The 115343-nt window shown below is 62.6% G+C and carries 99 protein-coding genes, 2 tRNA genes and 1 pseudogene (1 of these 102 cut by a window edge); 38 read left to right on the plus strand and 64 right to left on the minus strand.

The features are described from left to right. The first annotated feature begins 7 nt into the window (after positions 1-7). Genes fmt through E6X30_RS00875 form a run of 4 tightly spaced genes read left to right on the plus strand, consistent with a single transcriptional unit; the run spans position 8 to position 3667 of the window. Positions 8-955, plus strand: a complete 948-nt coding sequence (fmt, locus tag E6X30_RS00860) for a methionyl-tRNA formyltransferase (protein ID WP_316335540.1) — start codon at positions 8-10, stop codon at positions 953-955. Beyond that, positions 952-2499, plus strand: a complete 1548-nt coding sequence (locus E6X30_RS00865) for a transcription antitermination factor NusB (RefSeq protein ID WP_316335541.1) — start codon at positions 952-954, stop codon at positions 2497-2499. Before fmt ends, E6X30_RS00865 begins: the two co-directional genes overlap by 4 nt. A gap of 27 nt (positions 2500-2526) precedes the next feature. Next, on the plus strand, positions 2527-3204 hold the full coding sequence (rpe, locus tag E6X30_RS00870) for a ribulose-phosphate 3-epimerase (protein WP_316335542.1): 678 nt from the start codon (positions 2527-2529) through the stop codon (positions 3202-3204). A 13-nt stretch (positions 3205-3217) separates the two neighbouring features. Then, positions 3218-3667, plus strand: a complete 450-nt coding sequence (locus E6X30_RS00875; protein WP_316335543.1) for a PH domain-containing protein — start codon at positions 3218-3220, stop codon at positions 3665-3667. On the opposite strand, the gene E6X30_RS00880 is transcribed toward E6X30_RS00875, so the two are convergent. After that, positions 3657-4763 (minus strand): DUF3866 family protein, encoded by a 1107-nt coding sequence (locus E6X30_RS00880; protein WP_316335544.1) that lies wholly within the window; start codon positions 4761-4763, stop codon positions 3657-3659. The genes E6X30_RS00875 and E6X30_RS00880 overlap by 11 nt on opposite strands. 39 nt (positions 4764-4802) lie before the next feature. Here E6X30_RS00880 and E6X30_RS00885 point away from each other — a divergent pair, with 39 nt between their 5' ends. From E6X30_RS00885 to E6X30_RS00920, 8 genes are all read left to right on the plus strand, one after another. After that, the gene (locus E6X30_RS00885; RefSeq protein WP_316335545.1) at positions 4803-6764 is read left to right on the plus strand and encodes a WYL domain-containing protein; all 1962 of its coding nucleotides are present in this window, start codon (positions 4803-4805) and stop codon (positions 6762-6764) included. A 108-nt stretch (positions 6765-6872) separates the two neighbouring features. Then, entirely contained in the window at positions 6873-7265 is a 393-nt protein-coding gene (tatA, locus tag E6X30_RS00890) for a Sec-independent protein translocase subunit TatA (protein WP_316335546.1), read from the plus strand. A 73-nt stretch (positions 7266-7338) separates the two neighbouring features. Next, complete coding sequence (tatC, locus tag E6X30_RS00895; protein WP_316335547.1) at positions 7339-8226, plus strand: twin-arginine translocase subunit TatC; 888 nt, start codon at positions 7339-7341, stop codon at positions 8224-8226. Then, entirely contained in the window at positions 8223-9158 is a 936-nt protein-coding gene (locus E6X30_RS00900) for a diacylglycerol kinase family protein (protein WP_316335548.1), read from the plus strand. The genes tatC and E6X30_RS00900 overlap by 4 nt, the downstream gene beginning before the upstream one ends. After that, positions 9155-11992 carry a DEAD/DEAH box helicase gene (locus E6X30_RS00905; protein WP_316335549.1) on the plus strand — a complete coding sequence of 946 codons (2838 nt, stop codon included), beginning with the start codon at positions 9155-9157 and terminating at the stop codon, positions 11990-11992. The genes E6X30_RS00900 and E6X30_RS00905 overlap by 4 nt, the downstream gene beginning before the upstream one ends. Before the next feature lie 139 nt (positions 11993-12131). Further along, complete coding sequence (gene lnt / locus E6X30_RS00910) at positions 12132-13739, plus strand: apolipoprotein N-acyltransferase (protein ID WP_316335550.1); 1608 nt, start codon at positions 12132-12134, stop codon at positions 13737-13739. Continuing rightward, positions 13736-14479: a polyprenol monophosphomannose synthase gene (locus tag E6X30_RS00915; protein ID WP_070436054.1), complete on the plus strand. Its 744-nt coding sequence runs from the start codon at positions 13736-13738 to the stop codon at positions 14477-14479. Before lnt ends, E6X30_RS00915 begins: the two co-directional genes overlap by 4 nt. Further along, complete coding sequence (locus E6X30_RS00920; RefSeq protein ID WP_083286243.1) at positions 14476-15090, plus strand: FxsA family protein; 615 nt, start codon at positions 14476-14478, stop codon at positions 15088-15090. The genes E6X30_RS00915 and E6X30_RS00920 overlap by 4 nt, the downstream gene beginning before the upstream one ends. 38 nt (positions 15091-15128) lie before the next feature. On the opposite strand, the gene E6X30_RS00925 is transcribed toward E6X30_RS00920, so the two are convergent. The 5 genes from E6X30_RS00925 to E6X30_RS00945 form a co-directional block, all read right to left on the minus strand. After that, positions 15129-15482 (minus strand): RNA polymerase-binding protein RbpA, encoded by a 354-nt coding sequence (locus E6X30_RS00925; RefSeq protein ID WP_016664563.1) that lies wholly within the window; start codon positions 15480-15482, stop codon positions 15129-15131. Positions 15483-15574: 92 nt separating this feature from the next. Beyond that, a complete protein-coding gene (locus E6X30_RS00930) occupies positions 15575-16384 on the minus strand; it encodes a glycerophosphodiester phosphodiesterase family protein (RefSeq protein ID WP_040386541.1) in 810 nt (269 codons plus the stop codon). Beyond that, on the minus strand, positions 16381-17307 hold the full coding sequence (locus E6X30_RS00935; protein WP_316335551.1) for an SURF1 family protein: 927 nt from the start codon (positions 17305-17307) through the stop codon (positions 16381-16383). Before E6X30_RS00935 ends, E6X30_RS00930 begins: the two co-directional genes overlap by 4 nt. Further along, positions 17304-17699, minus strand: a complete 396-nt coding sequence (locus E6X30_RS00940) for a DUF3099 domain-containing protein (RefSeq protein ID WP_259852988.1) — start codon at positions 17697-17699, stop codon at positions 17304-17306. Before E6X30_RS00940 ends, E6X30_RS00935 begins: the two co-directional genes overlap by 4 nt. Next, entirely contained in the window at positions 17689-18210 is a 522-nt protein-coding gene (locus E6X30_RS00945) for a hypothetical protein (protein WP_259893290.1), read from the minus strand. The genes E6X30_RS00940 and E6X30_RS00945 overlap by 11 nt, the downstream gene beginning before the upstream one ends. A gap of 133 nt (positions 18211-18343) precedes the next feature. Here E6X30_RS00945 and fabG point away from each other — a divergent pair, with 133 nt between their 5' ends. Beyond that, the gene (gene fabG / locus E6X30_RS00950) at positions 18344-19054 is read left to right on the plus strand and encodes a 3-oxoacyl-ACP reductase FabG (RefSeq protein WP_232049698.1); all 711 of its coding nucleotides are present in this window, start codon (positions 18344-18346) and stop codon (positions 19052-19054) included. 103 nt (positions 19055-19157) lie between these two features. Further along, positions 19158-19646, plus strand: a complete 489-nt coding sequence (locus E6X30_RS00955; protein WP_061211945.1) for a histidine phosphatase family protein — start codon at positions 19158-19160, stop codon at positions 19644-19646. A 57-nt stretch (positions 19647-19703) separates the two neighbouring features. Here the strand turns inward: E6X30_RS00955 and glgC are convergent, their stop codons facing one another. Then, on the minus strand, positions 19704-20954 hold the full coding sequence (gene glgC, locus E6X30_RS00960; protein ID WP_259893289.1) for a glucose-1-phosphate adenylyltransferase: 1251 nt from the start codon (positions 20952-20954) through the stop codon (positions 19704-19706). Positions 20955-21165: 211 nt separating this feature from the next. Between glgC and glgA the strand changes: the two genes are divergently transcribed. After that, on the plus strand, positions 21166-22359 hold the full coding sequence (gene glgA / locus E6X30_RS00965; RefSeq protein ID WP_316335552.1) for a glycogen synthase: 1194 nt from the start codon (positions 21166-21168) through the stop codon (positions 22357-22359). Here the strand turns inward: glgA and E6X30_RS00970 are convergent. Together E6X30_RS00970 and E6X30_RS00975 are read right to left on the minus strand one after the other, a co-directional pair. Next, complete coding sequence (locus E6X30_RS00970) at positions 22329-23117, minus strand: hypothetical protein (RefSeq protein WP_259893287.1); 789 nt, start codon at positions 23115-23117, stop codon at positions 22329-22331. The two genes, glgA and E6X30_RS00970, sit on opposite strands and share 31 nt — an antisense overlap. After that, positions 23114-24646: an RNB domain-containing ribonuclease gene (locus tag E6X30_RS00975; RefSeq protein ID WP_259893286.1), complete on the minus strand. Its 1533-nt coding sequence runs from the start codon at positions 24644-24646 to the stop codon at positions 23114-23116. The genes E6X30_RS00970 and E6X30_RS00975 overlap by 4 nt, the downstream gene beginning before the upstream one ends. Positions 24647-24711: 65 nt before the next feature. Between E6X30_RS00975 and E6X30_RS00980 the strand changes: the two genes are divergently transcribed. The 5 genes from E6X30_RS00980 to E6X30_RS01000 all read left to right on the plus strand — a co-directional run bounded on the left by E6X30_RS00980 (position 24712) and on the right by E6X30_RS01000 (position 32733). Continuing rightward, on the plus strand, positions 24712-25506 hold the full coding sequence (locus tag E6X30_RS00980) for an ABC transporter ATP-binding protein (RefSeq protein WP_259893285.1): 795 nt from the start codon (positions 24712-24714) through the stop codon (positions 25504-25506). Continuing rightward, a complete protein-coding gene (locus E6X30_RS00985) occupies positions 25503-26324 on the plus strand; it encodes a TrmH family RNA methyltransferase (RefSeq protein WP_396334958.1) in 822 nt (273 codons plus the stop codon). Before E6X30_RS00980 ends, E6X30_RS00985 begins: the two co-directional genes overlap by 4 nt. A 150-nt stretch (positions 26325-26474) precedes the next feature. Then, positions 26475-27269, plus strand: coding sequence for a hypothetical protein (locus E6X30_RS00990; RefSeq protein ID WP_259913623.1), 795 nt, complete (start codon positions 26475-26477; stop codon positions 27267-27269). Further along, on the plus strand, positions 27269-29077 hold the full coding sequence (locus E6X30_RS00995) for a DNA polymerase Y family protein (protein WP_259893282.1): 1809 nt from the start codon (positions 27269-27271) through the stop codon (positions 29075-29077). The genes E6X30_RS00990 and E6X30_RS00995 overlap by 1 nt, the downstream gene beginning before the upstream one ends. Before the next feature lie 119 nt (positions 29078-29196). Continuing rightward, positions 29197-32733: an error-prone DNA polymerase gene (locus E6X30_RS01000; RefSeq protein ID WP_316335553.1), complete on the plus strand. Its 3537-nt coding sequence runs from the start codon at positions 29197-29199 to the stop codon at positions 32731-32733. Here E6X30_RS01000 and E6X30_RS01005 read toward each other — a convergent pair. Then, on the minus strand, positions 32730-35321 hold the full coding sequence (locus tag E6X30_RS01005; RefSeq protein WP_259874008.1) for a YhgE/Pip domain-containing protein: 2592 nt from the start codon (positions 35319-35321) through the stop codon (positions 32730-32732). The two genes, E6X30_RS01000 and E6X30_RS01005, sit on opposite strands and share 4 nt — an antisense overlap. After that, on the minus strand, positions 35318-38068 hold the full coding sequence (locus E6X30_RS01010) for an MMPL family transporter (protein WP_316335554.1): 2751 nt from the start codon (positions 38066-38068) through the stop codon (positions 35318-35320). The genes E6X30_RS01005 and E6X30_RS01010 overlap by 4 nt, the downstream gene beginning before the upstream one ends. A gap of 163 nt (positions 38069-38231) precedes the next feature. Between E6X30_RS01010 and E6X30_RS01015 the strand changes: the two genes are divergently transcribed. After that, positions 38232-38840 (plus strand): TetR/AcrR family transcriptional regulator, encoded by a 609-nt coding sequence (locus E6X30_RS01015; protein ID WP_316335555.1) that lies wholly within the window; start codon positions 38232-38234, stop codon positions 38838-38840. Between the two features lie 4 nt (positions 38841-38844). Further along, positions 38845-39570: a queuosine precursor transporter gene (locus E6X30_RS01020; protein ID WP_316335556.1), complete on the plus strand. Its 726-nt coding sequence runs from the start codon at positions 38845-38847 to the stop codon at positions 39568-39570. Between the two features lie 184 nt (positions 39571-39754). Here E6X30_RS01020 and E6X30_RS01025 read toward each other — a convergent pair whose 3' ends face one another. Beyond that, entirely contained in the window at positions 39755-40636 is an 882-nt protein-coding gene (locus tag E6X30_RS01025) for a rhodanese-related sulfurtransferase (protein WP_070436061.1), read from the minus strand. 85 nt (positions 40637-40721) lie between these two features. Between E6X30_RS01025 and E6X30_RS01030 the strand changes: the two genes are divergently transcribed. Together E6X30_RS01030 and E6X30_RS01035 are read left to right on the plus strand one after the other, a co-directional pair. Further along, on the plus strand, positions 40722-41678 hold the full coding sequence (locus E6X30_RS01030) for a PAC2 family protein (protein ID WP_034373208.1): 957 nt from the start codon (positions 40722-40724) through the stop codon (positions 41676-41678). 5 nt (positions 41679-41683) lie between these two features. Continuing rightward, a complete protein-coding gene (locus E6X30_RS01035; RefSeq protein WP_016664586.1) occupies positions 41684-42493 on the plus strand; it encodes a ParA family protein in 810 nt (269 codons plus the stop codon). A gap of 163 nt (positions 42494-42656) precedes the next feature. On the opposite strand, the gene E6X30_RS01040 is transcribed toward E6X30_RS01035, so the two are convergent. After that, positions 42657-43238 carry a MerR family transcriptional regulator gene (locus E6X30_RS01040; RefSeq protein WP_016664587.1) on the minus strand — a complete coding sequence of 194 codons (582 nt, stop codon included), beginning with the start codon at positions 43236-43238 and terminating at the stop codon, positions 42657-42659. Positions 43239-43363: 125 nt separating this feature from the next. Beyond that, positions 43364-43795 (minus strand): FHA domain-containing protein, encoded by a 432-nt coding sequence (locus tag E6X30_RS01045; RefSeq protein WP_061211961.1) that lies wholly within the window; start codon positions 43793-43795, stop codon positions 43364-43366. Positions 43796-44019: 224 nt separating this feature from the next. Here E6X30_RS01045 and E6X30_RS01050 point away from each other — a divergent pair. Beyond that, a tRNA-Pro gene (locus E6X30_RS01050) sits at positions 44020-44093 on the plus strand. A gap of 110 nt (positions 44094-44203) precedes the next feature. Then, positions 44204-46597 carry a hypothetical protein gene (locus E6X30_RS01055; protein ID WP_316335557.1) on the plus strand — a complete coding sequence of 798 codons (2394 nt, stop codon included), beginning with the start codon at positions 44204-44206 and terminating at the stop codon, positions 46595-46597. 6 nt (positions 46598-46603) lie between these two features. Here E6X30_RS01055 and E6X30_RS01060 read toward each other — a convergent pair whose 3' ends face one another. The 10 genes and pseudogenes from E6X30_RS01060 to E6X30_RS01105 all read right to left on the minus strand — a co-directional run bounded on the left by E6X30_RS01060 (position 46604) and on the right by E6X30_RS01105 (position 58290). Then, positions 46604-47089 carry an NUDIX domain-containing protein gene (locus E6X30_RS01060; RefSeq protein ID WP_016664590.1) on the minus strand — a complete coding sequence of 162 codons (486 nt, stop codon included), beginning with the start codon at positions 47087-47089 and terminating at the stop codon, positions 46604-46606. An 11-nt stretch (positions 47090-47100) separates the two neighbouring features. Further along, on the minus strand, positions 47101-49287 hold the full coding sequence (der, locus tag E6X30_RS01065) for a bifunctional cytidylate kinase/GTPase Der (protein ID WP_316335558.1): 2187 nt from the start codon (positions 49285-49287) through the stop codon (positions 47101-47103). A gap of 71 nt (positions 49288-49358) precedes the next feature. Then, positions 49359-50492, minus strand: a complete 1134-nt coding sequence (locus tag E6X30_RS01070) for a prephenate dehydrogenase (protein WP_316335559.1) — start codon at positions 50490-50492, stop codon at positions 49359-49361. After that, a complete protein-coding gene (locus tag E6X30_RS01075; protein WP_316335560.1) occupies positions 50489-51367 on the minus strand; it encodes a pseudouridine synthase in 879 nt (292 codons plus the stop codon). Before E6X30_RS01075 ends, E6X30_RS01070 begins: the two co-directional genes overlap by 4 nt. Further along, the gene (locus E6X30_RS01080) at positions 51364-52233 is read right to left on the minus strand and encodes a ParA family protein (protein WP_016664594.1); all 870 of its coding nucleotides are present in this window, start codon (positions 52231-52233) and stop codon (positions 51364-51366) included. The genes E6X30_RS01075 and E6X30_RS01080 overlap by 4 nt, the downstream gene beginning before the upstream one ends. A 115-nt stretch (positions 52234-52348) precedes the next feature. Then, a complete protein-coding gene (xerD, locus tag E6X30_RS01085; protein WP_316335561.1) occupies positions 52349-53296 on the minus strand; it encodes a site-specific tyrosine recombinase XerD in 948 nt (315 codons plus the stop codon). 9 nt (positions 53297-53305) lie between these two features. Next, positions 53306-54265 (minus strand): heme o synthase, encoded by a 960-nt coding sequence (locus tag E6X30_RS01090; protein ID WP_070436066.1) that lies wholly within the window; start codon positions 54263-54265, stop codon positions 53306-53308. Positions 54266-54414: 149 nt separating this feature from the next. Continuing rightward, positions 54415-55400: pseudogene (locus E6X30_RS01095) on the minus strand (IS481 family transposase). Further along, positions 55397-56641 carry an MFS transporter gene (locus E6X30_RS01100; protein WP_016664599.1) on the minus strand — a complete coding sequence of 415 codons (1245 nt, stop codon included), beginning with the start codon at positions 56639-56641 and terminating at the stop codon, positions 55397-55399. The pseudogene E6X30_RS01095 and the gene E6X30_RS01100 overlap by 4 nt, the downstream one beginning before the upstream one ends. Then, complete coding sequence (locus E6X30_RS01105) at positions 56638-58290, minus strand: ABC-F family ATP-binding cassette domain-containing protein (protein WP_016664600.1); 1653 nt, start codon at positions 58288-58290, stop codon at positions 56638-56640. Before E6X30_RS01105 ends, E6X30_RS01100 begins: the two co-directional genes overlap by 4 nt. Positions 58291-58722: 432 nt before the next feature. Here E6X30_RS01105 and tkt point away from each other — a divergent pair, with 432 nt between their 5' ends. The 5 genes from tkt (at position 58723) to aroD (ending at position 66132) form a co-directional block, all read left to right on the plus strand. Then, the gene (tkt, locus tag E6X30_RS01110) at positions 58723-60822 is read left to right on the plus strand and encodes a transketolase (protein ID WP_316335562.1); all 2100 of its coding nucleotides are present in this window, start codon (positions 58723-58725) and stop codon (positions 60820-60822) included. A 54-nt stretch (positions 60823-60876) separates the two neighbouring features. Continuing rightward, positions 60877-61980, plus strand: coding sequence for a transaldolase (tal, locus tag E6X30_RS01115; RefSeq protein WP_316335563.1), 1104 nt, complete (start codon positions 60877-60879; stop codon positions 61978-61980). 87 nt (positions 61981-62067) lie between these two features. Continuing rightward, entirely contained in the window at positions 62068-63606 is a 1539-nt protein-coding gene (zwf, locus tag E6X30_RS01120) for a glucose-6-phosphate dehydrogenase (protein ID WP_316335564.1), read from the plus strand. Beyond that, on the plus strand, positions 63603-65300 hold the full coding sequence (gene pgl / locus E6X30_RS01125) for a 6-phosphogluconolactonase (RefSeq protein WP_016664604.1): 1698 nt from the start codon (positions 63603-63605) through the stop codon (positions 65298-65300). The genes zwf and pgl overlap by 4 nt, the downstream gene beginning before the upstream one ends. Before the next feature lie 55 nt (positions 65301-65355). Next, positions 65356-66132, plus strand: coding sequence for a type I 3-dehydroquinate dehydratase (aroD, locus tag E6X30_RS01130; RefSeq protein ID WP_016664605.1), 777 nt, complete (start codon positions 65356-65358; stop codon positions 66130-66132). Between the two features lie 159 nt (positions 66133-66291). Here the strand turns inward: aroD and secG are convergent, their stop codons facing one another. From secG to uvrA, 9 genes are all read right to left on the minus strand, one after another. Beyond that, complete coding sequence (gene secG / locus E6X30_RS01135; protein ID WP_016664606.1) at positions 66292-66534, minus strand: preprotein translocase subunit SecG; 243 nt, start codon at positions 66532-66534, stop codon at positions 66292-66294. A 108-nt stretch (positions 66535-66642) separates the two neighbouring features. Then, positions 66643-67425, minus strand: coding sequence for a triose-phosphate isomerase (tpiA, locus tag E6X30_RS01140; RefSeq protein ID WP_016664607.1), 783 nt, complete (start codon positions 67423-67425; stop codon positions 66643-66645). A gap of 2 nt (positions 67426-67427) precedes the next feature. Continuing rightward, on the minus strand, positions 67428-68624 hold the full coding sequence (locus E6X30_RS01145) for a phosphoglycerate kinase (RefSeq protein WP_016664608.1): 1197 nt from the start codon (positions 68622-68624) through the stop codon (positions 67428-67430). Between the two features lie 147 nt (positions 68625-68771). Next, the gene (gene gap, locus E6X30_RS01150; RefSeq protein WP_061211973.1) at positions 68772-69776 is read right to left on the minus strand and encodes a type I glyceraldehyde-3-phosphate dehydrogenase; all 1005 of its coding nucleotides are present in this window, start codon (positions 69774-69776) and stop codon (positions 68772-68774) included. Positions 69777-69940: 164 nt separating this feature from the next. Next, a complete protein-coding gene (gene whiA / locus E6X30_RS01155) occupies positions 69941-70924 on the minus strand; it encodes a DNA-binding protein WhiA (RefSeq protein WP_316335565.1) in 984 nt (327 codons plus the stop codon). A 1-nt stretch (position 70925) separates the two neighbouring features. Continuing rightward, positions 70926-71906 carry a uridine diphosphate-N-acetylglucosamine-binding protein YvcK gene (gene yvcK / locus E6X30_RS01160; RefSeq protein ID WP_316335704.1) on the minus strand — a complete coding sequence of 327 codons (981 nt, stop codon included), beginning with the start codon at positions 71904-71906 and terminating at the stop codon, positions 70926-70928. A 42-nt stretch (positions 71907-71948) separates the two neighbouring features. Further along, positions 71949-72851 carry an RNase adapter RapZ gene (gene rapZ / locus E6X30_RS01165; RefSeq protein WP_070458847.1) on the minus strand — a complete coding sequence of 301 codons (903 nt, stop codon included), beginning with the start codon at positions 72849-72851 and terminating at the stop codon, positions 71949-71951. A 13-nt stretch (positions 72852-72864) separates the two neighbouring features. Next, on the minus strand, positions 72865-74781 hold the full coding sequence (uvrC, locus tag E6X30_RS01170; RefSeq protein WP_016664613.1) for an excinuclease ABC subunit UvrC: 1917 nt from the start codon (positions 74779-74781) through the stop codon (positions 72865-72867). Continuing rightward, entirely contained in the window at positions 74781-77615 is a 2835-nt protein-coding gene (uvrA, locus tag E6X30_RS01175) for an excinuclease ABC subunit UvrA (RefSeq protein WP_316335566.1), read from the minus strand. The genes uvrC and uvrA overlap by 1 nt, the downstream gene beginning before the upstream one ends. Before the next feature lie 50 nt (positions 77616-77665). Between uvrA and E6X30_RS01180 the strand changes: the two genes are divergently transcribed. Continuing rightward, entirely contained in the window at positions 77666-78358 is a 693-nt protein-coding gene (locus E6X30_RS01180) for an MBL fold metallo-hydrolase (protein WP_016664615.1), read from the plus strand. 9 nt (positions 78359-78367) lie between these two features. Here E6X30_RS01180 and E6X30_RS01185 read toward each other — a convergent pair whose 3' ends face one another. The 3 genes from E6X30_RS01185 to coaE all read right to left on the minus strand — a co-directional run bounded on the left by E6X30_RS01185 (position 78368) and on the right by coaE (position 81729). Continuing rightward, positions 78368-78841 (minus strand): YbhB/YbcL family Raf kinase inhibitor-like protein, encoded by a 474-nt coding sequence (locus tag E6X30_RS01185; protein WP_016664616.1) that lies wholly within the window; start codon positions 78839-78841, stop codon positions 78368-78370. Positions 78842-78932: 91 nt separating this feature from the next. Beyond that, positions 78933-81032, minus strand: a complete 2100-nt coding sequence (gene uvrB / locus E6X30_RS01190) for an excinuclease ABC subunit UvrB (RefSeq protein WP_016664617.1) — start codon at positions 81030-81032, stop codon at positions 78933-78935. 22 nt (positions 81033-81054) lie between these two features. Beyond that, positions 81055-81729, minus strand: a complete 675-nt coding sequence (gene coaE, locus E6X30_RS01195; protein ID WP_016664618.1) for a dephospho-CoA kinase — start codon at positions 81727-81729, stop codon at positions 81055-81057. A gap of 79 nt (positions 81730-81808) precedes the next feature. On the opposite strand from coaE, the gene E6X30_RS01200 reads away from it, so the two are divergent. Next, positions 81809-82615, plus strand: a complete 807-nt coding sequence (locus tag E6X30_RS01200) for a trimeric intracellular cation channel family protein (protein WP_016664619.1) — start codon at positions 81809-81811, stop codon at positions 82613-82615. A 16-nt stretch (positions 82616-82631) separates the two neighbouring features. Here the strand turns inward: E6X30_RS01200 and aroB are convergent, their stop codons facing one another. The 4 genes from aroB to rpsA form a co-directional block, all read right to left on the minus strand. Next, positions 82632-83729 (minus strand): 3-dehydroquinate synthase, encoded by a 1098-nt coding sequence (gene aroB, locus E6X30_RS01205; protein ID WP_016664620.1) that lies wholly within the window; start codon positions 83727-83729, stop codon positions 82632-82634. A 13-nt stretch (positions 83730-83742) separates the two neighbouring features. Next, positions 83743-84336, minus strand: coding sequence for a shikimate kinase (locus E6X30_RS01210; RefSeq protein WP_051120655.1), 594 nt, complete (start codon positions 84334-84336; stop codon positions 83743-83745). Then, positions 84333-85568 (minus strand): chorismate synthase, encoded by a 1236-nt coding sequence (gene aroC / locus E6X30_RS01215; protein ID WP_316335567.1) that lies wholly within the window; start codon positions 85566-85568, stop codon positions 84333-84335. Before aroC ends, E6X30_RS01210 begins: the two co-directional genes overlap by 4 nt. A gap of 129 nt (positions 85569-85697) precedes the next feature. Further along, positions 85698-87161, minus strand: a complete 1464-nt coding sequence (rpsA, locus tag E6X30_RS01220; protein ID WP_016664623.1) for a 30S ribosomal protein S1 — start codon at positions 87159-87161, stop codon at positions 85698-85700. Positions 87162-87586: 425 nt separating this feature from the next. Here rpsA and E6X30_RS01225 point away from each other — a divergent pair, with 425 nt between their 5' ends. After that, a complete protein-coding gene (locus E6X30_RS01225; protein WP_316335568.1) occupies positions 87587-88780 on the plus strand; it encodes a thioester-forming surface-anchored protein in 1194 nt (397 codons plus the stop codon). A gap of 588 nt (positions 88781-89368) precedes the next feature. Here the strand turns inward: E6X30_RS01225 and E6X30_RS01230 are convergent. Both E6X30_RS01230 and polA read right to left on the minus strand, forming a co-directional pair. Next, a complete protein-coding gene (locus E6X30_RS01230) occupies positions 89369-89923 on the minus strand; it encodes a DUF6318 family protein (RefSeq protein ID WP_096882894.1) in 555 nt (184 codons plus the stop codon). A 379-nt stretch (positions 89924-90302) separates the two neighbouring features. Further along, the gene (polA, locus tag E6X30_RS01235) at positions 90303-92987 is read right to left on the minus strand and encodes a DNA polymerase I (RefSeq protein WP_316335569.1); all 2685 of its coding nucleotides are present in this window, start codon (positions 92985-92987) and stop codon (positions 90303-90305) included. A 25-nt stretch (positions 92988-93012) separates the two neighbouring features. On the opposite strand from polA, the gene E6X30_RS01240 reads away from it, so the two are divergent. Further along, entirely contained in the window at positions 93013-93477 is a 465-nt protein-coding gene (locus E6X30_RS01240) for a PaaI family thioesterase (RefSeq protein ID WP_316335570.1), read from the plus strand. On the opposite strand, the gene E6X30_RS01245 is transcribed toward E6X30_RS01240, so the two are convergent. Continuing rightward, complete coding sequence (locus E6X30_RS01245; protein WP_316335571.1) at positions 93474-94112, minus strand: response regulator; 639 nt, start codon at positions 94110-94112, stop codon at positions 93474-93476. The two genes, E6X30_RS01240 and E6X30_RS01245, sit on opposite strands and share 4 nt — an antisense overlap. Positions 94113-94318: 206 nt before the next feature. On the opposite strand from E6X30_RS01245, the gene E6X30_RS01250 reads away from it, so the two are divergent. Beyond that, positions 94319-94400 (plus strand) — tRNA-Leu (locus E6X30_RS01250). A gap of 59 nt (positions 94401-94459) precedes the next feature. Here E6X30_RS01250 and pyk read toward each other — a convergent pair. The 17 genes from pyk to abc-f form a co-directional block, all read right to left on the minus strand. Then, positions 94460-95938, minus strand: coding sequence for a pyruvate kinase (gene pyk, locus E6X30_RS01255; RefSeq protein WP_016664627.1), 1479 nt, complete (start codon positions 95936-95938; stop codon positions 94460-94462). A gap of 141 nt (positions 95939-96079) precedes the next feature. Then, positions 96080-97015 carry a prolipoprotein diacylglyceryl transferase gene (lgt, locus tag E6X30_RS01260; protein ID WP_016664628.1) on the minus strand — a complete coding sequence of 312 codons (936 nt, stop codon included), beginning with the start codon at positions 97013-97015 and terminating at the stop codon, positions 96080-96082. After that, positions 97012-97818, minus strand: coding sequence for a tryptophan synthase subunit alpha (gene trpA, locus E6X30_RS01265; RefSeq protein WP_316335572.1), 807 nt, complete (start codon positions 97816-97818; stop codon positions 97012-97014). Before trpA ends, lgt begins: the two co-directional genes overlap by 4 nt. A 1-nt stretch (position 97819) precedes the next feature. Continuing rightward, entirely contained in the window at positions 97820-99091 is a 1272-nt protein-coding gene (trpB, locus tag E6X30_RS01270; RefSeq protein ID WP_316335573.1) for a tryptophan synthase subunit beta, read from the minus strand. Positions 99092-99122: 31 nt separating this feature from the next. Further along, a complete protein-coding gene (trpC, locus tag E6X30_RS01275; RefSeq protein WP_316335574.1) occupies positions 99123-99926 on the minus strand; it encodes an indole-3-glycerol phosphate synthase TrpC in 804 nt (267 codons plus the stop codon). 93 nt (positions 99927-100019) lie between these two features. Continuing rightward, positions 100020-100247, minus strand: coding sequence for an HGxxPAAW family protein (locus E6X30_RS01280; RefSeq protein ID WP_016664632.1), 228 nt, complete (start codon positions 100245-100247; stop codon positions 100020-100022). 102 nt (positions 100248-100349) lie between these two features. Then, positions 100350-100970 (minus strand): Trp biosynthesis-associated membrane protein, encoded by a 621-nt coding sequence (locus E6X30_RS01285; protein ID WP_316335575.1) that lies wholly within the window; start codon positions 100968-100970, stop codon positions 100350-100352. Further along, positions 100970-102556, minus strand: a complete 1587-nt coding sequence (locus E6X30_RS01290) for an anthranilate synthase component I (RefSeq protein ID WP_396334959.1) — start codon at positions 102554-102556, stop codon at positions 100970-100972. Before E6X30_RS01290 ends, E6X30_RS01285 begins: the two co-directional genes overlap by 1 nt. A 32-nt stretch (positions 102557-102588) precedes the next feature. Further along, a complete protein-coding gene (metK, locus tag E6X30_RS01295) occupies positions 102589-103794 on the minus strand; it encodes a methionine adenosyltransferase (protein ID WP_316335577.1) in 1206 nt (401 codons plus the stop codon). Between the two features lie 52 nt (positions 103795-103846). Continuing rightward, the gene (coaBC, locus tag E6X30_RS01300) at positions 103847-105109 is read right to left on the minus strand and encodes a bifunctional phosphopantothenoylcysteine decarboxylase/phosphopantothenate--cysteine ligase CoaBC (RefSeq protein ID WP_316335578.1); all 1263 of its coding nucleotides are present in this window, start codon (positions 105107-105109) and stop codon (positions 103847-103849) included. A gap of 15 nt (positions 105110-105124) precedes the next feature. Beyond that, the gene (gene rpoZ, locus E6X30_RS01305; RefSeq protein WP_016664637.1) at positions 105125-105466 is read right to left on the minus strand and encodes a DNA-directed RNA polymerase subunit omega; all 342 of its coding nucleotides are present in this window, start codon (positions 105464-105466) and stop codon (positions 105125-105127) included. Between the two features lie 114 nt (positions 105467-105580). Further along, entirely contained in the window at positions 105581-106168 is a 588-nt protein-coding gene (gene gmk / locus E6X30_RS01310; protein ID WP_141740659.1) for a guanylate kinase, read from the minus strand. Further along, a complete protein-coding gene (gene mihF, locus E6X30_RS01315; RefSeq protein WP_016664639.1) occupies positions 106165-106491 on the minus strand; it encodes an integration host factor, actinobacterial type in 327 nt (108 codons plus the stop codon). Before mihF ends, gmk begins: the two co-directional genes overlap by 4 nt. A gap of 253 nt (positions 106492-106744) precedes the next feature. Next, on the minus strand, positions 106745-107314 hold the full coding sequence (pyrR, locus tag E6X30_RS01320; protein ID WP_316335579.1) for a bifunctional pyr operon transcriptional regulator/uracil phosphoribosyltransferase PyrR: 570 nt from the start codon (positions 107312-107314) through the stop codon (positions 106745-106747). Between the two features lie 14 nt (positions 107315-107328). Then, a complete protein-coding gene (gene nusB, locus E6X30_RS01325; protein ID WP_034373294.1) occupies positions 107329-107832 on the minus strand; it encodes a transcription antitermination factor NusB in 504 nt (167 codons plus the stop codon). Position 107833: 1 nt separating this feature from the next. Further along, on the minus strand, positions 107834-108391 hold the full coding sequence (efp, locus tag E6X30_RS01330) for an elongation factor P (protein WP_016664642.1): 558 nt from the start codon (positions 108389-108391) through the stop codon (positions 107834-107836). A 121-nt stretch (positions 108392-108512) separates the two neighbouring features. Continuing rightward, positions 108513-110117: a ribosomal protection-like ABC-F family protein gene (gene abc-f / locus E6X30_RS01335; protein ID WP_016664643.1), complete on the minus strand. Its 1605-nt coding sequence runs from the start codon at positions 110115-110117 to the stop codon at positions 108513-108515. Between the two features lie 237 nt (positions 110118-110354). On the opposite strand from abc-f, the gene ald reads away from it, so the two are divergent. Then, a complete protein-coding gene (gene ald, locus E6X30_RS01340; RefSeq protein WP_316335580.1) occupies positions 110355-111482 on the plus strand; it encodes an alanine dehydrogenase in 1128 nt (375 codons plus the stop codon). A 136-nt stretch (positions 111483-111618) separates the two neighbouring features. Then, positions 111619-112884 (plus strand): dicarboxylate/amino acid:cation symporter, encoded by a 1266-nt coding sequence (locus tag E6X30_RS01345; protein WP_016664645.1) that lies wholly within the window; start codon positions 111619-111621, stop codon positions 112882-112884. Positions 112885-112963: 79 nt separating this feature from the next. Here the strand turns inward: E6X30_RS01345 and E6X30_RS01350 are convergent, their stop codons facing one another. The 4 genes in view from E6X30_RS01350 to sufD are tightly spaced (at most 32 nt apart) and all read right to left on the minus strand, a layout consistent with a single transcriptional unit that may run on beyond the window. Next, complete coding sequence (locus tag E6X30_RS01350) at positions 112964-113284, minus strand: metal-sulfur cluster assembly factor (protein WP_016664646.1); 321 nt, start codon at positions 113282-113284, stop codon at positions 112964-112966. 32 nt (positions 113285-113316) lie between these two features. After that, positions 113317-114069, minus strand: coding sequence for a Fe-S cluster assembly ATPase SufC (gene sufC, locus E6X30_RS01355; RefSeq protein ID WP_016664647.1), 753 nt, complete (start codon positions 114067-114069; stop codon positions 113317-113319). A gap of 15 nt (positions 114070-114084) precedes the next feature. Further along, the gene (locus E6X30_RS01360; protein WP_016664648.1) at positions 114085-114420 is read right to left on the minus strand and encodes a non-heme iron oxygenase ferredoxin subunit; all 336 of its coding nucleotides are present in this window, start codon (positions 114418-114420) and stop codon (positions 114085-114087) included. Continuing rightward, on the minus strand, positions 114421-115343 hold the 3' portion of the coding sequence (gene sufD, locus E6X30_RS01365) for a Fe-S cluster assembly protein SufD (protein WP_096882883.1). It continues 271 nt past the right edge of the window; only the last 923 of its 1194 coding nucleotides appear in the window; its start codon lies off the right edge, out of view — the gene reads right to left on this strand; it ends in the stop codon at positions 114421-114423.

Here is a 115343-nt window from a genome sequence, read left to right on the forward strand (position 1 = left end):
GGGCATCATGCGAATTCTTTTTGCCGGAACGCCCGACGTTGCCGCTACCTGCCTCTCCGCCCTCGCCGATTCCTCCCACGAAGTCGTCGGCGTACTCACGCAGCCCGATGCCCGCGGCAAGCGGGGGAAGAGCCTCGTGCCCTCTCCCGTTGCGGTCCTCGCGCAAGAGCTGGGAATCCCATCGTTCAAACCCGCTGACGCGCGAAGTGCCGAAACACGCGAGTGGATCCGCGAGAGCGGTGCCGAGGTAGCGGCCGTCGTCGCTTACGGTCAGATTCTCGAGCGCCCCGTGCTCGAGTCCCTTCCCGGCGGATTTTTTAACCTTCACTTTTCGCTGCTTCCCGCGCTTCGCGGCGCGGCACCGGTACAGCGCGCGATTGAGCAGGGCCTTCAGGAAACCGGCCTTAGCGTGTTCAAACTTGACGAAGGCCTCGACACGGGCGCGTTGGCGCGCCAGGAGCCGCACTCGATTGCCCCGCTTGCGACTGCGGGAGAGCTCCTCGAAGACATGGCCGAGCATGGCGCCCGGGTTCTTGTCGAGGTCATGGATGAACTCGGCCGCGGTACTGTGACTCTCACCGCGCAAGAAGAGGAGGGAGCGAGCTACGCGCGCAAACTTCGAGCCGACGAAGCACGGATTAACCCGGCGCGCCCCGCGCGGGAGGTTGCCGCTCACATTCGCGCGTTTGCCCCCAATCCTGGTGCATTCACGAGCGTGAGAGGTTCGAGGCTCAAGGTTCTCGGCGTAGGAAACACAGAGGCGCCCGAGGGCATGAGCCTCGCCCCCGGCGAATTCGGTGTCACGAAGAAGCACGTGTTCCTCGGCACCGCCACCGAGCCTCTCGAGCTGACGCTCGTGGGGCCGGCGGGCAAGAAGCACATGGCCGCTGCTGATTGGGCGCGCGGCGTACGACTGGAAACGGGCGAGCGCATGGAAGAGGAGAGCGCGGCATGAGCGAGGAGCGACAGAAGCGTCGCGGAGGACATACCCAGCGTCACCGGAACGACGCGGGTCACGAGCGGAGCGGTTCGCGCGGCAGGGGCGGCCCTCGACGCGGTTACTCGCGCAAGCGCCCGAGCGAACGCCGCCGCGAAACGACCCCCTCAAGGCTCGCCGCATACGAGGCAACGCGACGTGTGAGCGAGGAGGATGCCTACGCGAACATCGTGTTCCCCACCGTTCTTCGTCGCCATCGTGTGGAGGGACGCGATGCCGCTTTTGCCACGGAGCTCTTCTACGGGTCGCTTAGGGCACAGGGTCGGCTCGACGCAGTTCTTGCGGAATGCGTGGATCGCCCGCTTTCGAAAATCGAGCCTGCCGTTCTTGACGTTCTTCGCCTCGGCGCGTACCAGATGCTTGATATGGGGGTCGCGGCGCACGCTGCTGCCTCTGAAACTGTGGGCCTCGCACGCGAGGTGACCGGGGCAGGGTCTGCCAGCCTGGTCAATGCCGTGCTTCGCCGCGTGGGCGAAAAAACACTCGAGGAATGGCTTGCCATTGTCGTTCCGGCCCGCGAGGACGACGAGGACCGTTTCCTTGCGATCACCTATTCGCATCCGGAATGGATCGTGCGCGCGCTGCGGGAGGCCCTCAAAGCTCACGGGCGGGATCCACGCGAGATCGACGCCCTGCTGGCCGCCCACAATGACGCGCCTTCGGTCAGCCTCGTCATGCGGCCCGGTCTAACCGACGAAAACGAGCTTGCCCAAGCCGGTGCACAGCCCGGCCGCTGGTCGTTGTTTTCGATGGCGTGGCCAGGCGGCGATCCGGGGACGATTCCCGCGGTTAATGAGGGACGTGCCGCTGTTCAAGACGAGGGCTCGCAGCTTGTCGCACTCGCGCTTGCCCTCGGCGCGGATAGCCTCGTCGTGGAGCCCGACCATCACTGGCTTGATCTCTGCTCGGGGCCCGGGGGTAAAACCGCGCTTCTCGCCGGTGCGAGCATCACCCACGACGCCGAGGTGCTGGCGGTCGAGCTACAGGAACACCGCACGCGCCTCGTCGAGCGTTCGGTCCACACGCTCGTAGAAGCGGGTGCGGAGGTCGAGACGCTCACCGCCGACGGCCGCTCGATCGGCGAACGTTTCCCCGAACAGTTTTCGCGCGTCCTCGCCGATGTCCCGTGTTCGGGCCTCGGAGCGCTACGGCGCAGGCCAGAATCGCGGTGGCGTAAGCAGCCCGGTGACCTCGGTTCTCTTGGGCGTTTGCAACGCGAGCTTCTCGCCAGCGCGGTCGCGGCCACCCAGGTAGGTGGCGTGATTGCCTACGTCACGTGCTCGCCGCACGCTAATGAGACGCTCCTCGTGGCAAAGGCGGCGCAGCGCCGGCACGGGGATCTCGAAGTTCTCGACGCTCGTGAAGCGCTGCGTGCCGGGCTTCGTAGCGATGCGGGTGACATCGACCTCGGCGACGGCCCCTTTGTGCAGTTGTGGCCGCACGTGCACGGCACAGACGCCATGTTCCTCGCGATGTTTCGCAAAACCGATCCAGAACCCTAACCTTCCACCACGATAGGAGAGCCTCCCGTGTACTCGACGTCGTCAACGAGCATCCACCCGTCCATTCTCAACAGCGACTTCATGCACATCGGTTCTGAACTCGACAAGATTTCCAATGCCGAGGCCGCCCACATCGACGTCATGGACAACCATTTCGTGCCCAATATGACGTTCGGCGTCAGCATGGTTGAGCAGATCGCGAAGCGCTCACCGATCCCGCTTGATGCCCACCTCATGATCGATTCGCCTGACCGCGATGCCGTGGCGTACGCCGAGGCTGGAGCGCAGTCGGTGACGTTCCACCTTGAGGCCTCGAGTGCTCCCGTGCGACTCGCGAGGGAGCTTCGAGCGAAGGGTGTTAAGGCCGGCGTTGCGCTGCGCCCAGCGACACCGGTCGAGCCTCTCGTGGACATTCTTGGAGAGTTCGACATGCTCCTCGTGATGACGGTCGAGCCCGGCTTCGGTGGGCAGTCGTTTATCGACTCGATGCTCCCCAAGGTTCGACGAGCGCGTCGCGCCATCAGTGAGCAGAACCTCGAAGTGTCGATTCAGGTTGACGGCGGCATCTCACGCGCGACGATCGAGGGAGCCGCTGAGGCCGGGGCGAATGTGTTTGTCGCTGGAAGCGCGGTCTATAAAGCAGCCGATGCGGCGGCTGAGGTCGACGCCTTGCGTGAACTCGCGCGCACGCATCGTCACGACTAACCGCCCCCCCCCCATGACTGCCGCTTCGCACATCCCAGAACTACCGCTCACGTATCGCCCCCGTGCAGTACGCAGGTGGGGGTACATCGTCGCCGCGGTGTTCGCCTTTGCGTGCCTCGTGATGGCCGTGTCGCTTCCGCTTCTCACCCACAGGGTTCTCGATTCGCTGGGTTTCGTGCTGCTCGCGCTGGCAGTGGGCTGGTTTTGCCACCGGCACGCTAGCGTCCACGTGCGAGCCGACGCCGCCTGCGTGACGGTGCGCAATGCTTTTTCGACGCGCCGCTTCGAATGGGCCGAACTGATCGGGGTGAGCTTCCCCGAAGGAGACCCGTGGGCACACCTGGATGTGGCCGATGGCGACACGTGTGCCGTCATGGCCTTTCAACGGGCCGATGGCGAAAGAGGCGTCGACATGGCGCGCGAGTTCAATGCGCTCATCGACACGCACTCGCTTAGGCCGTAGGCGCCTCGGCGGCAAGTCGTCCTGCAAGGGCGCTGTACAGGAAACTCGCCCGATCCTCCTCGAGCCCGCGGCCCATGGTCGACACGCGTACCGGCAGCGCCCGTATCGCCTTTTCGAGGCCCTCACCTGACGTTGCGGTGACTCGATGGGCAGGCACCCCGTGGGCAGACCGCACCGAGTTAATGTGTGCGTAGCTTTCGGCTATCTCGAGATCGATATCGCTGCGCTCGGATGGAGATAGGCTCGGTAGCTCGACTCCCGCAAAAAGCATGCGCTCGAGCACGGTCCTCGAGTGGTGGGAGAGGCCCACGTGGCGCGAGCGCGGGTCAGCCTCGGATACGCGTGGCGCACAAATGGCTCGCGCCCCCATCGCAGCTGCGGCGTGGAGGGCATCCGCGACGGCGATTGAACCAAAGCCCCAGCGTGTACCGGTCCCGAGGTTTCCAGGCCCTTGCGCAACGATGACGGCGTCGGCCTCGAAGTGTGCGCGTGCCGCGGCAAGAGCCGAGGGCACGGACACCGCTTCGGCGTCGCCCCCGAACGACTGCCCGGCGCTGATGGTGGCTGAAAGAATTCCCTCCTCGCGAAGGCGGGCATTAGCACGCGAGTATGCCACGGGTAGCGCAGCCCAATCCGTGTGGACATACACGAGCCGCGCCCCGGGCCGCACCGCGTGAAAGCCCGCGGCGATGGGGCCGACGGCTGAATGCAAACCGGCGACGATGACGCTCATCCCGTCGAGGCTCTCCACGGCGTCAATCGCCTCGTGGGCCGGGGAAGCAGGGTCGTCGATGGCATCGACCATCATCTGCTGCGGGGTATAGCGGGCCTTCATCATGTGGCCTTCGGGAAGCTCTCCGCGCTCGCACGCATCAAGATTGGCGATGATGAAAGCGTCGCCTCCCGTTCCGAGGCTCTTTCGAAGGGCATTGGTGTTGAGCAGGAGGCGATCGCCCACGGCCGGCGCCGCGACCATGCCGAGATAGGCGAGGGCGCTCACGCGGGTACCGTCGGAATCGAGCGCGGCCCACACGCGGCAGACACCCGGCCATGCATCTCGGTGCTCGAGCACCGTTCCCGTTTCCTGCGCGATCATGGTCCCAAGCTTACCGAGCCGGGACGCTAGGGTTGAGATGTGCCACCTACGCAGAATGTCGAGCGACTCCTGAGCCTCGCACTGACTCTCACGTCGAGCACACGCGGCCTCACGCGGGAGGAAGTGACGGAGCTTGTGCCGGGGTACGAGCGCATGAATCCCGCGAGTGTCCGCCGTCAATTCACCCGCGATCTCGCTCGACTAGCCAAGCTCGGAATCGATGTCGATTCCACCCCCGACCTCGTCAATCCCTCCACGCTCAGGTATACGGCCTCCGTGCGCGATGCTACGTCGTCGACCGGCACGTTTGAGGCACACGAGCGCCTCATGCTCGGGGCTGCGGCAGCGATGTGGAGCACTCAGTCCGCGGGAAGCCTCGGAGCCCGCATTCGCGCAAAGCTCGCCTCGTTGGGGGTTCCGCCAGTCTCGGGCATTGCGCGGGGAGCGCTCGGCTCCTCGCCCGCAAGCACCCCTCTCCTCGAGGCCCTTGAGTCCGGCAAATCCGTCACCTTTGCCTATCGCTCCTCTGCGGCGGCGGCCGCCCATAAACGCCGCGTGGAGCCGTGGGCTTTTGATGTGGCTCGCGGGCGCGAATATCTCTACGGCTACGACCTCGACCGGGAGGCTCCTCGAATCTTTCGCGTCAGCCGCATCGAATCGATCCCTGTTGAAGGGCCGGCCGCGAGGCACGCGCGTGAGCCGCATCCGCCGATTCGATCGCTCCTTTCGAACGATGGGACGCTCGCCGGCCAGTCGAACGAGAGCGCCGAACAATTGCGCGTGCGCATCGCTCCCTATAAAGCGCTCGGCTTGCGCTCTCAACTCGGCATGGACGCTAGGAGTCCGGTTGCCGAGGTCCCACCGAGCAAGGCCGACGGAATCCTCAGCGCAGCATGGGCCGAGCCTCTATGGGTGGCACTGGAAGGAGACCACTCTCTCGCTACGACGTGGGCGCTGACGAGAGCAAGAATCGCCGCCCTCCATACCGGGCCCGCCTCACTGACGTGGGAGCGCGCATCCACGTTCGACACCGTCAAACAAAAGCGCGCACGTGACGTGGGAACGGGCGATGGCGAACTGACACGCCTGAGTGCCGAGATCGCCTACCTCCATTCGTTCGGAGACGTTGCCGTAGCCGACATGGCCCGCGATTTTGGGCTCACGGTAGACGAGCTCAATGCCGACCTCGACATCATCTACAACGCGGGGGATTACTCGCGGGGGTACGACGAACTGGTCGAAGTCACGCGCGCTGACGGATACGTCTCCATCGCCGGAGCCGACCCGCTCGCGCGTCCCATGACCTTCACCGCTAGCGAAATCAGCGCACTCCTCATCGGCCTCGAGGCCGTCGCCGACTCGCGCAGCGGATTTTCGGTATCCGGAATCGAGGCCCTTAGGGCCAAGCTTGCCGCGATGGTGCCCGAGGGAGCCGTTCAAGGCGGGCAATCGTCGGAGGCCTCTCGTGACCACGAGAATCCCACCCTCACGCGCATCCTCGATGCGCACGCCACGAAACGCCCCGTGCGCATCATGTATTCGCCTGCTGCTCGGCACGGCATCAGCATTCGTGACATCGAGCCACGCGAGGTCACTTCAAAGTACGGCGCTCTGTATGTACGCGCGTATTGCCGGCTCGCGGGGGCCGAAAGGGAGTTTCGCTCCGACCGCATCGTTGACTCGTGGGAATGCACCGATCCCGCCGCTCCCGCAACCGGTGATTTCACGACACCGCTTGATGTCGCGCTCGAAAACTGGCCGACTGTCACTCTCGCCATCGGCCCCAAAGCGAGATGGATTCTCGATGTCTTCAACGCGAGCGAGCTTCGCGCCGAGCCCAATTCCACGAGAGTGATCGCGCGCATCACGCCTTCGTCGAGCCATGCACTCCTTGCCGCGATCTTCGAAACCGACGGCGAAGCAGAAGTTCTTGACCCGGATCACATTCGATCCGCAATCAGGGGCGTGGCTGAGACCAAGGTCGCGCGTCTAGGGGAGTAGGCTGGAGCGGCCGAGACGATCCGGATTGACCGGTGGTGTCTATGCGAAAATTATCAGCGTGCCGGGTTCTCGGCACTTACATCACACGCTATGGATGGTGATTTGACGATGCCTAGCAACTTTTTAAAACCTTGGACCATCGCGATCCTCTTGCTGCTGGTTGTTCTGCTCTTCGGCGCGAACAAGCTCCCGGGCCTCGCACGCAATCTTGGTGAGTCCATGCGCATTTTCAAGAACGAAGTTTCCGAAATGCGCAAAGAGGATGACGACGACCACGCCGAGGCGTCCATCAATGTCAAGCGCGATCGCGAAGGTGCGCGTCGCGACGACCGTTCCTACGACGCCCGCGATGATCGCGACCGCGACTACCGACGTGACGACCGCGACTACCGCCCCGACGACCGCGACGACTTCCGACGCGAAGAACCCGTGCGCGAGGCTCGCGATCGCGAGGACTTCCTCGGCGACGGCCGCTCTGACGACCTCTACCGCCGCGACTGAAACGAAACGCATCTAGCGTGCCCGGTCCTCCACTGGCGAGGGCCGGGCAGAAACTGAGGGTAGGACGACACACGTGGCAAAGAAGAAGAAACGCCCCCGCGATCCAGAAGGGCGCATGAGTCTTGGCGAGCATCTCGCCGAACTTCGTGACCGCATCTTCATCGTCGCGGTATTCGTGGTCCTCTTCTCGATTGCCGGTTGGTTCCTTTACTACCCGCTATATGAGGCACTCGCCGTACCTTTCCGTGAGCTCAAGGGGCTCGGATACAACGTTGCGATCAATATCGGTGGTGTCGCCGGCACGTTCGAAACGCACTTGAGGCTCGCCGCCTACATTGGCGTGGCGCTGAGCATCCCGGTAATCGTGTACGAGGCGTGGGCGTTCATCTCACTCGGCCTCAAGAAAAATGAAAAGCGCTGGGCACTGTCGTTCTTGTTCTCCTCGGGGCCGCTCTTTCTCGCCGGCGCCATTTTCGGGTACTTCGCGATCACAAGAGCGATCCCGATCCTCATGACTTTTGGTCCTAACAAGGAAGTTCTTCAGCTCGTCGAGTTTCGCGACTACATCGAGCTTGTCGTCAAGACCTGCATGGTTTTCGGCGTCGCCTTCATCTACCCGGTATTCCTCGTCGCGCTCAACATCGTGGGGATTCTTCCGTGGCGCACAATCCTTAAGGCCTGGCGCTGGGCTATCCTCCTCAGCTTCATTTTCACCGCCGCGATGGTTCCGACGCCGGAGCCGATTACACTTCTCCTTGTGACCTCGCCCTTCCTCATTCTCTTCTTTGGCGCCGTGCTCGTCTCCTACATCCTTGAGACGCGGCGCGAGAAGCGCCTCAAGAAGCAGGCAGCCTTTACGGAATCCGGCGAATACGTGCCGTCCCAGATTGCGCTTCCCAAATCGCTCGATGAGGCCTACGCCGATTCCCACAAGGACACCGGCGGTTCGTCAGAATCATGAGCCGCCTCCGAGTAGGTGTTATTGCGAACCCCTACGCAGCCAAGCGCCGCTCAGGGAATATCGGCCACGACGTCTGCGCTCTGCTCGGCGCCGCGGGTTTGTCGGTGATCGACCTTTCTGCTCCCGATGCCCTCACGGCGAAGCGGCGTGCCGAAGCCGTCATCGACACCCTCGACGCTCTCGTGGTCGTCGGGGGTGACGGCACCGTGGCTCTCGGGGCCTCTCTCGTGTGCGGCACGAGTATTCGCCTCGGCATCGTGCCGGCAGGCTCTGGGAATGACTTTGCACGCGCGATCGGGCTTCCCCTTGATGATGCCGACGCCGCCGTGCGCGTGATCGTCTCCGCGCTCGCACGGGGCGAGCAACGTATTGACGCGATCGAGGCACACTTTGAAGGCGGCCCGGAGGGCAGCAGCGTCATCGCCCTCGGCAATCTCAACATGGGCTTCGACGCGATTGTTAATGCGCGCGCGAATCGTTCCCGCTACGGCTATTCGGGTGCCGTCGCTCGAGAGCTCCTTTCGTACAGGCCGCGCCGATACTGGGTCGAACTCGACGGCGGCGAACGCCAGCACATCGACGCTTCACTCGTGACGCTCAGCAATGCTGGCTACTTCGGTGGCGGGATGAAGTACTGTCCCGTCTCAAAGGTCGACGACGGAGTGCTCGAGTTCGTCACTGTTTCGGGCCTTAGCAGGGCTGGACTCGTACGCTTTTTCCCTCGCGTGTTCTCGGGAACGCACGTATCCCTGCCTCACTACACGGTCACTGCTTGCGCTTCGCTCACGATCGGCTCGGACGATCCTATTGAGGTGTGCAGCGATGGGGAAACACGCGCATTTCTCCCGCTTCGCGCTCGAGTTTTGCCCGGGGCGGTGAGCATCCTCGCCCCGCAGCTTCACGACGACCAGTTTCAGGAGGCAGCAGCATGAATGACGCTCCAGGTACCGGCCTTCGCGGGCACTTTACCGCGCGATTTGCGTTTGATCTCGATCCGTTCCAGTTGAGCGCCATGGACGCGCTGGACCGAGGAAGCTCGGTTCTCGTTGCCGCTCCCACGGGCGCCGGCAAAACCATCGTCGGCGAGTATGCCGTTCACCGGGCCATGGCACACGGCGTCAAGGTCTTCTACACGACTCCGATCAAGGCCCTGAGCAATCAGAAGTACCAAGAACTCGTGGAGTGGCTTGGGCACGAATCGGTCGGGCTTGTGACGGGCGACGTGAACGTCAATTCGGAAGCCCAGGTCGTCGTGATGACGACCGAGATCCTTCGCAACATGATGTACGCCGATTCTCCGACTCTTCATTCGCTCGGCTATGTCGTGATGGATGAGGTCCACTATCTCGCGGATCGAATGCGAGGGCCCGTGTGGGAAGAGATCATTATTCACTTGCCGCGAAGCGTGCAGCTCGTTGCCCTGAGCGCGACCGTTTCGAACGTTGAAGAGTTCGGGGCGTGGATAGAGGAAGTGCGGGGGAGTACGGAAGTGATCGTTTCCGAGCGCCGCCCGATCCCGCTGTGGCAGCACGTGCTCAGCGACCACGAGCTCATCGACGTGTTTCTCGACGAAGACGGGCGGGCAACACCCTCGCACGGGCCGTTTGCCCATCGGCGCTATCGCGAGGTTAATCCCATGCTCGCCGAAATCGGCAAGGGGACATGGGACGACGTGCCAGACGGTCACCGCTACGGCGGTAAACGCCACGGGAGGGGTCGGAAGAGCGGCAGGTCGGGCCGACGGGGCTATCGGGATCGGCGCAACGATCAGCGTGGTCCGCATCGTTCGCATCGCCACGAGCAGAGGATGCGGCCACGGGCGATGAGCCGAGCCGACGTCGTCTATCTCCTCGAGGAGCGCGGCATGCTCCCCGCGATCTTCTTTATTTTTTCTCGGAGCGGCTGCGATCAGGCGGTGGCACAACTCATGCGAGCGAACGTGCGGCTCACGGATGACGCGGAGCGCTCGCAGATCAAAGAGGCCTTTCGCGCCGCGCTCGGGGATTTGCGTGCTGACGATTACGACGCGCTCGGGATTGGCAGGATTGAGCGGGCGGCGATGAACGGACTCGCGGCCCACCACGCGGGTCAGCTTCCCGCTGTCAAGGCCGTGATCGAGGATCTTTTTGCTCGTGGACTCATCAAGGTTGTTTGCGCAACGGAAACCCTCGCCCTGGGCATCAACATGCCGGCGCGCACCGTCGTCCTGGACAAGCTGACGAAGTTTAACGGGACTGAGCACGCGAAGATCACACCGGGGGAGTACACGCAGCTCACGGGACGCGCGGGGCGCCGCGGCATCGACGTCGAAGGGCACGCTGTCGTCGTTGTTGGCTCCTCGATCGCGGCACAAGACGTCGCCGGCCTCGCCTCGACTCGAACGTACAAACTGCACTCTGCCTTTAGGCCCACGTACAACATGGCCGTGAACCTCCTTGACCGGTTTAGTCTTGACGAAGCGTACGAGACCCTTGAAAGCAGCTTCGCGCAGTTTCATACGGACCGAAGCGTCGTGGCGCAGGCGCGCAAGGCGCGCGAGAAGCAAGAGGTGGCCGAGCAATACCGCGAGGCGATGCACTGCTCGAAGGGCGATATCGCGCAGTACGCGGACATCCTCGAAAAGATCTCGGCTCGCGAAAAAGAGCTGAGCCGAACGCGTGCCGATAAACAGCGCGAGCGTACTCGCTCAATCGTCGGGAAGCTCCGTCGGGGTGAGGTCATTGCCATCCCAGGGGGACGCCGCTCAGGTTTCGCGGTTGTCATTGACCATGACAAGACGGTTCGCGGGCCACGCGTGTGGGTCATCACGCGTGAGGGCCAGCTTCGAGATCTCTACACCGTAGATTTCACCGCGAGTCCCATGGTGCTCACGACCATGCGGGTGCCCTCGCTCGATCGGGTCCGCAGTGCGAGGGTGCGAAAGGACACGGCATCCGCTCTGCGGGAAAAGCTCCGAGGTGAGGACTCTCCGCGCGCGGCGGTAAGGGCCCGCTCGAGTGAGAAGAGTGCGAACCCGAACCATGATTCTCTCCTCGTGCAGCTTCGCGAGGACCTGCGAGAGCATCCGTGCCATCGCTGCGACGATCGCGAACAGCACATGCGGTGGATCTCGAGGTACCGGAAAGCCGCTCGCGAGGCAGCGCGGGCGGAGCGAACAATTGCGCAGCGCACGTCGCAGCTCGTGCGGCAGTTCGATCGGGTGCGCGCGGTTCTTGAGGCACTCGGGTACGTGGGAGAGTCCGACGCCAGCCGGCACGTCACCGTCACGGCAAAGGGCGAGTTGCTCAAGCGCATCTATTCGGAGCGTGACCTCATCGTGTGCGAGGCCCTCGACCAGGGAGTGCTCGAGGGGCTCTCGCCCGCAGCACTTGCGGCTGTCGCGAGCGCGCTCAGTTACGAACCGCGCCGCGAAGAGGGGGGAAGCGAAGACCACGACGACCGTTCCGTCTCCCGCGCTCTGTACGCGCTGTCCGTTCTGGCCGACGACATTAACGTGCAGGAAAGGCGAGCGGGACTCGATCAAACTCCCGCCCCCCATCCCGGTCTGTGCTCGGCGGTGTACCGCTGGGCAAAGGGGGAGGGGTTCGCGCAGTCGATCGGAAACGCGGCCGTCGCCCCTGGCGATTTCGTTCGTCACGTGCGTCAGGTCATCGATCTTCTCGATCATCTTGCTCATGTCCCCGGGCAGTCCCACGCGGGCGTCGCGGCGACAGCGCGGAAGGCTCGCCTTCAGCTTTTGCGCGGGATCGTGGCCCAGGATATGTAAAAGTGCTGTTTGGAGAAACAGTGTGGGTCGAGTGATCGGTGAAGGCGAGGAATGTCGGTTCAACAAACGCGTGTGGCGGTGATTTCCGCGTCCACTCCACGCCGCCGACTCTGCGCTTTGCCGGTGCAAGGAGACCGTTGTGAAGGATAAACCCTCGACGGCCGACGACATTCGTGAGGTCCTCGTCCCTCATTTCGAGGGAGAGAAATTTACACCGCCGATTATCGCGCTCCTCAGTGCCATCGCCGGCGGGGTCCTGTTCCACTTCTCTTTTGACCCCTACGGGCTCTGGGGTCTGCTGCCCGCTGCTCTTGGCGGGCTTATTTTTGCATCGTTCACGCGCCGCTGGATCACGGCTGTGGTTGCGGGCCTCGCCTTCGGCGTGAGCGCATTCATCCCGCTTTTTTCCTGGGCCAATATTTATGCGGGACTCGGGCCGTGGCTAGCCCTCGCCGCCTTTGAGGCTCTCTACATCGCCGTATTTAGTTTTCTCACTCGGCTCATACTCGTCCGCCGCGGCATTCGCTTCTCGAGCAGCGTGGGGATCGCGTGCCTGTGGGCGATCATGGAATTCGTGCGTGCAAGTGTTCCGTGGGGCGGCCTCTCGTGGGGAATGAGCGCGTTTGCCTTCTCGAACTCCCCTCTCTTGAACTTCGGCCCGTGGCTCGGTATTACCGGGCTTGGCGCTGTTTCGGGGTTGCTGGGCGCACTCGTGTTTAGCGCCCTGTGTGCGCTGACTTTTCGGCGGGCGAAGGGGCGAAACGGGATGCACGCCGTGTGGCCCGCATCCGTGGCGATCATTATTGTTCTGTGCGCCCTTGTGACGCCTCGACCAGCCAATTCAGTTGACTCGGGCCATCACTCGATTCATATCGCCGGTATTCAAGGCAATATCGAGCGCCCCAAGGCCGGCTCGTACTACATTCCCGACACTATGTTCGACAATCACGTCGAACGCACCCGCGAGTTCCTCGCCACGAATGAGAGTGCACGCCTCATCGTCTGGCCAGAGGATTCAACCGGATGGGACGTGACCGCTCATCCGGAACGCATGGCGACGCTCAAGGACCTCGCGCGCGAATCGGGAGCGCCAATTCTCGTGGGCACTCAGCGGCCCAACGGTGAGAAAGCGCGCTTCAACACGTCAGTTTTGGTCGACGACAACGGTCTCACGGGCCAGGAATACACGAAACGCCACCCGGTGCCTTTTGGCGAATACATCCCTCAACGAGAGTTCTTCGCAAAGATTACCGACAAGGTTTCGCTCGTCGAGCGCGATATGACACCGGGGGATAAGCCCGGAATAATCGACCTCTCGGGAGCGAAAATTGGCGTGCTCATTTGCTTTGAGATTGCCTACGAGCAAAGTGTCGCCGATACCGTGAACGCGGGGGCTGAACTGCTCGTCGTCCAATCCAACAATGCGCTCTTCCTCGATTCTCACGAGTCCGTTCAGCAGCTCGCACAAGCGAAGGTCTTCGCCGTCATTTCGGGACGGAGTGTCGTGCATATTTCCACCGTGGGAGATTCCGCGATCTTTACTCCCGAAGGTCGCAAGCTTGCGGGCCTTGGCCACTGGACCGCAGGCACCATGACGGCAGACGTTCCCGTTCGCACGGGGCTCACCCCCGCCATGCAGCATGGTGTCGCGATTCGCGGAATCATCGCGGCATGTGCAGGCGTTGTCCTACTAGGGAGCATTATTGCTCCGCCGCGTACCATCAAGGAAAGGCGTTCCCGTCCGTGACAACGCTCGTCATCATTCCCACCTACAACGAGATCGACGCGCTCCCGCCCACGCTCGAGCGCCTCAGGTCTGCAGTTCCCGAGGCGCACGTACTCGTTGTTGACGATGGATCGCCGGATGGGACTGGCCAGTGGGCCGATCGCCTCGCCGAACGCGATGAGCAGGTCCACGTCCTGCACCGTACCCAAAAGGGCGGCCTCGGGCCCGCATACCTCGCGGGTTTCGCATGGGGTCTCGAGCACGGCTATGACGTGCTGTGCGAGATGGATGCCGATTCCTCCCATAGGCCCGAGCAACTCGGAACGCTCCTCACGGCGCTCGAACGTGGCGCCGACCTCGCGATCGGCTCGCGTTGGGTCCCTGGGGGAGCGGTCCACAATTGGCCCCTCAATCGCGAGCTTCTCTCGCGTGGCGCAAACACCTACGTAAATCTCGCTCTTGGGCTAGGCGTGAAAGATGCGACGGCAGGCTTTCGAGCCTTTCGCGCACCCATCCTCACACGCGTTCTCGCGGGCGAGGACATCGCAAGCCAGGGCTACTGCTTCCAGGTCGATATGACTCGCAGGGTCCGTGCCGCGGGCTTTGTGATCCGGGAAGTTCCGATTGACTTCGACGAACGCGAATACGGTGAATCCAAAATGAGTTCCGCAATCATCAAAGAGGCCATGCTTCGAGTGACGCAGTGGGGTATCCACCACCGTCTCTCACAAGCCCGTTCGCTCGTGAAAAAGGGTGCATGATGAACGACGCTCGCCTCTCTCGTTCCCTTCCGGCATGGCTGCTGCCCGTCGGCGCAATCCTGCTCGGCATCGTCGAGATCGCGATCCTCATCTGGATCGGTTCTGCGACTCACTGGTGGGTACCTCTGCTCCTTATTGCCCTCGGGTGGGTCGTCGGCTTCGCTCTCATACTGTCCGCTGGACAGCAGTCGATCACGCGAATCATCTCTCTGTGGCGCGCCGCCACCGGCCGCGGCGAACGTAAGAAGCACCTGTCTCGCCCAGCCTTCACGCTGATCTCCGCCATGCTGTTCTTTTTCCCCGGTGTCCTCACCGACATCGCGGGACTCATCCTCTTGTTCACGCCCGTGCAGCAAAAGACGCTCGATACCGTAGGACTTGGCTCCGGAAAGTCTTCGCGACGAGTTCTTTTCACCTCGCATCGGGGATCGGTCATTGAAAGCGAGATTGTGATCGATACGACCGGGCAAGCGTCGGACCCCCAAGGCTCCCGCCCGGACACCACCGCACACCCGAGCGGCCAGCTCCCGCCTGCCCCCGAGAATGATCGCTCAAGCAGTGAGGGCGGAAACGGAAAAACGCCGCCCCCTTACGAGGGCGACGTTCTCTAGGATCTACGGTGGCGGGGGACAGGCCGCCGCCACGGCCACTACAGGAAGTGGCGGTTCGAGTGTAGCTTACCGGCGCGAAGAAGCTCCAGGCGCTTGTCGAGAAGCTCCTGCAACTCTTCTTCTGAGCGGCGCTCGAGGAGCATGTCCCAGTGGGTGCGCTGAGGCTTACCAGGCTTGCCTTCGGGCTTTTCGTGATCGCGAAGAACGGCGGTCTCACCGCAGCGGCACTCCCACACGAGCGGTACATCGGCCTCTACCGAAAACGGGAGGATGATGATGTGCTTGTTGGGGCAGTCATACTTTGCTTCCTGGCGCGGAGCGGCGAGAACGCCGTCATCCGTTTCCATCGAAAGCGAACCGAGTCGGGTGCCTCGCAGTGAGCGAGAGTTCATCGAGCGACCTTCTTCCCTACATTGTCCGTTGTGGGCGCCTTTGGCGAATCTTCGCCAGCATTCACGACCTATGAACGCCTCGGCCGGTGGTGTTATTCCCTTCCGGGCCCCGTGCGGTGATTGGCACGAGCCTCGCGAACCTTCACGAGCCGATCAACACGGTTACTTACGATACCATCCACGCCCATGTCGAGGAGGGCGTGCATGGCCGGCTCGTCATCGATTGTCCACGCGTGTACCTCACACCCAGCCCGGTGTGCGGCGGCCACGAAACGGGGCGTAAGGATCGGGAGCCCCCTATAGCGAATGGGGACCTGGAGGGCCGCATAACGTGCGAGCACCCTTGTGCTCAGCCGCTCGGCCCCCAACCACGAGGCTGCAAGGAACGCCGCGACCGTCGTGCGAGAAGCGCTAGCCATGACCTGATGCCCGCAGGCGCTGCTCGCTCGTGACACGACTTCATGTGCGACCGCGGGATCAAAGCTTGTCAGGCACACCCGCCGACCGGCGCCCGTTCGCGCGATGGCTGCGACGGTGGGCTCTATGGCAGAGGCCGCCTTCACATCGATGTTGAAGGGGAGGTCGGGGAACGACGCGAGTGCATCATCGAGGCGTGCGATCGTGCCACGATCGTGCACACGGACCGTGCTCAGACGCGACCACGGGGTTTCGGCTATCGCGCGTGGGTCGCCGCCCGCGACTCGCGCAAGCGTAGGGTCGTGGAAGGTCAGCGCCACGTTGTCACTGCTCGCGCGTACGTCGGTTTCCATGACGTCCGCCCCGTGCGCGCAGGCGGCTGCAAAGGCCTCAAGTGTATTTTCTCCACCTTCAGGCGCGAAACCGCGGTGGGCTATCGCGCGGGGAAGCGGTCCCGAAAAGTATCGACGCACTGGCGAGCTCACGACCCGTACCCTTCGTCGAGCAGCGAATCTTCCTCGTCCTCATCTGTGCCGCGCGAGCGGTGTCGGGTGTGACGAGTGGCGCCGTACCGCCGCACAGAACCGCGAGCAGGCGCCGCGGCGACATCGTTGGCGACGGTGGTGGCTAAGGCGGCGTCGGACTCCTCCTCGCCCTCGTAGTCGCGAAGCGTACGACGTGCCGCCACCACAAAACCGAGCACGAAAAACGCCGAAAAAATCCACCACTGAAACGCGTAGGACAAATGCGGGCCAAGCGAGGTCGAGGGTTTTTCCAGGGCGGAAAGCCCTTCCGGAGCTACCCCGTTCTCGCTTACGACTTCGCCGTAGGCGCCCTCGAGGACATTCTCGAGCTGCGGTACTTGAGAGAGGACGTCAGTCGCATTCACCGAGTGGAGCTGCCCCGGGACTTCTGGTCTGTCGGAGAGCCGGGGTTCGCGCGGCCTCAAGCGCGCGACGAGCTCGACCTCGCCGGAGGAAACTTTCGGTCGGGACGCAGGAACCGAGTCCGTCTGCCCCGTCGTGACCCAGCCGCGTACGGCCAGAAAAGTACTGCCGTCGTTCGTCTCGAACGGGACGAGCTGCCAAAACCCCACGCTCGAACCCTCAACACGGTTTCTCACGTACAGCACACATTCGGGGCGCGAGCAATAGTGGCCGCGGGCGCGCACGACGGTGTAGTCATCGGCTGCGGCTAATTTCGACCGAGCCGAGGAGGGCGCGTCAGCGAGCGCAATCGGCTCGGCATCGTAGTGTTGCTCGATCACCGCCGCCCGGGCCCGCTTTTCCTCAAAACGATTCAATTGCCAGATGCCAAGCCGCACGCACGTAAGCGTCGCGAGCGCGACAAAAAGGAATGCGAGCGCCCACCGCCACGTCACAATTGGGCGAAGACCGACGCGCCTCACAGGTGCTCACCGCCCCATGTCTCGCGGACCGTGCCGTCCTCGTCAACCGTGATGAACGGCTGAGAAGGCTCTGCCGTAAGAACAAAGGGAACGGGCTGTTCATCGAGGCGCTGCTCCCGGTTCGGCGGTGTGGGAACCGCCTGGTCGTTGGCAACGAGGACCGCGAAAAGGGGCAGGACAACCGCTCCGATCAGCGCGACAAGCTTCCATACGCCGGGCACAACGATCAGCAGGGCGAGGCACACCATGCGTATCGCCATGGCGAGGATGTACGTCCGTGAACGGCGCGACACATCGGCAGAGCGCGCAATGGGAATCGCCGCGGGTGGCGCCGAAAAAGACGTATGAACGCTCGCGGGAGGGACGGTGTTCTCGAGGGGATCAGAGGGCATGAACGCCTGACAGCGAAGACGAGTGCAGCAACGACGCCGCGGCGCTTTCACCCTTCGGCAGCTCGTTCATCGCAAAGGAGAACAGTTCCGAGAATCCATAGACCGCGGCAGCCACGAGGAGCACGCCCACCACGCACAGGCACACGTTCACGATGAGCCGCCTGCGGCGAGCGTGCGGATCGTACGGGCCAAACGCACGCGGCTTCTCCGGGGGAAAACCATTGATGAGCGAAGAGCTGGCTTCGCTTGCACTCACGTGCCCAGGAAGTTCAACGGTCGCGGGGTACTGCCGGATACGCTCAGCCACGATCGCACTTGCGTGGACGTTTTCGCTGCGCACAACGGGAGCGGGAACAGCGGGGGAAGGTCCGACGGTGGAAGGGTCATAGTCAAGACGCCATCCCGCGGGGACTTCCGGCCACTGAGGGTTCGGTTGCCACGACTCCGGAAGCGCCCCGGTACCCTCGGGAGGCTCGGGCCATGACGGAGGCGGATTAAAGCGTGACGTCACCGGTGCTCTCCTCCCGCGTGCCAATCGTGTCTTATGACGTGCCGTCCTACCATCGTAGGCTATGCGCCGCCGCGCAATCTTTAGCGATAGGCTTGGCCCGAACCTCATTCTTCCATAGCGTGAAAGGGCAACTGTGACCTCTCGAAGCGTGTTGATTACCGGCGGCAACCGTGGCATTGGCTACGCGCTCGCCGAACACTTCCTTTCCCTCGGCGACAAGGTGGCCGTCACCTCGCGGTCGGGGGAGGGCGGCCCCGAGGGTGCGCTCACCGTTAAAGCGGACGTCACCGACCCGTCATCGCTCGATGCGGCCTTTGCTGAGGTCGAAGAAGCACACGGGAGCGTCGAGGTCCTCATTGCCAACGCGGGTATCACTGACGACCAGCTCATGCTGCGCATGAGCGACGACTCCTTCGACAATGTCGTCAATACAAACCTGAACGGTACGTTCCGCACCGTAAAGCGGGCCATCAGGGCCATGATGCGCAAGAAGAAAGGACGCATCATTCTCCTGTCGTCAGTGGTGAGCCTCCTCGGCTCGCCCGGTCAGGTGAACTACGCCTCGTCGAAGGCTGGCCTCATCGGTATGGCACGCTCGCTCACGCGCGAACTTGGCTCGCGCGGCATCACGACCAACGTCATTGCCCCCGGCTACATCGAGACGGAAATGACGCGCGGGCTCGACGAGGCTCGCAAGGAGCAGTACCTCTCGCAGATTCCCGTCGGTCGCTTCGCAGCACCCTCTGAGGTCGCAAAAGTTGCGGCGTTCCTCGCGAGCGACGATGCGTCATACATTTCGGGCGCCGTCATTCCTGTCGACGGCGGCCTCGGCATGGGACACTAAAGACTGCGCACTTCCACAACGAGAATTAACGTCGAGCGCGCCTTGGGCGCAGAACGGGTGAAATCGCGTGAGTGATGAACCTCCTAGTCGCATCCTTCTTTTGATGCGGCATGGAAAAGCAGAATCGGATGCCGCTAGCGATATGGAACGCGTGCTCACTGATCGAGGGCATTCGCAGGCCAGGCTCATCGGTGACTACCTTTGCGCGCAGGGGGTACGGCCGAGCTGTGTGCTCGTCTCCTCTGCGGCGCGTACGCAAGAAACGTGGAGCGATGTCCACGCGTCACTCGGGAGCCCTGAATGCAGCGTGAGTGTGCTCGACGAGCTGTACCACGGAGGTGTTCGGGATGTGCTCTCACTCATCCGGGACGTCGATGATTCTTGCCGGGTTCTCCTCGTCGTTGGGCACGAGCCCACCATGAGCCAACTCGCTGCTTACCTTGGCAATGACGATGACTCTGATCCCGCCTCCCTCGCCCAGGTGCGCATCGGTGTGCCGACCGGCTCCATGAGCGTCCTTACCTCGAGTGCCGATTCGTGGAAAGACGTCGCAGAAGAGGAGCTCAATCTGCTCACCCTCGTGCGGGGCTAGCGCGGCTCACGCAAAAAGGGAGGGGCCCCGACGGGCACCCTCCCTTTTTCTTTCAGGTCAGTGCTGCGGCTCGATGATTGTGCCCTTGCCAATCACCGTGATTCCCGAATCCGTGACGGTCCATCCGCGAGCGAGGTCTTCCTCGCGGTTGAGGCCGATTTGGGTTCGCGGTGGGATCACGATGTCTTTGTCGATGATCGCGCGGTGGATTTGCGAGTGACGGCCAACCGTCACATTGTCCATAATCACTGAATCGGAAATAGAGGACCACGAGTGGAGTTGGGCCCCCGGGCCAATGACGGAGTTGGAGATTTGCGCGCCGGACACCACGACGCCCGCTGAGACGATCGAATCGACCGCACTTCCGACACGACCCGGGCCGGCGTGGACGAATTTCGCGGGTGCGAGGGCCGATCGCGATTCCGTAAACACCGGCCATGCGGTGTTGTACAGATTGAAGATCGGGTGGATCGAGATGAGATCCATGTGTGCTTCGTAGAAGGCATCGAGCGTTCCGACGTCTCGCCAGTAATCGCGGTCGCGGTCCGTCGAACCAGGCACGTCGTTACGAATGAAGTCGTAGACTCCCGCGTCGTTGAGGTTCACGAAGTGGGGGACGATGTCGCCACCCATGTCGTGGTTCGACTCGCCGTTTTCTGCGTCCCTCGTGACGGCTTCAACGAGGGCGTCGGCAGTAAACACATAGTTCCCCATCGAGGCAAGCACCGAGTTCGGATCATCCGGCAGGCCCTGGGTCTCCTTGGGCTTTTCAACGAACTGCGCAATGCGAGTGGGATCTTCGGGATCGACTTCGATCACGCCGAACTGATCGGACTGCTCGATGGGCTGCCTGATCGCTGCCACCGTGCACGAGCGACCCGATTCGATGTGGGCCTCAACCATCTGCGAGAAATCCATCCGGTAGACGTGGTCTGCACCAACCACCACGATGTAGTCGGGCTTGGAGTCACCAATGATGTTGAGGTTCTGATAGATCGCATCGGCGCTCCCGAGATACCAGTGCTTACCCATGCGCTGCTGAGCAGGCACGGGGGCGACGTAATTGCCGAGCAGTGAACTCATGCGCCATGTCTTTGCGATGTGCGTGTCAAGCGAATGCGACTTGTATTGAGTAAGGACGACAACCTGGAGATAGCCGGAGTTCACGATGTTGGAAAGCGCAAAATCGATCAGCCTGTAGGAGCCTCCAAACGGCACGGCGGGCTTTGCGCGATCGAGTGTGAGCGGCATGAGGCGCTTGCCTTCACCGCCGGCGAGAACAATTGCGAGGACCTTCGTTGCGACCATGCTTCAATCGTACTGCACAGTTAGGTGCATCACGTCCTCGTTTACCGCGTGCTCACCTCGGTGCCGCTCAGCTTTCGTTTCGCGGGAACGTACCGGTCATGCGAGCTTTCGTACGTGTGACTATCATGACAATGCGGAGGGCGAACAGCCAGCAGGTGCAGCGCCCAGCCCGTTTCGCCCTTGACGTCTCACCTAGGTAGGCAGTTCCGTAATGCGCGTTGACATCCTGACGAAGGAATACCCACCCGCGATCTATGGAGGCGCTGGCGTTCACGTCGATGAGCTCAGCAAGGTTCTTCGAAGCCGCATCGACGTACGCGTACGTTGTTTCGGCGAAGAACGCAGCGAAGCCGGCGTCCAGGCCTATTCCGTCCCCGAAACCCTCGCCAGCGCTAACTCCGCCCTCCAGACCTTCGGTGTCGACCTCGCCATGGCGCAAGACTGCGCTGGTGCGGACCTCGTACACTCCCATACCTGGTACGCAAACTTTGCCGGGTTCACCGCACAGCAACTCCACGCGATTCCCCACGTGCTTTCTGCTCACTCCCTCGAGCCACTGCGCCCCTGGAAAGCCGAGCAGCTGCAAGGCGGGTACAGACTTAGCTCTTTTGCGGAAAAAACCGCTTACGAGAACGCCGACGGCATCATCGCCGTCTCGGGGGGAATGCGCGAGGACATCCTCCGCTCATACCCGAAAGTAGATCCCGCGCGCGTCCACGTCGTGCATAACGGCATCGATGTCACCGCGTGGAAGCCGAATCCCTCGACCGATGTTCACGAGCGATACGGCATCGACCCTCATGCCCCCACCGTCATCTTCGTTGGACGAATCACGCGCCAAAAGGGGCTGCCGTTCCTGCTGCGCGCCCTCGCCACCCTCGATCACGGCGTCCAGGTCATTCTGTGTGCTGGCGCTCCAGATACTCCGGAAATCGCCGCCGAAGTCGAGCAGCTCGTCGCCACGCTCAAATCTGAACGAGAGGGCGTTTTCCTTATTTCGGAGATGCTCCCGCGTCACGAACTCACGCAGCTACTCTCGCACGCCACCACATTCGTGTGCCCGTCGGTGTACGAGCCGCTCGGCATCGTTAATCTCGAAGCAATGGCCTGCGGTATCCCCGTCGTTGGCACCGCCACCGGCGGTATCCCCGAAGTGATTGTCGATGGCGAAACTGGCATTCTCGTACCGATCGACCAGGTGAATGACGGCACCGGCGCGCCCGTGAATCCGAATAAGTTCGTCGGGGACCTTTCCGATGCCCTCAACGAGATCCTCTCGAACCCGCAGCGCGCCCGCACGTGGGGCGCTGCCGCACAAAAGCGCGCACGCGATCACTTCTCGTGGGAATCCATCGCCGATCGCACCGTTGAGGTTTACAACGCCGTTCTTGGCGCAGATGCGTAGCTGAGCGTGAGGGCAAGCACCTCGCGTCCCTCCCGTGCGAGAAACCGCAACTCCTCGAGAGATTTCTGCGCACCCGCATCTGACGAGGTCGTTGCCTGCGCGATCGCGGCCTCTGCAAGCGATACCAATCGCCCGGCGAGCCTCGCGGCGTGCACATGCGTATCGGGCATGCCCCGTGGAGGTTCGACCAGAACAAACCCCTGAGGGAGCGCCTCCGGCCTCACGGGCTCCTCGGGAATGAGGTCGTATTCGACAAGCCGCTCATGGGTCTGTGAAAGGGCTCTATAGAGGCGCTCACGCGCGCTGGCTGCATCCGATGCCGCAACGGGAATCGGTGTCGGCGCCACGTCGAGCCTTGCGATGTCGAGAGTGCGTGCCTCAGCATGCCGGGCAGGGGCGACGGTCAGCAGATGCTGTGCGATAGCACCGTCTCCAACCGTGAGAGCTTGCCCGCCCGCGAGCGCCGCCATCACACCTCGCGGGCCGCCGGCGATTCCGGCGATCCTTCCGGGCTCGGGCAAGACGACCGTGAGCGTGGGCATGGCGAGGGCACGCACGTCGAGAATCCACGCGAGCGTGTCGAAGTGCGCGCCACCGAAAGGACCAAAGCCCGAATCAAGGAGATCAGCGGCCTCCTCGATCGGCACGTCCCGGCGCAGTGCGGCTCCCGCAAACAACGACAGCGCACCGAGGTAGGGCGCCGGAATGAGGTTCTGCAGAGACGTAGGCGCTTTCGATGTCGAGGCGATGATTCTCATGCGGGCGTCGGACCCTGCGCACCGTCCGTGCCACGCGCGCGACCTGCGCTCACGACCGAGAACTCCGCCCAGTTCCGAGACTCTTCCACCCGTTCAAGGCGCGCTTTCACGCGCGTGCCTATCGGAAGGTTCTCCCCGTCAATCCACCGCGCCACCGGGGGATTGCTGAACTGAACTTCGATTCGATCGGGGCGAGCATTCGAAGGGTTCGATCCGCCATCGGTCGCGGGCCTGAAGTCGAGCACCGTGCCCTCGAATTCACTTCCCACAAGCGTCGAAAGAACACCGATTTCGGCGATTTCGCGCGCCTTCTTCTCCACTGCCGAGTGGCGTTGCTGGGCGCTGTGCATGAGCGAGGGGAGCTCCGGCAACGCCGCACGAATGCGATCATCGAGCGGTGCTCCCGTCTTGAGGCTGTGGCAGATATGGAGCACGAAACGGTCGACGAGGCGGCGCAGGGGCGCGGTGGTGTGCGCATACGGGGCCGCTATCGCCGATTGTTCGAGAACCTCCGGAAGTGTGCCGTCGAACGCCTCGTATCCCGCCCCTCGAAAGAGTGATGTCGCCTGGTCAAGGAGGGCAAGGTGGCGCCCCTTGCGCCAGTCGAGAGTGCGAAGGAATTCACCATAGGGGAGATCCTGTGGCCACGGCTCTTTCAGGGCCGCAGCTTGCGCGCGGAAGCGCTCGATCGCCTCGGGAGCTGCCGGAGGCATCGTGCGAAGAATGCCGAGCTTGCCCTCGATCATGATCTGTGCGGCGGCCATCCCCGTCATGAGGGAGATTTGCGCGTTGTGCTCTTCGATTGGCTCGGGCAGGCGCCACTGGAGGTGCACGGAATCGTCATCGGTCACGACTTCCTGTTCAGGCGAGTTGAGCGAAGCTCCTCCACGTTCAATTTCGAGCGCCGCCCGTTTCTCTCCCACCTCGACGAGCAGCTGCATCACACTGCCCGCTTCTCCGCGTTCGAGTGCGCGCTGAACCGCGGCGTAGGCGAGCTTTTCACGATTGCGCACGATGGCGCGCGTAAGGTTCACGTGCGTGACGCTCGCGCGCTCGTCGAGGGAGAAATCCCACACGAAGGCCGGAGTGTCTTTGCCCGGTAGGAGTGAGGCTTCGTCTTCGCAGAGCACGACGGGGTGCAGCGGGATGCGCCGATCAGGTAGGTAGAGCGTGAGGCCACGCTCACGAGTCTCGGCATCGAGAGGCCCGTGAGGCTCGACGAAGAGGGGGACATCGGCAATCGCGTAGCGCACTCGGTAGCCCGTGCCGTCGCGCTCAATGTGGAGGGCCTGATCGAGATCCGTTGAGCTTTCGGGATCAAGGGTCACGAACTCGATTGCGGTGAGGTCCTCGTGCTGTGCCGCATGCTCTCTCCAGGTGCGAGCTGCACTCTCGGCCTCGGCGAGGGCGGCCTCGGGGTACGTGGTATCGATGCCAGACTTTTCGAGTGCCTCATCGATTCGTGCCGCGACTGTGGTGAGCGGCGCTTTCTTGCGGTCGCCGGGCATTGAGAGGCGTTGAACGGGCACAGTTCACTCCTTGGAATAACGGTCCGCTTTAGTGTAGTGAGCATCGCCTGCCGTAGGCTGGAGGCATGGTTGCTGTGTGCTCATTGAGCGATGTTGTAGTGCGCCGTGGCGCAAAGACTCTTCTGGATCACGTTGACTTCCGTGCCTGTGAAGGCGAGCGGTGGGTCGTGCTTGGCCCGAATGGTGCGGGCAAGTCCACCCTCATTCGCCTGCTCGCGTCGCGACTGCACCCCACAAGCGGGAGCGTGCAGATTCTCGAGGAAAAGCTCGGGCGGGTCGATGTGTTCGAGCTTCGCCCCCTGATTGGCCTCTCCAGCCAGGAGCTCGCCGAGACGATTCCCGCACAGGAGACGTGCCTCAATGTTGTCATGACGGCCGGCTACGCAGTCGTGGGCCGCTGGCGCGAAACGTACGAGAGTGAGGATGAGCAGCGTGCCCGCATGCTTCTTGGCGCGTTTGGGGTAGCTCCGCTCGCTGAGCGCACGTTTGGCTCTCTCTCCACCGGGGAGAAGAAGCGCGTGCTTTCCGCCCGTGCGCTCATGACCGATCCCGAGCTGCTTCTCCTCGACGAGCCCGCTTCGGGCCTCGATGTGGGAGGCCGAGAAGAACTCGTGCGCTCACTTGGGGCTCTCGCAAAGGATCCCGCGACCCCCGTCACGATCATGGTGACGCACCATCTTGAAGAGATCCCCACGGGGTTCACCCATGCACTTTTGCTGCGCGAGGGACGGGTTGTCGCCTCGGGGCCAATCGCCGAGACCCTTACTTCGCAGAACCTGACCCGCACCTTCGGCCTCCCACTCGCTCTTGAAGAGCGCGATGGTCGTTATTTCGCGACGGCAGTTCCGCTTACGCAATGAGCCTCGTCTCGATGAGCGCGCACGCGGATCATCCGCTGCTCGCCGATTACGTGTCGATGACCGACGTCAAGCTGCGCTCGTGCCTCGAGGTTGAGCGCGGCTTGTTCATGGCTGAAAGCTACAACGTGATCGAACGGGCCCTCGAGGCAGGCGCCACGCCACGATCGTTCATGATGAGCGAGAAGTGGCTCGAAAAATTCTCGCCCCTTTTTTCGCGCTTCCCCGATACTCCCGTTTTTGTGGGCAGCGAAGCTGAGCTCGAGGAAACGACGGGCTTTCACGTGCATCGCGGCGCTCTCGCTTCGATGCAGCGACCGAAGGAGCGCTCCGTCGAATCTGTCATTGAGGGGGCGCGCACCGTGGCCGTGCTCGAGAACATCGTGGATCACACGAACGTCGGCGCGATGTTCCGAAGTGCGGCCGCCCTCGGCGTGGATGCGGTTCTCGTCTCGCCTTCTGCAGCGGACCCGCTGTACAGGCGCGCGATTCGAGTCTCGATGGGCACGGTCTTTCAGGTGCCGTGGGCGCGCTTTGAGTCATGGCCTCGCGGAGGAGTGGACCTCCTGCGTGCGCGCGGTTTCGATACGCTCGCACTTGCACTCACGGAGAATTCTCGCCCGCTGCACGAGGTTGATCTCTCGGCTTCACGCAAGGTGGCCTTCGTTCTTGGCACCGAGGGGCATGGGCTCACCGAGCAGACTCTTCGCGCCGTAGATGAGAGCGTGATTATCCCCATGAGCGGTGGCGTCGATTCACTCAATGTCGCCGCGGCGAGCGCAGTCGTGTTCTGGCAGCGCGAGGTATCTATGCGCGCGTGAGGTGCGTGCGAGTTTAAATGTCTCACCCCTCCCCACAATGGGAACGTGCGTTCGATACTGGCGCAAAGGCTCCCGGATCACTCTTGATCCTGCACCCTTTTCACCCTAGTATTCGAACACGTGTTCTATTTCGCGTGAGTGGGGAGGGCAATGTCCGCACATGCTTCTGTAGCGCCGCGCATCGCGGCGGATCCGCAACGCCTCGCGCTCGCACAGTCAGTCCTCGGGAAGGCAGAGGCGAAAACTCAGCGCGAGCGCGGCCCAGTGCATGGGGAGGAACTCGAGCGCAGCGGGCACTCGTTCCCCGTTCCCCGGGCTCTCGAGGAACTCATTTCGCGAGGTGAGGTGCGGGCGGGTAGCAGCATCGAGGTGACGGGGCCGTGCGGAACGTCGCTCGCTCTTGCACTCGCGGCGGCCGCCATGGGGGAGGAGTCCTGGTGTGCCCTCGTGGGTATGCCCCACGTGGGGATCGCCGCGTGCGCCGATATCGGCGTAGATCCGCGGCGCACCGCTCTTATCCCCGATCCAGGGGCGCAACTTTCTTCCGTGCTCTCCGCGCTCATCGATGGCATCGAGGTGATTGTTCTCGGTGCTGATCTCGCTCTCACACCCGCGCAGTGGCGCACGGCAAAAAATCGCGCGCGCACACAGGGATCCCTACTCATTCGTCTGGGGGAAGCACGCTGCGACCTCGCCGTGCAGTCCTCCTCGCCTCACTGGGTGGGGCTTGCGCGCGGCTCGGGCAGGCTCAGGTTTCGCAGCGCTCGTGTCGCGGCATGTGGCAGGGGGGTTGCGGGGTCCAGTTCAGCAATGGAGATTCGTATTCCGACGCCTGCCGGGGCGCTCGCGAGCGCGCCGCGCACGGCGGTGCCCACCCCGCGCAGGGGCAAAGCACCCGCTCGGGCGCGCGCGACGCTCACACTCGTGCAATCGGGGAATCGATGATGGCACAGTCCACGCGCACCGCATGCGTGTACATCGATAATTGGCCTGTCCTTGCCGCGATTGAGAGGTACGAGCGCGCCGGTGAGAAAGTTCCGAACGAGATCGCGATTATGGAACATCACCGTGTTGCCGCTGCCAGCCCCTCGGCCATGCACGCCGGTGTCGCACTTGGCATGAAGAAGCGTTCTGCCGAGGCCTTATGCCCGCACATCGCGATTGTGGAACGCGATCTCGATGCCGAGTGGCGCGTTTTTGAAAGCGTGTGCTCCGCCGTAGATACTGTTGCCTCGGGGATCGAACCTCTTGGGCCGGGAACGCTCTTGCTTCATGCGCGAGGTCCATCTCGACACGCCGGGGGAGAACACGCTCTCGTCCGTGCTCTCCTCGATGCCGTCGCCGACCATACGGGCTGGGAGAGCTCCGTGGGAATCGCCGACGGCCCACTCGCCGCCATTCTTGCGGCTCGCTCCGGGCGCATCATACTTCCGGGAGAATCGGCGCGTTTCCTCGCCCCCTTCCCCATAGAAGCGCTCGAGCACGCCCCCGTGGGGGCGGGGAAACGCTTTTGCACACCCGGGGTTTTCGAGGGGCCCGCGCACGTAGCCGAGTTCATCAGCGTGCTTCGCCGCCTCGGCATCACCTCTCTCGGCGCGCTGAGCGAGCTTCCGCACTCCTCGGTGAATGAGCGTTTTGGGCCGCTCGGTGCGCTCCTGCACACCCTCGCGTGCGGAGGCGAACCAGGCGAAGGGGAGCGCGTGCGGCCCGCTCAGCCAATCCTCGTCGAGCGTCACCTCGATCCGCCGCTCGAGCGCGTCGATCAAGCTGCGTTTATCGCGCGCCCCCTTGCCGAGGAGCTCGCCGAAAAGCTGCGAAAACACGGCCTTATGTGCACGCGGCTTCGCATTATCGCGCGCGGTGAGAACGGGAGCGAAATTGAGCGCACGTGGCGCCATGAGGGAGCCTTGAGCATCGATGACGTCGTGGATCGCGTGCGTTGGCAGTGTGACGGGTGGATACTCGCTGCCGAACGGGGGGCCTCACGCCCGGGCGATCCTCGCGAGGGCCAAACAGCAGCCGCGCCCATCGTTCACGTGCAACTCATTCCCGTGCACACCGAAAGTGCGGGGGAGTACGCGCAGCGGCTGTGGGGGCACGCAAGCACGGCCGAAAAGCGCGCCGCGCGGGCCCTCACGCGTGTGCAATCACTAGCGGGGGAGGAGTCCGTTCTTGTCCCTGCCGAAAAGGCGGGCCGTTTTTTGAGCGAGGCGATCACGGTGCGGCCCTTTCGCGCGGTACGCGTGCGCGAGCACCGCGAGGGGCCGTGGGTGGGTTCTTTTTCGCGCCCCTTGCCTGCCACGGTTTTTACTGAGCGGATCACCGCGCGCCTCCTATGCGAGGGGCAAGCGGTCTACGTGAGTGCACGGGGACTGCTCACCGGCACGCCTGCGCACCTCGTTCTCACGCATGCGGAAAATGGCGTGAGCGCCGAGGGCGCGGCACACGCGAACGTCTGCGCGCACGATGCGGCAGGATCCAGGAGCGCAGCCGTAGCCGCGAAAGGCGACGTTGGACGTAGCCGGAAAGGGGAGGAGCCTGCGCCGCTTCCCGCCGCGCTTCGCCACCTCGGCTACGAGAGGCTGCTCCCCATCGCGCACTACGGCCCTCCCATCCTCCTTGATCAGCGGTGGTGGTCCGAAGGCGCGGGAAGCCGTAGGAGCGCGCGGCTTCAGATCGTGCTCGAGGGAGGGGAGGCACTTGCCCTACTCTCACGCGAGCGCGCGTGGGAGGTGGAGGCACTCTATGACTAGGGCTGTTTTGATGACTGCGGGTGTCGTGACGGGCGACTGTTTTGCGTGGGTCCTATGTGACGCACGTGAACGTGGTGGATTGTGCGTCTTGCCGGGTGAACATGAGTGCAGGGACAGGCATGAGTAAGTGGTTTCTTGGCCCGCCATCGTGGCGCGACCTCGAGGCGGTGTTGAGCGATCGGCCGGTTCCCGTGCGTCCCACGGTGACGGTTGTGAACGCGGGCACTCCACACGAAAGGGAACACCCGCGAGGGCAAAGCTCACGCCTGCATGCCCCAGCCCTCAATGCCGAGCTCGACATCCCCTTTGCCGAGCTTCACGCGCATTCGCACTTCAGCTTTCTCGACGGAGCCTCGAGCCCGGAGGACATGGTTGCCGAAGCTTCACGGCTCGGTCTGCGCGGCCTCGCACTCATCGACCACGATGGATTTTACGGAGCCATCCGCTTCATGAAGGCGGCGTCGGAAGCCGGCCTGCCCACGATCTACGGCGCTGAACTGACGCTTCCCACAGGGTTTACAGCCGGACTCCCGGGGCCGTCCGCATGCCCCTCTCCGCTTCGTGCGGCTGCGGCAAGCGCGCCACGCACGGGCAGCGCTGATCCCGAGGGCGAACACCTCGTGCTTCTCGCGCGTGGGGTGGCGGGGTACCGAAGGCTTTCGTCCCTCATAGCGCGTGCGCACCTTGCCGGCCCCGGCAAGGGCACGCCGCTCTACAGTGCTGCAGGCGTGGTCGAGGCGCTCACAAGCGGCGACATCGTCGTTCTCACGGGGTGCCGAAAATCCCCATTTACGCAAGAGCTCCTTGCTCTCCTCCCGCAAGGCGACCTAGAGCAATCGGCGTATGCAGCCGCGCGCGGAATCGAGGCCGCACTTCGCGCAACCGGCACGCTTGAAGCCGCGGGTACTCCCGCCCGCGATGGCGGAGCCCCGCGTGTGATCGTGGAACTTCCCCTCACAGGCGATTCCCTCGAATCCGAACTTCACGACGCGCTCGTGCAAGGTGCACGCATCGTGCGAGAAGAACACGGTTTAAGCGAAGCCGAGTTGCCCGTCGCTCTCACCTCCAACGCGCACTACGCACGCCCGGAACACAAGCACCTCGCGGATGTCCACGCCGCACTTCGCGCACGGCGCAGCCTCGCTGACGCGGACCCTTTCCTCCCATCGCGTCTGGCCCATCTCAGAAGCGGAGCGGAGCTTGCACAACTCGTGCCGCGCTACCCGCGCGCGATCACGACCGCCGCGCATCTCTCCTCGAGCCTCGCGTTCGATCTCTCCCTCGTCGCTCCACACCTTCCTCCTGCGCCCACCCCCGAGGGCCACAGCGAGGAAAGCTGGCTTCGGGCCCTCACCGAACGTCTCGGCGAGGCGCGCTACGGGCCGAGGGCGAACCCGCGCCTCGAGGGAGCGTGGGAACAGATCGATCATGAGCTTCGCATCATCACTGAGCTCGGCTTTCCCGGCTATTTTCTTATCGTCTACGACATCGTCGAGTTTTGCCGCGCACACGAGATTCTGTGCCAGGGGAGAGGCTCGGCCGCGAATTCCGCCGTGTGCTACTGCCTCGGTATCACGTCGGTTGATCCGGTCTTTCACGGACTACTGTTCGAGCGTTTTCTCGCTCCCGAGCGCGATGGCCCACCGGATATCGACGTCGATATCGCCGCGGACCGGCGCGAGGAGGTCATCCAATACGTCTTCACACGCTACGGGCGCGAGAACGCCGCGCAGGTCGCGAACGTCATCTCGTATAAGGCGAGGCTCGCGGTCCGCGATGCGGCACGAGCACTCGGCTATAGCGTGGGGCAGCAGGATGCGTACGCAAAGATGATCGAACGATCCTTTTCGTCTTTACGCGAGGCGAATATCCCCGAGGACGTGAAGACCCTTGCCGCCCAGCTTCGGGATGCTCCGCGACACCTCGGGATCCACTCGGGCGGGATGGTGCTGTGCGATCGGCCCGTCATTGATGTCGTGCCGATCGAACACGCGCGCATGCAAGGCCGAACGGTCGTGCAGTGGGACAAAGACGATTGCGCGGATGCGGGACTCGTGAAATTCGATCTCCTTGGCCTCGGTATGCTCACGGCCATTGACCACGCTTTCTCGATCATCGAACAAGTCCACCAAGAGTCGTTGACCCTCGCGAGCATCCCGCAAGAGGACCCGGCGCTGTACGACATGCTGTGCAGGGGCGATGCCGTGGGGGTGTTCCAAGTGGAGTCGCGCGCACAAATCGCGACTCTGCCTCGCCTCAAGCCGCGTGAGTTTTATGACCTCGTCGTCGAGGTCGCCCTCATTCGCCCTGGGCCCATCCAGGGTGGAAGCGTGCACCCGTACTTGCGCAGGCGTTCCGGCGCCGAGGACGTCACCTATCTTCACCCTCTTCTCGAGAAATCCCTCGGCCGCACTCTCGGGGTGCCGCTCTTCCAGGAGCAGCTCATGCAGATGATGGTCGACCTCGCGGACTTTACGCCTTCGCAAGCCGACCAGCTACGCCGCGCGATGGGGTCGAAGCGTTCAACTCAAAAGATGGCGGCGATGCGCGAGGCAATGTTTGACGGAATGGCGAAAAACGGCCTTACCGCCGAGCAATGCGAGCTTGTTTACCGCAAAATTCTCGCATTCGCGAGCTATGGCTTTCCCGAGTCGCATGCGTACTCTTTCGCCTACCTCGTGTATGCGAGCGCTTTCCTCAAGTGCCACTTTCCTGCAGCCTTCACGGCCGCGCTCCTGCGGAGTCAGCCGATGGGGTTTTATTCACCTCAGTCACTCGTCTCGGACGCCCGCCGACACGGGGTTGAGGTGAGGGGAGTGGACATCGCCTACAGCGACGCCTGGGCAAATCTCGAGGTCGATGCCGAGCACTCGGCCCCAACTTTCGCCGAGCGCGCAGAGGCGTGCGAGGGCGGGCATCCACCGCAGGTCTGTGGCAGCGAGGCCGCGCGCGGGCCGGTGATTCGCCTTGGACTCGAGTCGGTGCGCGGGATCTCGCGCGCATTCGCCAAGGAGATATGCGAGGAGCGTGCGCGCGCTCCCTTTCGGTCAATTGCCGATCTTGCGCATCGCACGGGCGTGAACACGCATCAGCTCGAGGCGCTTGCGACGGCGGGGGCGCTTGACTCACTCGCCCCCTCAAGGCGCGCAGCTTTGTGGAGTGCGGGTGCGGCGGGAAGCGTGAAACCCGGGACGATCCCGGGCCTCGCCCTCGCGCACAACGCTCCCACGCTTCCCGGAATGAGCGATGCCGAACTCATGGCAGCAGACACATGGGCCACGGGAGTCTCTCCCACGCGCCACCCGTTCACGCTTGCTCGCGAGGAACTCCTCGAAAGCAGCGTGCTTCGCATCGAGGACGCCAAGAAAGTCGAGCACGGCACGCGGGTATGGACGGCAGGACTCATCACGCATCGCCAGCGTCCCGCGACCGCTACGGGCATCACGTTCCTTGGCCTCGAGGATGAAACCGGGATTCTCAACGTCGTGTGCTCACACGGCTTCTGGAGGGCCAACAGGGCGCTCCTTCGCACGGCGCCCGCGGTCCGTTTGCGCGGCCTCGTGGAGCGCAATGAGGATGGCGTCGTAAGCTTCCTCGCCGATGCCGTCGAACCGCAGTCGCTCAACGCGACCACGACCTCGAGGAACTTTTGCTAGCCCGCGGCGCGTGCAACCCCTATGCTCGGCGACTGACGGGGAGCCGAAGAAGGCTTCACTCGGCGAGCCCCACGCGAAAACACGAGCGTCACTGCGAAGCTTACGGCGGCAAAGAGGGCGAGTTCCGCGAGTGTCGTTCCGGTCGAGACGATCGCACCACCGAGGGCAGCACTCACGAGGCCCTGGGAGGCAACGGTGAGCGGCATGAACGCGGTGAGAGATTGCAAGAGCGAGGGGGCGCTCTCGAGGGGAAGGATCCCCACGAGGGAAACGACCTGGAGCACGAGGACGATGATTGACACAACTCGGCCTACTCGCGCGCCAAACACGGTCAGGAGCATCTGATGCACGATCGCGAAGCACAGAGCCGCGGCAATCGTGATCGCAGCAACCGACGCGAGCGAGGCTACGGGGACACCAAAGACCACGAGCAGGCCGATCACCAAAAGCGCTTGGAGAGCGGCAAGGACGAGGGGCCACAGAAGCGAGAGTAGCGCCACCCGCCACATGGGAAGAGCCGAATTGAGGAACCGCTCGCGAAGCGCCGGCCACACAAGGAAGATCCCGAATGCTCCGAGCCACAGGCCGAGGGCCGCGACAAACGGGAACGTGGCCACCGCGCCGCCATCGGCTTCGTTTTCACGCGAGGTCGAAAGCGTCACAGCCTTCGTGCTCACCTCTGCGAGATGCGTACGTTCACTCTCGGAGTAGCTCGGCACCTGATCGGCACCGTCACGAAGTCCAGTCCAGAGTTCGCGGCTGCCGTCCGCGAGGCGGCGAGTGCCGTCGGAAAGCTGAGTTGTTCCCTCGGCAAGACCATGCGCACCTTCTGAAAGGGGGGCGGTGCCCGTGGCGAGCTTCGAGGTACCGTTCGCGAGCTCGTCGGCGCCGTCGGCAAGCTGTCCCGTGCCCGAGGAAAGCTCACTCGTGCCCTCTGCGAGCCCCTTGGCTCCCTCATCGACCTGGGCGGCGCCAGTCGAAAGCTTTGCGGCACCGTCAGCAAGTTGCGCTGCCCCGCCGCGAGAGGCATCTACGCCATCGGCGACCTGCGTCGCTCCAGGGGCGAGCTGCGCCGCGCCATCTCCGAGCTTCGCGATCCCACCGTTCAGCTGATTGATGCCGTCTACGAGCTGAGGTGCAGCGTCAGCGGAGGCCATCGCACCGTCGGCGAGCTTTTGCGCGCTTGGTGTAAGGCCCGGGTTTTCGCGTGATCCGTCGCCCTCGAAAACGGTGTCGACGGCCTTTGGAACAACGTGATCGGACAGTGCCGACCGCACTCCGTTCACGCCTTCCTCACTCATCTGAGTGAGCCCGCTACACATGTCCTCCAGTCCCGCGACACGCGGGTCCCCGCTCAAGCGTGGGTCGACGCTAAAGGCCTGTTCGAGTTCCGTACAGCTCGCGGCGAGTGTGTTCATCGATTCCGCGAAGCCCGGTTGACCGTCGCGCCCCGTGTCGAATGCTTGATCGATACCGTGCTGAAGACCCTGCGTGAGTCCCTCTTGGGCTTGGGGGAGTCCTGAAGCGTACTGATCGAGGCCTTCCGCCAGCTGTTGCGCGCCCTCGGCGAGTCCGGGATTTTCCGCGCTGCCGTCACCGTTGACCGCCGACGCGAGCTTTTCGGCGCCCTGGCGAAGCCCGGGCTGCGCGTCAGTGCCGTTGAGTCCCTCGGAAAGCTGGGCAACACCTCCAGAAACCTTATGCGCACCGTCCGACAGCGCACCTAGACCGTTCGAAAGGTCATCCGCACCACCGGAAAGATCATCTGTTCCAGAAGCGAGTGCGCCTGTACCACCCGTGAGCTTGTGTGCTCCATCAGAGAGTTTCTTCGTTCCCTGATCAAGCCCGCGTACGCCATCGGCGAGCTCCCCGGCTCCGTCGTCGAGCGCGACCACGCCGCCGTTCAGCTCATCGACTCCTGTGGCGAGCTTACCTGCGCCGTCGTCGAGCCCTTTCGCACCGTCCGCGAGTTCGTGGGCGCCATCGGACAGTTCCCCCGCGCCGTCGGCGGACTTGGTGAAGCCGTCCTTGAGACTGTTAAAGCCCACGTACACACCATCGAGGTATTGCTTCGCCATCGTGCCGTTAAACTCGCTCGCGATGACCTGTGTAATGGCCTGTCCTACCATCGAGTCGAGCATGCCCGAGGAGTCATTCGTATTGACGATCACGGTAGCCTGGCGAGCATCGGCCTTCCCCATGGTTGCCACATCGTCGCTGAAGTCCTTGGGGATCACCACGACCGCGGAATAGGTGCCGTTCTCAAGCCCGGACTCAGCGTCTTTCTGGGTGGTGAGCTGCCAATCAAAGCCCGCGGAGTCGAGGTTCGCCAAGCTGCCGTCGGAATCTTCGCTCTCCATGGTGCCCGGCTGCGTGAGTGCCCCGGCGAGAAGCCTTCCGAAGGGGACGGTCTGCGTTTTGCCGTCCACCTCCATCTCCGTTCCTTCATCGAGGTTCACCACGGCAGCGGGGACGTTCTCGAAGCCTTCCGCGCGGTCTTTGAGCGCCCATATCCCCACGCTCGCGACGAGGAGCGGCAAAAGCACAACGATGAGGAGGGGCTTTGGGAAGCGAGCGAGAGTTTTCATGCGTATGCCTCCGCATCTGTATTCAATGGCAGGGGGTCGGTGTGGTCGGTGACGAGGGCTGTCAGGGGCAGGACCCGTACACGCGCGGGATCCCGCAGGCGTTCGGTGAAGCTCTCGGTGAGAGCGTCTTGACCAATCACGATTGTCGCCCCGTGCGCAGCGAGCAATTCGAGCCGTTGCGGCGTCGCGTCATCGGCCTCAAGAAGGTCGGAAAGGGATTCGATGACGATAATCCGCGAGTCTCGTTCTCGCACGAGTGCGTGGGCACTTGCGCCTCCGCGGCCTTCGGGGTAGAGCTCAACGTGTGATTGGGCCGCTCCCGTTTCGCCGGGAACCTGACGGTCATATACGAAGAGTGTGCCTGCTGAGGGCTCGAGGCGCGCCGAGAATAGCGCAAGCACACTTGCGCGCGCGTCCACATCTTCGCTTGCGATGAGAGTGATCGATCCCGGGGAGATTGCACCCGAGAGAGGGCCGAGCAGTCCGCGGCCGCTCATGCGCGGAATTTCAACGTCGCGAAGCCGAAGAGCACTGGTGCCCCTCGCTGCCGTCCATTCACGGTGCTCGAGGGCAACCCCGAGTCCCTCACCTTCGACGTCAAGGTGGGGGAGAAGGCGGTCGAGCACAGCGGGGAAGTGCCAAGCGCGATCGCCGAGAAGCGCGAGAACGGCCGGTACGAGTGTCATGCGCACAACGAAAGCGTCCACGAAGACACCGACAGCAAGGGAGAGGGCGATCGGTTGAATCATGTACATAGACCCGGGAATGAAACCCGCGAAGATGAAGATCATGATTGCCGCGGCCGCGATCACCACGGGCGCCGATGCCGTGAACCCTCTCATGATGGCCTGACGGGCATCACGGGTGTGCATGTACTCCTCACGCATGCGGGTCACGAGGAAAACTTCGTAGTCCATCGCGAGGCCGAAGAGCACGCCGAGCGTCATGATCGGCAAAAACGCAATCACGGGGCCCGTGGCTTTCGCCTGAAGGAGGTCCGCACCCCATCCATAGGTGAACACCATAGAGGTCACGCCGAAGGCAGCACCTGCGGAAAGAAGGAATCCGGCCGCAGCCTTGAGGGGCACCCAGATACTTCGGAATACCATCGCGAGCAGCACGAGGGAGAGCCCCACAACGAAGATCGTGAAGGGCAAGAGCGCCTTGTCGAGGCGGTCGGCAATGTCGATAGCAACGGCGGTGGAGCCCGTGACCTTAATGTCGGAGATGCCGAGGTCCTTTTCCCACTGAGGTGCATCGGCACGGAGCTCATCAACGACGCCCTTCGTGCGCTCCGACGTGGGGCCCTCCGTCGGTCGAAGCACCACGACGCCCATGTCGGCACCCATATTGGGCGTGGCAATCTGCACGCTATCAACGCCGTCGATCGCGAGAACATCACGTTTAAGCTCATCCATGACACCGAGTGGGTCCTCGGTGTTGATGATGTCTGCCGTGAGCATGATCGTCGCGTTATGCCCCGCGCCAAATTTCTCGGTCACAATGTCGTAAGCTTCGCGGCCGTAGGAGCCCGGGTCTTCCGTGCCCTGGTCGGGGAGCGCGAGCTCGAGATCTTTGAAGGGAACGGCTACCGCACCGAGTCCCACGGTCACCACGAGAATCGTCACGAGAGGGAAGCGAATGGCGGCACGCACCCAACGCTCGAGTAGGGGCGTGCGGCGAGGGCGTGCGGAGGGGTCCGACGCTTGCGTGGCTGTGCGTTGACGCTGACGTTTGGGGCGAATCCGCTCACCGAAGAGCCCAAGGATGGCGGGCAGCAGTGTGAGCGCGGCGAGCACGTTGCAGACAACCGCGACGGCGGAGACAACGCCCATGACGGTGATGAACGGGATGCCTGTGATGAAAAGGCCCACGAGGGCGATGACGACGGTGAGGCCTGCGAAGATCACGGCGCTTCCGCTTGTAGCGGTCGCGCGTGCGATGGATTCATACGGGTCGAGGCCGCTTCGCAGTTGATCGAGGTGACGCGACACGATGAACAGCGAGTAGTCGATTCCCACGGCGAGACCGAGCATGAGTGCAAGCGTCGGGGTCGCCGAGGAAATGGTAAAGATGCTCGTACCCATGAACATCACGATCATCGAAACGATGATGCCCGTGATGGCGGTGACGATCGGGATGAATGCGGAGCGAACTGCACGGAACACGATGCTGAGCACGATGAGGGCCGCAATAACGCCGAGAACCTCCATGATGCGCATCCCCATTTCGGGGGTCATCGTGACCTGGCCTCCGATGTAGGCATGGAGACCGTTGTCCGCCTCGGTCGTGGAATCGACGATGTCGGTGAGAGAGTCCAGGGTCTCTTTGGGAACAGCATCAAGGTCAGGATCGAGCTGGATGTTCGCGATGATGGCCGTGCCGTCCTCGCTCGTTTCGCCCGGCGTGTCTTTATCGAAGGGGTTCGTCGCCGTTTCGACCCCCTGGACTTGACCGGCCTCTCCCATCGCCTTCGCGATCTCTTTTTCATGCGCGTCGATGGGGGAGCCGTCTTCGCTCACAAAGATGATTTGGCCACCTGTACCACCGAGCTGCGGGAAACGCGTCGCGAGAGAGTCGAGCCCCTCCTGCGCTTCGGTGCCCGGAATACTGAAGGCGTCGTCGAGACCCTTTCCGACCGTGACTGCGCCCGCCGCCGCGAGAACAATAATGGCCAACCAGGCACCGATGACCTTCCACGGCGAACGCGAGGCCCACAGGCCGAGGCGATAGAGAGTCGATGACACGCGGGCTCCTCCACATGGTCAAGGTCCGTCAATACATTTTCGTATCGAGATTGATACTAGAATGTCTCAGCCGGCCACCCAGAGACCCCGCGGCGCCCCTATTGTGAACCTCACAACGCCCAATGACACCCCTCAGCTGCGCTCAAAAACCCATACGCGCCGCATGCTGATTGAAGCCTCGATTGATGTTTTCACCCAAAAAGGCGCCCAGGGCGCGACCGTTGACGACCTCACGCGAGCGGCAGGCTTCACGCGCGGAGCGTTCTACTCGAACTTCACGTCCAAAGAGGAGGTCTTTTGGGAGGCCTTCGCCGTCGTCACGAGTCGTTCACTGCAGGCAACTTCCTCCGTGCCACGGAACACCGACAGGCAAGTACAGGGGCTCTTTGAAACTCTTGAAGCGCTTCGCCCGCTCGGCCTCGCCTGGTACCTCATGCACACCGAGGCGGTCGCCCTTGCGCTCCATGACGAAAGTGCGAGGCCCCGGCTCGCGCGCGAGCGTGGCCGGCTTATCACGGGAATCGCCGATACTTTTCGTGAGCTCGAAAAAACGGAACCCATCGCGCTTTCGGCACAGCCCGAGGCAATTGCTGAAACACTCCTTGGCGTATATCTCAATCGCATGGTTGCAGAGTTAGCCACGGGGGAGAGGCTCGAGAAAGAAACCTCCACCATTATTGAGGCCATCCTCGAAACGTTTGTGCACGGGCATGATGGCCACGGCCACCGCACGCCGTGGAACCCGTTTTCCGTGAAAAAATCTCTGGAGTGAGGCAATGAACGAACACCTTCCACAAGCGGGAGATCGCTCTGCACGCGGCAAGGCCGTGTATGCGAAACGAGGGAACTCCCACTATGACGTCCTGAGCGCGCTCATGGCAGTCGTCGTCGTCATTTCCGGTATTGGCGCCGCCAAGGGCGTCACGATCGGATTCGTGATTACCGACGCGGCGTTCTTCCTTTTCCCTCTTGCCTATATCCTCGGCGACATCATCACCGAGCTGTATGGACCGCGTGTAGCGCGCCGCGCGATCCTAACGTCGTTCACCCTCAACGTTTTCGCGGTCGTGTGTTACGCCGTCATCATTTGGCTCCCGGGCTTCGATGACGACTATGGAGTTGCGAAACAGGGAGCGCTCGAGCTCGCGATTGGGCCTGTATGGCAGATCGTTCTTGCTTCTCTGTGCGGCTTTCTTGCCGGGCAGAGCCTGAACTCGTTCATTGTGAGCCGAATGAAGCGGCGCACGGGCGAGCCCGGCATCGTCGCTCGACTACTCATGTCAAGCGGTACGGGCGAGCTCGTCGACACGATCATTTTCTGCACGATTGCCGCGCCGGTGCTCGGAATTACGACATTCGGCCAGTGGCTGAACTACACGGCCTTCGGATTCCTGCACAAGGTCATCGTGCAGTACGCGGCTATTCCCGTCACGGCTTACGTGATCGCGCGGCTCAAGAAAGCGGAACCTAGCTACCAAGAAGCACTCACGCGAATTGCATAGAAGTTGTGGGGGTTTGGCATCGGCGCAGTTCCGCCCCACCACACGCATTACGCCGATAATGTACGTTATGTAAAGTCGGTGCGGAAAGCGCCTCACGGGTCTAGGTCCGACGGCTGCTCATCAATCGTCGGACCCCTACCCCGCACAACGACACCAGCCCTCACCGCGCCGGTGACGCACAAAGCTATTGTTCACACTGACCACACGCGGGAGCGAGACCTTTGCTCGTGCACGCCTCACAGCGCAAGAACTGCTGGCGGCACGCCGGATTCACGCAATTGACATACACCGGCGTTTTTTCTCCGCACGCAACGCATGACCCAAGCGACTCGGCACCGCCGCCGAACTCCATGTGCATGCGCCCATCGAAGACATACAGGGAACCGTCCCACAGGCCATCATTGCCGTATTTTTCCCCGTAGCGGACGATCCCGCCGTCGAGTTGGTACACCTCGCTGAAGCCGCGATTCTTCATGAGTACCGTGAGCACCTCGCAGCGGATTCCGCCCGTGCAGTACGTGACCACGGGGCGATTCTTAAGGTCGTCGTACATGCCGGATTCGAGCTCGCCGACGAAATCGCGCGTCGTTTCCGTCTGGGGAACAACGGCGCCGCGGAAACGGCCAATTTCCGCCTCCATGCGGTTACGACCATCGAAAAAGACGACGTCCGACCCTCGGGCGTCGACGAGGGCGTGCAGGGCCTCGGGACTCAGGTGCTCTCCCCCGCCAATGACGCCCTCAGCTCCCACCTTGACTTCCTCGGGAACGGTGAACGTCACGAGTTCTTCCCTGACCTTCACGGAGAGCTTTGGAAAGTCGCGGCCTGTCCCGTCGGACCATTTGATGTCGGCGGCTCGGAACGGCGCGTAACCTCGCGTACGCTTGACGTACTGCTTCACCGCGCCGATCTCACCGCCCACCGTCGCGTTAATGCCGTCTTTCGAGACGATCACGCGGCCCTTGAGGCCCAGCGAATCGGCGAGTGCAAACTGCCACAGCTTCACTGCCTCCGGGTCGGCAAGCGGAGTAAAAACATAAAAGAGAACGATTTTGTGAACAGCCACGTCACAAGTCTAATCGGCAGCGGAATAACTCTTCGCCAGCCGGGCGTTCTAGGGTGTATAAACCGTGCACATTAGGAGGTTTTCCGTGCTCGATCCCACCACGCTCTTCAGCTATGAACGCGATGTCGACTCACGTTCCCTTCACGCGAGCACGCTCGTCGTGACTCTCGGCTCTTTTGTCGACTCCGGGCGTGTCCAGGAGAAACTCGACGAGTTCATCACGGACAACTATCCCAATCGCATCGTGGGGACGTTCGACTCCGATCAAGTCATCGACTACACGGCGGTGCGGCCGCCCATTTCGCTCGAGCAGGATCACCTCACGGGGTACTCCTCCCCCGCGCTCACTCTTCGCGAGGTCTCGCCCGAGGGCGAGGCGCCGTTCCTGCTTCTCAGCGGCCCCGAGCCTAATTTCCAGTGGGAGCGCGTGGCGCACGCGGTCAGGATCATCGTTGAACAGCTCGGCGTGACGCGCACGCTCGTCGCCACGAGTTTTCCCGGCGCTACACCGCACACGCGCCCCGTCGCGGTAAGCAGGTACGCGGGCGATCCCAAGGACCTGGTTCTCGCAAGCCCGTTCCCGGGCACCATCGAGATGCGGGCGTCCTTCCCGGCTTTGCTCATTGTACGCATGGCTGAGGCTGGCCACCCCATCATCGGCCTCGCCGCTCACGTGCCGTCCTATGCGCACGAGATCGAGTACTACCCGGCTCTCCCTGCGCTATTTACGGCGCTCGATATTGAAGGCGGCCCAGCTTTTACGCCAAACAAGAAGCTCGAGGAAAAGATTGCCGAGGTGCGCGAAGCCCTCGACCAGAGTGCGGCTGAGAACGAGCAGCTTGCCTCACTCATCAAGGGATTCGAGGACAACTACTCGCGTATGGACGGCATGGTGCAGCACCTCACTCCCGGTGCCGACACTCCCCTCCCCGGCGCCGAAAACCTCACGACCGAAGTCGAGGACTTCCTCAAAGAAATCCTCGATGAGCCGGAAAACACGGACGAGGAAGGCGAAGACCCCGGCCCGGATTCGATAGGCTAAATAGCGTGTTTGTCGTCAGCGTATATTCACTCAAAGGCGGCGTCGGAAAGACCTCCGTCACTCTCGGTCTCGCGTCCGCGGCCCTCAACCAGGGCGTGAACGCACTTGTCCTCGATCTCGACCCTCAGGGCGATACCACTCTCGGCCTACTCGGGCACCCGGGAGGTGAGCCCGACATCGCCGAGGTGATTGCGTCAGGGCGAACCGAGACTGTCGACCGTGCCATCGTGCAATCTCCGTGGGTAGCTGGCGAAAACGGCGAGGCTTCTGCCTCGAGCCACCTCGACATCATCCCGGGCAGTCATCGCTCGTCGAGGCTCGACTCCCCCGCCCTCGCGCAACGGAGCGTAAGACGCCTTCGGGAGGCGCTGAACAAGCGTTCCTACCACTACGACATCGTCCTGGTGGATTGCCCGCCCTCGCTCAACGGCCTGACGCAAATGGCTCTCGCAGCCTCGGATCGCTCCATCGTCGTCTCCGAACCCGGGTTCTTCGCCGTTTCCGCTGCCGACCGAGCACTCAAGCTCGCCGATGAACTCCATGACAACGGCATCGCTCCCCGTTTGCAACCGCTCGGGATCCTCGTGAACCGCTATCGCCCCCGCAGCGTGGAACACCAGTTTCGCCTCAACGAGCTGCGCGAACTCTTCGGGGATCGCGTGCTCGACCCCGTTCTCGAAGAACGCGTGGGGCTTCAGCAGGCACAGGGCGGGGCCATCCCCCTCCACGCGTACGAAGGTTCAAGCGCGAAGCAGCTCACCGAGGATTTCGATCGCCTCCTCGCGACGATCATGGACTCGCGTCAGAACTCCTAGGGCTTCCGGTGCGAGGGGCCGCGGCCTTTCGCGGGGCCCGTTCCCCTCGTTGCCTCAATGTCAAACGCCCCTCTACGCATGTCGATAAATCCCGACGTGACATGCATAAAGGGGCGCCAGTAGGCGTGACGGCTCGGCTCAACGTCGAGGCGTCGATGTTCTTTTAGCTGGCTTTACGCGCGCGGCGTGCGGCGAGTTCGTCGCGAAGAGCCTCAGCGGCGTCGTGCTGCGGGTCGACGCTCGGAAGAATCGCAAGATCGGTTTCAACCTCGCGCGCCACTCGACCAACAGCGATACCGAACACACCCTGGCCGCCCTGGACAAGGTCGAAGACATCTTCGGCACTCGTACATTCGTAGACAGAGGCACCGTCGCTCATGAGAGTGATCTGTGCGAGATCGTCGGCGCCGCGCGCACGCATGGCATCGACGGCGACACGAATCTGCTGGAGCGAAACACCCGTGTCGAGGAGTCGCTTGACGACCTTGAGCACCAGGATGTCGCGGAAGCCGTAGAGGCGCTGCGAGCCCGAGCCCGTGGCTGAACGGACGCTCGGCTCAACGAGTCCTGTGCGCGCCCAGTAATCAAGCTGCCGGTACGTAATGCCCGCAGCTTTGCACGCCGCCGGGCCACGGTAGCCGAGTTCGCCGGGAGTATCGACGAGATCGTCGAAAAGGACTCCCTGGGCTTCGGTTGCCGGGACTGTGCTCTGCGCACCAAAGGTGCTGCTATCGCGCTTGCTCACGTGTGCCTCCAGTAGGACTTTCGTGTCGGGGAAGGGAGAAAGTCTCGAGGACAGAATACCCATCCCTGCAAGCTTGCGGGATTAAACGCGCCGAAGTGTGGCGAGAATTTTTTCTCGCCGCGGGTTCACGAGAGCGTGAAGAACGTGAAACGGTACTTGCCGATCTGGATCTCGTCGCCGTTACTCAGGTGGGCTTCCTCGGTCAGCTCGCGGTTCACATAGGTGCCGTTGAGAGACCCCATGTCGAGAATCAGGAAGCCCCCTTCGGTGCGCACGAACGTCGCATGCTTACGGGACACAGTGACGTCATCGAGGAAGATTTCCGATTCCGGGTTGCGGCCGGCCACGGTGCTTTCCGAGTCGAGCAGGAAGCGCGCCCCCATATTCGGGCCCTTGCGCACGATCAGGAGGGCCGTGCCTGCGGGCAGCGCCTCAACAGCCTGGCGATCCTGGGCAGAGAGACCGTGCTCGGCGTCTTCGGTGAACTCCACCTTGCCGTCGATGGGAGAAATTTTGGTGGTCTGCTCGGGGGTGGAGTCAAACACGTGTTCATTCATGTTGCAGACCTTCTTTCTTCACACGCCCCATCCCGCGAACCGGCATGAGAGTCCAAAACTTCCGATCCCATTTTGCCACCGCGTTTTGCGCATATGTTCGTTTTTTGGCCCAACACTGCGAACCTTTTAGCTGTTCTTGACCAAGCGGCAAGCGTGGCACGCCTCACCCTTGTGAATTCGCGATTCGGCAAACACCTCGGCTATAGTGGACAAGTCGAAAACCGCGGGCTGTGGCGCAGTTTGGTAGCGCACACGACTGGGGGTCGTGGGGTCGCAGGTTCAAATCCTGTCAGCCCGACGCGGATCAATGGGCGAGGCACTTCGGGTGCCTCGCCCATTTCTTTGTATTTCGCCCGATGTCTCTGACTTATAGTCGAGAGCAAAATGAGGCTTATGGAGGTTGGTGCAATGCCCACATTTTTCGGTCATGTGACTCACGAAGGGGACATCAAGGCGTGGCCAGAGGTCATCGAAAGCGGAAGGTGTGCACTCGAGGGGTACGTATTGCCGTCAGGGGCACGCTGCGCTCTCACGGGCTCCGAAGGGTCCGACGCTACGTCGCGTCTCATCGAGGCGGAGGGTGTAGGCAGCCTCGCCACGCTCAACGGCGAGTTTGCTCTGGCTTTCATGGACGCTGACTCCTCGCTCGTCCTCGCGCGAGACGTTTTCGGATCGCGGCCTCTTTATTACGCGCGCACGTCAACGGGAATCGCGTTTGCCTCCACGATCGCCGACCTCCTTCGTCACACGGATATCCCGCGCGAGCCCAACACCGACGTGCTGCGCCGCTACCTTCTCGGCGATACTCAGCGCGGTAGTGAAACATTCTTCTCTGGCATCGCTCGCGTATTGCCGGGAGAGTCGGTGAAATTCGCACGCGAGGGGCTCGTGCGCACTCCTCTCCTGGATGCGCATCAAGACGTTTTCGCTGCTCCCTCGAACCCGCGCCGCGCCGACCACTCATGCATTGAAGAGTTCCGGACGCGGCTTACAGATGCGGTCACGCGACGCGCCACCGGCGAGGGGGCGGCCCTCGTGAATGAGCTCGATCCGGTTGCTTCACAAGCCCTCGAGCATGCCGTTCGCTCAACGGATTCGCCGCTTGAGGTCCTGCGCTGTGTACCTAGCGCGGGTGGCCCATCCAGCGATGCCCGCGAGCACCAGGGCGTCGTGACGGGCACGCCACAAAGCTTGAAGAAGGATCTCCCGCTTGTGCTTCGCACGTATGAAGAACCTCCGGTCTCGCTCGAGTCCTACTTTGCGTGGCTTCATCTTCGCGCGTGCATTCAGGGTGAACAGCAGCTCGCTCTCGATACCTATGGCGCCTCGGCGCTCCACAGGGCTTCCGACACTGGATCCTCACTTCTGACCCGCGTTGTGGGTGCGGTGCGAGGGAGCGCACGTTATCGATGCGAATCCCTCCTTGGCCCCTCGCTGCGAAGCGGCGAAAGGGAACGGGCGATTGGCTTCGAACCCTCTCCCGAATACGAGGGCCCTCTCGCACCCCTGGCGACCTCCGGGTCTCATGAAGCGGAGCAGCGCGCAAAAGCCGCGCACGCGCTTGGCGGTCACGTCATGGTGCGCTCCCCGTTCACCGATCTCGAAGTTCTCCGTTTCTATGCGTCGCTTGAGGAGACCGCCTTCGGGGGCGCAGGGACACGCTCCCTCATCGAGGCGGCCTACGACCAGGCACACGAAAAAGCCCCGTCGCTTTCCATGCAGGAGCGAGAAACAGCCTGGTTTAAGCGCATTAAAGGCACGTACTTTTCTTTGTTCTCGTCGCAGACCTTTGGCACCCGCGGATGGTTTGACCAAGCCGAGGTTCTTAAGGCTTTCGATGCGCACATCAATGGCCGTTCGAGCGTCAGCGCCGCCCAGTTGTGGCGCTTCGCGTGTGCGGAACTGTGGGCGCGCGTTTTCTTCGACGCGGATGACCTCGAGGCTCTCGACGCGCATGAGGATTCCGACGTGCTGGCCGACGATAACGGTCAGTCGCTGCCGCCCGATCCGCACACCCCGCTCACCGCTAACGCGGGCAAACAGCTCGATCTCGAGCTGAACGACGGGACGCTAGCACGCCGCTACCCGATTCAGACGGCGAAGTTCTCCAAGGATTCGCGCATGGATGAGGAAATTGCGGGCTACGTCAAGCAGTTCTTCAAGGACCTTGACGAGCGGGGCACGAACGAGGATCGTCACGCAACCGAGAACCGCCGCTGGAATTTCACGGTGTCGGAGAAAATCATTGCGATCATGCAGGGCCGTTCGTGGTTCGTATGGGAAATCAAGCCGTCTTTCGCCGCCAAGCAACTGTCACGGTTCGTGACACGCACCCCCGCGGGGATCGGCCTCGGTGACCCGGTCACGATGCAGCTCGCGATCAATGAGGCTGGGCTTGCCCGCATCACGTATGCCGCGGCCCTCGGTGCCCTCGGGAAGCTGCGAGGCAAACGCGGCGTGTTTTATGAGCACGCGGGAGCCGATGTCCGGGCGATCGACGGTCCAACTGAATACTCGGTGTACCCGTCGAACGTCTCGGCAAAACTTCCGCCAAAGGATCCGGATCTCGTTGCAGCTCACCTCGTGGATGTTATTCGCGAGGTCGTCCCTGCGCGTTTCGTCGAGACTTTCGACGGCGTCGTCGTGATGGATGCGAACGATATCGGGCGCAACGTTCTGGGCCTTGCGGCTTCACGCGAGCGGGAGCACTACGAGGCGCAGTTCGCGGATAACCCACTTGGGCAGGGGTCGCAGCAGACCCCCATGGCCGTCGTGTTCGAGCGCCCCGTGCACGAATGCTGAAGGCTTTTACCGTTTGAAATACGCCGCGCGGTCACCGCTGAAGAGCTGGTCGATCGCGCGGCGCAGGCCTGCCCGAAAGCGACGGTTGAGCTCGGGCATGTCGTCGATCGGAAACCACGCGGCTTGGAGATTCTCACCATCGGCCGGGTGCGGTTCTCCCCTGACGTGGGTGGCCACAAAGGCGAGATCGAGGTAGCTTGCGAGGTCGCCGTTGGCATGCGTGACGGGCCCGACGGCCCCCACATTCGAGAGAAACTCGATCGTGCACGCGCATCCCGTTTCTTCCAGGACTTCGCGTACCCCTGCACGGGCGGGCTCCTCCCCCGGGTCGATAATGCCCGTAACAGGCGTCCACTGGTGGGTGTCGGCGCGCTGAACGAGGAGGCAATGAGTTCTGTCGTCGTCGAAGACGAAGACCGTCACACCCGAGAGCCACAGGTGGTCGTGACCGATCTTCTCGCGGAGCTTAAGAACGAAGTCGGGCGTGGGCATCGCGTCCCTCCTTACCTGTTCTTTCTCTTTTCGCGAACGCGAACGCTGATCTCCACGGGGGAACCGTCGAACGAGAAGTCCTCGCGCAGACGACGCTCGATAAAGCGGCGGTAGCCGTGTTCGAGGAAGCCTGAAGCGAAAATCACGAAGCGGGGCGGACGCGTACGGGCCTGCGTCGCAAAGAGGATGCGCGGTTGCTTGCCGCCTCGCAACGGGTGCGGGTGCGCCGCAACTAGCGTTCCGAGGAAGGCATTCAGGCGCGAGGTCGGGATGCGCGTGTCCCACGATTCGAGTGCGAGATCGAGCGCGGGGACGAGCTTGTCCGTGTGTCGCCCGGTGAGAGCGGAGATGTTCACGCGGGGAGCCCATCGAACGTGGGAGAGGTCCTTCTCGATTTCCCATTCGAGCTGGGCGCGCCGCTCTTCATCGATCAAGTCCCACTTATTGAACGCGAGCACGAGTGCGCGGCCGGATTCAAGGACCATGTCGATGATCTTGAGGTCCTGGGTCGAAATCGGTTCTGATGCTTCCAGGAGAACGACGGCGACTTCGGCGCGATCGAGCGCGGCCTGGGTCCGGATCGATGCGAAGAAGTCAGCCCCTTCACTTTGGCGAACGCGGCGACGGATGCCTGCCGTGTCGACGAAGGTCCACTCGCGTCCGTCGAGTTCGATGACTTCGTCGACCGGGTCGCGTGTGGTGCCAGCGGTAGGGTCGACGACGACGCGGTTCTCGCGCGCAAGCTTGTTCAGTAGGGAACTCTTGCCGACGTTGGGGCGACCGATGAGAGCCACGCGGCGCGGGCCAGTTGGCTTGGCACGCGTTTGCCCTTCTTCCGGAAGGATGTCGAGGATACGGTCGAGCACATCTCCTGAGCCGCGTCCGTGAAGAGCCGAAACGGGGTGCGGTTCGCCGAGCCCCAGATTCCAGAGGGCTGCGGCCTCGAGTTCACCTCGCTGGTCGTCGACCTTGTTAGCGACGAGGAGCACGGGCTTCTTGGAGCGTCGGAGAACACGCACGAGTTGCTCGTCGGTGTGAGTGATGCCCACGTTCGCGTCAACGACGAACATCACGGCATCGGCGAGGCCAATGGCGAGTTCAGCCTGTTCGGCGACCCGGTAGGCAATGCCGTCAACCTTGTCTTCCCAACCACCCGTGTCGACGAGCATAAAGTCACGGCCAGCCCAGTTCGCTTCGTAGAACACGCGGTCTCGGGTCACCCCGGGGGTATCCTCGACGACCGCTTCGCGGTGCCCGAGGATGCGATTGACGAGGGTAGATTTTCCGACGTTTGGCCGGCCGACCACGGCGAGGACCGGGAGCATTCGTTCATCGTCGGCGCTCGCAACGGGGGCGTACTCCTCCGTCAGGAGGCTGCGATCCTCCTCGTCGAGGCCGTAGTCTTCGAGGCCGGCGCGCAGCGATGCCGTGCGAGCCTCGTCGTCGAGATTGCTGTCGTCGAAAGCCTCGGGGATTTCCCCCGAAAGAGATTCGTCGTTCTCGGGCTCATCATCGATGAGTTCGATTCCGGGAACGAGCTCGAGCACGGTGTTGATGACCTCGTCGATGTCGAGGTCGGTCGTGTCAATAAGGTGCACGCCTTCGGCTGCTTCCGTAAATTCGGAAACCGTCGAATCATCAGCATCGCGGCGAAGAACCTGGTCGCGCATACGCTCGCGCACGTCTTCGGTTTCCTCAAGACCGAGCTGGCCCGCCCTGCGCCTTAGTCGAGCTTCCGGGCTGGCCGTCAGCAGCACGCGTACGTCGGCATCGGGGGCGACGACCGTTGTGATGTCGCGGCCTTCAGCGACACAAAACCCGAGTTCGTTTGCGGTGGTAAACAGAACGGCGCGCTGGCGTTCCTGGAGGATGGCCCGGACGTCCGTGTTGGTTGCCACTCGACTCACGCACGTCGAGATTTCCTCTGAGCGGATCTGGTCCGAAATTTCCGTACCGCCAACGATAATCGCCGGATCATCGGGATTGGTGTGCACCACGAGGTCGAACTCAGCGACGTGGGCCGTCACGGCTTCGCGATCGTCGAGGTCGACACCGCTGTTGAGGCACGACCACGCTGCCGCGCGATACATGGCCCCCGTATCGAGATAGCCACCCTGAAGTGCTCGCGCTGCCTCTTTCGACACCGTCGACTTCCCCGAGCCTGCGGGGCCATCGATCGCGATGGTGACGCCGTTCATGTCTATCCTCCCCTGTCGCTGGTCAAATTCCAAGTTTAGTCGTGGAACGCGTCCACGCGTGCGCCAGCCGATCACTCTGTGCCCGCGCGTGCCCAACCTCTCTTTTCAAGCATCGCGGTGAGGCGAGGTTCGTCGGCGCGCGTGACACTCACGTGCGCGAGCCCCATTCTTTGCCCAAGAGAGTGCTCGAGGCGCAGATCTTCGAGGTTGATGTTCTCCTCCCCCATGTGGGTGAGGAGGCGCGCAAGCTCCCCGGGCTCGTCAGGTACGAGCACCGTGACCCGGCAAAAGCTCTCCGCTCCCCCACCGTGCTTGCCCGGAATCCGGGCAACGCCGTCGTTGCCGGCAGCGATCGCCCGGGCAATGCGGGCGCGCGAGCCCGGTTGCGGGTCCATGTCGTCTAGCGTCTCGAAGGCCCGTGTAAGCCCATCGAGATCCTCGCCTAGAGCCTTGAGGATTGGCGCGATGCGCCCCGCGTTGGCTGAGAGGATCTCGACCCACAGCCTCGGATCGCTCGCGGCGATGCGCGTCGTATCTCGCAGGCCCTGCCCCGACAGCCCTAGAGCCGCTTCACTCGCCACGGTCAGTCGACTTGCGAGCACGCTCGAGACGATCTGCGGAACGTGCGAAACATAGGCGACGGCCTCATCGTGCACATCGGGTTCGATCTCCACGACCGTCGCTCCGAGTTCAACGCCGAGCAGCCGTGCGAGGGCGAAACTTCGAGGGCTGGTCGCAGGCGTCGGAACCACCACGAAGGCCCTGCCCCTGAACAGGTCTCCCCTCGCGGCGACCACCCCTGCCACTTCCCGGCCGGCCATCGGGTGCGTGCCGACGTAGCGAGAGGCGTCAAGCCCTCTCGCCGCCGCACCGTCGAGCATCCCCTGCGCAATGGGCTGTTTCACGCTCGCAACATCGAGCACGCATGCCCCGGGGAACTCCTCGAGAGCGTCGAGTGCCACCGATGCGCACACATCGGGTGGTGTCGCGACAATGACCATTTGCGGCTCGTCGCCCTCGCGGACCTCGCGCCCCACCCCGAGTTCGCACGCGAGCCTGGTCGTTCCCGGGGACGAATCGCGAACGAGAACGTCGAGACCGGCGTGGCCGAGAGCCATGCCGATCGATCCGCCAATCAATCCCGCACCTATGACGAGAACGGGGCCCTCGAGCGCTACAGCTTCGCGACTGGCGCCAATGCTCACAGGCCGACCTCCGCCATCAGGGTGCCGAGTTCTTTTCGGGTCAGTTCACGCGTAGCACCCGGCTCAAGATCGGCGAGAACGACAGGCCCGATTCGCGTGCGCACGAGACTCGTAAGTTCATACCCGAGCGCAGCAAACATGCGGCGAACGATCCTGTTTCGCCCCTCGTGAAGGGTGACTTCGACTATCGCCTCTCGCCCATCATGGGCAACGAGGCTTGCGCGGTCGGCCCGCGCCGGCCCATCGTCGAGTTCGAGGCCGGCACGCAGCTTCGCCAGAATCGACCGGGGGAAGGATCCCGGGCAGTCAAAACGGCACACGTAGGTTTTTGACACCTCAAAGCTCGGATGCGTGAGGCGGTGCGTCAGCTCCCCGTCGTTGCTCAAGAGGAGAAGCCCCTCAGTTTCATAGTCGAGCCTGCCGACGTGGTACAGGCGCACCGGGTAGCGCGCCGCAAACTCCTCGAGAGTGCGGCGCCCCTGCGGATCCTCCATCGCGCTCATCACCTTGCGCGGCTTATTGAGGGCAACCGTCAGTTTCGCCTCGTCGAGCTGCACGCGACGCCCGTCGACGTGAATGACGGCAGTGCCCGGATCGACGCGGACTCCCTGCTCCTGCACGACCTCACCCCCAACAGAGACACGCCCCTGCGCGATAAGCGCTTCGCACGCACGGCGCGAGCCAAAACCCGCATTCGCGAGCACTTTCTGAAGACGTACACCGTCATGGGGAACAGGTTCCGACGGCGCCTGCGAGGAGTCATCCCGACGTGCTCGCGGCGCGCCTGCGGAGTCGCGAAGCCGCACCTTTTTCGGCGCGGTGAAGTCGCTCTTGCGCCGTTTCGGCCTGCGCCCCGGCCGATTCGGGCCCGTCAAGCCGCTGCCCCGCGCGCGAGGAGTTCGCGCGCAAGCTGGCGGTAGGCGTCGGCACCCTTGTTGTTCGAGGCAAACGTCGTAATCGGTTCGGCCGCAACCGAAGCGTCCGGGAATTTCACGGTGCGGTTGATTGCCGTATGGAACACCTTGTCGGGGAAGGCCTCAACGACTCGGGCCACAACCTCGCGCGCATGCAGCGTGCGCGGATCGAACATCGTGATGAGGATGCCATCCATTTCGAGGCGCGGGTTGATGCGGTCCTGGACCTTTTCAATCGTTTCAACGAGAAGGGCAACACCGCGAAGCGCAAAGTACTCGGCTCCAAGCGGGATGATGACGCCATCACTCGCCGCAAGCGCGTTGACGGTCAGAAGACCGAGCGACGGTTGGCAGTCGATGAGAATGATGTCGTAGTCACCGACGACGGGGCGAAGCACGCGGGCAAGAGCCATTTCGCGCGCGACCTCGTTGACAAGCTGGACTTCTGCCGCCGACAGATCGATGTTGGCCGGAAGAATCTCCATGTTTTCCGTCGTCGTCGGCTGGATCGCCTCGCGAATGTCGTGATCGCGCTCCAGAAGCAAGTTGTAAACGGTGAGGTCGAGTTCGTAGCTGTTAATGCCCGTTCCGGCGCTCAGCGCGCCCTGGGGATCGAGGTCTACGAGAAGAACCTTGCGGCCAAGCTCAGCGAGTGCGGCACCGAGATTAATGACCGAGGTCGTCTTCCCCACGCCCCCCTTCTGGTTCACCATCGAAATGATTCGCGCGGGTCCGTGAGAGTCGAGTGCCTTCGGCTCGGGAAAGTCCGGAAGCGGGCGCCCCGTGGGGCCGTAATTGAGGTTCAAATCAAGCTCGCTCTTTGTCACGTGTACCTGTCCCTACGTCGTTGGTGTTCGCGGGCTTTCGCGTGCACTCACTGCACGCGGCCCATGAAAATAAGTCTAACCGGCAGCCCTGGATACGAATTCCACCCGCGCCCCACTACAGCGCTCGCGGGTGAGAGCTCGCGTGTATTTCTCGAAGCGCCTGTTGACCCAGGTGTGTGTAGAGCTGGGTCGTCGTGATTGAGGCGTGCCCTAGCAGCTCCTGCACCGTGCGGACGTCGGCCCCACCTTCCAGAAGATGCGTCGCATAGCTGTGACGAAGCGTATGAGGACTCACGTGTGCCGTGATGTTCGCATCCTCGGCTGCGGTCTTGACGATCGCAAAGGCGGCTTGCCTCGTCAGGCGCGTGCCCCTGTTGCCCAGAAAGATCGCAGGGCTTCCGCTTCCTTTCGCGAGAAACGTTGGACGAGCCCGAGTGAGGTATGCCTCGAGTGCCTCGAGGGCGTAGCGCCCGAGCGGGATAAGACGCTCTTTATTGCCTTTTCCGCGCACGCGAATGATCTGATCGGCTAGCGCAGTGTCATCAACGTCGAGCGCGAGCGCCTCGCTGATGCGGCAGCCAGTGCCATAGAGCACCTCGACGAGGGCCCGGTTGCGAAGGGCGCGCTCGGCGGCAAGTCCCCCGGTGAAAGGCCCCGACGCCGCATCGATAAGCGCGGTTACCTCCTCAACGCTCAAGGCATCGGGAAGGCGCAAAGGACGGGAGGCTTCGCGTACCCGCGCCGCCGGATCGCCCGTTCGCGTTTCGTTCTCTTCATCAAGGAAGCGGTGGAAGGCACGGATCGAAGCGAGCGCTCGCGCCGCGGACGAAGGCGCAAGGGGAGCAGTTCCCGCGCTCCCCTCCCGCAGAGCACCGATATACCCCGCAATCGTGGGCGTTTGAACATCGCGCACATCGATCGCGCTCTCGTCGAGATACGAAAGGTACCGCGTGAGATCACGGCGGTACGCAGCGACGGTATTGGGGCTCAATCCTCGTTCGATGCGAAGGTGCGTGAGGAAGTATTCGGCAAGGCGTGTAGCGCTGTCGACGCGCTGGGGCATGAGGTCTCTCTAGAGCACCACGAAGGGGTCGATGGCAAGCGCGACGAACACGAGCGTGAGGTACGTGATCGACGCGTGGAACACCCCCATCGGATTGAGCTTTGAACCGGTCATACCGCGCCGCACGCGAACCGCGTATCGCACAACCAGGAACAAGAACCAGCCGCCGAACACGATCGAGCTCACCGTGTACACGATGCCGGTGGGTGCGAGGGGGATAATCGCAAATGAGCACAGCAGCATCATGACCGTGTGGAACACCATGTGCTTCGCGACGGTCGTACGCGAGCTCACGACGGGGAGCATAGGAACCTCGGCGCGCGCGTAGTCCTGCGTAAAACGCTCGGCAAGCGGCCAGTAGTGCGGCGGCGTCCAAAAAAAGATCACGAGGAAAAGAAAGAACGCGCTCCATGAGACGCCACCCGTGACGGCTGACCAGCCGATCAATACCGGCATGCAGCCCGCAATCCCGCCCCACACGATGTTCTGACTCGTGCGGCGCTTGAGAATCATCGTGTAAAACACGACGTACAGCAGGATCGCGCCGAGCGCGAGGAGTGCCGAAGGCGCGTTGACAAACGCCCACAGGTACACCACCGAGAGCGCGCACAGGGCGAGCCCGAATGCGAGAGCCGCCTGCGGCGAAACCTCACCCGTGACGAGCGGGCGGTTCTTCGTGCGCTTCATCTTCGCATCGATGTCGCGGTCCAGATACATGTTGAGGACGTTCGCGCCACCGGCCGCGAGGTAGCCACCCACCATCGTGTTGAGGATCAGCAGCCACGACGGGAAACCACCGGCCGCGAGAAACATCGTGGGGATAGTGGTGATGAGCAAGAGCTCAATAATGCGCGGCTTTGTGAGAGCAACGTACGCGAGAAGGGTGCGGCGAAGCGAGCGGTCACTTCCGCCTCCATGCTGCGCCGTCGCCTCATGGGAAAGGGTGGTCGTGCCGGGGCTCTGATTCACTCGCGTTCCTCGATTGCGTGGAGATTGCGTGGACGACAAGGCTAGGGTGGGCCTTGTGATAGGGATTGGCCACAGCCAAGGGCCTAACGTCCCTCCACAATAGTCGCCCGGGAGGCCGGGAGCCAGGATCTCTCGGGTAAGTCACGCCACTAGATGTACTGCTCGGGGACGTTGATCAATCGTGAGAACGGCGGCTGGTTGTCGCAGGCCGTGTGCGGGCGGTGCTGGTTGTACTGGTGCAGCCAATCCGGCAGGGCGTCGCGTCGTTCTTGCTCGCTGGTGTAGCAGCGGGCGTAGGCCCACCCGTCGGCCATGGTCCGGTGGAAGCGCTCTACCTTGCCGCTGGTCTGCGGCCGGTACGGACGCGTCCGCATCGGGGGGATCGAGAGGGCCTCGCAGGTGTCCCGCCACAGGTGCGAGCGATAGGCGCCACCGTTGTCGGACAGCACCCGCTCTACGGAGACGCCGCGATCGGCAAACCACGCCACAGCCCGATGCAGGCCCCCGACCGCGGTGACGGCGGTCTCGTCGTCGTGGACCTCGGTGTACGCGACGCGGGAGTGGTCGTCAATGACGGTGTGCACGAACGCGTACCCGAGCCTGGGGTTGTGCCACTTGCTCTTCGGCTTACCCGGTGTCGCCGTTCGGTTGTGGTCGCCTTGGCGGCGGCCGACGTAGCGCCAGCCGCCACCGTCGGGGATGTTCCCGAGCTTCTTCACGTCCACGTGGACCAGGGAGCCGGGGTGGGGTGTTCGTACCGGCCGATCGGTTCGCCACTCTCGCGGTCCACGTAGGAGAGCCGGTTCAGTCGGGCACCGGCCAAGATGCGGTGGACGGTTGAGGGCGCGATGCCGAGTCGGGCGGCGAGCTGCACGGGGCCCTCACGCAGCCGTATCCGCAGGCTGACGCACCGCTTCGTCGTCGCCTTGTCCGTCTTGTTCGGTGAGGTCTTCGGCCGGGACGAGCGATCCTGCATCGACTCGCCGGCGCGATAGCGGTCGACCCACCTCTTCACGGTCGGCCAGGAGACCTTGAAGCGAGCGGCGACTTCGCTGATGGGCCTACCGTCGTCGACGACGAGCTGAGCCACCTTGAGCCGGTGGCGAGGTGTCAGGGTGGCGTTGGCGTGCATCACTCCTCACCTGCTGCGACGGGCGTCGTCCGCGGCGTTCGGAGTTGCCCAAGGACTGCAAGGAGGATCGTCGTGGCGAGCGGCACGAGTCCGGCGGCGATGAACAAGCTGGCAGCGGCGATGTGTCGGCTGAGGAGTCCGGTGAGTGCGATGGACAGTGGCATGAAGGCGATGGAGATGAAGAAGTCGAGGCTGGCGACTCGGCCGAGCATCTCCAGCGGTACGTGTTCCTGCAGGACCGTGCCCCAAATGACCATCCCGACTCCGATCGACGCACCGTAGACCGCCAGTCCGGCGCTGATGATCCACGGATTGTTGGTGAATGCGGAGATGGCCAGTGGAAGGCAGCCGAGTGCCCATGCGCCGACCATTACGGGCAGGAAGTGTGAGGGTGTGGGCCATGAGCCGGCGACGAGGGAACCCACCAGGCCGCCGACGCCCAGAGCTCCGAGGACGACTCCGTACACAGCCGGACCGTTGTCATGGGTCGAACGTACAAGCGCGGGCAGGAGAACTTCCAGCGGGCCGGTCACGGCCAGGCCCATGGCGGCCGCCAACAGCACGCTGGAGCGAACCCAGCGCGTGCGGGCGACGTAGCCGAACCCGTCGAGCAGGTCCCGCAGCGCAGAGGTGGCCGGAGCTTCGGCGTCGGTCTCGGCTGAGCAAGGGGCAGGAAGCCGCAGGGCGGCGATCAGGGCGAGTCCGACCGCGCCGGCGATGAGGTACCCGCCCGCGGCGGGCACGCTCGCGCCGATGACGGCACCGACGACACCGGGGGCGAGGGTCTGTCCTACCAGCGGCCGGGTGGTCCCTTCGAGCCCATTGACGGCCATCAGGTCGTCGCTTCCCACGAGGACGGGCACGAGCGCGGTGTAGGCCGGGAAGAAGAAGGCGGTCGAGACGCCGATGATGAACGCGGACACTGCCAGCATCCAGAAAGTGGCCGCGTCGAAGATGGCGGCGGTGGAGGTCGTCGTCGAGGTGGCGAGGTTGACAGTGAGGACGCCGACGATGACGGACTTCTTGGCGACGCGGTCCGCAAGTACCCCGGCGGGCAAGGAACCTGCGAGCAGGCCGATGCCGCTCCACGCCACGACACCCGACAAGGTGGCCGCCGTGGCGCCCAGGTCGAGGGTCTGCATGGCTAAGTAGAGGGCCCAGGCACCCTGGGCGAAGACGGTGAGCACCATCGCTGCAAACAGCGGTCGGTAGCCGGGGACGGACAAGGGGCGAAGGGGGTTCATGGCAGGTCCTTTGGGGCAAGGCTGAGGTGGGGCCAGTCGGTGAGGTCGTCGAGCATCTGCCGGTCGTGCGTGGCGACGATCGTGGCGCAGGAGGTCCGCAGGAGCTCGGTGGTGATGTCGTCGACGAGGCTCGATGACAGATGGTTGGTGGGCTCGTCCAGGAGCAACAGGTCCGGGTCCACCGCCAGGCACATGGCCAGATGGAGGCGGCGTTGTTGCCCTTGCGACAGGTGCCCCACGGGTGTGCGGGTTGCCGCGGGCTCAAGCAGCCCGAGTGAGCCGAGGGAGGGTGCCTGTGATCGGCGGCCCTGCGTGGCCAGGTACGTCTCGTAGACCACGTGTGCGGGGAGGGCGTCGTCCCAGTCAGGGACCTCTTGAGACAACAGGGCGACGCGCACCCTCGGGTTCACCCGCAGCTGGCCTGTACTCGGGGCCAGTCGCCGACCGAGAAGCCCCAACAGTGTGGACTTCCCAGCACCGTTCGGCCCGGTGACCACCAACCGGTCTCCACCGCTGATGTCCACCGAGACCGGGGTGGTCAACTGGTCAGTCACGGTGAGCATGGAGGCGTTGACGATGTTCTGACCGGTCCGCGCTGACGATATGGGCCATGCCAACCGCAGCGGTGGCTCTGGCACGTCGATCTGATGACGCTCTAGGTCCACGATGCGGCGGTTGAAAGCCTGGACCACCCCGGCAGCGCGCGTAGCCCGTTGGTGCTTGCCCGTTCCCTTGTCGGGTCGCCAACCGCCTTGCGACAGGCGGGAGCGTGCGTCGTCGGCGGCGCGGGTCAGTTCCTGATGCCGGGCGACCTGGGCGGCATAGTCTTGCTCCCAGGCGGCCCGTTCTCGTTGCCGCCCTTCGATCCAGCCCTCGTAACCGCCCGCGTAGGTGCGCGGAAGGCCATCGCGGGTCGGGTCGAGGTCCAGGAAGCTGGTCGCCACGTCGCGCAGCAGGGCGCGGTCGTGGCTGACTAAGGCCAGGCCACCGGGGTGGTGCCGCAGGCGCTCAGTCAGGAACGACAGCCCTGCCGCGTCCAGGTGGTTGGTGGGCTCGTCCAGCAGCAACAGGTCAGGGGTCGATCCGAGGGCGACCGCCAGCCGTACCCGGTACCGCTGACCGACCGACAAGGTCGACAGGACCCGATCGCGGTCGCTACAGGCGTCCAGGCCCGCCAGGGCGATGTCAACACGGCGGTCTGCATCCCAGGCGTCCAGCCGCGTGGCCGCCTCGAGTGCGGCGGAATAGGCGTCGGCCGCGTCATCGCCCGCGGCCAGCGCCGCGGTAGCCACGTCGAGGGCCTGCAGAGCGGCCCTGGATGGGGCGGTAGCCTCGGCAATGAGGTCACCGACCGTGCGATCGCCCTCGGTGGCCATGTCCTGTTTGACCAGGACGAGGGAACCCACCCGGGTCACCACTCCCGAGTCGGGTTTCAAGATCCCCGCCAGTATGTGGAGCAAGGTGGTCTTGCCCCGGCCGTTGTCGCCGACGATCGCCAGTCGCGACCCGGTGGAGACGGTGACGTCAGTCCCACTCAGCAGCGGCCTGTCGCCGAGTGTCAGGTGGAGTGATTCAGCGCGGATGTGTGCAGCGGATCCTTGGGATGTCCCGATCCAAGCACATGACTGTAAAGGTTCTGTGGTTGGCATTGTGTACTCTCAGCTCGTCATGGAGCCGGGCACCACGAAGCGGCCGCCCGGCAGATGGCCAGGACGGCAGACGAGAGGTCATAAGGGGTCCCGCCGCCGTCAGCGGACGGAACGCAGCTTCATCGAGGCGATGCCTGAGTACATGCGGCCGAGGATACAGAGACCGGGCGATGCCACGCAAGTCAACTAACGTCCCCGGTCAGTGCAACTAGACGTCCAGGTCCGACGCTTGCCGAGCAGCCGTCGGACCCACACGGCACAGCTGCGTGCCGGCGCCGCCGCTGAGCCCTTGTTTCCTGCATTTCCTGAGACAGCAGTCACCTATCCTCCAATTTCGCGCGATACTATCGACACGATTTTGGCCCCTCGCGCCGATCCGGTCCCGCCCTCGGCGCTTGAGATGGATCAACCGATGGAAGGGAAAGAACTTTCGTGAGTAGCAATTTCGTAGCCCCCGAGGGCTGGAGCGATCTCGACAAGCGTGCCATCGACAACGCGCGGATCCTCGCCGCGGAAGCCGTACAGAAGGTCGGCAATGGGCACCCGGGCACGGCTGTGAGCCTCTCCCCTGCTGCCTACCTCCTGTACCAGGACATCATGAACCACGATCCCAAGGATCCGGACTGGTTCGGCCGAGATCGCTTCATCCTCTCGTGCGGTCACACGAGCCTCACGCAGTACCTCCAGCTCTTCCTCGGCGGCTTCGGCCTCGAGGTTGAAGACCTTCAGGCGCTGCGCACCGAGGGCTCGAAGACCCCGGGCCATCCCGAAAACTTCCACACGGCCGGTGTCGAAATGACGACGGGTCCGCTCGGCCAGGGAATTGCATCGTCCGTAGGCTTTGCCATGGCGCAGCGCCGCGTTCGGGGCCTCCTCGATCCCACCGCCCCCGCCGGCGAGAGCCCGTTCGACACCTTCACCTACGTGATTGCATCCGACGGCGACCTCGAAGAGGGCGTGAGCCACGAAGCCTCCTCCCTCGCCGGCACGCAGCAGCTCGGCAACCTCATCGTCATTTGGGACGACAACGAGATCTCCATCGAAGGCGATACCAACATCGCCTTTACCGAGGACACCGCCGCCCGCTACCAGGCCCTCGGCTGGGATGTGCGCACCGTGGACTGGACCAACGGCGGCACCGAGTACGTCGAAAACCTCAAGGAGCTGAAGGACGCAATCGTCGCCGGCCAGCAGGTCACTGACAAGCCGACCTTCATTCGCCTCCGCACCGTGATCGCATGGCCGACCCCCGGCAAGTCCGGCGACCACGCTGCTCACGGATCCGCACTTGGCGATCAGCCCATCGCCGGGCTCAAGGACATCCTCGGTTTCGATACCGAAAAGACCTTCGAGATCGACGAAGAAGCTCTCGCACACGCCCGCGCCCTCATCGAGCGCGGCGCCCAGAAGCATCGCGAATGGGATGCCAAGGTGGAAGAGTGGCGCGCCGAGAATCCCGATGCCGCGGCGCTGTACGACCGCCTGATCGCCCGCGATCTTCCCGCGAATCTCGACGAGGCGCTGCCGGTCTTTGAGGCTGACGAGAAGGGCCTCGCGACCCGCGCTGCCTCCGGCAAAGTCCTCTCTGCCCTCGCTCCCGTTCTTCCCGAACTGTGGGGTGGATCGGCTGACCTCGCGGGCTCCAACAACACGACTATGGCGGGTGAACCGTCATTCATTCCTGAGGCCAACCAAACCAAGGACTTTTCGGGCAGCCCGTACGGCCGCACCCTCCACTTCGGTATTCGCGAGCACGCGATGGGCGCCATCCTGAGCGGAATCTCGCTCTACGGCCTTACACGCCCGTATGGCGGCACGTTCTTCCAGTTTGCCGACTACATGCGCGGCTCGGTGCGCCTCGCCTCGCTGTGCAAGACTCCCTCGATCTACGTGTGGACACACGACTCAATCGGCCTCGGCGAAGACGGCCCCACCCACCAGCCTGTCGAGCACCTCGCCGCCTACCGCGCAATCCCGAACCTCTCGATCGTGCGACCGGCTGATGCGAACGAGACTGCTCAAGCGTGGAAAGCGGTCCTCAAGCGCGACGAGGGTCCCGCTGGTCTTATCCTCACGCGCCAGGGTGTTCCCACCTTTGACCGCGAGGAGTATGCGAGCGCGGAGAACCTCGACAGGGGCGCCTACGTCATGAAGGACGCTTCCAACGGTGAGCCCGAGGTCATCCTGATCGCGACGGGTTCCGAGGTCCAGCACGCTGCAGGCGCGCAGAAGCTACTTGAAGCCGAAGGCATCCCCACGCGCCTCGTGTCGATGCCCTGCGTCGAGTGGTTCGACGAGCAGAGCGAGGAGTACCGCGAATCGGTTCTTCCCAGCGCCGTCAAAGCGCGCGTGAGCGTCGAGGCCGGGATCGCGATGCCCTGGTATCGCTTCCTCGGTGATGCAGGACGCGCAGTCTCGCTCGAGCACTACGGTGAGTCGGCATCGGGCTCGCTCCTGTTCGAGAAGTACGGTTTCACGGCCGAAAACGTTGCGGCAAAGGCGAAAGAATCCCTCGCTGCAGCTCGTAAGTAACCGCCAATCAATCGGAAACTCAGCTCAACCGAACACCTCCCGAAAGGTTTTGCCATGACCGAACTGACGCAAAAGCTCAGCGACCTTGGCGTCTCGCTCTGGCTCGACGATCTCTCCCGTGCACTCATCGACACCGGAGACCTCGAAAAGCTCATGAGCGAACGCAACATCGTCGGTGTCACCACGAATCCCGCGATCTTCAAGGCGGCCATCGCGGGCAAGTCGGTTTACGACCGTGCAATCGCCGACGCGGCTTCGAGCGGCCTCGATGCCGATGCAATAATCACGGAGCTCACGACGCGCGATGTGCGCGATGCATGCGACGTATTCGCGCCGACCTACAAAGCCTCGAACGGCTTCGACGGTCGAGTGTCGATCGAGGTCGATCCGCGCCTCGCGCACGAGGAGGATGCGACCGTCGAGCAGGCGAAGTCCCTTAGCGCACTCGTGGACCGCGAGAACGTGATGATTAAGATCCCCGCGACCGACGAGGGCCTCCCGGCGATCACCCGTGCGATCGCTGAGGGCATTAGCGTGAATGTCACGCTCATCTTCTCGCTCGAGCGCTACCGCCAGGTGATCGATGCCTACCTCAGCGGACTCGAGAAGGCAGCAGTAAACGGCGTGGATCTCTCACGCATCCACTCGGTGGCCTCCTTCTTCGTGTCCCGCGTGGACAGCGAAATCGATAAGCGCCTCGAAACCATCGGCGGCGATGCCCTCAACCTTCGCGGCAAGGCCGGCCTTGCCAACGCGCAGGCTGCGTTTGCCGAATACCTCGAGTATGTCGGCTCCGATCGTTTCGCCGCCCTCAAGGAAAAGGGCGCAAATCCGCAGCGCGCCCTGTGGGCATCAACCGGCGTGAAGAACGAGGCCTATCCCGACACGATGTACGTGGACCGCCTCGTGGGCAATCCGGTCGTCAATACGGTTCCAGGTAAAACCCTCGAAGCCGTTGCCGACCATGCCCGTATCGAGGGCCCCCTTACCGAGAGCGACCTCTCCGCCGCACGCGAGACCCTCGAAACCATCAGCGCCGCCGGAATCGACCTCGACGATGTCTTCGCCGTGCTCGAGCGCGAAGGCGTCGAAAAGTTCGAGGCCGCTTGGGAGGACCTCCTCTCGGCGGTTCGTGACGCCGCCTCGGCCGCACAGTAATACCCCTTTACGCGCCGTGCCCGCGCCCCGTCCTTTGGGTGCGCGGGCACGGCCGCGACAGAAGTCAATACCTACCAAAGGACCATAGTGAGGCAGAACGAAGCTGCACCAGGCAACCCTCTGCGCGATTCGCGCGACCGTCGCCTCCCCCTCATCGCTGGACCGTGCTCGGTCGTCATGTTCGGAGTCACGGGCGACCTCGCCCGCAAAAAGCTCCTTCCTGCAATCTATGACTTGCACAATCGCGGTCTACTCCCCCCGGCGTTCGGCCTCGTGGGCTTCGGTCGACGCGACTGGAGCCACGACGACTTCGCCGATTACATGCGCGAAAGCGTAGAGAAGTACGCACGCACCCCCTTCAACGAGCACGCGTTCGAACAACTCAGAGGCGGCCTTCGATTCGTCACGGGTGCCTTTGATGACACTGAAGCCTTCGAAGAACTCACGCGAGTGGTAAGCGAGCTCGACGACTCGAGGGGAACGGGCGGCAACCATGCCTTCTACCTCTCCATCCCGCCCAGCGCCTTCCCTCAGGTCGCGGAACAACTTGCACAATCGGGCCTCAACACTCCCTCCGAACATTCGTGGCGGCGCGTCGTCATCGAGAAACCCTTCGGGCACGACCTCGAAAGCGCACGAAAGCTCAACGACATCGTCGAAAAAGTCTTTAAGCCCGAAGAAATCTTCCGAATCGACCATTACCTCGGCAAGGAAACGGTGCAGAATCTGCTCGCGTTCCGGTTCGCGAACCAGATGTTCGAGCCCGTGTGGAACTCGCGCTATGTCGACCACGTGCAGATCACGATGGCTGAAGACATCGGGATTGGCACCCGCGCCGGGTACTACGACGGTATTGGAACCGCGCGCGACGTCATCCAGAACCACTTGCTCCAGCTTCTTGCCCTGACGGCCATGGAAGAACCCATCACGTTCGATGCTGCCGAGCTTCGCAATGAAAAAGAAAAGGTCCTCGCCGCAGTCGAACTGCCAGAGGATCTCGCCGAAGGCACCGCCCGTGGTCAGTACGTCGGCGGCTGGCAAGGCGGTGAACAGGTCAACGGCTACCTCGAAGAGAACGGTATCTCGCCCGACTCGACTACCGAGACTTTCGCGGCGATCAAGCTCAAGGTCAATACTCGCCGCTGGGCAGGCGTGCCGTTCTACCTCCGCGCGGGCAAGCGCCTCGGGCGGCGCGTCACGGAGATCGCGATCGTCTACAAGCAGGTGCCGTTCCTTCCCTTCCGCGATACCGACACCGTAGACCTCGGCCAAAACGCGGTCGTCATCCGCGTCCAGCCGGATGAAGGTGTGACAATGCGTTTCGGCTCGAAGGTTCCCGGTACCCAAATGGAGGTGCGCGATGTCAACATGGACTTCGCGTACGGATCGACATTCACGGAGGAATCCCCCGAGGCCTATGAACGCCTCATTCTTGACGTTCTGCGTGGCGCTCCTCCTCTCTTCCCCCGGCAAAAGGAGGTGGAGCTCTCCTGGAAGATCCTCGACCCCATCCTCGAGTTCTGGGATGAGCATATGCCGCCCGCCCCGTACCGTTCAGGCACGTGGGGACCGCAGACTGCACACGACATGATGGCCCGCGACGGCCGCACTTGGAGGCGTCCATGATTTCGACACTTGAGAACACGACAGCTTCGCAGATCGGCGCTAAGCTTCGCGATTTGCGCGAAGAGGACGGACTCATTTCCCTCAACCGCGTCGCGACGCTCGTCATCGTGACGCACACCGGCTCGCTCGACGAGCCGATCCAGGCCGCGGTGCGGGCAAGCCAAGAGCACCCAGCACGGATCATTGTGATCGTGACCGAGCACGACTCGGATCGCGATGCCCTCGATGCGGAAATCAGGGTGGGTACGGACGCCGGCGCCGGCGAGGTCATCATTTTGCGCGCGCACGGACGCGTGAATGCTGGCCTCGACACGCTCATCACGCCGCTTCTACTTCCCGATGCCCCCATCGTCACGTGGTGGCCTTACACTCCGCCGGCCTCACCATCGCAGGATCCGCTCGGTGCAATCGCGCAGCGCCGCATCACCGACGTCTACCAGTGCGAAAGCCCGAAGTCGTCCCTTCTGCGTCTCGCCCGCGGCTACAAGTCGGGTGATTCCGATCTGTCGTGGTCGCGCATCACCAACTGGCGCGGTCTCGTCGCAACCGCGTACGACTACCCGCCCGCCGACAAGCCGAAAGCCATCACTATCGAAGGGCTCGAAGACAACCCATCGTCGCTGCTCATGCAGGCCTGGCTCCAGCGCTCGCTCGGCGAAGATGTTCCGGTCGAATTCAAGGTCGTCAAAGCCGATCACGGCCTGAGCGCCGTGACCCTTCACCGCGACGACGGCGACATCCGCCTTATGCGCTCGAGTGAGGAGGGCATCACGATGAGCCTTCCCGGCAACAATGACGACCAGTTCGTGACGATGCCGAAGCGCACCATGTACGACCTCTTGAGCGAAGAGCTTCGCCGTCTCGACCCCGATGACGTGTACGGCGATGTCCTCGCCGCGGCATTCCCGCTGACCGGTGACCCGAACAGTTTCGCGGTGGGCAAGCCCGAGTCAACCGACGTTGTTTCGGACGACATGGATGCCGTCGTGAAGGCCGTGGCGAAGGACGCCGTGGCTCGGATCGCCGCCGCTATTGAGGAGCGCGGTATCGCCCACCTCGTTCTCACGGGCGGGCGTGCAGGAACGGCGACGGCGGAGCGCATCGCTATCTCGCTTGAGTTCGCTGAGGTCGACACGTCGAAGCTGCACGTCTGGTGGGGTGACGAGCGCTTCGTCGCAACCAAGTCCTCGGACCGCAACGATCGCCCCGTGATCTCGGCGTTGACGACCGGCGCGGGCATCCCCGTGTACAACGTGCACACGATCCCCGGTTCCGACGCCGGTATGAGCCTTGATGAGGCCGCCGCCTGGTACGGGCAGCAACTCACGATCCAGGGAAGCGACTCAGCGTTCACGACACAGGGCGAGGCCTACTTCGATGTGCTTTTGCTCGGGGTTGGCCCCGACGGCCACGTCGCCTCGCTTTTCCCGGAACACCGGGATGCTCGGGCGACATCGGCCTACGCGGTTCCCGTACGCAATTCCCCGAAGCCACCGTCGGAGCGCATTTCGCTTTCATGGCCTGTGCTCAATAGCGCGCGTCACGTGTCCTTCCTTGTCGCGGGCTTCGATAAGGCGCAGGCGGTAAAGACGGCGCACGGGAAGGTCGATGCTGCGGCCTGCCCGGCCTCGGCGGTGCGGGGTACGGAATCGACGACGTGGTTCCTGGACAAGGAAGCAGCGCACTTCCTGTAAGCCACGAGTGCGAGCCACAGCTGTGGATCGCGGTGAAGAAAGGCGAACGAAAGCCATGACGACGGGCGTGATGATCGGCGAAGTCAGCCTCGGTGAAGGCCACAGGACAGCGATCATCGCGCCCGTGCTCGGTTCAAGCGTGAGCGAACTGAGCGATCAAGCGGTACAGGCGCGAGAGGCGCCCGTGGACATCCTCGAGGTGCGTCTCGATCACCTCCTGGGCGAGGCCGACGTTCCCTTCGCCCAGGCCGAGGCCGCCATTATGGACGCGCTCCGCGCTGTTCGCGCATCCGCTCCCTCGCATCCGCTGCTCGCGACGATCCGCACGGCGAGCGAGGGCGGCACGTGGAGCGTTACGGACGACGTTTACGCCGAGCTGCTTTCGGCAATCGCAAAATCCGGTCTCGCCGAGGCACTCGACGTCGAGATCGCGCGGCATCCCGCTGCCATCAGCTCCGTTCTCGAAGCTACCGAGGCCTCTGGCATTCCCGTTGTCCTCTCGCGTCACTACTTCGAGGCCACTCCCCCGCGCGAGGCGATGCTCGCGATGCTCGAATACATGACGACCCTCGCACCCCCGCAGCGGGCCATCGCGAAACTCGCGGTCATGCCGCAATGTCCCGAGGACGTCCTCGCCCTTCTCAGCGCGAGCCTCGACGCGAAAAAGCGCCTTGAGCGCCCGCTCATCACGATCGCGATGGGGCATCTAGGCAGGGTAAGCCGGCTCGCAGGCGAAGTATTCGGATCCGACGCAAGCTTTGCCACCGTCGGCCCCCAATCCGCCCCGGGGCAGCTCAGCGCCAGCACCCTCGCGATCGTGCTTGATCGGTAGTTTCTCTTTCCCGTGGCCCACGCCGGTCAGCCGATTGAAGGGGCGAAGAGGAGAGTGAAAGCTGGCTCGAGGGAAAGAAAAACACCCGAGTGCCTTCGACATACACCCGGGTGCGTAAAGAATCAGTGTGGGAGAAACGGCGCGAGGCGCGCCAGGTCCCTACATGAATCGCTCAACCACGGCGATACCAATCGCCGAGCCAAGCCACACCACGCCCACGACGGTCGTAATGATGTTGAGGTTGCGTTCCGCAACGCCCGAAGAGCCCGCACCGGTCGAAATGCCGCCGCCGAACATGTCGGAGAGGCCACCGCCACGCCCCTTGTGCATGAGGATAAACATCATGAGCAAGAGGCTCGTGATCGCAAGAATCACGAAGAGAGCGATCTTGAGAATTTCCATGTCCGGGAGGTTCCTTCGGTTGACATAGGGGAAACGAGGTTAACAATACGCTACACGGCCCAGCCTAAGGCCGAGCCGCGTAGCGAGGTTATCACTTCGTGAGGGAAATCAATCAGCGACGTTGTAGGTGGCGATCTTCGCGAACTCATCGGCCTTGAGCGATGCACCACCAACGAGTGCACCGTCAACGTCAGCCTGCTGCATGAGGTCAACAATCGAGGAGGACTTCACGGAGCCGCCGTAGAGCACGCGCACCGAATCGGCAACCTCGTCGCCGAACTTCGTACGGAGCAGATCGCGGATCTCGCGGCACACTTCCTGCGCGTCTTCGCTCGTCGCGACTTCGCCGGTGCCGATCGCCCACACGGGCTCGTAGGCAATGACGATCTTCTTGACGTCCTCGGCCGAGAGGCCTTCGATGCCACCTTCGACCTGAGCGAGGGTGTATTCGACGTGCTTACCGGCCTTGCGCTCCTCGAGCGGCTCGCCTACGCAGAGAATCGGCGAAAGATCGTTCGCGAGTGCAGCCTTGACCTTGGCATTGGTCACCTGCTCGGTCTCGCCGTGGTACTGCCGGCGCTCCGAGTGGCCAACAGCTGCGTAGGTTGCACCGAGAGCCTTGAGCATCGCGCCCGAGACTTCGCCCGTGTACGCGCCAGATTCGTGCTCGGAAATGTCCTGACCGCCGTACACAATCCCGGAACCCGAACCATCGAGAACAGTCTGAACAGTGCGGATGTCAACAAACGGAGGAAGAACAGCAACCTCGACGGCATCGGTCTTGTGGCCGGCTTCCTTGAGGTTCTCGACGAGGTCCTCAAGGAGCGCCTGAGCCTCGATGTAGGTGAGGTTCATCTTCCAGTTGCCTGCAATAAGCGGGGTACGAGTCATGATCACTTCTCCTCAAGAATGGCGATACCCGGCAGCTCCTTGCCCTCGATAAGTTCGAGGCTCGCACCGCCACCGGTGGAAATGTGCGAGTAGCGCGCTTCGTCGAAGCCGAGATTGCGGATCGCGGACGCGGAATCGCCGCCACCCACGACCGTGTAGCCCGAGCATTCGGCGAGGGCTTCGGCGATAGCTTTGGTGCCGTCTGCGTAGAGTTCAAACTCGAATACGCCCATCGGGCCGTTCCAGAAGACCGTGCCGGCATCGCCGAGCTTCGAGGCGAACAGCTCGCGGGTCTTCGGACCGATGTCGAGACCTTCCTTGTTCGCAGGGATGTCGCTCGAGGGAACGACGTCGGCGGGGCCGTCCGGCCCGAAGTTTTCGGACACGACGTTGTCGACCGGAAGGACGATCTCGACGCCCGATTCCTCGGCGCGCTTGAGGTAGCCCTTCACCGTCTCCACCTGGTCTTCTTCAAGGAGCGACTTGCCTACCTCGTGGCCAAGGGCCTTCTGGAAGGTGTAGCTCATGCCGCCGCCGATGAGGAGGCGGTCGGCCTTGCCGAGGAGATTGTCAATCACGCCGAGCTTGTCGGAAACCTTCGAGCCGCCGAGAATCACGACGAACGGGCGTGCCGGCTCATCGGTCACCTTGCGAAGCGACGCGACCTCCTTTTCGACGAGCGAACCCGCCGCAGCCGGCAGGAGCTTAGCCACGTCGTACACGGACGCCTGCTTGCGGTGGACAACACCGAAACCGTCAGACACGAACGCATCGGCGAGCGAAGCGAGTTCCTTCGCGAAGGCTTCGCGCTCTGCCTGATCCTTGCTCGTTTCGCCGGCGTTGAAGCGGACGTTTTCGAGAACGGCCACATCGCCGTCACCGAGGCTTTCGACCGTCTGCTTGGCGCTCTCGCCAACGGTATCCGTCGCAAACGCGACCGGCGCCTCGAGGAGCTCGCTCAGTCGATCCACGGCGGGCTTGAGGGAGAACTTGGGATCCGGCGCGCCCTTGGGACGGCCGAGGTGAGCGGTCACAATGACACGCGCACCCTTCTCGCGAAGAGCATTGATGGTCGGCAGCGAAGCACGAATACGGCCATCATCCGTGATGGTCGTGCCGTCGAGTGGAACGTTGAGATCGGCGCGTACGAGAACGCGCTTGCCGGCGAGATCGCCGAGTGAATCGATGGTCTTAAGCATGGGTCACATCCTCATAAAAAGGGCGGGGTGGCGATTGCGCACCCCGGTGGAGCCTTTCAGCCCCAGGTGGACGAAGGGCCCGCGCCCACAGCGGTGCCGTGACGCGGACCCTTCGTTGAGGTACTCAAGAGTGAGCGGAGGGGAGAATCAGAGCTTCTCGCCCATAAGGACGGTCAGGTCAACGAGGCGGTTCGAGTAACCCCACTCGTTGTCGTACCACGACACGACCTTGACCTGGTTGCCGATGACCTTGGTGCAGCCGGCATCGAAGATCGAGCTGTGCGGATCGGTCTCGATGTCCTTCGAGACGATCGGATCCTCGGTGTAGGCGAGAACGCCCTTGAGCGGGCCCTCTGCGGCCTTCTTCACGGCAGCGTTGATCTCCTCGACGGAAACCTCGCGCTCAGCCTCGAAGGTGAGGTCGACGACCGAGCCGGTCGGCGTGGGAACGCGGAGCGCGTAACCGTCGAACTTGCCCTTGAGCTCGGGGAGCACGAGAGCAACCGCAGCAGCGGCGCCGGTCTTCGTGGGGATGATGTTGAGGGCCGCGGCGCGAGCACGGCGCAGGTCCTTGTGGGGCGCATCGAGGATGCGCTGGTCACCCGTGTACGCGTGCACCGTCGTCATGAGGCCCTTGACGATGCCGAATTCGTCGTTGAGAACCTTTGCAAGCGGGGCGAGGCAGTTGGTCGTGCACGAGGCGTTCGAGACCACGTGATGGTTCTCAGCGTCGTAGTCGCCCTCGTTCACGCCAACGACGAAGGTTGCGTCAACGTTCTTGCCGGGAGCCGAGATGATGACCTTCTTGACGGTATCGCCGAGGTGGGCCTTGGCCTTCTCAGCATCGGTGAAGAGGCCGGTCGACTCAACGACGACCTCAGCGCCAACCGACGCCCAATCGATAGCAGCCGGGTCCTTTTCCGAGAACACCTTGATCGACTTGCCGTCGATGGTGATCGAATCCTCGGTGGACTCAACCTCGCCGTCGAAGCGGCCGAGGATCGAGTCGTACTTCACGAGGTGCGAGAGGGTCTTGGTGTCGGTGAGGTCGTTGACAGCAACGATCTCGATGTCGGCGCCCTGCTCGAATGCAGCGCGCGCGAAGTTACGGCCGATACGACCGAATCCGTTAATACCAACCTTTACGGTCACAGTTCCTCCTTGGTGCACGGCGGCGTTTCCGCCGTGTGGGACTGGGCTTCGCGCACCTCCTTGTACGCATGGATCCCGCGTGTGCGGGGTGGCTCGATTCTATCAACATTGTGATGCGAGGCTCATAGGAACCTGGGGAGCCACAAGCGGCTCAGCGCGCTTTTTTATTCCGCATCTAACATTTCGGGACCAAGGTTTGCCTCGGTTCCAGGAATGCCGCGTTCCTCGGCAGTTTTATCAGCGAGGGCGAGTAGCCGACGGATCCTCCCTGCCACGGCGTCCTTGGTCATGGGCGGATCGGCGAGTTGGCCGAGTTCCTCGAGACTTGCCTGACGGTGTTCGAGGCGGAGAAGACCTGCGGCACGCAAGTGATCGGGAATGTCGTCGCCGAGAATTTCAATCGCTCTTTCGACGCGGGCGCCTGCGGCAACGGCGGCACGCGCCGACCGGCGCAGATTTGCATCGTCAAAATTGGCGAGGCGGTTTGCGGTCGCCCGTACTTCCCGCTTTGAGCGCTTGTCGTTCCAGAGCGCCGCAGTTTTTTCGGCCCCCATGAGTGCAAGCATGTGACCGATTGCTTCACCGTCGCGAATCACCACGCGGTCTGTCCCGCGTACTTCTTTCGATTTCGCTTGGATGCCGAGCCTCCGGGCCGATCCCACCATCGCAAGTGCGACTTCGGAGCCGGGGCAGGTGAGTTCAAGCGCGGCACTTCGCCCTGGTTCGGTGAGACTTCCGTGAGCGAGGAAAGCTCCTCGCCATGCAGCAGCCTGATCCTCTGTGCTCCCGCCAACGACGAGCGGCGGCAGGCCTCGTACGGGCCTCGACCGCGCATCGAGAAGGCCGGTTTGTTTCGCGAAGATCGCGCCATCGGAAATCACGCGCACGATGTAGCGCGTCGAGCGCCGGATCCCCGACGCAGCGAGGACGGTGACTTCGCTCGGGTGCCCGTAGAGATCGGCAACGAAGGTCTTGAGTCGGCGGGCACTCGCCGACTGGTCGAGTTCGGCCTCAATCGACACCCGGCCCCCCACGAGGTGGAGGCCTCCCGCGAAGCGCAAAAGGGTCGCCACCTCGGCTTTACGTGCGCTTACGCGAGTCACGTCGAGGTGGGAAAGCTCCTCCTTGACATCGGCAGTCAGGGCCATTTCAGTCCTTCCATGGGTGGGTGAAAACGCCATTAAACACGTCGCGATACGCGGTCGCGAGTCGAAGCGGATCGTGAGTGGGGGTTCCGTCACCCGTGGATACCGTGCGCATGAGAACGTCGATTCCACGGGCGTGGGCGGCGGCAACGAGGGCCTTTCCGCCGTCGCGTTCGACGGAAGGATCGGCTACAAGCGCATTGAATCTGAGCTCAGGGGCCGCGTCGCACACGATGGCGAGCAGATCAGTGCTCGTGAGGCCGACGGTTTCCGAGCGCCCCGCGGCGAGGTTCATCGTCAGCACTTTGCGTGCGTTCGTGTGCGTAATGGCGTCACGAAGTTCAGCGATCTTCACGTGCGGGAGGACGGAGGTGTACCAGCTACCGGGACCGATCACGAGCCATTCGGCCTCGTCGATCGAGTCGAGCACCTCGCGTGCGATCTGAGGTTCGGGCGGAATGATGCGCAGGTCCTCGACGTGGCCGGTGGTGGCGGCGACATCCGCCTGGCCGCGGATCGTGCGAAGTTCTTCGCCCGGGAAAGATACGAGCGCCTCGATATCGAGGGGCTCGAGCGCCATCGGAAGAACACGACCGGAAGTACCAAGAAGCTCCCCGACGTAGTCGAGTGCGGCGATGGGATCGTCGAGTAGCTGCCAGAGGGCGACGATGAGAAGGTTTCCGAGCGAGTGGCCATTGATCTCACCATCCGAGGTGAAGCGATGCTGCACGACATCGCGCCACGTCACTCCCCACTCCGAGTCCTCGCACAGGGCCGACAGCGCCATGCGGAGGTCGCCGGGTGGAAGGATCGGGAGCTCGGCACGCAGCCGGCCCGATGAACCGCCGTTGTCCGCGACGGTCACCACTGCGGTGAGATCACGGGTGAGGTGGCGCAGCGCGTTAAGACTCGCTGATAGGCCGTGACCGCCACCAAAGGCCACCACTTTGGGCCCCCGCGTGCGCGAACGCAGGGGCGTGGGCATGAGCGAGGACGTACGCCTCGGGACGTTGGCATTCACGGCGCTTTACTCTCTGCCGAGATCGCGGTGGCGCACGCGCACCGGGTAGCCAAGCTTTCGAAGCTCATCGCCGATGGTCTCCGCGACCGCAACGGAGCGGTGCTTACCTCCCGTACAACCGATGGCGACGGCAGCGAATTGCTTGTTCTCCTCGCGGTAGCCGCGCAGTACGGGAATCAACATCTCGACGTAACGACTGATGAATTCCTTCGCGTTCGCTTGCTCCAAAACGTAGTCGGCAACCTCGCTATCGATGCCGCGCTTGTCGCGAAGCTCCGGCACCCAGTACGGGTTCGGAAGAAATCGCACGTCGGCAACGTAGTCCGATTCGATGGGAATGCCGTATTTAAAGCCGAAGCTCATGACGTTGACAGTCACGGTGTGGTCGTCCCCTTTGCCGAACTCCTTGCGCATGCGCATCGAGAGCTGGTGGACGTTCAGCGGCGAGGTGTCGATGACGATATCGGCCATCCGTCGCAGCGGAGCAAGCTGCTCTCGTTCGCGGCGGATCCCTTCGAGCACGCCCTCCTCGCCCTGGAGAGGGTGGGGGCGTCGAACCGAGTCGAACCGGCGCACGAGCGTGTTCTGATCGGCGCTGAGGAACACGAGGCGCGTGCGCACTTCCTGTTTCCGGAGGTCCTGGATAACTTCGGGAAGGTCATTGAAGAAGGGGCCGGAACGCGGGTCGGTAACGACGGCGAAGCGATTGGCGCGGCCGACGGCCTGAGACTGAAGGTCGAACAGGGTGCGGATAAGTTGCGGCGCGATGTTGTACACGACGTACCAGCCCATGTCTTCGAGAGCATGGGCGGCAGTCTCCCTGCCTGCACCCGCAAGCCCCGTGATGATCACGATTTCCGGGGCGATACCGCTCTGGTCCGACGGCTGCTCTGTCTCACCGTTGCCCAGCTCTTGCTTGTTCTCACTCAAGAATCTCTCCCGTCGTCATGTTCACCGCGGGGGCCCGCTCTTCGGATTGTAGTGCGGCGTGGATATTCGCCGCGAGTGCAGGGCCAATTCCAGGGACGCCTTCGAGGTCCTCGACGCGCGCCTTGCGAATCGCGTCGACGGTCGTGAAACGGTCGAGGAGCGCACGTCGCCGACTGGGCCCCAGGCCGGGGATCTCATCGAGCACGCTTTCGTGCATCGAGCGGCCTCGTTTGGAGCGGTGAAACGTGATGGCAAAGCGGTGTGCTTCGTCGCGCAGGCGCTGGATGAGAAAGAGCGCTTCGGATGTGCGCGGAAGAATGAGCGGGTAGTCCTCATCGGGCAGCCACACTTCCTCGAGACGCTTAGCGATGCCGATCAGGGCAACATCGGTGATACCCAGTTCATCCATGACGCGTTTGGCGGCATTAACCTGAGGTAAGCCGCCGTCAACGATGATGAGGTTCGGCGGGTACGCGAATCGAGTCGCGGACGGATCAACCACGTCACCGTTTGCCCGGGCTTCCTTCTGCTCGAGGTGGTGGCGAAGCCGTCGACGCAGCACGTCCTGCATGCTCGCCGTGTCATCACGCGCTGCGTCCCCGGAGATCGAGAAACGGCGGTACTCGCTCTTGCGTGGGAGACCGTCTTCGAACACGACCATCGAGCCGACGACGTTTGTGCCCTGCGAATGCGAGATGTCGAAGCATTCGATGCGCAGCGGCGCGTCTTCCATATCGAGCGCTTCGCCGAGATCCTCGAGCGCTTTGGAACGGGAGGTGAGGTCGCCTGTCCGGCGCAGTTTCCCGAGTCGCATGGCTTCTTTCGCATTTGCGCTTACCGTCTCAAGAAGCGCTTTCTTTTCACCCCGCTGGGGCACCCGTATATCGATGCTTTGACGGTTAAGGAGCGCTCGAATCTCATCAGGACGGGACGGCATGTGTGTCACGAGAATCTCGTGCGGGGCGCGTGTATCGGTCCCCTCGTAGAGCTGCGTGAGCGCCCGTTCCATGAGCTCAGCCGGGCTTGAATCATCCAAGAGCTCGGCAACCCACCCTCGTTGACCCCGGATACGCCCGCCTCTCACGTGAAAGACCTGCACGCTTGCCTCGAGCTCGTCGAGTTCGAGGGCGACGAGATCGGCGTCGGTCGCATCTGCAAGCACCACCGAGTTTTTTTCCATGACCTTTTCGAGCGCGGCAAGGTCGTCGCGATATCGGGCTGCGGCCTCGTAGTCCAGCGCGGCGGCAGCTTCCTTCATTTTGGTGCGCCGTTCGCGAACAAAAGCCCCGGTATTGCCGTCCATAAACGCCACGAGGTTTTCGGCGAGTGCTCGGTGCTCCTCGATGCTTACGTTGCCTACGCACGGCGCGGCGCATTTGCCAATGAAGCCGAGTAGGCACGGCCTGCCCGAGCGTTCCGCACGGTTGTACACGCCCTGGGTGCACGTTCGCACGGGAAAGACTCGCAATAGCAGGTCGAGAGTTTCGCGAATGGCCCACACGTGAGCGTACGGACCAAAGGAACGATCCGTTTTGTGGCGCTCTTTGCGCGTGATCATCGCGCGCGGCACCTGATTACCCATCGTCACGACGAGGAACGGGTACGACTTGTCATCGCGGAACTTCACGTTGAAGCGCGGATCAAATTCCTTGATCCAGGTGTATTCGAGCGTGAGTGCCTCGACATCGCTCGTGACGACCGTCCACTGCACCTGGCTTGCGGTGGTCACCATTTTCTGGGTGCGCGGGTGGAGGTTCGCGAGATCCTGAAAATAGTTGCCGAGCCTTTGGCGAAGATTCTTCGCCTTGCCCACGTAGATGACCCTCGAATCGGGGTCGAGGAACCGGTAGACGCCAGGATCCGTCGGAATAGACCCCGGCGCCGGCCGGTACGTCGCCGGATCCGCCATTACAGGAGCTCCCGCAGGAACTGCCCCGTGAACGACTCGTCGACCTTCGCGACGTCTTCGGGCGTGCCGGTCGCGATCACGCGGCCGCCTCCGCTGCCGCCCTCCGGACCGAGGTCGATGAGGTAGTCGGCGCTCTTAATCACGTCCAGATTGTGTTCGATCACGACGACCGAGTTGCCCTTGTCCACGAGTCCCTGAAGCACCGAAAGGAGTTTTTTAATGTCCTCGAAGTGCAAGCCGGTCGTCGGCTCGTCCAGCACGTAAATCGTCCGGCCCTTCGAGCGCTTGTGCAGTTCGGCAGCGAGCTTCACGCGCTGTGCTTCGCCGCCCGAGAGCGTCGTCGCGGACTGCCCGAGCCGCACATACCCGAGACCAACCTCGACAAGCGTCGACAACTGACGGTGGATGGCGGGAACCGCCTCGAAAAACTCGACGGCCTCCGAGATCGGCATGTCGAGCACCTCGGCCACGTTCTTGCCTTTGAAACGCACCTGGAGTGTTTCTGAGTTGTAGCGTGCGCCATGGCACACCTCGCACTTCACGTACACGTCCGGAAGGAAGTTCATCTCGATCTTGATCGTTCCGTCACCGGCGCAGTTCTCGCATCGCCCGCCCTTGACGTTGAACGAGAAGCGTCCGGCCTTGTAACCGCGCACCTTCGCCTCGCTCGTTTGAGCAAAGAGGGTACGAATGCGATCCCAAACCCCCGTATACGTGGCCGGATTCGAGCGCGGCGTACGGCCGATCGGGGACTGGTCGACGTGGACGACCTTATCGAGGTGCTCGAGGCCTTCGACACGCGTATGTCGGCCGGGGACGACGCGAGCGCGGTTGAGGTTCTTCGCGAGCACACGGTAGAGAATGTCGTTGACGAGAGTCGACTTGCCGGATCCGGACACTCCCGTCACGGCGGTGAATAGGCCCAGCGGCACCGTCACATTCACACCCTGAAGGTTGTTTTCGCGCGCATTCACGACCTTCAGCACACGACCGGGGTCCACCTTCCGGCGCTCTTTCGGCACATCGATCGTGCGCTCACCACTCAGGTACTGCCCGGTGATAGAGCGGGACTCCTCGAGGAGCCCCTCGTACGCGCCCGAATACACAACCTCGCCGCCGTACTCGCCGGCGTTGGGGCCGATATCGACGATCCAGTCAGCCGTGCGGAGCGTGTCCTCATCGTGCTCGACAACGATGAGGGTATTGCCGAGGTCGCGAAGCCGAACGAGGGTGTGGATGAGCCTCTGGTTATCGCGCTGGTGGAGCCCGATCGATGGCTCATCGAGCACGTACAAAACTCCCACGAGGCCCGAGCCGATCTGAGTAGCGAGGCGGATGCGCTGTGCCTCTCCCCCGGACAGGGTTCCGGCGGCACGCGAGAGGTTGAGGTAGTTCAGTCCCACGTCGACGAGGAAGCCGAGCCGTGCGTGGATTTCGCGGAGAATCTCGTCGGCAATCACGAGGTCACGCGAGGAGAACTCGACGCCCTCGAGGAAGGCCTTCGCCTCGCCAATCGGAAGATCCGAGAACTCGGCGATCGACTTTCCACCGATGGTGATGGACAGGACTTCGGGGCGAAGCCTGCGACCCTGGCACGCGGGGCACGGCGCGTGACGCATGAACTGCTCGTAGCGTTCGCGGGCCCAATCGGATTCGGTGTCCTCGTGACGGCGCTTGAGGTAGTACATGACTCCCTCAAAGCCTGTCGAATAGCGGCGCTCGCGCCCGAACCGGTTGCGGTAGCGCACGTGCACTTTGAAATTGTGTCCGTTGAGAAGAGCGTCCTTGGCGTCGTCCGGGAGATCCTTCCACGGCGTGTCCATCGAGAACCCAAGCTCGCTCGCAAGGGCACTCATCACCTGCTGGTGGTGGTCGGCGCTGCCGAGGGTCCACGGCGCAATCGCCCCTTCCGCGAGCGTCGCCGATTCATCAGGGATCACGAGGTCCGGGTCGATTTCAAGTCGCGTGCCGATACCCGCACATTCGGGACACGCGCCGTAGGGGGCGTTAAAGGAGAACGACCGCGGCTCGATTTCTTCGAGCTCGAGAGGATGCTCGTTGGGGCACGCGCGCTTCTCAGAAAATCGGCGCGTGCGCTCGGGCGAGCCCTCAGGTTCATCCACGAAGTCAGCGATGACAACGCCGCCCGCAAGCCGGGTCGCGGTTTCCACCGAGTCCGTTAGTCGCGTGCGCGAACCGCTCTTCACCGCAAGACGATCAACGATGACCTCGATCGTGTGCTTCTTCGTTTTCGCGAGCGAGATGTCCTCCGACAGACGCATCACCTCGCCGTCAATGCGTGCACGGGAGAAGCCCTGTGATTGAAGGGAGCTCAAAAGGTCGGTGTGTTCGCCTTTGCGGCCCTTAATGACGGGCGCAAGAAGCTGGAAACGCGTACCTTCGGGATAGGCAAGAAGAGCATCGACCATTTGCTCTGCGCTCTGAGAAGAAATCTCAGCCCCGCACGTCGGGCAGTGCTGCACGCCCGTGCGCGCATAGAGCAAACGCAGGTAGTCATGAATTTCCGTGATCGTGCCAACGGTCGAGCGCGGGTTGCGGTTCGTCGACTTCTGGTCGATCGACACTGCGGGCGAAAGCCCCTCGATAAACTCGACTTTCGGCTTGTCCATCTGGCCGAGGAACTGCCTCGCGTAGCTTGAGAGGGACTCGACGTATCGGCGCTGCCCTTCGGCAAAAATCGTATCGAAGGCAAGAGAGGACTTTCCCGAGCCGGAAAGCCCAGAAAACACCACGAGCGCATTGCGGGGGATCTCGAGGTCGACGTTCTTGAGGTTGTGTTCGCGCGCACCGCGCACAATCAATGCATCAGTCACCTGGACAATTCTAGGAGCCGCTTCTGAAAAGCGAAGGTGCTCGCCGTAGCATGGTGAGCATGAGCACCCTCAAAAATCAGTACACGGGCAGCGTCACGAGCGGCGGGGAAAGCGACGTGCGAACTCTCGGCTCGCTCGTCATTCGCAAAGCCTCCGTCGGCCCCCTCGATAACAATGCGTACCTTCTCACGTGCAGGGTCTCGGGCGCCCAGCTCCTGATCGACGCCGCGGCCGATGCCCCGCGTCTCATGCGCCTCATCAGGGAGGGCTCCCCCACTTCCCGCCTCGACTCGATCCTCACGACTCACTCGCACCACGATCACGTTGGCGCACTCGCGCAGGTGCGCGCTGCGACCCAGGCAAAAACTTTCGCGGGTGCCAAGGACGCCCCGGAGATCCCGACGCCGACGGATGTTCCGCTGAAGAACGGCGACACCATCAGAGTCGGCGTGAACGATCTCGAGATCGTCGCACTTCGCGGCCACACTCCCGGATCGGTGGCCGCGATCTACTGGGGGCAGGCCGACGGCACCCACGTGTTTACCGGCGACTCCCTTTTTCCGGGCGGCGTGGGCGCCACACGCGGTGATTCTGAGCGCTTCACCTCGCTGCTCAACGATGTCGAAGAGCGCCTCTTCGATGTTTTGCCGGACGAGACGTGGGTTTATCCGGGGCACGGCGAGGACACCACGATTGGTGCCGAGCGCCCGCATCTTGCCGAGTGGCGCGAGCGCGGCTGGTGAGTCGCCCCCCTAGTTGGCGCTGCCGGTGAGTTTGAACCTACCGGTGAGGCTCGCCGAGTCGAGTTGGTTCGCAAAGATCGCGAAACGAACCTGGGCCTGCGTAACTTCTTCGGAAATCTCGAGTTTCTCGACTGAGAGTGCGTGCACGGTATGGATGTAGCGGTGTACGCGCCCTTCGGGTGGGCACGGTCCGCCGTAACCTGAAAAGCCGTAGTCGTTCGCCCATTCACGGGCCGCCTCGGGCAGGCTCTCCCCCTCGGCAAGACCTGCCATGCTTGCGGGGACATCGAAGGCGATCCAGTGCCAGAAGCCCGAGCCCGTGGGAGCATCCGGGTCGAAAACGGTGAGAGCGAACGACCGCGTCCCCTCGGGGGCGTCAGTCCACGAGAGGTCGGGGTGGAGATTGTCGCCACCCGCGGCGTGCTCGGCAAAACGCACGGGAATTGTCTCGCCCTCGCCAAAAGCTTGAGTGGTAATACGCATGGGTCTCCTTGCATACGGTCGATTTGTGGGAGCCGAGCGGCGCTGCACGGAGTAATCCGGACATCGTACTCGCCTATGCGTTCATTGCCACCTAAGCTCCCGTGAACTGACGAAGTTCCTTCTTGAGTTCCGTCACCTCGTCGCGGATGCGCGCCGCAACTTCAAACTGGAGATTCTCCGCCGCCTGGTGCATATTCGCGGTGAGTTCCTCAATCATCTCGCGAAGCGCCTTTTCTGGGTTATCCCCCAGGTCAAGTGCGCGATTGCCGGTCGTGCCACCTCGCTCGGGCGAGCTTGAGCCCTTCGTGCGTTCCTTGCCCTTGCGATAGTCGGTCGCAAGCAGCGTCTCGGTGTCGATATCCTCGCGCGCAAGCATGTCTGTGACATCGGCGATCTTCTTGCGGAGCGGCTGCGGGTCGATGCCGTTTTCCTTGTTGTACGCGATTTGGATCTCACGGCGACGATTGGTCTCATCGATGGCTTCGCGCATCGAATCGGTGATCGTATCGGCATACATGTGCACTTGGCCCGAGACGTTACGGGCTGCACGCCCAATGGTCTGGATAAGCGAAGTACGCGAGCGGAGAAATCCTTCCTTGTCGGCATCGAGGATGGCCACGAGCGAAACCTCGGGAAGGTCGAGGCCCTCACGCAAAAGGTTGATACCGACGAGGACGTCGAATTCGCCCTGACGCAGTTCGCGCAGCAGTTCAACGCGCCGAAGAGTGTCGACATCGGAATGCAGGTATTGGACGCGCACGCCGTTCTCGAGGAGGTAGTCCGTGAGGTCCTCCGCCATGCGCTTGGTCAGCGTCGTCACGAGTACGCGCTCGTTCTTCTCGACGCGTTTTTCGATCTCGGCGCGAAGATCGTCGATTTGCCCGCGCACGGGTTTGACGATCACTTCGGGATCAACGAGACCGGTGGGGCGGATGATCTGCTCGACATAACCGTTGGCGCGTTCTAGTTCGTACTGGGCGGGCGTCGCCGAGAGGTAAACGGTCTGCCCGGTGCGCTCAATAAACTCGTCGAAGCGCAGAGGCCGGTTATCGAGTGCCGACGGCAACCTGAAACCAAAGTCAACGAGCGTGCGCTTGCGCGAGCGATCCCCCTCGAACATCGCGCCGATCTGAGGCACAGTCACGTGTGACTCGTCGATGATGAGCACGAAATCTTCGGGGAAATAGTCGAGCAGGGTATTCGGGGGCGTTCCGGGGCCGCGGCCGTCAAAATGGCGGGAATAGTTTTCAACGCCATTCGTCGTTCCGGTTTGGCGCAGCATCTCGATGTCGTGAGTCGTGCGCATGCGAAGGCGCTGTGCCTCGAGCAACTTGTTTTCACCCTCGAGTTCCTCGAGGCGTTCGGCAAGCTCGGCTTCGATATCCTTGATAGCGCGCTGAAGCCGCTCGGGGCCGGCGACGTAGTGGGAGGCGGGGAAGATGTGCATCTGCTCTTCCTCGCGGATCACTTCGCCGGTCACGGGGTGCAGGGTGTAGAGCGCGTCGATCTCGTCACCGAAAAATTCAATGCGGATCGCGAGCTCTTCATACATGGGGATGATCTCGACGGTATCGCCGCGCACACGGAACGTCCCGCGCACAAACGCGACGTCGTTGCGGTCGTACTGCATGTCGATGAACTTGCGAAGGAGAGCATCGCGCTCGATCTCCTCGCCGACGCTTAGACGCACCATACGATCCACGTACTCTTGCGGTGTACCGAGACCGTAAATGCAGCTCACTGAACTCACGACGACCACGTCTCGGCGAGTCAGAAGTGAGTTCGTGGCGCTGTGACGCAGCCGCTCCACTTCGGCGTTGATCGAGGAGTCCTTCTCGATATAGGTATCCGATTGCGGAACGTACGCCTCTGGCTGGTAGTAGTCGTAGTAGCTCACGAAGTACTCGACCGCGTTATTCGGAAGAAGCTCGCGAAATTCGCTCGCGAGCTGAGCGGCGAGGGTCTTGTTGTGCGCCATGACGAGGGTGGGGCGTTGAAGCTTTTCGATCAGCCACGCCGCGGTCGCGCTCTTACCCGTTCCTGTCGCCCCGAGGAGAACAACATCCTGTTCTCCTGCGTTGATGCGCGCTGCGAGTTCCTCAATGGCCTTCGGCTGATCGCCCGCAGGCTTGTATTCGGAAACAACTTCGAAGGGCTTGACTGCACGGGTCAGTTCGGTAACGGGACGCATGCCTTAACCCTAGCCCTCGCCCCTAGTCGAGGGCATGGAGTCGATGGTCGATGATGTCGCACGCCTCGGCGAGGGCGGCGTTGGCGCGCTCGTCAAGATGTTCGGGTGCCCCCGCATTGTCGATGAACACGTCTGCCCTCGCGCGTCGCTCCTCATCGTTGACCTGCGCACGGATGACACCCTCGACGTATTCGCGGGACTTGCCGCGCTCGCGGACGACTCGGTCAATGCGCTCACGCTCGGGTGTCAAAACAGCGACAATGGCACGGTAGTGGCGGTCGTGCTCCAGCTCGAGAAGCAGGGGCGAATCGTGGATGACGAGAACGCGCGTGCCGTCAGCCGCGCGTGAGGCTATGGCCGCCTCGAGCCGGCCGACTTCCGCCCACAAATGGTGGTGCACAATCCGTTCGAGATCGGCACGCGAATCAGGATCGTTGAAGACGAGTTCGGCAAGTGCCGCACGGTCGATCCTCCCGGTCTCGGAGTTTCGATAGCTCTCGCCGAAACGTGCGATAGCCTCCTCAAAGCCTTCGCCGGGCTGGTCGAGGACGGCTCGAGAGAGCGCATCAAGATCAATCACGTGGTGGCCTTTTCGGGCCCATATTTTTCCGACGGTGGACTTGCCCGAACCGATTCCTCCCGTGAGGCCGATACGAAGCACTCCGGTCGGGGCATCGGGGACGGAAACGTGTGTCATGTGAGTTCACTCCTATCCGCGAGAGAGTTGAGCAACAACCTGCTTCTGGCCTTCGGGCCTGCTCCAATAGATTAGTGGAGTGAACACCACGCCCGATCACTTTCTCCTCACGAATCAGCTGCTTATCGCGATCGACCTCATCGGCGTGTTTGTCATGGGCATCGTCGGCGGCTCCCTCGCTCGCCGCCTTCAATTCGATGCGGTGGGATACGCCGTGCTCGGCGTCATCTCGGGCCTCGGCGGCGGCATCATTCGCGACCTCATCCTCAACTACGGCATCCCCGCGGCCTTCGCTAACCCCCTCTACCTCACCGTCGGCCTTGCCGGATCAGCGATCGCCTACTTCGTTTCCTCTGAGGGCGCCATGTGGCGCCACACCACGACCGTTCTCGACTGTATTGCGCTCGGGCTTTGGGCAGCCATCGGCACAGCGAAATCTATGCTCGTGGGCCTCTCCCCGCTTCCCGCGGTCATGCTCGGCGTCACGACCGGTGTCGGCGGCGGCGTCATTCGTGACATAGCGGTGGGGCGCATCCCCGTAGTGTTTGGGGGCGGCCCGCTCTACGCGACCGCTGCCCTCCTCACTTCGGTGCTGACATGGCTCGTCTACTACTTCGACCTGCCTGCCTGGACCGTGCTTATCGCCGCCTCGTGCGGCACTCTCCTCGCGATCTTCGCGCAGTGGAAGCAGTGGACGCTGCCCACCACGGCTCCCGATCTCGCGGTCACAATGAGCCCAAGCCAGCTTCGCGCCTTCGCCCGCCGCGTGCGCAAGGCTGAAAGGCGCCGCGTAGCGATCGAGACCGGCGCGATCCCCGTCGTCAACATCGACAACGACGACCTCGCGCGGGACATCCTCGAAAATCCACCGGAAGTAGAACCGTAACCCCTACCGGAGCTGCTTACGCGGTGATGGCGGCATAGCTTTCCTCGAGGAGCGCTTCACTCGGCCCCTCAAGGCGGATCGGCTCGCCGACTGCATCGAGGATGACGAAACGTAGCAGCGCCCCTCGCGCTTTCTTATCGCGCGCCATTGCTTCGCGCAATGCTCCCCACTGACCGTCCCGGTAGCGCGTGGGCAGCGCAAGCGATTCGAGAACATTCCGGTGGCGGGCGAGCAGAGCGCTACTCAGATGGCCGGCCCGGTGGGAAAGCTCGGCGGCAAACACCATCCCGACGGCGACGGCGTCGCCGTGTCGCCACGTGTACTTTTCATGGCGTTCGATCGCGTGGGCGAGGGTATGACCGTAATTGAGAATTTCGCGGCGTCCCTTTTCAGTGAGATCCTCGCTCACGACCTCAGCTTTCACCGTGATCGACCTGGTGAGGATTTCGGCAAACTCACTCGAGCGGGTATCGCGGACCCGGCCCGGCCCGCCTTCAATGATGTCGAGAATGCGGGGATCGGCAATAAAGCCAGCCTTCACGACCTCCGCGAGGCCAGCGGACACATCGTGCGCTGGTAGCCCCTCAAGCGCCTCGAGGTCCGCAATCACTGCACGGGGAGCATGAAATGCCCCCACAAGGTTCTTCCCCTCCGCCGTGTTGATGCCGGTCTTGCCACCAACCGCCGCATCAACCATTCCCGCAACCGTCGTCGGCACGTGAATGACGTCGATGCCGCGAAGCCAGGTTGCGGCAGCGAAGCCTGCGAGGTCCGTCGCTGCGCCGCCTCCCATCCCAATGATCAGGTCGCTTCGCGTGAAGTCGCGTGAGCCGAGTACGCGCCACAGCTCGCTCAGCGTGTCGATCCCCTTGGCCTGCTCGGCGTCGGGGATGGCGACGGTAAGAGCCTCGCGACCGTCGGACTCGAGCGCCGCGGCAAGCCTGCGGGCCCGCTGTGCGACGGGAGCTTGGTGGACGATAAGAACGTGGAGCACTCGCTCGGGGATCGCGGTGAGGATCGTGCGTTCAAGCCCCCTACCCACCGTCACGTCGTAGGAGCTCGATCCCCGACCGACGGTGATGCGAGTCGGCATCGCTGTGTCGAAACCTGTCACGTCGTTGTCCCCTTTAGTCGAGAGTAGTGGTGGGCTGCGGTGACGTCAGTTCGCGCGCGAGCGTGGCCGCGAGCTCATCCGGTGAAGCCTCAACGGTGTCGAGCGCCCATACCGCGACCTGGGCGAACAGTGGTTCTCGCTCCTTACTGACCTGAATCCACCGCGCGTGCGGGTCATCACCCGCGAGGACGGGCCTTCCCATACCCGAACCAATACGTTCACGCGCATGATCAGCGTCGAGAAGAAGACGCACGACGAGCCTATCGCGCAGACGCTCGCGGGTGGCGGGTGATGTCACCGCCCCACCCCCGAGGGCAAGGATCCCCTCATGCTCCGCGAGAAGGCGCGCAATGACTCTCTCTTCGAGCGCCCGAAAGTACTGCTCACCCTCGGAGGCAAAAATCTCCGGAATCGAGCGAGCAGCCTCCCGCTCGATCTCGCGATCGGAATCGACGAAGGCGAGCCCCAGCCGGTTGGCAACACGTGTGCCAACCGTCGTTTTTCCCGAGCCCATAGGCCCGACGAGCACGAGCCGCGGGCCCCCTTCATACAGTTCGGGAGTGCGTAGGCGTGCAAGCGTCGGGAGCGCCTGTTCTCGTTCGCTCACCGATCAGCACCATCTGCACGCGCCACGGCGCACTCGCGCACGCTCGACACACGAGGGGCGATTTCGGCCACGCTGTCTCCCCCAACCTTTTCGAGGAGAGCGTCGGCGAGAGTGATCGCGACCATCGCTTGAGCGATCACGGCCGCAGGCGCCACTGCACACACGTCGGAACGCTGATGGTTCGCAGTCGCTTCCTCACCGGTGGCCGTGTCGATCGTTCGCAGCGCCCGCGGCACCGTCGAGATCGGCTTGAGGGCACCACGAACGGCAATGAGCTCAGCGTTCGAGATGCCGCCCTCGGTGCCCCCCGCGCGATTCGACGCGCGGCGCGTACCAGCCGGGCCCGCTCCCTCGCCGAGAATCTCATCATGAGCGAGGCTTCCACGGCGGCCAGCATTCGCGAACCCCTCACCGATTTCCACACCCTTCATCGCCTGGATACTCATGATCCCCTGGGCGAGGCGAGCATCAAGACGACGGTTCCATTGCGTGTGAGAGCCGAGACCGGCCGGAACGTTATAGGCGAGCACTTCGACGACGCCGCCCAGAGTGTCTCCGTCCTTCTTCGCCGCATCGACCTCGTCGACCATCGCCTGAGAGGTGGCGGCGTCAAAACAGCGCAGGGGGTCCGCATCGAGGGTCGAGGCATCGGCGGGAGTAGGCAGCGCGCTACCTTCGGGCACGCGCGCTTGCCCCACCTGCAACGTGTGTGCCACGAGCGTAATGCCCGCGGCCTGTTCAAGGAGTGCCTCACACAACGCGCCGATCACCACGCGCGCAGCGGTTTCCCGAGCGCTTGCACGCTCGAGAACGTTTCGTGCATCCTCATGGCCGTACTTGGCCATGCCTGCAAGATCAGCGTGGCCGGGGCGCGGCCTCGTGAGGGGTTTGTTGCGCGCAATCTCGCGTTCATCGCCCGTACCCGCATCGATCATGAGATCCTCGCGCGAGACGGGATCGGCGCTCATGACCTTTTCCCACTTCGGCCACTCCGTGTTTCGAATTTCCACGGCGATCGGTGAACCTAGGGTTCGACCGTGCCGCACGCCCGAAAGAATGCGAACCTCGTCCTGCTCAAACTTCTGCCGTGCTCCGCGGCCGTAACCGAGCCGGCGCCGCGCAAGCGCATCCCGCAACGCTTCGTGCGTAATCTCGACTCCCGCGGGGAAACCGTCGATCATTGCCACGAGCGAGGGGCCGTGTGACTCCCCCGCGGTCATCCAATTCAGCACAGGTGGCCTTTCGCTTAGGAGGTAAGGCGCAGGGCATGCGCCCGTTGCCGATGCCATTCAGGTTAAAGGCGAAAGCGCCCCTCGCAAAACGAGGAGCGCTTTCGTGAGACCGCTAGGCGATCACGTCAGTCAGTTGTTGCCCGTGAGCTTCTCGCGAAGAGCCGCGAGTGCCTCATCGGAAGCGAGGGTGCCCTCGTCGCTCGAGGAGGACTGGAACGAGGTCGGTGCGGCCTCGCCCGCTGCCGGCGCCGCAGCCTGAGCTTCGGCGTCGGCCTTCGCTGCCTCGGCAACCTGGGCCTTGTGCTGGGTCCAGCGCTCGTACGCACGGGCGTAGTCCGCTTCCCAGGCCTCGCGCTGAGCCTCGTAGCCCTCGAGCCACTCGTTGGTCTCGGGATCGAAGCCCTCGGGGTACTTGTACTCGCCGTTTTCGTCGTACTCAGCGGCCATACCGTAGAGAGCCGGATCGAACGTCGAGTCGTCGCCCTCGGGGTCGACACCCTCGTTCGCCTGCTTGAGGGACAGGGAAATGCGGCGGCGCTCGAGATCGATGTCGATGACCTTGACAAAGACTTCCTGGTCGACGCTCACAACCTGCTCGGGCAGGTCAACGTGACGCTGGGCAAGCTCGGAAATGTGCACGAGGCCCTCGATACCGTCCTCGACGCGCACGAACGCACCGAACGGAACGAGCTTCGTAACCTTACCCGGCACAACCTGGCCGATGGCGTGGGTGCGGGCGAAGAGCTGCCACGGGTCTTCCTGAGTGGCCTTGAGCGAAAGCGACACGCGCTCGCGATCCATCTCGACCGAGAGAACCTCAACCTTGACGGGCTGGCCAACCTCGACAACCTCGCTCGGGTGGTCGATGTGCTTCCAGGAGAGCTCGGAAACGTGGACGAGGCCGTCGACACCGCCGAGGTCCACGAACGCACCGAAGTTGACGATCGAGGACACATGACCCTCGCGAACCTGGCCCTTCTGGAGGGTCTGGAGGAAGTCGGTGCGAACCGATGCCTGGGTCTCTTCGAGGTAGGCGCGACGCGAGAGGACGACGTTGTTGCGGTTCTTGTCGAGCTCGATGATCTTCGCTTCGAGCTCCTGGCCGATGTACGGCTGAAGGTCGCGCACGCGGCGCATCTCGACGAGCGAAGCGGGAAGGAAGCCGCGAAGGCCGATGTCGACGATGAGGCCGCCCTTGACAACCTCAATGACGGTGCCGGTAACGACACCTTCGTTTTCCTTGATGTCCTCGATCGAGCCCCATGCGCGCTCGTACTGCGCACGCTTCTTCGAGAGGATCAGGCGGCCTTCCTTGTCCTCCTTCTGGAGAACGAGCGCCTCGACCTCGTCGCCGACCTCGACGACCTCATCGGGGTCGACATCGTGCTTGATCGAGAGTTCGCGGGAAGGGATGACGCCTTCGGTCTTGTAGCCGATGTCAAGAAGAACCTCGTCCCGGTCAACCTTGACGACGGTGCCCTCGACGATGTCGCCATCGTTGAAGTACTTGATGGTCGAATCGATAGCGGCGAGAAGTTCCTCTTCGCTACCGATATCGTTGATGGCGATCTGAGGTGCGTTGTTCGTGGTCATGTAGTAAATGGCTCCGTCGGGACAGGTAGTAGATGGTACAGAAACACGTGTGAGCGAAGCGCACACACCTGGTCTAGCCTACCGGTCATTGCATCCACGGGTCAACGAAAAAAGCTCCGAAAACCCCGCTCTCGACGTCGAGGTGACCAATCCAACAGTTGCCCGTTACTCCGAGCGGAGAGCCTAGACCGGCCGCGCCGCGCATTCATTCACCTCACAATGACCAGTCAAGCCCCCCCTCATTTCAGCAGAAATGGATCGATGCGAGAGGTAGCCTTCGACCGCTCCATGGCAGGTGATACGCTCCTTTGGCGGAGGGGCCCCCAATTGAAGACCCGGTAGATCCCGTGACCTTGGCGCAACATGGCCCACTTTCCACCGAGCACCCTCGAGTATTCGAAAAACCTTCACAGAGGAGTAAATTCGTGACCGTCAGAAGGCTATCAAGATTGCTTTGGTCGCTGCTCATCACCTTTACAATTGCGTTCGCAGGCGTTGGTATTACCGGGGCGGCAACCGCCATTCCGGGCAAGACCGGCGATATTTACCGTGCCTACGGAGAAAAGTCAGCGACCACCGAAAATACGAACATTTACGTACACCCGGATGGTGACGAGTCCAGCCCCATCGTTGCCTACTGCTTTAACATCCACAAGCAGTGGCCCGCCGCAAACAAGTCGTACATGGCGACCAAGACGTTCTATCTTCATAAAGATGTCTCGAAAGTGGCGTCCTTTGCTGACAATCCACGCAAGACCGGACCATCTGGAGAACGGCTGTCACCAGAGTCCTTTGACCAAGCTGTATTGAAGGTAATCCTCAACGGATACCCCAACAATTCCGATTTGCAAAGAAAGTATGAGCTATCGGATGACGAATACCGCATGATCACACAGGATGCTTTTCACTATTATTCGGATAACGTGAATGCTTCCAAGAGAATTTCCCAAAACGACACCTACATGAAGGTTTTCGATATTCTTGTAGGAAAGGCCGAAGACAACGCCATTAAGCCGGTTCCGGAAAATGCGGTCATCAACGTCCTGGAGAATGACCCTAACGGCAAATCTAACTTTCAGAATCTTATCACCGTTGATTTTCGTCCAGCCCCAGTCGAGCCGACCACAGCGGACGTGACGTTCTCGAAAGTCGCCGCCGGACAGGGCGAAGAACTCCCCGGCGCCACACTGACCGTCACTGGAGGAGACAACTTCTCTGAAGAATGGGTTTCCACCGGCACCGCGAAGCAACTCACGCTCGCCCCCGGCGAATACACCATGACCGAGGAAGCCGCCCCCGAGGGCTACCTGATCGCGAACTCCATCAACTTCCGCATCACTGAAAACGGCACCCTCGAGATCAAAGGAACCGACGGACAATACACGCCTGCCGAAAACGCCACCGTCCAAATGATCGACGAACTCGCCCCAGTCGATACGCCAGCAGAGCCGCGTGATACGACTCCGGGGTCTGAGGCACGTGGTCCTCAGACCCCAGCGACCCGAGAGCAAGTAACCTCGCTTCCGAGGACCGGTTCAATGACCGGGATGCTCGCGATGCTTTCGTTTGCGCTGGTGGCCGTAGGTAGCCTGCTCACATTGCGGCGCAAAGACCTCTAAATTGACTCGCTACCTCTAGGAAGAGGAGTTTGGCCTCATAGGTCAGACTCCTCTTTCTGCATTAAACCGATTTTGCTAGCGAAGCTGTCTTCACCTGCTCATACATCTTTTATGAATAGCAACGTAAGTTGGCGTTGGGAGATGCATATTTCGAGCGAAGATTCAGCACCGCCTAGAAGACACATATCTACCGCCACTGAGCATCAGCCCGATTGCCCATCGACTAGCGAAGGGTAGGTGGGCAAGGGAGCCGCGCCATGCTTGATGCTTATCTGCATCTCCAATGCGGCTGCCGCCCACCTAGAATTCAGTCAACTACGTTTCCAGCTTTTATTGGGGCCTCGCTTCTTCATCGCCGCCCACGAGAACTCTACGAACGGGAGATTCCTCAATTCGCTAGGAAATCCGAGGTGGGGCAGACTGCGGACATTCGAATCTGAATGGGATCCTCCTGTACTCACGTGTCTCATTGAAGGGAGTAGCTGCCGCAGACTATGAGGTCCAGGGGCGGCAGCACACTAACGAAACAGATGTATCGCTCACGTGGTCCAAACCCCCGCAACTTCGATGCAATCCCGGGTGTGGGCATCAATCGAGCCAATCGAAGTGCAGCACAAGCCACTCCCCGTCGCTGAAATCCAACTTCAGATTAACCGTGTGCTGCTCCGTCGGCTGGTCCTCCGTGGAGTCTCCGTAGGAGCCGGGGTGGAGATCCTCGATGGTGAATTGGTAACGGACCACAACGTAACCATCTTTCGTGGTTTCAGTACTGATCTCCCCAGGGGTGACACCCACGACGCTCGCGAACTGTTTATTCTCGCGCCACCGGTCCATTTCGGCGAGCGTTTCCCCGCAAGCCTTGCACGCCCCGAGCGAAACGACGCTCTCGTAGGGGGCCGTGTCGCCGGTCGCGTATCCGTAATAGAGGGCCGCAATGACATATCTGGCCGTGGCCTTAGCGCCCTCATCAGTTGCGAAATGGCGTGCCTCGAACAATTCGCCATCCGGTTTCGTCAGTGCAGCATTGTGGGGAGGAAGCCCATCGGTGCGTCCGGGCGCCTCGCCTGTTCCGACGCCTGCTCCACCCGCATCGCTCCCGCCGGGGGCCGGTGCCGTGTGTGCAACAGGAGTCGGGCCGATCACCGGTGTCGCGTCACCGTGACATGAAGTGAGCGCTGCTGATGCAATGGCAAGGGCTACTACCGTCGATCGCACGCGCCATCGTGCATTCCGCTTCATGTGTCCCCCGCCTATCGCTCCCGTCGATCTGAGCCCGACCGACGCGTTCCAGCAAACCAGACCAGTCGCGGGCATGCGATACCAAAAGCAGGAGCGTTTGGCGAACAACTGTGGCTACCACAAGCTCCGTCGATCCGCTTCTCGCAAGGATGCGGCACGCGAACGAATGAGTGCTTGCGATACATGCGGCCTGGTCGGTGCTGGCTCGAGGCCGGGCACAGCGACAGCACCGGACGCTACGGGCGCAAACCCCCACAACGTCTATGCAATTCGGAAATGAAGTTTAGTGCGCGGCCTCCAGCCAGGAGTGCCCAACGCCCACCGAAACATCCATGGGCACGGAAAGCTCATAGGCCCCTTCCATGCCTTCGCGCACGATGTCCCGCACGATGTCGATCTCGCCGGGAGCGACATCGACGATGAGCTCATCGTGAACCTGGAGCACGAGACGCGAGGCGGCGCCGGTCTTCTTCAGCGCATGGTCAACGCGCAGCATCGCGAGTTTGATGATGTCGGCGGCGCTGCCCTGAATCGGCGAGTTGAGCGCCACACGCTCCGCATTTTCCCGCCGCTGTCGGCTATCGCTCGTGAGTTCGGGAAGGTAGCGGCGGCGCCCAAGAAGAGTTTCCGTGTAGCCGAGTGAACGTGCTCTCTCGACGCTTTCATGCAGGTAGTCCTGGACGCCCCCGAAGCGTTCAAAGTACTGTGCGCGAAGCGCTTGCGCTTCGCTTTGCGGAATGTGGAGCTGGCGAGCGAGACCAAAAGCGGAAAGACCGTAGGCGAGGCCGTAGCTGATCGCCTTCGTTTTCGAACGTTCTTCGCTCGTCACCTGATCGACCGGGATGCCGAACACTTGCGAGGCGACGAAGCTGTGGAGGTCTTCGCCGTCACGGAAAGCCTGGATGAGCCCCTCGTCGCCGGACAGGTGCGCCATGATGCGCATCTCGATCTGGGAATAGTCCGCGGTAAGAAGCGACTCGAAGCCTTCACTCGCGTGGAAGGCGCCGCGGATCTGGCGGCCGGCCTCGGTGCGCGCCGGAATGTTCTGCAGGTTCGGGTTGGACGAGGCAAGGCGCCCGGTGGCCGCGACATTCTGCGAAAGGGTCGTGTGGATACGACCCTCCTCGCTCACGGATTTGCGCAGCGTTTCGATGATCTGGCGCAATTTCGTGACGTCGCGGTGTTCGAGGAGCGCCTGCACGAAGGGGTGGCCAGTCTTCGCGTAAAGATCCGTGAGGGACTCGGCGTCGGTCGAATGTCCCGTCTTAGTTTTGCGGGTCGGCGGCATCCCGAGCCGGTCAAACAGCACGGTTTGAAGCTGCTTCGGTGAGCCGAGATTGATCTCCTCGCCACCGATTTCCGCGAAGGCCCGAGTTGCGACCTCAGACTGCCGTTCGGCATGCATCGAGTCGAGCCGGTCAAGCTCGGAAGCGTCGACGGCGATGCCCGACTCTTCCATTTGCGTCAGCACACGCGCAAGCGGGAGTTCGAGATCATCGTGAATGGCACGGGTCTCGTGTGCATCCATGTCTTTCACGAGGATAGGGGTCAGACGGTACTCCGCCCTCGCGCGATCCAAAAGATCCTCGTGCAGCGCCTGCGCGGTGGGCTTCTTGTCGAGCTTCGGGAATTCCTCGTGAAGGTGGCGCATCGCGAGGCCGGCGACATCTGCGGGACGCTGCCCAGGCCTGCACAGGAACTCCGCGAGGGAGAGATCAACATCGAGGCCGCGAATGCCGAAGCCCGCACCGTTAAGAATATGCGCGAGCTCCTTGGAGTCGAGCGTCCATTTCGGGATGACCGAGTTTCGCAGCCATCGGTCGAGCTCACGGCGGTCCTGTTCGTTCATGCGCGAGGAATTGATGTCGAGGCTTGCGCTGCCGGTGGCAATCACCAGGCCGCGAAACTCCGCCTCCCCCATCGCCCAGGCGCCGTCGGCCTCAAGAGCGCCTCCCAAAGCGGCATGCTCCGCAAGGAGCGCGCCAAGCTGCCCGGCCTCCGGCTCAATCACGGGAAGGGTGGGGTTGGCGACGATAGACTCGGCTTCCTCGGCCCCGCTGTCCCCGGCGGGGAGGAGGCCTGCGGGAATGTCCCGACGGATTCCCGGCCCAAAGGCGAGCTCATCAAAGCGCGCGTTGATGGCGACCCGGTCCCCGCGTCCAAGGAGATAAGCGTCGAAGTCCTTCGGCAGGTCAAGGTCACGCACGGCTTCGTTCATGCGGCGATTGCGCACCACGTCCTCGACGTGATCGCGAAGCGACTGCCCCGCCTTGCCTTTAATCTCGTCGCGGTGCTCAAGGATGCCGTCGAGTGTGCCGTACAGTCCAAGCCACTTCGCGGCGGTTTTGGGTCCCACGCCGGGAACGCCCGGAAGATTATCGGCGCTCTCCCCCACCAGAGCCGCGAGATCCGGATACAGGCTCGGGGAAACGAGGTACTTCTCTTCGACAGCCTCGGGAGTCATGCGGCGAAGCTCCGTGACGCCCTTCACGGGCTGCAAAAGCGTAATCGTCTCATCAACGAGCTGGATCGCGTCGCGATCACTCGTGACGAGCAGAGGCTGCACCCCGGCGTCTTTCGCGTACGTCGCGATTGTCGCGACGATGTCATCTGCCTCGTAATCTTCGACGCTGAAATGCGCGATGCCCATAGCCTCGAGCACCTGCTGAATAAGGGCGACCTGTCCCTTGAACGCCTCGGGAGTGGCCTCACGGCCGCCCTTGTACTCGCTGTAAATACGATCGCGGAAGGTGCCGCCTGGCAGATCGAACGCGACCGCCATGTGAGTGGGCTTCTCGTTCTTCACGATGTTGAAGATCATCCGGCAGAAACCGTACACCGAGTTCGTCGCCTGCCCCGCGCTGTTCACGAACGACTCCGGTGGCAGGGCAAAGAAGGCACGGAAGGCCATCGCATGGCCATCGATCACAACGATGCGCCTCTCAGGGGCGTTTTCGATCTCGCTCATGCCTCAAGTGTGTCACGCTAGGCGAATGGACACGAATGCACGCGCAGCTAGCGCGACACAGGATGCACTCGCACGCGTACGCGAGGAGCTCAAGGGAACACTGTGCGAGCGCATGGGAATGGACGTGCTCTCACTGACCGCGAGCACAGCACACCTCAGTATGCCGGTTGCTCCAAATCGCCAGCCCCAAGGGTTCCTCCACGGAGGCGCGAGTATCGCGCTCGCGGAAACCGCCGTCTCACTCGCCGCACGCACCCACGCGGAATGTCTTTACGGCGAGGGCGCAGGCGCCGTCGGACTCTCCTTCACCGCAACGCACCACGCGCCCGCTCGCGAAGGCTTCGTTCACGTGACCGCTCACGCACAGCACCTGGGCCGCACTCACGCGAGTTATCTCGCCGAGATACGACACGAGGACGGCACTCTCGTGAGCACCGTCCTCGGATCCGCGCGGCTCTTTTCACCGCGAGACGAGAGTCCTGCGCGTTAGTCCTTATGCGGGCCGAGCTGGTCGATGACAGCGTCGGCAACCTCGCGCATCGTCAGACGGCGATCCATCGACGTCTTCTGGATCCAGCGGAAGGCATCCGGCTCGCTCAGGTTCATGTTCGTCTGCAAGAGCCCCTTCGCACGGTCCACGCGCTTGCGGGTCTCGAAGCGTTCCTCAAGATCGCGAATCTCCTCGTTGAGCGAGGTGATCTGCTGGTAACGCGACAGTGCGATCTCGATAGCCGGCAGAAGATCATTAGGCGTGAAGGGCTTGACGACAAACGCCATCGCGCCCGCATCCCGCGCGCGCTCCACGATTTCCTGCTGCGAGAACGCCGTCAGCATGACGATGGGGGCAAGATGCTCCTTGCCGATTGCCTCCGCTGCGGAGACGCCGTCCATCTGCGGCATTTTGACGTCCATGACCACAATATCGGGCCGAAGCTCACGGACCTTCTCCACCGCGCTCGCACCATCGCCAACGGCGGCAATGACCTCGTAGCCCGCTTCGGTGAGGGTCTCGACGATATCCATGCGAATGAGGCTCTCATCCTCAGCCACAACAGCCGTGCGCGCCACGAGACCGGAATCCTGGCCCCTTTCAGCGGTCTCTTCCACAGCTTCGTTCTCGTTCATGGCATCCAATCTTTCGCCTGTGTCTTCGTGGTTGTGCGGCAAGCGCACTCCATATCCATAGTGCAGCACATCGGCTTCCAAAGCGGCATTTGTCGCTCCCCTGAACGATATTACTCACGTACACCGGGCAAGGAACGGCTCGTGCCAGTTAGGCAAGCGCGAACTCGTTGGTTATTCTATAGGGCGTGCCTCAAGACTGGCACATGGCCGGGTTGGCGGAATTGGTAGACGCGGCGCACTCAAAATGCGTTGTCTTCGGACGTACGGGTTCGAGTCCCGTACCCGGTACAGAACAAGGGTGGGGAGCAGCGTGCTCCCCACCCTTTCTATGCGCAGCTACGTGAGGCTCAGGCCTCCGGAATAGCCTTGCCCTTCGCAATGCTGTCGGCTTCAACGCGCGCGGCCTCGGTGCCGTCAAGGTCACCGATACGGTGGACGCGCAGCGTGTTGGTCGAGCCATGAACACCCGGGGGCGAGCCTGCAGCGATGATCACGAGATCGCCGGGCTGCAGCCCCTTCTTCTCACGCAGCAGCTCGTCGACTACCTTCACCATCTGATCGGTGTCGGTCTGCATGTCAACGAGGTGCGCCTCGATGCCCCAGCTAAGGGCGAGCTGATGCTGAACCTTTTCGTACGGAGTGAGGGCGAGAAGGGGAATAGTGGGACGCAGTCGCGAAAGACGGCGAGCGGTGTCACCCGACTCGGTGAAGGTCACGAGATACTGCGCCGAGAGCTGATCGCCGATCTCCGCCGCTGCACGCGTGATCGCGCCACCGCGAGTATGCGGGATGGTGCCGAGCTCAGAGATGCGGTCCGCACCGTTTTCCTCGGTGTTCGTGACGATGCGCGCCATGGTGCGCACAGCCTCAAACGGGAATGCGCCGACGGAGGTCTCGCCCGAAAGCATGACGGCGTCTGCACCGTCGAGGATGGCATTCGCACAGTCGGAAGCTTCGGCGCGAGTGGGGCGCGGGTTCGTAATCATCGACTCGAGCACCTGGGTCGCAACGATGACGGGCTTAGCGTTGCGGCGGGCGAGCTCGATCGTGCGCTTCTGGACGAGCGGGACCTGCTCGAGAGGAAGCTCAACGCCGAGGTCGCCGCGGGCCACCATGATGCCGTCGAACGCGCCGACGATACCGCGCAGAGCACGCACCGCCTGCGGCTTCTCGATCTTGGCGACCACGGGGAGACGAATGCCTTCCTCGTCCATCACGCGGTGAACATCTTCAATGTCGTGCGCGTCGCGCACGAAGCTCAGTGCGATGAGGTCGGCGCCAAGGTGGAGACCCCAGCGGAGGTCGGCAATGTCCTTCTCACTCATCGCGGGAACTGAAACAGCAACGCCGGGAAGGTTGATGCCCTTGTTGTTCGACACGGGGCCGGGAACCTCGACGACGGTCTTGACGTCGGTGTCGGTCACCTCGACGACGCGAACGCCGACCTTGCCGTCGTCAATGAGAAGCGTGTCGCCGGGGCGGCAGTCGCCAGGCAGTCCCTTAAAGGTCGTGCTCACACGGTCCTTCGTGCCGACGATGTCGTCGGTCGTGATGGTGAAGATGTCGCCGACCGCGAGATCGTGGGGGCCGTCCTCGAACTTGCCAAGGCGGATCTTAGGGCCCTGGAGGTCCACGAGAACTGCGACGTTCTTACCGAGATCCTCGGAAGCCTTGCGGATATTGGCGTACACAGCCTCGTGGTCCGCGTAGGTGCCGTGGCTGAGGTTCATGCGGGCGACGTTCATGCCCGACTCGATAAGCGTGCGGATCTGCTCATACGAATTCGTTGCAGGTCCCAATGTGCACACAATTTTTGCTTTACGCATGTCTACCCATCTGTAGCTTTGAAAGGCGGGACCCACGCGCTGTGTGTGCTCGGGAGCGAGCGCACAGGGGCGCGGGTCGCATCGCCGAGATCCACATCTCACCCTACAATTAAGTAATCGGGACCACTCCCAGATTCAGCCTTATTTCGCGGGGTTTTTGAGATTTTCTCCCTGGTCATGCGGGACAGCCACCGTCTCACTACCCGCGCGCCCTTCCGGCCGCGGCAGCGGATCGCCGTTAATCGTGTCGTAAGCACTGCGCGCCTCGCCCTTCTTGCGCGCACGGACCGTGAGCCACGCAAACACGCCGATCGCCACGAGACCCGTGATGATGTAAATGACCATGTGGATTCGCAAGCCAAAAACCATGGTTGAGGGTTCCGTGCGCATCGTTTCCATGAGGGTCCGGCCCGCAGAGTACGCGATGATGTACATGAGGAATATGCGCCCGCCAGCGATGGCGAACCGTTTCGCGAGAAGCAGCACCACGACGCAGGCGGCGATATTCCACAGCCCCTCGTAGAGGAAGGTCGGCTGATAGGTTCCGGGCACACAGCCAACGATCGTTTTGCCGTTGGTTTCACACGTAATCTCCAGAGCCCACGGCAGCGTGCTTGGCTCGCCGTGAAGTTCCTGATTAGCCCAATTTCCAAGCCTCCCAATGGCTTGCGCGACGAAAAGAGTAGGCGCGATCGAATCAGCCAGGGCGAGGAACTGCACGCCTTTGCGCCGAGTCATGACGAACGCCGCAAGGCCTCCTCCCGCGACCGCGCCCCAAATGCCGAGGCCACCTTCCCACATGCGAAGCGCACTCAGCGGATCCTTGCCGGGACCGAAGTAGTCCGGGATATTGACGCCCACGTGGTACATGCGCGCACCGATGATCCCCACGATGATCGTCACGAAGACGATGTCGAAGTAGTCGTCACGGTCACCATCGCGAGCGATCCAGCGCTGCAGCGACCACCAGTAGGCGATAGCGATGCCGGTCAGAATGAATAGTGCGTAAAAATGGATTGTGACCGGGCCGATGCTGAACGAGCTAACGGGCGGACTCGGAATAGTCGCTGAGATCATGCGCGCGCCTCCTCAATTCCGGAACGGAGTTCAATTGCGAGAGCTTCGAGAGAACGGAGCCCCTCCGACGGTGTCTGCGCTTCGAGGAGCCTTCGTACGAAAGCGCTTCCCACGATCACGCCATCGGCATAGGTGCCCACTTCCGCGGCCTGTTCCCCGTTTGACACACCGAGACCAACGCACACCCGTTCGGCGCCAGCGCGCCGCGTGCGATCCACGAGGGTGTGCGCGGCATCGCCGACCCTCGAGCGAAGGCCCGTGACGCCCATCGTCGAGGCGGCGTAGACGAAGCCCGTGCTCGACTCGGTCACGAGGCGCAACCGCTCCTCGGGCGAGCTAGGAGCGGCGAGGAAAATGCGCTCAACGTTTCTCGTGCCAGAGGCCTCGATCCAGTCACCGCCGGAATCGGGCGTGAGGTCCGGTGTGATGACCCCAGCGCCACCCGCTGCGGCGAGGTCGCGCGCAAAAGCGTCGAGCCCGTACTTGAGGATGGGGTTGTAATAACTCATGACAAGAAGCGCGGCATCGAGATCGCTCACCGCATCGATCGCCGTCATCACATGCGCGGGGCGCGTACCGTGCGAAAGAGCTCGATCCGCCGCTTCCTGGATCACGGGGCCATCCATAACGGGGTCCGTGTAGGGGATCCCAAACTCGATTGCATCGACGCCCGAGCCGACAAGGGCGCGAACAGCTTCGATGCATCCGTCGAAGGTGGGAAAGCCCACGGGAAGGTAGGCCACGAGTGCGGCGCGCCCCTCCCCCTTGGCTCGGTCAATGACCTCTGCTGAAAGATGCCGCATGTCAGTTTCCTCCCTCACGCGCAAGCGCCGTGCGGATCTTCTCTTTGATGTCGTTGATGTCTGCGCGCTTGTCGTTACCGATGAGCCCGAACCAAGTTGAAGCTGTCGTGACATCCTTGTCACCACGGCCCGAAAGGTTCGCAACGATCACCGCACCTTCGCCGAGCTTGCGCCCGAGGGCGAGGGCACCGGCGAGGGCATGGGCGGATTCAAGTGCGGGCATGATGCCTTCGGTCATCGACAGCAACGCGAAGGCTTCCATGGCTTCGGTGTCGTTGATCGCCCGGTATTCGGCGCGTCCCGTATCGGCGAGATAGGCGTGTTCGGGGCCGACGCTCGGATAGTCGAGGCCCGCGCTCACGGAGTGCGACTCGATCGTTTGGCCGTCCTCGTCTTGCATCACGTATGAGCAGGCGCCGTGCAAAACACCGGGGGTGCCTGCGGTGATCGTTGCCGAGTGCTTGCCGGATTCGACACCGGAGCCCCCGGCCTCGCATCCCACGATTCGCACCGATGCGTCCTCGAGGAAGGCGTGAAATAGCCCCATGGCATTTGATCCCCCGCCCACGCACGCAACAATCGCGTCGGGAAGGCGGCCCGCTTGCGCGAGGACCTGCTCGCGGGCTTCTCGACCGATCATGGCGTGGAACTCGCGCACCATGGTCGGGTAGGGGTGAGGCCCCGTCACCGTGCCAAGCAGGTAATGGGTGGACTCCACGTTGGTCACCCAGTCGCGAAAGGCCTCGTTAATCGCATCCTTGAGAGTGCGAGAACCGTGAGTGACGGGAATGACTTCTGCCCCGAGCAGACGCATACGAGCAACGTTGAGGGCCTGGCGTTCAGTGTCGACCTCGCCCATGTAGATGCGGCACTCAAGCCCCAAGAGTGCCGCTGCCGTCGCCGTCGCAACTCCGTGCTGCCCGGCCCCGGTCTCGGCGATCACGCGGGTCTTTCCCATACGCTTCGTGAGAAGCGCTTGCGCAAGCACATTGTTGATCTTGTGGCTTCCGGTGTGGTTGAGATCCTCTCGCTTGAGGAAAATTCGGGCACCGCCGGCAAGAGCAGAAAAACGAGGAACTTCCGTGAGGAGAGAGGGGCGGCCTGTGTATTCGCGGTTGAGCCGTTCGAGCTCGCTCGAGAAGGACGGGTCAGCTTTGGCCTCGTGCCACGCCTGTGTCAGTTCGTCGAGAGCGGGAACGAGCGCCTCGGGCAGAAACCTCCCGCCGAAATCGCCAAAGTCAGGTCCGTCCTGTGGGACAAAGGCATCTGTCACTTTCCACTCCTCTTGTTCCAACGTGCGCGTATCAGCGCCCTGCTCGGCGCTGCCGCTCAACACTGCAAAAGTCGCGCGCCGCCTTCGTGGGATCCGCGTGCCGCACGAGTGCCTCACCGACGAGAACGGCATCAGCTCCGGCACGTGCATAGGCCTCAACGTCGCGGATAGTTGCGACGGCCGACTCCCCCACGGCAAGGCGGTCGGAGGGCACCGACTCGAGCAGCGCACACGCATAGTGAAGGTCGACGTCGAGAGTTTTAAGATTGCGCGCATTCACACCGATGAGCTCAGCGTCGCTTGCGAGGGCCCGTTCGAGCTCTTCCGGCGTATGCGTTTCGACGAGAACCCGCATACCGAGAGACCTCGCGAGCGAGTACATATCGTGAAGTTGGGCGTCACACAGCGCCGCCACGATCAACAACACGACATCGGCGCCATGCGCTCGCGCTTCGAAAATCTGATAGTCCTCGACCATAAAGTCCTTGCGCAGCACGGGGACGCTTACGCGCTCACGAACAGCGTCGAGGTCACGGAGCGAACCCGAGAAGCGGCGCTCCTCGGTCAGTACGCTGATCGCCGTGGCACCGCCATCTTCATACGCGGTCGCGAGGTGAGCAGGATCGGGGATATCCGCAAGAGATCCTTTCGAGGGCGATGACCGCTTAACCTCGGCGAACAGACCGAGCGTCTCACGCTCGCGCAGGCGCTCAACGACGTCGAGAGCAGGCTTCGCCTCCCGAGCGAGACGCTCGACTTCGGCCCCGCTAACGTCGGACTTTCGCCGCCCCACATCCGCACGTACCCCCGCGATGATTTCCTCAAGAACGCTCAAGCGCCGCACTCCTCTTCGTACTCTCCCCCGCCTTCACAGCACAACGCCCTGCACGAAGAGCAAGTCCTTCGTACAGGGCGTTGAGCGGACACGTCAGCGCTTAGCTTTCTGGCCGAAACCCGCGGCTCGCAGGACGAAGCCTACGACGAGCGCGAGAAGAACCGACGCGAGACCAACGATAAGGAGGATGTTCTGGCTCGTGATCATTGCGAGGGCAATGAGCACCGAACCGAGGAGGACAAACGCCGAAAACACCCAGGCAGCCACGGTTTTGCCTTCGTTCTGCGGCGGGGCGGGGGGAACAAGGTAAGTCTTCGGCATTCTTCACTCCGGTCGAAAGTAGTTCTGAAGCGTATGCGCGCACGGGCGCGTCAAACTGCGTCTTTCATTGTGCCATGTTTTAGCGCAAGCGTCCTCGCACCTTCACACTCCGCGCTGCTCGTCGCTCGGGTCCTCACCAAGACTGAGCATGTCCCACGCTTCCGCATCAGTGTGCGGCACCGCGCCGGCGCCTACTCCTGATCGCGTAGCGGTATGGCGCGTATAGCGAGTGCGCGATGCTCCTTCCCCGCGTATACGTGTGTTCATCGTTAATCGAGCTCCGACGAGCGCGATTAGAACGCCTGACACGATCGACAGCCACACGGGCCACGATGCCGAAACAGTGATGGGTGCATTCACCACCCCGGTGGCTTCGAGTGCTGCGCTCGCGACCGCGTGTGCCGGATCAAGGGCAACCAGCACACCTCCCACGACAATCCCCACACCGGCCAGGGTGGACACAATCGCGCACGCGAGGGCAAGGCCGCGCCTCGACAGTGCAAGGGCGCCCGCCGCAGCAACCGCCACGAGAGCGCACGCGAGCGAAAGTGGGGAAGCCTTCGCCCCCGCAATGCTGAGTTCAGACACGTTACCGGCGAGGCCCACGACCTCGCCCTCAACCCACGTGGGTTGGGTGAGTACCGCACCCACACCCCCTGCGACGACGAGCGCGAGAATGAGCGGGGAACGGGAGGAGAAAGCATCCGACGATCGACCAGCCATCACTGTTCCCTTAGCGTCTCGGCACTCGCCACAGCGCGTTGAGCAGCAGCAGCCTTGGACAGCGATTCACGATGTTCCATCGTGGGGATCGAATCAGCGACGACACCACCCCCGGCTTGAACGTGCGCACGGCCGTCTTTCATGACGGCTGTTCGGATTGCGATCGCCATGTCGAGGTCGCCAGCGAAATCGAGGTAGCCGACGGTGCCGCCATAGATCCCCCGCGACACGGGCTCAAGCTCATCGATGAGTTGCATCGCGCGCGGCTTGGGTGCACCCGTGAGCGTGCCGGCCGGAAAGGTTGCCGCGAGAGCGTCAAAGGCGCTCAAGCCTTCTTTGAGCGTTCCCGTAACCGTCGAAATCACGTGCATGATGTGGGAATACTTCACGACGCTCATGAAATCTCGCACGATCACGCTTCCCGGCTCGCAGACCTTCTGCAGGTCGTTACGGCCGAGATCGACAAGCATGAGGTGCTCGGATCGATCTTTCGGATCGGCGAGGAGCTCGCCTTTTATCCTCTCATCCTCTTCAGCGTTAGTCCCACGCGGGCGCGAACCCGCGATCGGGTGCGTGCTCGCGTGGCGGCCGCGCACAGTGACGAGTGTTTCGGGACTCGCTCCCACCACATCGATCGATTTGCCATCTCCATCGTGAGCGCGCACGAGAAACATGTACGGCGAAGGGTTGAGCCTGCGCAGCACGCGGTAGACGTCGAGGGGGTCGGCGCTCGTTGCCTGCGTGTGTCGCTGCGACGGCACGACCTGGAAGATTTCACCGTCGATGATGTTCTGGATCGCCGTCTCAACTGACGCTTCAAAATCCGTCTGGTTCGTGCGAGCGGTACTCGACGGCCGCTGCACGGCAGAATAGACGACGGGGTTCGTCTCGACGTGCGTGCGAAGCGAATCGCGCATCGTGTCGATTCTGGCGAGGGCATCCTCGTAGGCTGCCTCTGCGCCGCTGTCTGCACCGTTGAGGTTGAGCGCGTTTGCCACGAGCAGAACCGTCGCGTCGCGGTGGTCGTACACGGCGACGTCTTGTGCAAGGAGCATGCATAGCTCGGGCGTACCGATCTCGTCTACGGGCTTGTGCGGGAGATTCTCGAAGCGCCGCACAGCGTCATAGCTTACAAAGCCCACAAGCCCGCCCGTAAACGGTGGTAGATGCGCCATCCGCGCGGATTTGAACTCAGCGGCGGTAGCCCTGAGCGCCTCGAGCGGGTCGCCCGATGTGGGAACCGAGGCCGGGACATCGCCAAACCAGCGCGCGTTGCCGTCTTTCTCGGTGAGAGAGGCGCGAGCGTTTACCCCAATGATGGACCAGCGGGAATCCTCCCCCTGGCCTGCGGACTCAAGAAGGAAACTGCCCGCGGGGCCCGACGGTGCCGTGAGCTTTCTGTACAGAGAGATCGGAGTGTCCTGGTCGGCCAAAAGCCGAATCACGACGGGCACGATGCGCTGTGTACGCGCGAGATCGAGGAAGGTTTTTCGGTCCGGCCAAATCTCGCCAAGCGTCTCGCCCTCGAGACCCTGAACAGTTTCGGGGTAAATATCGCGCTCGAACACGCGCCCTCCTTTCCTCATTGCTTAGCGAAACGATCGCGCAGATCGGCGCGTCATAGAGCGCGGGTGAGCTCTTCAGTTCTGTTGGTCTTTTCCCACTCAAATTCCGCAAGGGGACGGCCGAAGTGGCCAAAAACCGACGTTTTGCGGTAGATGGGTCGCAGAAGACCGAGCTCCTCAACGATTGCCTGCGGGCGCAGGTCGAAGACCTTTTCGATAGCCCGGGCAAGTTGATGCTCGGGAACCTTGCCCGTTCCAAACGTTTCAACGTAAAGGCCCACGGGGGCAGCGCGACCAATCGCGTAGGCAACCTGAATCTCGCACCGCTCGGCTAGACCCGCTGCAACCACGTTCTTGGCGACCCAACGCAGGGCGTAGGCGGCGCTACGGTCGACCTTCGACGGGTCCTTACCCGAAAAAGCGCCGCCGCCGTGACGCGCCATCCCGCCGTAGGTATCCACGATGATCTTTCTACCCGTGAGTCCGGCATCGCCTTTCGGGCCGCCGACGACGAAACGTCCCGTTGGGTTGATGTGACGCTTGACCCCTGTAATGTCCAGTCCAAGCTCGGCGAGTTCCTCGAGAACAGGCTGGATCACCACACGGGAGATCGCCTCGGTGAGTTGCCCCGCAACATCGACGTCCTCGGCATGTTGACTCGATACGACGACCGCATTCACGCTGCGCGCGACAAAATCGTCGTCATATCCGATCGTCACTTGCGATTTGCCGTCGGGGCGCAGATACGGGAGTACGCCGTCTCGGCGTGCGTTCGACAGGTTTTGCGCGAGCTTATGCGCCGCGTAGATCGGCAGCGGCATGAGCTCCTTCGTGTCAGCGCACGCGTACCCGAACATGAGGCCCTGATCACCGGCGCCAAGTTGAAAACCCTGCTCGACGCTTCCGCCCTTGAACTCCTCGGAATTATCGACCCCGAGCGCGATATCGGCCGATTGCGAGCCGATCGACACCTCGATGCCGCACGAGTCCGCATCGAAGCCCTTCTCGGAGGAGTCGTAGCCGATCGACCTGATCACGTCACGAACGATCGAGTTGACGTCACTGTAGCCTTCGGTGCGCACCTCTCCGGCAACATGGACGAGGCCCGTCGTCACAAGAGTCTCGACTGCGACGCGAGAGTTGAGATCCTGCGCGATCATGTCGTCGAGAATTGCATCGGAAATCTGGTCGCAGATTTTGTCCGGGTGGCCTTCCGTAACCGATTCGGAAGTGAAGTACCGCAAATCATTGAGTGTCATGTGCTGCCTTATCTGCGAGAGGTGGTGACGGAATCAAAGGAGTCGCCCGAGGCTAGCTGCGCTCGCGTTTGAGGAGAGAGGCGACGTGGTCAAGCATTGCGTGGGAAACCTCGTCTTTCGTCCCGCGTGCGGCTCCGCGAATTTCACCAGCGGCATCAAGAAACGTCAATGCGTTCGTGTCGGCCCCGAAAGCGTTCTCACTGACATCGTTGAACGCGAGGAGGTCTGCGCCCTTGGCGCGTGCCTTCCTGGTCGCGTGCGCGAGGGCGCTCGAATGCTCATCCCCCGTCTCGGCAGCGAATCCGCAAATCACGAACGGACGCTCACCGGCCTGCCGGCGTTCGACGAGGCCGCGGAGAATATCCTCGGTCTCCATCAAGTGAAGGGTGAGGCCCGACTCGCCCGCTTTTTTCTTGATTTTGCTGCGCGATGGCTCAGGCGTGAAATCGGAAACGGCAGCGGCCATGATCAGCACATCTGCGCTGCTTTCACGCTCCCGTACCGCGGCCGCAAGCTCTTTCGCCGATTCCACCCGCACGACGTCTACGCCCGCGGGAGGTTCGATGTGTGAACCCGCCAGGACGAGGCTCACGCTCGCTCCTCGAACGTACGCCGCGCGCGCAAGCGCCGCCCCCTGTTTACCGCTCGAGTGATTGGTGAGCACGCGCACCGGATCAAGGGCCTCGCGCGTCCCCCCTGCGGTGATCACCACGTGCGTGCCTTCGAGGTCGCACGTGCGCGACCCTGCCGCGAGGACTGACTCAACATAGTGCACAATCACTTCGGGCTCGGGCAGTCGCCCTACACCGGTATCGGTTCCGGTGAGGCGCCCACTCGCAGGTTCAATCACGCGCACGCCACGTGATCGGAGCACGTCGACATTTTCGCGCGTTGCGGGATGCTCCCACATCTCCGTGTGCATCGCCGGGGCGAGGATGACGGGTGCTCGAGTGACGAGGAGCGTGGCTGTAAGGAGGTCGTCGGCCCTTCCCATACGTGCCCGGGCCATGAAATCTGCTGTTGCCGGGACCACGACGACGGCGTCGGCCTCCTGGCCGAGACGCACGTGGGCAACCGAGTCCACATCGTCGAAGACAGAGGTGCGCACGGGATTATGGCTAAGTGCTTCCCACGTCGAGATGCCAACGAACTCGAGCGAAGCCTTCGTCGGAACAACGCGCACATCGGCGCCCCGTTCGGTCAAGCCGCGCACCACGTGAGCTGCCTTATATGCAGCGATGCCCGCACACACTCCAACGATGACGCGAAGACCCTTGAGGGGACGCGGCGCCACAGAAGGAGGCGATGCGGGCATCGTCAAAGCTTCGATTTAGAGGTTGAAGTCGATCGGCACCTCGGGGGCGTCGTCCCCGAGCGTGAGCGGCTCGCGCGCGGGAGGCTTGGGAGCGTTCTCGTCGATCTCCTTGGCCTCGAGCAGACCTTCGTCGATCTCGCGAAGTGCGATCGAAAGAGACTTCTCCTGGGGCTCGGTGTCAACCAGAGGTCCGACATGCTCGAGGAGGCCGTCTTCGACCTGCGAGTAGTAAGCGTTGATCTGACGCGCACGCTTCGCCGAGTACAGCACGAGGGCGTACTTCGAATCAACGGACTCGAGCAGCCGATCGATGGGCGGGTTGGTAATGCCTTCGGGCTGGGCAACGGTTCCAGGCACGAAACGTCCCTTCCTAGTGTGAAGTCAGATATCGGCGCTCGCGCATGACGAGCGCGCAAGGTCCCATCCTACCGGAAATAGCGCCCTAGCGACGGCGAAGGTCGGTGATGTCATTCACGCGATAGCGAGCCCAGCTTCGCGTGCGAGCGCGTCGACGGCCTCATCGAGATCGTCGTTCACGATCGTCACGTCAAACTCTTTTTCAGCGGCCATTTCCACCCGCGCGGTTTCAAGTCGCCGCTCCTGCTCCTCAGGGCTTTCTGTTCCCCGCCCCACGAGACGCTCAACAAGGACGTCCCAACTGGGCGGAGCCAAGAACACGAAGCGCGCATCCGGCATCGAGGAACGCACTTGGCGAGCCCCCTCAAGGTCGATCTCAAGGATGACCGCACGCCCCTCGGCCCGGGCCGCTTCGACGGCGCTCCTCGGAGTTCCGTAACGATTGCGACCGTGCACGAGGGCCCATTCGAGCATGTCGCCGTCTTTCACGGCATCGTCGAACTGTTCGGGACTCCAGAAAAAATAGTGGATCCCGTCCACTTCGCCGGGGCGCGGATCACGCGTGGTCGCGGAGACCGATAGATAGACCTCGGGGTGTTTCTCGAGAAGTCTGCGCGTAACAGTGCCCTTGCCGACGGCGGTCGGACCGGCGACGACAACGACGCGCCCGCGGGGCACGTCGAGCGACTGCGCCGGGCTCACTCTGCGAAGTGCTGAATAAGCTTTTCCGCCTGATGGCGGCCGAGGCCCCGCATCTTGCGCGAGGGCGAGATGCCGATCTCGTCCATAATCTGCGCAGCCTTGACCTTGCCAATGCCCGGGAGAGATTCGAGCATTGCGGAAACCTTAAGGCGAGCGACAGCCTCGCTCGTCTTCGCTTCTTCGATAAGGTTCGCGATTTCCTCACCGCGGTTGCCGGTCGAGTTCTTGAGGCGGTTCTTCACCTGCGCACGCTCCTGGCGGAGCTGTGCAGCCTTCTCGAGTGCGGCCTTGCGCGCTTCGGGGGTCAAAGTGGGGAGAGCCACGTGTCTACCTCTTCAATCTATTCGTGGGATGGTACCCATTCTCATGAATCTTCATGACGAAGCCCCAGAGAATTTGCAAACACTCTTCCGCGTCGCGACTGGCACTCAACGAGCAAACCGCTCGGCTTGGAGCTACGTATAGAGTTACCCACCAAGTTGATAAAGTCTTGAAGAACGCTGAAAAACCGCGAAATCGTGACCTATTTGTCACCTTGAGCAGGCATATCGTGTGTTTTTTGCGTTCGGGACGGGATCAGCACCTGCCTGTTACTGATCTTTCAAGAACAATGGAGTCCGCGCCATCGCACTCCTCTAGCAACACGTTGACCCGCTCTCGCCGCGACGTCGGCAGATTCTTGCCGACGAAATCTGCGCGAATTGGCAGCTCCCTGTGGCCTCGATCGACCAAAATCGCCAGTCGAACAGCGGCCGGTCGACCGAGCGCGCTCAGGGCATCGAGCGCCGCGCGTACCGTACGACCTGAATAGAGCACATCGTCGACGAGAATAACCGTGCGGCCTTCGATCCCTCCCTCGGGAAGGCGCGTCTCTCGTTCCTCCCGCGCAGGCTTCGACGAGCGATCATCGCGAAAACGCGTGATGTCGAGCTCCCCCACGATGCTCGCGGGGTCGCGCTCGGTGTTGCCGGCACGCGCAATCGCCTCGGCGATGCGGTAGGCAAGGGGCACGCCACGGCTGTGAATCCCCATGAGCACGAAATCGTCGACACCTTTTTCACCTTCGACAATCTCGTAGCCGATCCGGGTCAACGCGCGGCGAATGTCGCCCGCCTTGAACACTTCCGTGCGGAGATCCTCAGCCATGGACGTCTCCCTTCTTAACCGAGTAGATCCTTCGCGTCCGCGATTCGCTGGAGAAGCGCATTGACGAACGATGCCGAATCTTCCGTCGACAGTTCGGCGGCAACGCTCGTGTACTCCTTGAGCAGCACAGGAGCATCGACTCCGGTGCCGTGAAGAATCTCAGCCGCTCCCATACGCAAGATCGCTCGGTCGACAGCGGGCATGCGTTCGAGCGTCCACGCCTCCGAGTGCGAAGCAATCGTGTCGTCAATGTCAGCGGCGTGCGCGGCATACACAAGCGCAAAACGCTTCGCTGCCTCGGGCAGCGGGGTCTGCGCGGTTGAGGTGACGGTGCGCTGCTCGGCTAGTTCCTCGACACCCACCTGGCGGGCGTCGGCCTCAAACAACACGTCAATCGCGCGCACGCGCGCACGCGTCACTGCACCAAATTTATGCGTCCGCGACGGGAGGGTCTTGACGAGTTCAACTTCGTCCCCCTCGCGCCCCGGCAGCGGAAGATCCAGCGGATCGAACGGCATATCAGGCACGTCCGAGGTAGTCGCCGGTGCGGGTGTCGACCTTAACCTTGGTGTTCTGCTCGAGGAAGAGAGGCACCTGGATTTCGAGGCCGGTCTCGAGGGTTGCGGGCTTCGTGCCGCCCGAGCTGCGATCACCCTGGAGGCCGGGCTCGGTGTGGGTAATTTCGAGAACGACCGAGGCGGGAAGCTCAACGAAAAGTACCGTGCCCTCGTGGAATGCCACGACGGCGTCCTGGCCCTCGAGCATGTAGTCCTTGGCGTCGCCAACGATCTCCGCGGTCACGTTGGTCTGCTCCCAGGTCGTGGTGTCCATGAATACGAAGAGGTCGCCATCCATGTACGAGTACTGCATGTCCCGGCGGTCGATCGTTGCGGTCTCGACCTTGACGCCCGCATTGAAGGTCTTGTCAACGGTTTTGCCGGAGAGAACGTTCTTGAGCTTGGTGCGAACGAACGCCGGGCCCTTGCCGGGCTTCACGTGCTGGAATTCGACAACGCTCCACAGGCCGTTCTCGAGCTTCAGGACCATGCCGTTCTTCAGATCGTTAGTGCTTGCCATGATTCTCCGTTCGGGGTTGCATTTGCGCACGCGCCCCTTCGAGGACGCACACAATCCTTAATTTTAGCGCCCTTCGGGCGCGGGAAATTTCCGACGGTTGCCGGTTTCCCCTTGATCCTTCTCACGCGAGCGCGATGAGCTCCTCGTATTCGGCGTTCCAGAGGTCTTCGACAGCATCGGGCATCATCAGCACTCGTTCGGGATCGAGCGCCGCGACGGCACCCGGGTCGTGGCTCACGAGCACGATCGCTCCCTCGAAGGCGCTGAGCGCACCGAGGATTTCTTCGCGGCTCGCCGGGTCGAGGTTGTTTGTGGGCTCGTCAAGGAGAAGAACGTTCGCGCTGGAGACGACAAGGGTCGCGAGCGCGAGACGGGTCTTTTCGCCACCCGAAAGAACGCCTGCGGACTTGTGCACGTCGTCGCCCTGGAAGAGGAATGAACCGAGGATCTTGCGCACCTCGACTTCGGGCAAGTCCCCCGCAGCGCGCTGCATGTTGTCGAGAACCGTGCGCTCAAGTTCGAGCGTGTCATGTTCCTGGGCAAAGTAGCCGAGTTTTAACCCGTGACCGGCAATGATCTCTCCGGTGTCCGGGGTTTCGACGCCCGCGAGCAGACGCAAAAGGGTCGTCTTACCCGCACCGTTGAGTCCGAGAACGACAACGCGCGAGCCACGATCGATCGCGAGATTCACGTCGGTAAAAATCTCGAGGCTCCCGTAGCTTTTCGAAAGCCCCTCTGCCCTGAGAGGGGTCTTGCCGCTCGGGGCCGGTTTCGGAAAGCGAAGCTTCGCGACGCGTTCAACCTGACGTTCCTCCTCAAGGGAGTCGAGAAGCTTTTCGGCGCGGCGGAGCATCTGCTGGGCAGCAACCGCTTTCGTCGCCTTCGCCCGCATTTTTTCGCCCTGGGCCTGAAGGGTTGCGGCCTTCTTTTCAGCGTTGGCACGCTCACGTTTACGACGCTTCTCGTCGTCCTCGCGCTGACGCAGGTAATTCTTCCAACCCATGTTGTAGACGTCGATGACCTGGCGATTTGCGTCGAGATAGAACACCTTATTGACGACGTGCTCAACGAGCTGGATGTCGTGGGAGATGATGATCATTCCGCCCGGGTACTGCATGAGGAACTCGCGAAGCCACACGATTGAGTCAGCATCGAGGTGGTTGGTCGGCTCATCGAGCACGAGTGTTTCCGCCTGCGAGAAAAGGATACGTGCGAGTTCGACGCGGCGACGCTGACCGCCAGAGAGCGTGCCGAGTTCGGCCTCGAGCAGGCGGTTATCGACCCCGAGGTTTGCCGCGAGTTGCTTCGCCTCCGCCTCGGCCGCGTAACCTCCCTGTGCTTCAAGTTCGTTGTTGAAGCGCACGTAGCGATCCATCGCCTTCTCGCGCTTTGTCTCACTGAGGCTCATATCGGCCATATCCCGCTCGCTTTGCGCGAGTTTTTCGAAAATGCGGGCGAGGTTTCGCGCTTCAAGAATGCGCGCGAGCACCTTTTGCTTCGGATCCCCCTCGGTTGTGTCCTGAGGGAGGAAGCCGATCTGCCCGCGGATATCGATCGAACCCGCCGCGGCTTCGCGCTCGCCCGCCAACGTGCGAGTGAGGGTCGTTTTACCGGCACCATTGCGGCCAACAAGCCCCACGCGGTCGCCTTTCGCGACCTGAAAGTCCACGCCGCTCATAAGCATGCGTGCACCCACGCGGATCTCGAGGTCATGAACCGTGATCATGGTGTCCTTTACAAACTGACGAAGAAGGGCTCGACCCCTGGGGCCGCGTACAAGTCTAGTAATGCGTGGCCGATTCGGGCCCTGCAGCCGTCGGACTCCCCGCCCCGGGGTAGCGGATTGCACAAGCGCCCTGCACATCACGAACGTTTTGTGTAAGCCCCTTGAGCGAGAGCGTGGACTGCGTAAGCATGGAAGGAACGTGAATTCGGTGCGAAGGAGCGCCACGACGCAAAGGAGATGAACGTGAAAATCGGTATCGTGAGGGAAATCAAGAACAACGAATATCGTGTGGCGATGCACCACGCCGGCGTCGAGGAGCTGATCCGTTCCGGGCATGAGGTCGTTGTTGAGAAGGACGCGGGTGTCAACGCTGGTTTCACCAACACGGATTATGAGGGGGCCGGCGCACAGATCGCCGACACGGCCGAATCCGTCTGGGGCGAGGCCGATCTCCTCCTCAAGGTCAAGGAGCCTCTCGAGAGCGAGTACGGGTACCTCCGGGAGGATCAGATTCTCTTCACCTACCTCCATCTCGCGGCTTCACGCTCGCTCACGCAGGCACTCCTCGCTGCGAAAACTCCCGCGCTTGCCTACGAGATGGTGAAGGGTTCCGACGGTTCGCTTCCCCTCCTCGCACCCATGAGCATCATCGCCGGTCGGCTCTCCGCACAGGTCGCCGCCCATCAGCTCATGTCGCCGTTTGGCGGAACCGGTGTTCTCATGGGAGGCGCGCCCGGCACGGCGCGTGCCAAAGTTCTCGTCGTGGGTGGCGGCGTCGTCGGCGAGCAGGCTGCGATCGTCGCCGCTGGCATGGGCGCGAGCGTGACCGTGCTCGACATTAATTCCGCGCGGCTTGCCGATCTCGATCGCACGCATGGCACGCGTATCTCAACCGGATTCTCTAATGCGCAAGCCATCGATACCCTCGCGCGCGAAGCCGATGTCGTCGTTGGCTCTGTTCTCCTACCCGGACGAGCGGCCCCGAAGCTCATCAAACGTGAAACGATTGAGGCGATGCGACCCGGATCAATCGTCATCGATGTCGCAATCGACCAGGGCGGCTGTACCGAGGTCTCTCGCCCCACCACACACGATGACCCAACCTTCCGCGTGGGTAATGCGACGGTCTATTGCGTCGCAAACATGCCCGGTGCCGTTGCCCGCACTGCAAGCGTTGCCCTCGCGGGGGCCAGCCTTCCCTACGTGCGTGCTCTCGCAAACGGGTGTATTGAGGGGATCGCCGGCCACCCGGGCTTGCTTTCGGGATTCTCGACCTTCCGCGGCGAGCTACTTCATGAAGAAGTGGCTGAGGCACATAGTCTTCCTTATCGGAGCGCTCGAGATGTACTCGCACACGAGCGGTAACGCCGTGCGCCCTCTGCAAAGGTCATCCCGCAGAGGGCGCCCAGCCGCTTGTTAAAAATGAGAGTGTGCGAGATATCCCAGGTGCGGACGGCCCTCAATGCTGCTTTCAGCTGGCCAAAGCTGAGATAATGCACCTATGTTGCGTAATTACCGATTCCCTCTCATCATCCTGGCGTGTGTCGTTCTCGGCGCGATCGCCGGACTTGTTTTCGGGCCCGACGCCGCGGTTGTGAAGCCCTTCGGCGTTGTGTTCGTGAACATGATGTTCACGCTCGTCGTGCCGCTCGTCTTCTTCTCAATCGCGTCCTCGGTCGCCGCCATGGATTCGGCCAAACGGCTTGGGAAAATCATGGGGTCGATGATGCTCGTGTTCATTTCCACGGGAATCGTCGCCGCGATCATCATGCTCACGGTACTGTGGATCTTCCGTTCAAGTGAGCCGCTCAACATCACACTCACCGATCCAGGGACCGTCGAAAAGCCCGAATCGATTGGTGATCAGATCGTGCAAACTCTCACCGTGAACGAGTTCGGCGAGCTCCTCTCCCCCTCCAACATGCTCGCGCTCATCATCTTTGCGGTACTCGTCGGGTTCGCCACGAGTGGCATTGGAAAAGCTGGCGACGCGTTCCGCGAGTTCCTCTCGTCCGCTAGCGCCGTATTCCTGAAGCTCGTCTCGCTCATCATGTACTACGCGCCGATCGGTCTTGGCGCTTACTTCGCCGCGCTCATCGGCGAACTTGGTCCGCAACTCGTGGGCGGGTACGTACGTGCATTCGTCATCTATTTCCCCGTCACCATCGTCTACTTCTGCGTCGCATTCACGCTCTACGCCTACATTGCGGGCGGCACCAAAGGCATCAAACGCTTTTGGAGCAACATCCTCGAGCCCACCGCGATCGCGCTTGGCACCGGTTCCTCCGTGGCGTGTCTCCCGGCGAACCTCAAGGCCGCGCAGCGCACAGGTGTGCCGCGGGACATTCGAGAAACGATCATCCCGATCGGCGCGACGATCCATATGGAAGGATCAGTCCTTTCCGCGATCCTCAAGATCTCGTTCCTCTTCACCCTGTTCCAACGCGATCTCTTCACGATCGAGAACCTTCTCATCGCCGTCGGCATCGCGCTCCTCAGCGGCATGGTGATGAGCGGCATCCCTTCGGGCGGCTTCGTCGGAGAACTCATGATTATTACTCTCTACGGTTTTCCCACCACTGCGCTGCCGGTCATTTCGATCATCGGGACAATCATCGACGCTCCCGCAACCACGATCAATGCGGTCGGCGACAACTCCTCCTCTATGCTCGTGGCCCGCATGATTGACGGCAAAGACTGGATGGATAAGGGCGATCGCGAACGCGCCGAAGACGAGGCCCTCGCGGCCGCGCCGCGTACCGCGTAGGCTTCATCACGCCTCACAAGGGCGGGGCCCGGTTCACCGTGAAGTGAGCCGGGCCCCGCCCTTTCCTAAGCCGCGCAGGTTAGAGGTTGAAGCCGATCGCGCGAAGCTGATCTTTGCCGTCCTCAGTAATGCGTTCCATGCCCCACGGCGGCATCCACACCCAGTTAATCCGGTGCGTCTCCGTAATCGGGTCGAGCGCAGCAAAAGTCTGCTCCTCGAGCACGTCTTGAAGCGGACACGCGGCACTCGTCAGGGTCATGTCGACAACGGCATTGCCGTTCTCGACGGTCACGCCATAGACGAGGCCGAGGTCAACGACGTTAATCCCGAGCTCGGGATCGATGACGTCCTTCAGTGCTTCGGTGACGTCCTGTACGCTGACGTCTTTCGATTCGGACATTGCTTAAGCCGTCCTTCCGGTGGTCGTGAGGCCTACGCCGTGAGGTAACGGTCGTAGCCCTCGGCCTCGAGGCGCTCGGCGAGCTCAGGGCCGCCTTCTTCCGCCACGCGACCATTCACAAAGACGTGCACGAAATCCGGCTTGATGTACTTGAGGATGCGCGTGTAGTGCGTGATGAGCATGACGCCGAGATCAGTCTCGTCCTTCACACGATTCACGCCCTCCGAAACGACGCGAAGAGCATCGACGTCAAGTCCGGAATCGGTCTCGTCGAGGATCGCGATCTTCGGGCGCAGCAGCTCCATCTGGAGAATCTCGTGACGCTTCTTCTCGCCTCCCGAGAACCCTTCGTTCACGTTACGCTGCGCAAAATGCGGGTCCATACGGAGCTTTTCCATCGCGGCGTTCACATCTTTGACCCACTCGCGCAGCTTCGGGGCCTCGCCCTCGACCGCCGTCTTAGCGGTGCGCAGGAAGTTCGAGACGGTCACGCCGGGAACCTCGACCGGGTACTGCATCGCGAGGAAGAGCCCGGCCTTTGCGCGCTCATCGACGCTCATCTCGAGAACGTCTTCGCCATCGAGGAGGACTTCACCCGAGGTGATTTCGTACTTGGGGTGACCGGCGAGCGAGTACGCGAGCGTGGACTTGCCCGAGCCATTCGGGCCCATGATCGCGTGAGTTTCACCGGAGCGGAGCGTGAGGTTCACGCCCTTGAGGATCTCCTTGGTGCCTTCGGGAGTTTCCACGGTTGCGTGGAGGTCCTTGATTTCAAGAACGGACATGGTGTTCCTTTCAAGTCAGGAAAGTTCGATGGGGTCGAGCGAAACGCTGATCGTGCCGCTCGCCTGGTCAATCGTGACGGGGTATACGGGTGTTGCGACATGCGCGGGAAGCTGCCTAGGCACGCCGGTACGTAAATCAAACTGACTACCGTGCTTCCAGCATTCCAAGGCGCCGTCCTCGACGTCGCCATCAGAGAGATTGACGTTGCGGTGGGTACAAAGATCGCCGAGTGCGTGCACGGTGCCATCCGTGTCGCGCGCAAGGGCAATCTCGATACCGTCCACCTCGATGCCCATCACGGATCCAGGCGCGAGGTCATCAAGGTGTGCTACCGCGTGTGTCGTGGACATTTAGTTCATGCTCCGTTGCAGCTCGACCTCGATCTGCTCCGTGAGGTAGTCACGTACCTCTGGAACCTCGATCCTCTGGATGAGCTCCTGGAAGAAGCCGCGAACGACGAGACGGCGCGCCTCGATCTCGGAGATGCCGCGCGCCATAAGGTAGAACAGCTGCTCGTCATCGAAACGCCCGGTCGCAGCGGCGTGCCCCGCCCCTTCAATTTCGCCGGTCTCGATCTCGAGGTTCGGCACTGAATCGGCACGGGCCCCCTCGGTAAGAACGAGGTTGCGGTTCATTTCGTACGTCTCGGTGCCTTCGGCTTCCTTGCGGATGAGTACGTCGCCCACCCACACACTGCGCGCACCGCGCCCCTGGAGGGCGCCCTTGTACAGGACGTTCGATGTGCACTTCGGCGCGGCGTGATCCACGAACAGTCGGTGCTCGAGGTGCTGGCCTTCGTCGGAAAAGTACAGGCCGTCCTGCTCAACTTCGCCACCGGGGCCGGCGAACGTCGCGGTTGAATTCACGCGCACCGCCTTGCCGCCGAGCGTCACGACGATGTGCTTGAGGCGAGCGTCCTTCCCGATCTTCGCGACGTGAGTGGCGACGTGCACGGCATCGTCGGCCCAGTCATGGATCGCGATCACGGTCATCTCGGAGCCCTCGTCGAGGACCATCTCGACGTTCTGCGCGTACAGCGCGGAGCCCGTGTGGTTGATGACGTAGGTCGCGCGCGCATTAGCTTCGGTGTGCAGCACGATCTCGCCGTGGCTGGCGATGGATGCGTCGTGTCCAGAAACTTCCACGCGCGCCGGTTCGCTAGCCTCGGTGTTCGCAGGGGCCTTGAGGTACAGTGCGTTCGCGGTCAGCTCCGCGGCTGCCGCGGCGATGCGGTCCTCGGGGAGGATCGCCGTGTGGCGCGGGGCTTCCTTCT

Origin of the sequence: Dermabacter sp., assembly GCF_032550575.1 — a bacterium.
GTDB lineage: Bacteria > Actinomycetota > Actinomycetes > Actinomycetales > Dermabacteraceae > Dermabacter > Dermabacter hominis.

Excerpts from the sequence above, each read along its gene's own strand:
- fmt (WP_316335540.1), top strand. The coding sequence starts at position 8 with ATGCGAATTCTTTTTGCCGGAACGCCCGACGTTGCCGCTACCTGCCTC.
- E6X30_RS00865 (WP_316335541.1), top strand. The coding sequence starts at position 952 with ATGAGCGAGGAGCGACAGAAGCGTCGCGGAGGACATACCCAGCGTCAC.
- E6X30_RS00875 (WP_316335543.1), top strand. The coding sequence starts at position 3,218 with ATGACTGCCGCTTCGCACATCCCAGAACTACCGCTCACGTATCGCCCC.
- E6X30_RS00880 (WP_316335544.1), bottom strand. The coding sequence starts at position 4,763 with ATGATCGCGCAGGAAACGGGAACGGTGCTCGAGCACCGAGATGCATGG.
- tatA (WP_316335546.1), top strand. The coding sequence starts at position 6,873 with ATGCCTAGCAACTTTTTAAAACCTTGGACCATCGCGATCCTCTTGCTG.
- E6X30_RS00900 (WP_316335548.1), top strand. The coding sequence starts at position 8,223 with ATGAGCCGCCTCCGAGTAGGTGTTATTGCGAACCCCTACGCAGCCAAG.
- E6X30_RS00905 (WP_316335549.1), top strand. The coding sequence starts at position 9,155 with ATGAATGACGCTCCAGGTACCGGCCTTCGCGGGCACTTTACCGCGCGA.
- E6X30_RS00920 (WP_083286243.1), top strand. The coding sequence starts at position 14,476 with ATGATGAACGACGCTCGCCTCTCTCGTTCCCTTCCGGCATGGCTGCTG.
- E6X30_RS00925 (WP_016664563.1), bottom strand. The coding sequence starts at position 15,482 with ATGAACTCTCGCTCACTGCGAGGCACCCGACTCGGTTCGCTTTCGATG.
- E6X30_RS00940 (WP_259852988.1), bottom strand. The coding sequence starts at position 17,699 with ATGCCCTCTGATCCCCTCGAGAACACCGTCCCTCCCGCGAGCGTTCAT.
- E6X30_RS00955 (WP_061211945.1), top strand. The coding sequence starts at position 19,158 with ATGCGGCATGGAAAAGCAGAATCGGATGCCGCTAGCGATATGGAACGC.
- glgC (WP_259893289.1), bottom strand. The coding sequence starts at position 20,954 with ATGGTCGCAACGAAGGTCCTCGCAATTGTTCTCGCCGGCGGTGAAGGC.
- glgA (WP_316335552.1), top strand. The coding sequence starts at position 21,166 with ATGCGCGTTGACATCCTGACGAAGGAATACCCACCCGCGATCTATGGA.
- E6X30_RS00970 (WP_259893287.1), bottom strand. The coding sequence starts at position 23,117 with ATGAGAATCATCGCCTCGACATCGAAAGCGCCTACGTCTCTGCAGAAC.
- E6X30_RS00980 (WP_259893285.1), top strand. The coding sequence starts at position 24,712 with ATGGTTGCTGTGTGCTCATTGAGCGATGTTGTAGTGCGCCGTGGCGCA.
- E6X30_RS00985 (WP_396334958.1), top strand. The coding sequence starts at position 25,503 with ATGAGCCTCGTCTCGATGAGCGCGCACGCGGATCATCCGCTGCTCGCC.
- E6X30_RS00990 (WP_259913623.1), top strand. The coding sequence starts at position 26,475 with ATGTCCGCACATGCTTCTGTAGCGCCGCGCATCGCGGCGGATCCGCAA.
- E6X30_RS00995 (WP_259893282.1), top strand. The coding sequence starts at position 27,269 with ATGGCACAGTCCACGCGCACCGCATGCGTGTACATCGATAATTGGCCT.
- E6X30_RS01000 (WP_316335553.1), top strand. The coding sequence starts at position 29,197 with ATGAGTAAGTGGTTTCTTGGCCCGCCATCGTGGCGCGACCTCGAGGCG.
- E6X30_RS01005 (WP_259874008.1), bottom strand. The coding sequence starts at position 35,321 with ATGAAAACTCTCGCTCGCTTCCCAAAGCCCCTCCTCATCGTTGTGCTT.
- E6X30_RS01015 (WP_316335555.1), top strand. The coding sequence starts at position 38,232 with ATGCTGATTGAAGCCTCGATTGATGTTTTCACCCAAAAAGGCGCCCAG.
- E6X30_RS01020 (WP_316335556.1), top strand. The coding sequence starts at position 38,845 with ATGAACGAACACCTTCCACAAGCGGGAGATCGCTCTGCACGCGGCAAG.
- E6X30_RS01045 (WP_061211961.1), bottom strand. The coding sequence starts at position 43,795 with ATGAATGAACACGTGTTTGACTCCACCCCCGAGCAGACCACCAAAATT.
- E6X30_RS01055 (WP_316335557.1), top strand. The coding sequence starts at position 44,204 with ATGCCCACATTTTTCGGTCATGTGACTCACGAAGGGGACATCAAGGCG.
- E6X30_RS01060 (WP_016664590.1), bottom strand. The coding sequence starts at position 47,089 with ATGCCCACGCCCGACTTCGTTCTTAAGCTCCGCGAGAAGATCGGTCAC.
- der (WP_316335558.1), bottom strand. The coding sequence starts at position 49,287 with ATGAACGGCGTCACCATCGCGATCGATGGCCCCGCAGGCTCGGGGAAG.
- xerD (WP_316335561.1), bottom strand. The coding sequence starts at position 53,296 with ATGCCCCAGCGCGTCGACAGCGCTACACGCCTTGCCGAATACTTCCTC.
- E6X30_RS01100 (WP_016664599.1), bottom strand. The coding sequence starts at position 56,641 with ATGAACCCCCTTCGCCCCTTGTCCGTCCCCGGCTACCGACCGCTGTTT.
- E6X30_RS01105 (WP_016664600.1), bottom strand. The coding sequence starts at position 58,290 with ATGCCAACCACAGAACCTTTACAGTCATGTGCTTGGATCGGGACATCC.
- tal (WP_316335563.1), top strand. The coding sequence starts at position 60,877 with ATGACCGAACTGACGCAAAAGCTCAGCGACCTTGGCGTCTCGCTCTGG.
- pgl (WP_016664604.1), top strand. The coding sequence starts at position 63,603 with ATGATTTCGACACTTGAGAACACGACAGCTTCGCAGATCGGCGCTAAG.
- aroD (WP_016664605.1), top strand. The coding sequence starts at position 65,356 with ATGACGACGGGCGTGATGATCGGCGAAGTCAGCCTCGGTGAAGGCCAC.
- secG (WP_016664606.1), bottom strand. The coding sequence starts at position 66,534 with ATGGAAATTCTCAAGATCGCTCTCTTCGTGATTCTTGCGATCACGAGC.
- tpiA (WP_016664607.1), bottom strand. The coding sequence starts at position 67,425 with ATGACTCGTACCCCGCTTATTGCAGGCAACTGGAAGATGAACCTCACC.
- E6X30_RS01145 (WP_016664608.1), bottom strand. The coding sequence starts at position 68,624 with ATGCTTAAGACCATCGATTCACTCGGCGATCTCGCCGGCAAGCGCGTT.
- whiA (WP_316335565.1), bottom strand. The coding sequence starts at position 70,924 with ATGGCCCTGACTGCCGATGTCAAGGAGGAGCTTTCCCACCTCGACGTG.
- yvcK (WP_316335704.1), bottom strand. The coding sequence starts at position 71,906 with ATGCCCACGCCCCTGCGTTCGCGCACGCGGGGGCCCAAAGTGGTGGCC.
- uvrC (WP_016664613.1), bottom strand. The coding sequence starts at position 74,781 with ATGGCGGATCCGGCGACGTACCGGCCGGCGCCGGGGTCTATTCCGACG.
- E6X30_RS01180 (WP_016664615.1), top strand. The coding sequence starts at position 77,666 with ATGGTGAGCATGAGCACCCTCAAAAATCAGTACACGGGCAGCGTCACG.
- E6X30_RS01185 (WP_016664616.1), bottom strand. The coding sequence starts at position 78,841 with ATGCGTATTACCACTCAAGCTTTTGGCGAGGGCGAGACAATTCCCGTG.
- uvrB (WP_016664617.1), bottom strand. The coding sequence starts at position 81,032 with ATGCGTCCCGTTACCGAACTGACCCGTGCAGTCAAGCCCTTCGAAGTT.
- coaE (WP_016664618.1), bottom strand. The coding sequence starts at position 81,729 with ATGACACACGTTTCCGTCCCCGATGCCCCGACCGGAGTGCTTCGTATC.
- rpsA (WP_016664623.1), bottom strand. The coding sequence starts at position 87,161 with ATGACCACGAACAACGCACCTCAGATCGCCATCAACGATATCGGTAGC.
- polA (WP_316335569.1), bottom strand. The coding sequence starts at position 92,987 with ATGAGCGAGATCGAAAACGCCCCTGAGAGGCGCATCGTTGTGATCGAT.
- E6X30_RS01240 (WP_316335570.1), top strand. The coding sequence starts at position 93,013 with ATGGACACGAATGCACGCGCAGCTAGCGCGACACAGGATGCACTCGCA.
- E6X30_RS01245 (WP_316335571.1), bottom strand. The coding sequence starts at position 94,112 with ATGAACGAGAACGAAGCTGTGGAAGAGACCGCTGAAAGGGGCCAGGAT.
- pyk (WP_016664627.1), bottom strand. The coding sequence starts at position 95,938 with ATGCGTAAAGCAAAAATTGTGTGCACATTGGGACCTGCAACGAATTCG.
- lgt (WP_016664628.1), bottom strand. The coding sequence starts at position 97,015 with ATGATCTCAGCGACTATTCCGAGTCCGCCCGTTAGCTCGTTCAGCATC.
- trpA (WP_316335572.1), bottom strand. The coding sequence starts at position 97,818 with ATGCGGCATCTTTCAGCAGAGGTCATTGACCGAGCCAAGGGGGAGGGG.
- E6X30_RS01280 (WP_016664632.1), bottom strand. The coding sequence starts at position 100,247 with ATGCCGAAGACTTACCTTGTTCCCCCCGCCCCGCCGCAGAACGAAGGC.
- E6X30_RS01285 (WP_316335575.1), bottom strand. The coding sequence starts at position 100,970 with ATGGCTGGTCGATCGTCGGATGCTTTCTCCTCCCGTTCCCCGCTCATT.
- E6X30_RS01290 (WP_396334959.1), bottom strand. The coding sequence starts at position 102,556 with ATGAGGAAAGGAGGGCGCGTGTTCGAGCGCGATATTTACCCCGAAACT.
- metK (WP_316335577.1), bottom strand. The coding sequence starts at position 103,794 with ATGACACTCAATGATTTGCGGTACTTCACTTCCGAATCGGTTACGGAA.
- coaBC (WP_316335578.1), bottom strand. The coding sequence starts at position 105,109 with ATGCCCGCATCGCCTCCTTCTGTGGCGCCGCGTCCCCTCAAGGGTCTT.
- pyrR (WP_316335579.1), bottom strand. The coding sequence starts at position 107,314 with ATGGCTGAGGATCTCCGCACGGAAGTGTTCAAGGCGGGCGACATTCGC.
- nusB (WP_034373294.1), bottom strand. The coding sequence starts at position 107,832 with ATGCCGTTCGATCCGCTGGATCTTCCGCTGCCGGGGCGCGAGGGGGAC.
- efp (WP_016664642.1), bottom strand. The coding sequence starts at position 108,391 with ATGGCAAGCACTAACGATCTGAAGAACGGCATGGTCCTGAAGCTCGAG.
- abc-f (WP_016664643.1), bottom strand. The coding sequence starts at position 110,117 with ATGATCACGGTTCATGACCTCGAGATCCGCGTGGGTGCACGCATGCTT.
- ald (WP_316335580.1), top strand. The coding sequence starts at position 110,355 with ATGAACGTGAAAATCGGTATCGTGAGGGAAATCAAGAACAACGAATAT.
- E6X30_RS01345 (WP_016664645.1), top strand. The coding sequence starts at position 111,619 with ATGTTGCGTAATTACCGATTCCCTCTCATCATCCTGGCGTGTGTCGTT.
- E6X30_RS01350 (WP_016664646.1), bottom strand. The coding sequence starts at position 113,284 with ATGTCCGAATCGAAAGACGTCAGCGTACAGGACGTCACCGAAGCACTG.
- sufC (WP_016664647.1), bottom strand. The coding sequence starts at position 114,069 with ATGTCCGTTCTTGAAATCAAGGACCTCCACGCAACCGTGGAAACTCCC.
- E6X30_RS01360 (WP_016664648.1), bottom strand. The coding sequence starts at position 114,420 with ATGTCCACGACACACGCGGTAGCACACCTTGATGACCTCGCGCCTGGA.